Below are 115343 nucleotides of genomic sequence, written 5' to 3'. Positions count from 1 at the left end.
CCGGTGTTGAGGACATGCCGCGTCGCCCGGGCGACGCGCAGCGGCAACTGGAACAGCCGCAGCGAGATCAGCGCCGCGAACCGGTCGACGAAGGCCGACGGAGCCAGTTGGCCCCCATAGGCGACGAGGTAGTCCAGCAGGTCACTGGCCAGCCCACGGGTGGCTCCGGGCACGACGCTGCTGCGAAATCCATAGGTGGCCTCCCGCGCGCCGAGCGAGGTGAACTCCTCCAGGAAGTACAGCGACAGCAGGGCGTTGATGTCGATGTCGGTCTGGCCGTCGTACTCCGGTACCCACTGACCGTCGACGCCGATCTTTACTCCGGCTCCGACCGCCTTCTCAAGTGCGTATCGGAGGTTCTTCTCCGGAGCCTCGACGCCAAGCAGCTTCAGCCGCTCAATGAGCAAGTGGTAGATCAAAGTGTGCGCATGGCGATGGCGTCGGTTTTTGGGGAGGCCCGCACGGTAGCTGGCGATGGTCAGCGGCTGGATGTAGTCCATCTGCGTGCCCGACCGAGCCCGCCCCTTGGCACCGATCCGCACGATGGACGAGCGCAGCCATCCGTCGAGCACCTTCATGCCGTGCTCGTTGTCAAACCCCTCCAGGCGTTCGTTGCCCGCGAGCGCGGCGAGGTAGCGGCCGTAGTTGTCGGCGTCCTTCGGCGCCGACGACATCCGGCCCTGTTTGACCACCAGCTCCCACAGGTGTGGTAACAGGCGGTCCACGTCAATGTCATTGAGCTCCACCAGCGTCAGCTCGGTGAATTCAAGACTGCGCAGCTGCTTTGGGATGACGATGGTCATGCTTGCTCCAAGACGATGCGCCGGTCGACGGTCATCGCACGCCGTGCCGTCCCCGCGGGGTTGACGATGCTGACGGCATTGGCCGGGCTCCGCCGTAGCGCGGCGGCGAACGTCTCGACCTCCTGGCGGACGGAGTCGGCCGCGCTGTCCCCGATCAGCTCCCCGTCAGCGGCCCGTATCACCAGCTCGAAGGTGTCCAAGGTGAGGGTGAGGGAGTGCCTGCTGACGTGATCGAGCCGGAGTGCATCCGGACGCCATTCGACGTATTGAGAAGGGTGCTCCACCCGTTCGAGTGAGAACTCCGTGGCCGGAATCTCCTTGAGCACCGCCCACGTACCGCCAGCCCCCTGGTCGGCCACGGCCAGGTCACCGCCCCGGTAACCTGGCGCGCCCAGCAGTCTGCTTAGTCCTAGCAGGACCCGACCACGGATCTCCTCGGGCCGTTTACCGGAACCGAGCAAGGCCTCCTCGAACTCGCCGAGATGCCTATAGACGCGGACAGTATCGCGTCCCAACCCACCAGAGCTCCAAAGGCCGAAGAAGAGCCGCCGCTGGACTCGCTCACGGTCCCGGTCATCGAAGGCCGTCGGGGCGACCACCATGGACCGGTCGGCGCGGGCGGCCCGCTCGACATCCGGTGCCGCAGTGTTCGCTGGGTCGAGGTCGGCCCACTCCCGCACCAGGTAGTCAGCCGAGCGGGAGTCGAAGGCCAGGTCCTCGACAAGGGCGCCACCGGCCCGGCGCAGGTCCATCCCCCTTTCGCGGGCCTGGTGCACGTCGTCGCAGGACCGGTCGCCCGTGATCAGCCAGGCCAGGGCCGAGCGCACGTCCCGGAACGTGGCGCGGCGTTGGCGCCGCAAATGCGAAGTGGCGACGAGCTCCTCGACAGCCTCCCGCGCCGGGCCGCGCAGCTCGGTGGCGTTCCGCACCATGGGGCAGATGTCCCGGGACAGGCAAGTCTCACACCGCTTCCACTGCTCCGGCTGAGTGAAGCTGTCCAAGATGCGACCGGCAAGGCTGGGGGCGTCGCCGGGCCTGCGGGCCAGGGTGCGCCGCTTCAGGTCCACCAGCGCGATCGTCTCATCGCCGACCGGCTTCCCCGACATCTGGCCGAGAACCTCGCGAGCCTCGTCCTCGTACAGGTCCTCATAGTCGGTGAAGAACTGCAGCAGCCGCCCATCATTGATCGCGAGCAGGACGGTGCGCCGCTGCGGGTCCTCTTCCGGAGCCGGGTCCAGCGCCTCGCGCATCAGATCATCGGAGGATTTCCCATCGTGCGACTCGCTGGCGTCGTAGACGGCCACGAACGTGTGACCATTCAGGTTCATCCGCCATCCGGCAGTGTTCTCATTGATGATCTGTGCACCATCCTGGCGGAGTTTTTCGCTGGTCTTCACCAGGAACGACGTCTTGCCGTCACCGGGGTTACCGGTTAACAGCACCAGGCGCAGCTCACCCCGAGCGATCGCGGGCAGTAGCTCGGTATCCAACAGGGTCGGCACATAGGTCAGGTGCGCGAAATCGTCGTCCAGGCCGCGATTACCGCTGTTACCCACGCTACTGGCCCGGTAGAGACCACGCAGGTTGTCCACCACCGGGTTGACCAGACGTTCCCCCTTCGGCGCGACGATCTCGTCGAGCAGTCGCAGCTCGGCCGCCAGCTCTTCTGCAGACGCAGGACGCATGGCCGGGTCGGCGTGGGCAGCGGTGAAGAGTACGTTCAACATTGCCTCGCCGAGCGGTCCCCAAGCCTGGCGTTCATCGTCGGTAGGCGGGAGCAGCCGTTCCCGGTCGTCGTCGCCGCGAGCAGGGTCCCCGGCGTAGGGGAGGCGCCCCAGCATCGTGTAGATCATCGTGACCGCGAACCCGTAAATATCACTCTGTGCAGTGGCGCCTTGGGCAGCGCGCAGTTCCGGGGCCATGAACGGCGGTGTGCCAACCACGGTGGTCGCCTGAGGGCGGCCCGCGACTCCAAAGTCGATGAGCTTGGCGCGAGCCTCCGGAGTGATGATCACATTAGTGGGGGTGACATCACGATGAACGAGGTTGCGGGCGTGCAGGTGAGCGAGGGCGGACAGAACGTCCAAGGCGATCGTCCGATACCGCTCCGGGTTCGGCGAGCCAGCGGCGGCGAAGTTCCTCAGGTTGTCGCCAGGGATGTACTCCAGTACCAGGTAGTCCGGCTTCTCGCGGCTGATGTCGTATACCCGGGCACAGTGGTCATGCCGGATGCGATCCGCGGCCTTGTACTCCTGCTTAGCATGAGAGGCGGCGGCGTCGTCATGGAACTGCTTGATGACCCGGTCAGCCTCGGCGGAGGTGTCCCATGCCCGCCAAGTGTGCGCGAAGCCGCCCTGCCCCAGGCTCTCTTTGATCTGGTACCGGCCGGCGACGACGCCGCCGACCCGAAACTCTTCCGCGGCATCAGCTTTCCCCACCGTAACCCGCTCCTTGTTCATCGCCTCGACGATCTGCCCAATCCGTGTGACCGCCGTGGCGGCGTCTGGACGTTCGCGGGGATCGTCAGCAAGGCAGTCCGCTAGGACGGGACCGACGATGAGAGTTCGTGCAATGGCCCTGCGCACCGCCTCTACCTGGGGTTCGGCAGCCAGGTCACCGAGCACCCAGCCACTGAGCGCGAGCGCTAGGGAGTAGACGTCCGAGGCCGGTGTCGCGTTCGCGATGCTGGCGCGGCACTCCGGCGCGCGATACGGCACGCCGGGATCGGCGTCGGCACTCATCTGGGGAGCGATGGTACGTTCCCCCTCCACTCGGGCCAGGTAGAAGTCACTGAACTTCACTCGCAGACCGCGGCCGAGGAAGATGCGGCGGGGGTAGAGCCCGCGGTGCACCAGCCCCGCTTCGTGTACTTCGGACAGGCCTCGGAGGGCGTCGGTCACCACGTCGATCGCCACCTGCTGCGGCAGCCGACCGTCCTCCCTAACGGGGTCATCGATCCGCAGCGAGGTGGCCAGGCTCTTACCGCGCGCCGGGACGACAGGCACGACGATCCATTGCCGTGCCTCATACTCGAAGCTGGGGTGGATCTGCCAGGCGCGGTCGCGCTCCTCCAGCCGGTCGAGGGCCAGGCGCTCTCGCTCCATGATCCCCTGCGGTGATGCATCGGGCCCCCATCCGTGCATCGGGTAGCACCGGAGGATCACCGTTCGATCGCCGTCCTTGGCGTGGAAGCAGCGGGCCGTTTCAATGGGCTCGATCTCACCCATCACCTGGTACGGCCCGATGCGCTCAGGCTTCGGCTCACGTCCAGGCAGGCCGAGGAGGAAGGCGATTGTCTCGTCCCGCACTGCCTGCAGTCCAGTTCCGCATGCATCGTCCTGGTCCCGCAGCCACGACGCGGCGTCGGCGAGCCTAACGACCGCATCCCCGTCGGCGTAGGTCGGGCCGGCCACCAGCTCGACGGTGCCGTGCGACAGGACGATACCAGCGATGACAGGACGGCCGCGGACCTTCGATCCGTAGCCAGGCACCCGGGTGCGGAGCTGACCTGCGAGTACTCGTGCCAGATGGTTGGCACGGTCCAGCGGATTCCGACGTTCCTCCCCCTTGACCCGCCAAAACTGATCTCCGAGTTCGATGCGCGGCCCCCAGGCCTTCTCGTCCAGGACGAAGATTGCGTGGTCTCCGATCACCACGAGATCGAGGTCGTCGCGACGGGGACCGCTCAGCTTGCGACCGGCGATCACATGCCAGGAGCCGGGGAGGTCACGGGCAAGGCTTTCGGCGGTCTTGCGCTCGCCGGGGCCCTGGTACTCCCCCATCACTGTCAATTCAGCCACACTCACACCTCATGGTCATCGGGCCAAGTCGATGAATGGACTCCTGCGCAGCCATGGAGTCGGCCGAGATACGGGCTGTCCCGGGTGTAGGTCACGAGGAGCTGGTCACGGGCCCGGGTCATCCCGACGAAGCCGACCTTGCCGTGCTGAACCGCCTGCCGATCGCGTTCAGGGTCGTCGCCGGAAGGGCTGGGCAGGGTCTCCAGACCGAACAACACAACCACGTCGAACTCGTAGCCTTTGGCCGAGTGCACCGTCATGATCTTCACATCCGGAGTGCATGGATCAAAGGTCGCGGCATTGCTGCGGGTAACGACGAGGTAAGGAACCTCGGCCTCGTGAAGGGCTGCCCGCAGGCGTCCGAGCGATCCTCGCCACTGGGTGATGAGGACAGCGATGTCCTGCGGTTCCCGCTCGCCGTGGTCGAGCATGCGACGAATCTCCCACGCCACGGCGGTGGCCTGCTCGTTCCAGCTCTCCGCCCAGATCAGTTCGACCGGCTCACCGTCCAGAACCGCGTCGTCTGCCGCCGGCTCGGCATCCGGTTGCATGGTGGACGCCGCCTGGAGGATCTGCCGGGTGCTGCGATAGGGACGTCCAAGCCGTAGTTGCGTTACCCGCCGGCCGGTGAGCGCCGGAGGGCGGTCCGCGTCTCGGTAGAGGGCCTGTCTCTGGTCACCGGCGAGAACAGCACCGCCGCGGCCTGGTCTCACGGTCGCCAGCGCGAACCTGATCCAAGCTTCGTGGAAGTCCTGGGATTCGTCGATGAGCAGGGCGTCCACGGTGTGAGCGATGCCTTTCGCCAGTGCTGCGGCCACATCTTGATCAGCCTGATCCGGGTCGTTGAGGGCGATCCGATGCCTCATGGCATGGGAGAACTTCCCAAACGTCGTAACCTCGACATTCGGGTGGTCTTCGACGAGGCGGCGCAGGTACGGCACCAGCGCGTTGTTATAGCACAGGAGCACGATGCGCCAGCCAGGATGCTGGGTGGCCAGGTGCCGTGCTCGCCCGGCGAGCACTAGCGTCTTGCCGCTACCCGGTGGACCGGAGAGCAGAAGCACGTCGTCCACCGGGATCGTGGCGGCAGCGGCCTGCTGGGCGTCCAGCTCGATCCGCCGCCGATGCCGCTCCCCCCGTCCTGGATCGAATGCACCCCGGCGGGAGCGAACGTTAAAGGTCAGGGTGGGTGCCAGTGCGAAACGCAGCGACGTCAGATCGTCCAATTCGGGTGGACGCGGTTCCAGCCGGGCCAGCCATTCTCCATCTTCTACGTCCGCGAGACCGAGCGCACGTGGCGGCCCGCCCGGTGACGGCGCGGCGAGCGGTTCGGAACAGGCACCGAAGAGGACGAGGCGGTGTGGCCGGAACCGCTCCAGGATCGGCACTTCCAGTCGCAGATCCGAGATCTTTCGATTCAGCCGGGAGAACGGCTCACGCGCCGCCGGATCGTGCCCGGACAGGTCAATGTCGATGGTCACCAACCCATAGGTGCGATCGACGACGATGAGGTCGGGCCGGTCATCGCCTTCGGCGCACAGCACCAACGCGTCTGGGGCGAGATTCTGCGTCAACCGGCGCAGCATCGTCTCCCGCAGCGGCTCCGTCGCCGCTTTCATGCACAACCCCCCACACAGGACGGCCACACCCGCCTAGACCGCCGGGAAGATGCCGCGTATTCCATGGACGTACCAAGACATATACGATCAGTGAACGCCTTGTACAAGGATTCCAAATTCTCGGTGAGACAGGGCCCGTTCCCACCCAGGCCACCGACCCTCATCCGCAGGCATCCAAAGGCATGACGGTTCCGGTGGATTCATGCATGATTTGGCATCTATAGGTCGTATCACCCGCGTTTTTCTCACCAGATTCCATCAGCCCCGGCCGGCGTACTCCGCCAACACCGCCGCGCCACCCTCCATGTCGGCGACCGGGTGGCGCCGCTCGGCCGACTGCCAGGAAAAGTAGGCGCCGCCAAACCCGACGAACACCCACTGAACCGCACCGGGTGCTTGATGACAAGTCCACCGGCAAAGCAGCGACGACAGGACCCCTTAACGGTCCCCCAACAGTCCCCCTCTTGAGCCCCCAGCCGGGAGGAAGGCACCAGATGCCCGACAACATTCCAAACGTGCAGCTCAGAGCCTGGCGCAACCAGCACCACCTCACCCGCGCCGAAATGGCCGACAAGGTGAACAGGACACCCATCGGCATCACCGACCGCCTGACCTGCGACGAGGAACGCATCCGCCGCTGGGAAGCCGGCGAAGTCTCCTGGCCCCAATCCGCCTACCGGCTCGCCCTCACCCAACTCACCGGCCTGCAACCCCAAGACCTCGGTTTCCGTCAGAACCGCCGCGGCCAAGGACAACTCATCGAAGCGGCGACCATCGCACCGGTCGACGCCCTGCGGGCCGAAGCCGACCTGTACGGCACCATGGAACTCGCCCAGCAACTCCAGGCATCCGACGTCGGCAACGGCACCCTCGAAGCGCTGGCCGAGGCCGTCGACCTGCTCTGCCGCGCCTACCCCGTCGTCCCCGCCGCCACCCTGCGCGACCGCACCCAAAAACGCCTCGCCCAGATCACCCGACTACTCAGCGGCCGCATCACCCTCGACCAGCACCGCGAACTCCTGGTCATAACCGGCTGGCTCACCGCCCTGCTCGGCTGCATCCACTACGACCTCGGCGAACGCGAAGAAGCCGAAACCGCCCGCCGCGCCGCCTACGAGATGGGTCGCCAAGTCGGCCACGGCGAACTCATGGCGTGGGCCTACGAGATGTCAGCCTGGTTCGCCCTCGTCGAAGGCCGCTACGAAGACGTCGTCACCGCCGCTCGCATGGGCCAAGCCGTCGCCGGCCACACCAGCGCCATGGTCCAACTCACCCTGCAAGAAGCCCGTGGCCTGGCCCGCATCGGCGACCGCCGCGAAGCCGACAAAGCCCTAACCAGGGGAGCCGACACCCTCGCCAAACTCCCCATCCCCACCAACCCCGACCACCACTTCGTCTTCGACCACGCCAAATGGCTCTTCTACGCCGCCACCGCCTACACCTGGCTCGAAGACAACGACCGCGCCGAAGAACACGCCACCGAAACCATCCAGATCCACACACGCCCCGACGGCACCAGCAACGCCCCCATGCGCGTACCGATGCCCACATCGACCTCGCCATCATCCACGCCAGAAGAGGCAACCTCAACGCCGCCATCGAGCAGGGCCTTGCGGCGTTCGACATAGAACGTAAGTCCCTCACCGACCTGGTCAATCGGGCAGGAGACCTCGACCGCGTCCTTCGTCGCCGGTATCGGGGCGAGGAGTTGGCCAAGGAGTTCCGCGAGCGGTTCGTTACAGCTCGTAGTGCGCTCTCAAGCCGCCGACCGGAGCTTCTCCATTAAGACGCGACGATGGTTCATGCGTATCTCTGTACAACCCGGCGTCACTGGACAGGTGTACAACATCAGCGAAGTCGCTATGCCCAGCATCACCTGAGACGGACAGGCCCCAACCAAGATCGCAAGTAACTTATCCGTACACCTATCAAGGGCAGCCCGCCTGCGATGGCCTGCCGCGCGTTGGGCTGCTGGCCACGCTGCGGCTCTTCGGCCGGTCGCGGCCGGCGTCGCTCCACACGCATGAGGTCTGCCAAATCCCCATGACGCGCGACGAGGGAACTCCGACCAAGGGTGCTGAGGGCAAGACCTGACCGTAAATGCTCGCGGCCTCGGGTCAGCCTGCACTGAACGACAGGGGCTGTTCCTCCCGACGTCCACTTCGTAGGATCCAAGCCATGACCCCTAACGAGCTGATCGCGCAGAGCGAAGTAGACGAGTGGTACGAAGAGGAGGAATCGGCCGAACATGCTATAAATATCGGCGCTATGCTGGATCCTGCAGAAAAGTACGCACGCAGCCAGTTGCGCGTTGTCCGGGAGACAAAAGACTACCAACTCGACTATTTGAAGCACGCCCTCCGCCCAGGGCGTGAAATTATCGACATAGCACCAGGCTATCAGCGTCGGCTACGGTGGAACACAAAGAAAAAGTCGCTCCTTATAGAATCCTTTCTGCTAAACATCCCAGTGCCGCCAATCTTCCTCTTCGAGCGCGACTATAACGAATACGAAGTGATTGATGGGCGCCAGAGACTGGAGTCAATACACGGCTTCCTCGCAGATGAATTTGCGCTTAACGGGCTGGAGTATTGGCCCGAATTGAACAGGAAGAAGTTTTCTGCTCTGCCTAGCATCCTACAAAAAGGCCTTCTTCGCAGGAGTCTTTCTGCCGTCGTCTTGCTCGCGGAGACACAGAACAATTCCCAAGGCGACCTAGATGTACGACGGGTACTATTCGACCGTCTAAACACCGGTGGAATAAAGCTAAATCCACAAGAATTGCGGAACGCCCTCTATCCTGGTCCGCTCAATCAAACGCTTATAGAATTGGCCAGAATTGAGCCTTTTACACGAGCGTGGAGGCTCCCTCCATATACAGAAGGGGAGGAGTCTAATCCTCCGATTGCACTACTAAAGAACCCTCTCTTCTCATCCCTGGCAGATGCAGAACTGGTCCTAAGGTTCTTTGCTCTTCGGGACGCAGTACAGAAAGGGAAGCAAGGTTCCCTCCGCCGCATCCTCGACCGATTCATGGAAGAGAACGCGCTCATCTCCGACGCCGAAGTCGTGCAAATGAGGGAGGACTTTAGATCATCGCTGAAAAGGCTGCTGAACGTCTTTGATGGAGAGCCTTTTATTCTGCCGAAAATTAGGCGTCCCAGTAGGCCGTTGTACGACGCGCTAATGATCGCACTGAGCACTAATCCGACTCTTGACGTCGAGGCGCGTACATCAGAGATCAGAGAAGCACTTAATAGGGCGCTCAGCGATGAGAGCACTTACGACATACTCGTTGGACGAGGCAACACGATAGATGCCGTCCATGAACGAGTCAGTCTAGCCGGCAAAATATTGCGAGCGGGGATGCGATGAGCGGTCTTACCGCAATCCTTGATGACTTCAAGTCGGACCTGAATCGCGTTCGTGACCTTCTATCTCTCATCAAAAACTTTCGGACTTTCGGAGCAAGCACTCCGCCATTAGAGATAGTTACTGAGACCATAGCCTGGAAGGAGGCCATGGTTCTTAAAGAGTCTGCACCAAATTTGAGAACCGATCTGCCTATCATGTCTGGCTCGATGGTCTTGTATCTGTGCGGCAGATTGGAGTACTTCGTTCGACAAATCGTAGAGAATATTGGAGACGAGATTGCTGCGGCGGTGGCGAACTATGAGGCATTACCCAAGGGGATGCGCGATGAACTGCGACGACGCACTTTAGATATCGTTAAAACACCGACAAAATATGGGTTTCAAAGCACTGAAGCCGATCTTGCACTGATCGCACTTGCCAAAAATTTGGATAACTCAGTTGCGAGTGGTTCCGGTTCGATTTCAATCGCGTCCAAGATCCTAAGCGTAACAGAGTCGAATATGCGTCCCAGTGTGCTTCAAGACGTTATGAAGAGAGTCGACTTTTCAGACGTCTGGCGCGAACTTGGCAAGCAGGCAAAGCTGAAGGAGTTCTTGCAGGAGTCGGAAGACAAGGAGTGTTCTTCTGCTGCCGCCAAGAGACTGGATCGCCTAATGGACTTGCGTAATCAGATTGCACATCCGACTGCTGGGACAACCTTTCCTGACCCGGATCAGGTTATATGGATCACGGAGTACTTGGAAGTACTGTCCATTGTCTTGGTCGACCTGTGTAAGCTGCATCTAACTCGATTCACGACTGCAGTCCGGTCTACTGGGATTGACCCATTCGCTTGAATGCTGCCGCGCCGCTTCCGGTGCTCGGGGATGGCGGCCCTACGCTCCAGGTCAGATAATGGCCGTGTAGCGGGGATTGCCACCGGGATACACGGGTTGCTGTGGTCCGCTGTACAGCAACGCCGTCTCACGCAGCCTGATCGTCCTGTACGGCGTCGCACGACAGCGCAGCAGCATTGGCCCTCCTCGACCACGATCCTCCACACCCGTGTCCGTGGAGACAATCCAGCCGCAACGTGGATCTTGCTTCTGCCTATGTGGCATCAAGGATCGGCCCGGACAACGCCGGAGCCCCGTCTGTGTTCGGCAGCAGCGTCAGATCTAGGTGTCCTCACACGAAGCCTCAGAGAGGCCTTCCCTCCCAAGCAGGACAAGGAGCAGCTAGTAGTACTCCCGGATGTATCCCAGTGCCTTCCCGAAGACATCCTGGTCGCGGATCTTGAACTTGATGTAGAGCGCCTTGCGGAGCGCCTGTTGCACGAGGCGATCGCCTTCGTTGGTGCCCTGCCAGCCATCAAAACGGACGGTACGGACGACGGAGTCGACCTCGTCGACGACCTTCTCGACGATGATCGGAGTTTCCTCTCCCTTGACTGACTCGAAGAGGTCAGTCAAGGCGGCCTTGCCACGTTCCTCGCGGGGTACCTCAGCGGCGGCCTTCTCCGCTGCGACCGTGTCACGCGCTAGCGCGAAGAGCTCCTTGAGGAACTCCAGCGATGCCTGCTGAGAGCAGGCGTACTTCTCCCGCAGAGCGTTTAATCGCTGACCAAGCTCGATGAAAGCGGGGTTGCCGACGTGCTTGGAGATACGGGCGGTGATCCACTTCTCGACCTCGATGGGGTCGATGTCCTTGCGCTTGCCGGTCATCAGATCCTCGATGATCTGCGCATCGAGGATGATGGTTTCCAGGTCGGTGCGGGGTACTTCGACGGTGACGTGCTCGTTTATGAGCTCAAGGGTCTTAGCGCCTAGCGTGTGCCAGACCAGCCGGCCAGTGACGTCGGTGGGCTGAACAGACTGATAGACGTCGGTCAGCCAACGGTAATCCGACTCGTACTCGGACAGGATCGGGTCCGGAGAGAGGGTCTCCCACAGCTGGGCGACGATGCTGTACGCAGCTCCGAAGGCATCGCGAGACTCATCGGAGCCGATCGCGGTTTGTGCCTGAATCAGGCCCTCATAGCCACCGACCGTGCGGTCGACGCCCGGTAAGAACGCCAGAGCAGCCTCGATCGCTGGGCCGAGCTGCTCGCGGAGTACAGCGATGTTGGAGATGACCTGCTGGACGGACTTGTCGTCGAACTCGAAAGCTTTGGCGACGTCGTCGAAGATGCCGAGGTAGTCCACTATCAGGCCGTGGGTCTTCGCGGGCGGGTAGACCCGATTCGTGCGGCAAATCGCCTGGAGCAGGGTGTGCTCGCGCAGCGGCTTGTCGATGTACTGGGCGTACAGGATCGGAGCGTCGAAGCCGGTGAGGAGCTTCGCGGTCACGATGATGATCTTCAACGGGTCGGCCGGGTCGTTAAAACGGGCGGTGATCCGCTCCAGCTCATCCCGACCGGGCGTCCACTTCTTCCATGCTGGCTTGTCGCCGCGGCTGGTGGACATCACGATTGTGGACACGTCTGAGCCGAGGAGGCGGTCGAGTTCTTCCTTGTACGCCACGCAGGTGGCCTTGTCGTAGACCACGACCTGCGCCTTAAGGCCTTGTGGCTCGACCTTCGTTGTGAAGTGCTCGGTGATGTCGACGGCAATCTTGCGGACCCGGTGGGGGGCCTTGATCAGCGCCTCCAGGGACGCGGCCTTCTTCGACAGGGTGGTGCGGTCCTCCTCGGTTAGCCCGTGACGGGCGGCGAGCTCGTCGAAGGCCGCGTCGATCGACTCCTCGTCCAGGTGGATCTCCGACAGGCGCGGCTCGAAGTGCAGCGGCAGGGTGGCGCCGTCGCGGATGGAATCGGAGAAGGAGTAGCGCGAGAGATACCCCTGCTCGTCGGCCTCGGAGCCAAACCACATGAATGTGTTGCGGTCACGCTTGTTGATCGGCGTCCCAGTTAGCCCGAACAGGAACGCGTTAGGCAGCGCTTCTCGCATCTTGCGGCCGTAGTCCCCCTCCTGGGAGCGGTGAGCCTCGTCGACCAGCACGATGATGTTGTCGCGCGCGTCCAGCGCACCAGGTGCTTCGCCGAACTTGTGGATCGTGGTGATGATGATCTTTCGCGCCCCCGCAACTAGGAGCTGCTGTAACTCCCTGCGGGACTCGGTAGAGACCAGATTCGGTACGTCGGAGGCGTTGAACGTCGCGGTAATCTGGGTGTCCAGATCGATCCGGTCGACCACGATGATCACCGTGGGCGAGGTTAGCCCCGCCATCGCGCGCAGCTTCTGCGCCGTGAACACCATCAGCAGTGACTTCCCCGAGCCCTGAAAGTGCCAGATCAGGCCCTGCTTGATCCGCCCGTGCAGCACTCGCTCCACGATCAGATTGGTTGCCTGCACCTGCTGGAATCGCGCGATCACCTTGATCTTGCGGTGCTTCTTGTCGGTCGCAAACAGCGTGAAGAACCGCAGGAAGTCCAAGATCGTATCTGGATCCAGAGCGCACGCGACCGCCTCCTTGACCGCCGCGAGGCCTACCTTTACCGGCGTGTGGTCGTCACCGGACTCGTTCGCCCGCCACGGCCCCCACAGCTCCACCGGCATCCCGACCGACCCGTAGCGGAAGTCCTTGCCGTCGGTGGCAAAGTTGAGCACGTTCGGCACGAAGAACGCCGGCACGTTGACTTCATAGTCCTCCTTGACCTGCGCGGCCGCGTCGATCCAGGAGTACGCTGGCCGCACCGGCGACTTCGCCTCCCCTACGACCAACGGGAAGCCGTTGCACCAGATCACCAGGTCGAAGCGCCGCTCCAACCGTCCGAACCCGTAGGTCACCTCAGTGGAGACGATCCAGTGGTTCGCACTGTGCTCGCCGGGGTGATCGAAATCGATCAGTTTGACGGTCACATGCTCGCCGTCGGGCCCGAACGGCATCGATTTCTGCCCTGTGAGCCATGCCGCGAACTCCTCGTTCGCCACGACCGGATTCGGCGTGTTGCGCGCGGAAATCAGGATCGCGCGCAGCTGGTAGATCACCTCATCGGCCAGACGCGGGTCCGCATCGATGGTCGGGTTGAGGCGAATTAACGCCTCCCGCACCTGCTGCTCCAGCAGGATCTCATCTGTCCGCCGCGGCAGATGACTTCCTGGCACGAACCGCACGTCGTCGCTCTGCACCAGGTCCCGCACGTAGTCGCGTACCGTGTTCGCTTCATTAAAGGTCATTCGGTACCTCCCGACAGCTCAGCAAGCAAACTCGCCCGTAGACTGAGTAGCGTCTCGATCTCATTGCGAACGTGCTCGCGGGCTGCAGCGAAGGTCGCTCGATGCTCAAGCATCGACGCCTGAAGATCGACGGGTACTCTTGGTAGAGGGGTTTCAGCAAGCACCGAGAGATTGAGCGTCTTGCGGGCACTTTCGAAGGCTGCAGTCTCCAACGCTGCCGCTACTCGTTTGGAAGCAAGTACCCAAGAAAGGAACTCCGCGCTCATCAGTTCCGGGTCGGGACTGATGCGTGCAAGGGCGCGCGCGATGTTGCATCCCTCGAAGGCAGCGGTCACAAGCCACGTCCGTCCGATCGTCCCCACGATGGAAACCAGGACGTCACCAGCTGCGATCCTAGAACGCCGGTACTGCTGATCGATCTCACAAGTAATGCGCTTGAGTTGACTGAGCGTCGGTGATCCAGACTCTAAGTCCATGACACGTACCAGTCCAACGCCATCCTCGATGTTGACTCCTGGCTGGACGACGCCATAGCAGAGCGGCCTGTCGGCTCGTACCACATCCTGCAAGCGGAGGTCCCAGTCATACTTCGCAAGAACTTCATGCATCCAGATTGCTTCGGCCGCCGCTTCCGCGGAGGCCGACTTGACAGCCGCCAACCGGTGGCGCTCGATGGCCCAGAGAAGGTCGGCGAGGCGCTGCTGCTCGTCGAGGGGTGGGAGGTCGAACTCGTAGCGCTGCATCTGCCCCCAGAGCAGGCGAGGGTTCATCGAACCGGTGGCCTCGGCGGTCGCGTAGGCGATGAAGTGGTCGGAGGCGAGGACGAAGGGCAGGAACTCCTGCAGGAGCCCGTTCTCGGGAATGGCGTCGAGGACGTAGGTCTTGTCGGCGACGACGCCGGAGAAGTTCACGACGCCAGACTTGCGAAGATAGGGGCGTGCCGAGACGAAGAGGACCTGGCCGGGCTTGAAGAGGTAGGTGAAGGTCGAGCCCATCTGACCGTCGTCGACGGCGCCGAAGCGCTCGATGTTGAGACTGTCGCTATCGATGTGCCCACCACCGACGTAACGGTCGACATCGCCGTTCGCCGGGTCGGCCTGGGTACGGGAGCGGCGGATGACGTCGCCGAGTCGCACTCGCTTCCAGGTGGTCTTGTCTAGGTTGAGGCTCATCGGGCAACCTCCGCGCGCAGCAGACCTAGAACGTCCTCGATCGCGCCGTCCGCCCTTGCCGCAGCCTCGCGCCAACCTACGAGCGCCGCTGCGACCGAGTCAGTAGGTGTCGAGGCGCGACCTGCCGTGGCAGGTGTGACGTACTGCGGGATGGCCATGTTGCCATTGTTGGCGCGAATCTCGTCGAGGGTGGCGACTCGGGCGAAGCCCGGCACCTCGGCGAAGTTTTGGTACGCGTGCAGAATCCTCTGTTGATGCGTTTCGGAGAGGAAGGACTGGACGCCTGCTCGGTAGAACTCCTTCTTCGCGTCGATGAAGAGCACCTTGTGTTTGCGGTCAGCCAACTTTTGCTTCCGGAGCACCAAGACGATCGCTTCCATGCCCGAGTTGTAGAAGAGCCCGTGGGCCAAGCCGATCACCGCCTCGACGGCGTCGGAGTCGATCATGGCCTTGCGGACTGTCGCCTCTCCGATCCGGTTCAGGACCCCGTGAGGCAGCAGGATTGCGGCACGACCGGTCTTGGGATCCAGACTCGCCTCGATGTGCTGGATGAAGGCGTAGTCCGCAGCGTTTTGGGGCGGCACGCCCCACATGTTGCGGCCGTAGGGGTCCTTGGTGAAGGCGGTCCGGTTCCAGGTCTTGATGGAGTAGGGCGGGTTGGCCAGAACGACGTCGAAGGTCCGCAGCCGACCGTGGGCGTCGAGGAAAGCCGGCTTGGCGAGAGTGTCACCGTGAGTGATGTGGCCGTCGGCGATGCCGTGGAGGAAAAGGTTCATCTTCGCGATCGCCGAGGTGCCGTAGTTGAGCTCCTGACCGTACAGACGCAGGTTGCGCCACTCCTTAACCTGGCGCTTTAGCTCGGCGACGGTCGAGATGAGCATGCCGCCAGTGCCGCAGGTGGGATCGTAGACCGACTCCCCCGGCTCCGGCTGGAGCATCATCGTCATCAGGTGCACCAGAGTGCGGTTGGTATAAAACTCCTGGGCGGTGTGCCCGGAGTCGTCGGCGAACTTCTTAATCAGGTACTCATAGCCCTGCCCGAGTTCATCCTCGGGCAGGTTCGCCACCGACAGCGTCTTGGTCGAGAAGTGCTCGACCAAGTCCGAGAGGGTCGAGTCGGGGAGCAGGTCCTTGTTTGTCCACTCGCCGTCGCCGAAGACGCCGGTGAGGGTGTCGGGGTTAGCGGACTCGATGGCCCGCATCGCGGCCTTGAGTGCGGTGCCGACGTTGCTGGTGACCTTGCGCAGGTCGGCCCAGTGGGTGCCGTCCGGGATGGCGAAACGGTGGTTCTCCGGGAGGTCGGCCAACTCCTCGTCGCCGTACACCTCCAAGGCGGCGGCGTGTTCCTCGTCGTAGACATCGGAGAGGCGCTTGAGGAAGACCAGCGGGAATATGTACTGCTTGTAGTCGCCAGCGTCGATCAGCCCCCTCAGCAGCACTGCGGCACCCCACAGGTAGGACTCCAGTTCCCGCTGAGTGATCCGCTTCGGGCTCATCGTGCTCATACGCCCAGCCCCCACTTCGCCAGTTCGGCCTCCAGCGCTGCGCGAGTCTCGCGGGCCTTCGCGTGCGCGGTCTCCAGGTCGGCCAAGGCCTGCTCCAGGGGGATCTGCTCGCCAACCTCGGCCGGCTCGACGTACAGCGGGATGTTCAGGTTCCAGCCGTTGGCCTTGATGTCGTCCAGGGTCGCGACCGCGGCCAGGCCGGGCTGGTCGGCGTACTCCTGATACGCCTTCAGGAGGGTCTCGGCATGGTCCGGTTCGAGGGTGTTCTGGTTGCGGCCGCGCTTGAAGAGCAACTCTCCGTTGACGAAAAGCACCTTGTCCTGCTGCTCGGCAGGGCGCTGACGGCGCAGGATCAGCACGCAGGCGGCCAGGCCAGCGCCGTAGAACAGGTTGGGCGCCAGGCCGATGACGGCCTCCACGAAGCTGGCCTTGAGGACGTGCTCGCGGACGCGGCCCTCGGCGCCCTGACGGAACAGGGCGCCCTGAGGGAGGAGGACCGCGACCCTTCCTCCGGTGGGTGCAGCGGAGGTGAGCATGTGCTGGACCCAAGCCCAGTCGGCGTACCCCTTCGGCGGCACCGCGCCCAACTCATTGCGACCCCACGGATCGGACGCCCACTGCTCGTGGCCCCAGTTCTTCAACGAGAACGGGGGATTGGCGATCACGCAGTCGAACCTGGCCAGCCGACCGTGGTCAAAGTAGGCCGGATCGCGCAGCGTGTCACCGCGCTCGATGTGGAAGTCCTCCACGCCGTGCAGCAGCAGGTTCATGCGCGCGATCGCGGAAGTGGTCAGCACCTTCTCCTGGCCGTACAACTTCCCGAGCACGGTCTTCGGGTCACCGCCGCGGGCCTTGATGTGCTGGATGACTTCGATCAGCATTCCACCGGTGCCACAGGCCGGGTCGTACACCGTCTCGCCCTCCTGGGGGTCGAGGATGTTGACCAGCAGCGCGACCACCTCGCGCGGAGTGTAGTACTCGCCTGCCTTCTTGTTGGACTGGTCGGCGAACCGCTTGATCAGGTACTCGTATGCCTGCCCCAGCACATCGGGTGCGGCCTGGGAGATCGAAAGGGTCTTGGTCGAGAAGTGCTCGATCAGGTCAATCAGCTTGCTGTCCGGGAGCTTGTTCTTGTTGGTCCAGCTTGCGCCGCCAAAGATGCCGTACAGCGTGCCCTGGTTGGCCTGTTCGATTCCGCGGAACGCGGTCTTGAGCGCCGCACCGACGTTCTCGGTGCGCTCGCGCACGTCTTCCCAGTGGCATCCTTCAGGGATGATGAACCGGTGGTTCTCCTCGAACGCCGCAAACATGTGGTCTCCACCGGATTCGTCCAGCGCGCAGGCGTACTCCTCGTCGTACACATCGCTGATCCGCTTGAAGAACATCAACGGAAAGATATACGCCTTGAAGTCCGCTTGGTCGATGCTGCCCCGCAGCAGATCAGCCGCCCTCGCCAGATACGACTCCAACTCTCCTAGCGTCAGCGGCACCGGAAGCTCCTGTTCTCCAACACCGATCGCACTCGACCCCACTCGATCGCTGTCCGTTTCCATACTCGGCTTGTTCAGTATGCTCGGCTCGCCGTCCCGACGAGCACGTGTCGGAGCCTAGTGGGATCCGCCAAAGCTGTACCATACTTGTCAAACTTTCAACCTCACAGTCCAGTTCTCCGCAGTCCGCCAGCCTTGTGTACGTTGCTCCGCCCGGTTTGGTCCACCGCTGAGAATGAAGATCTGGCTGCCGCGGGGCTTCCGTTCCTCGGGCCTGGCGGCCCTGTGGTACGGGTCCGCTAATGGCCGCGTAGCGGGGATCGGTGGAGACCTTCGGATATGTCCGCGGGGCCATCGAGCCCTATGGCAAGAGCGGTGTTGCCGATCCTCGCTCGGACGGTGTTGGTCACGGCGAGGATGGTCGTGGTTCGAGCCGGCCGTCAGGACATCTCTGCAGGGTTGGAAGAACGCGCAGTTCTGTGGCAACCATCGACCGCCTGCGGTCCGCTGGGATCACGAACAGCTGCTGGGGTGTCGGACCGGTGAGTCCTTCCATTAGTGCGGCGCGTGCTCCCGTACGGCTGGGACCAGATCATCCAGGCAAAGGATGCGAGGTCGAAGGGGATGCAGGTCTTCTGCGGGATCGACTGGGCGGAGAACCACCATGACGTGGCACTGGTCGACGAGACCGGGGTACTGGTGGCCAAGCGGCGGATCAGCGACGATGCAGCCGGCTACCAGAGCCTGCTGGAGCTGCTGGCCGAGCACGAACGGGCCGCCGAGCAGCCGGCGCCGATCGCGATCGAGACCAGCCGAGGTCTGATCGTGGCCTGTCTGCGTGCCACCGGCAGGCAGGTGTACGCGATCAACCCGATGGCGGTCGCCCGCTACCGGGAACGGCACACCGTTACCCGGGCCAAGTCCGACCACGCCGACGCTCTGGTGCTGGCGAATATCCTACGCACCGACCGGCACGCCCACCGGGCCCTTCCGGCTGACTCCGAACTCGTCCAGGCCATCAGCGTCCTGGCCAGGGCTAGCCAGGACACCGTTTGGAACCGCCAGCAGGTGGCCAACCAGCTGCGGTCACTGCTGCGCGAGTACTTCCCCGGGGCGTCGACCGCCTTCCACGCCAAGCACATCGGGCTGAGCTGCATCGAAGCACGCACCATCCTGGCGGCGGCACCCACCCCCACCAAGGCCGCCGAACTCACCGTTCAGGAGCTGGAGCAGTTGCTGCGCAGGGCCGGGCGCCAGCGCAACATCACCCGCTGGGCACAGCGCCTCCACCAGATCTTCCAGGCCGAGCAGCTACACCACCCAGCCATCGTCGAAGCGGCCTTCGGGGACCAGGCCCGCGCCCTGCTGCTGCAGCTGGACGGGGTTTGCGCTGCCGCCGACCACCTCGCCCAGGCCACCGAGCAAGCCTTCCTGCAGCACCCCGACGCGCAGATCCTGACCAGCTTCCCCGGACTCGGCGTCACCACAGGCGCCCGTGTCCTGGCCGAGATCGGTGACGACCGCACCCGCTTCGCCGACGCCCGCGCCCTGCGCTCCTACGCAGGATCAGCCCCATTACCAGAGCCTCCGGCAAGAGCCTGCTGGTCATACACCGCAAGGTGAAGAACCAACGCCTTGCCGCGGCCGGATACGTCTGGAGATTCGCCGCCCTGACCAAGTCGCCGGCCGGCCGAGCCTCTACGACAAGCGGCGCGCCACCGGCGACCGCCACGCCTCCGCCCTGCGCAACCTCTTCAACCGCTACCTCAGTTGCCTGTTCCACTGCCTGACCACCCGCCAGCACTACGACGAGACCAAGGCCTTCCCCTCAACCCCCTTGCACGCCTAACCGGCTCGGGTGTCTTGCCACCGGATACCTGGTGTCCTCTCCCTCGGGCTGGGGATACACAAGGGATGATTCTCCTCGACACGGGCCGCCCGTAGGACGTTCGCCCAGCTCAGCCTGGTTTAGGAGCCACAGAAGCGCGCGCTCTCCTAATGCGGGTGTTACCGGTGTTGCGGGTGTACGTTGCCGAGTTGTGCTTGTGGGTTATCAAGGCGACGGCGCTTCGCGCCGCCGCACGGCCCGCCGCCCGCCCGCCGTCCGGGCATGCGGCGTGGGCGCCGGTCCCGAACGGCGGCGGGACTCAGGGCCGCCCGCCGTACGAAGCGCCCGCCGCACCATGCCTCGCCCGCCAGCCAGGAGCGCGCCGCCGCCGATTCGCACTAGCCCCTTCACGTCCAGACATGCAGTTCCACCGCGGGCTACGGATTCGAACCGTCATGGACATCGTCGCCGCGGGGGCATGGGGCGTTGGATGTGGTCGTGAGGGGCGGCTGCACGTTCCCTCATTGAACGGCTCTGATCCGCGTGTCTCTGCGACCCGTAACGACAGTGTGAGGTAAATCACATACTTCAGTTTCATGATCGAATATATGCTCACGCTGAGTATTCATGCAGGTCGCAGGATCGTGCTAGCTATCCAGATAGATAACTCACGCGGAATTCGCTGTTAGTGATCGTGCGTAACGCGGTGATAGCTCTACGTAGCGCCTCCTGCGTTATACCCATCGATCGGCATGGCAGGATGAGACTCGGACTTGAAGCGGCTTATTCGGGATCGCGTATGCGAACGGCCCCTCTGCGGGAACAGAGGAGCCGCTCTCATGTCCTCTGCACTACGCCTACGTAGATAGAGGTACCAGCATCATGTCATGCCATGGGTATGACCCCCAACCTCGAGGGGTCTACAACCTTCAGCCCCAGGGACTCTCCACACCTCAACCTCAAGGGTGCCCATACCCTCACCCCCAGGGACTCTCCACACCTCAACCTCAAGGGTGCCCATACCCTCACCCCCAGGCGGTTAGTACTGAGCCGCCGCAGCTGCAGCAACGATGGCTCCTCATCATTGCCGTCTCAATCGGGATCGGCATTGCCGCCGGCAATGTCGCTGCAGGGCTTGCTGCAGGAGCCGCAACGATGGCCGTAGTTCACGCAGTCGTGGACTAACCCTTTCCGGGGGCCGGGGGCGGTGTTCCTGACCTCGGCCCTCCTATAGGAAACTGTCCGACGACCAAGTTGCTGCTGACGGGTGGGTTGCGCGTCGCATTGCCGTAGCACAAGTCGAGCACACCAGGGCCACCGGTTGGTCGTACATCGGACGCGACGCTCCACTTGATCCGCGCCCCGGCCCCCTCCCCCCGAAAGGAGCGACGGCAACGGTCAGAAGGTAGGCGATGTCGGTGAGGTCGGGACTACTCTCGCATCATGACAGAGAGGGACATGACCGACTGCGCAAGGGCCACTGACAGCATTACCGTGCTCATGCGCAGCTACTTCTCCACCCACCACTTGTATGCTGCTCGCTACGCGGCGGAGAGCGCACAGTCGCTTGAGACTTCACTTGCAGGCCAATCGGTGTTCGACCTTCGTCACCGGACGCTCGTCATCAGCGCGATCTGCGAGTCCGCCTTCTTCCTCGAAGCGGCGATCAACGAGATCTTCCAAGACGCCAAGGATGAACATCATTCGTACATTGGCGGTCTTGATGGGTCCCTCCTATCGGCTATGGCCGCAGTGTGGGATGCGACGAACAACGGCTATCTTGAGGTCCTGAAGAAATACGATCTCGCGCTCCGCTTGGCCGGGCACGAGTCCTTCGACCCCGGCACGAAGATCCTTACAAATGCACGGCTTCTGGTACAGCTTCGGAATTACCTAGTCCATTACAGGCCAGAGTTCGTAGGCAATGACCTGACTCACCGGTTGGGGAAGTCGCTTGAGGCTAGCAACCGCTTCGCAGAGAATGAGCTGATGAAGGGAAGCGGCAACCCATGGTTCCCGGATCGCGCATTGGGCGCAGGTTGCGCAGATTGGGCTTGGCGTAGTGCACGAGCTCTGACGGACGAGTTTGCCCGCCGCATGCAACTCACCTTGAACTACCAGGCGGCAGATTACGGTGATCCACTGCCACAGTGATCAGTGGGTAAGTCACGTGCCTGGTGCGTGCCCGAAAACTTTGAACACGGAGCGCCTGCGACTTGCCGCAGGGCTATATCCCCATCGCACCTTCCAAGCTGGTGATCCCGACCAAGGCCAGTACCGCCCTGACGATCGCCTTGCGATGGTTGAGCACCACACGGGTTGGGGGCGATCGGAGGTCTGGGACTTCGTTCCTCAGCCCCAGCCCAACGAGTGACACGGCTCGGCATCATACGGGATATGCGTGGGATGACGGTGGTGACCGGCCGGCTGCCGGACGGTGTCGGCGCAGGTCGGAGGGGTGATGGGCCTCCTGGGTGGCGGTCGACTTCTAATCCGGTGGTCGGAGCCTCGTTGCCTGCTGGCAGGTGGGGGGCCGGGGCCGGGCTGCGACGGTGTGCTGGGCGATGATGTCGACGGCACCGTACCTGCGCCGCACCTGGGCACGGCGGTTGCGCGGTGAAGCTCTTCGACGTTTTGGTCCATCGCCTCACATGGGCTGCTGCCCTTCCCTCATCTTCAGCTCCTCTCGTAGCTGGGCCGCTTCGGGGAGCTCCATGTCGTCCATGAGCCGCAGAGCCTCTCCCCACTCCTTCGCCGGTAGGCCCTGGTCGGCTCGGAGGCGGGCCAGGCCGGCCAAGGCGCGGGCCTGTTGGAATCGGTCGCCCATGGCCTGCGTGAGCTCCAGGGCCTCCTGATGCCGGGCAGCCGCCTCCTTCGGATGTCCGAGGGCGCGCTGTACCTCGCCCAGACCGTTGAGTGCGCTGGCCTCGAATGTGTGGCTGCCGGACGCGCGGAACAGCTCCAGGGCGCGTCGATGGTGGTCGAGTGCGCGCTCGTGTTCTCCCCAGGCCAGGTGGATCTCGCCGAGACAGTCGAATGTCTCCGCCTCCATGTCACGGTCCTCGGCCTCGCGTAGCGCGGTGAGCACCTCCTGGTAGAGGTCGTAGGCCGCCTGGAGGTTGCCGGTCGCGGCATGCACCCGGCCGATGTTGACCATGGAGGTCAGCTCGGCGTAGACGTAGGAGATCGACCTGGCCAGCTCCCGGGAGGCTTCCAGGTGTTCCAGGGCTTCGCTGTACTCGCCGAGCCTGAACAGGGCGTTGCCGATGTCGCCGCGGGAGACCGCCACGCCCGCCCGGTCTCCGATCTCGGCGGTGATCTCCATCGCCCTCTCGTGCAGAGGGACGGCGAGCCGGTAGGCGCCGGTGCGCCAGTGGATCTCGCCGATGTGGTTGAGCACGTTGGCCTGGCCGGACAGGTGGCCGCTGCGCTCGAACAGGGCGGCCGCGCGCTCGAGATCCGTCAGCGCGGCTGCGTACTGCCCCCGGTGCACCTGGACCAACGCGATGTTGCCCAGCGCGCTCCCCTGGCTGCGTGGATCATCCAGGGTTTCCCAGAGCTCCACGGCACGGCGCAAGCCGTCGTGCGCCTCGTCCAGTTCTCCGTTGCGGATCAGCGCCACGCTGAGCGCGGTGAGCGCGGATGCTTCTCCCATCAGGTCCCCCGCGACGCGCGCGGCATCTGCCGCACTGCGGTAGAGACGCCGGGCCTCCTCCTGCTGCCCGGCCATGTCGAGGTGCCGCACCAGCATCCGGCCGAGGTCCCTGCCGAGCGCAGGTGAACGGGTGAGCGCCATGTCGGCGGCTGCCACCAGGTTGGAGCGCTCGGCCTCCATCCAAGCCTGCGCCTGCGCCTGGTCGGGGAACGGTTCGGCGTCGGGCCGGATGACGACCTCTCCCGGCAGGGCGAGACCGATGGCGGAGGACAGGCGGTCGAGGTAATGGTCGAGCAGCCGCGCCACGGCCTGGTCCTGTTCGCCGCCGCACTCGACGGAGTAGGCGCGCAGGAGATCGTGCATGCGCCAGCGGCCGGGCCGGTACGGCTCGATCAGCCGCGCCTCGGCGAGCGCTCCGAGCAGTTCGGCGGCCTCGCCGGTCGAGCAGCCTGTCAGTACCGCCGCGGCGCCGGGCTCGATGTCGGGACCCGGGTGCGCGCCCAGTCGCCGGAACATCGAGGCCACCGGCTCTGGCAGCGTGCGGTAGGACCAGGAGAACACGGCCCGCACGCTGCTGAGCGGATCGCCCGCCACCTCGAGCAGGTCCAGCCTGTTGCTCGCCGTTCGGAGCTCGGCCACCAGTTCGGGCAGGGGGCGGTCGCCACGCGCTGCCTTCTCGCCCGCGACGCACAGCGCCACCGGCAGGTGAGCGCACAGCCGCGCCAGCTCTCGTAACGACGCGGCGTCGCCGTACGGGACGAAGGTGCGCAGCAGTGACTCGGCCTCGGCCGGGGTGAGCGTACCGATGACGATGCGTTGTGCGCGCTCGCGGACGACCAGGCCATGGAGCGGCACGCGGCTGGTGATCACCGTGGCGCAGCCGTCCGCCGTCGGGAGCAGCGGCCTCACCTGCTGCTCGGAGCGGGCGTTGTCGAGGATGACGAGAATCCTGCGCTGGTCGAGCAGGGCGCGGAAGAGCGCCGAGCGGGCCTCGAGCCCGCCGGGGACGCGGGCCGGCGCGGTGCCGAGTGCGGCGAGGAAGTCGCCGAGCACGCGGGCCGGGTCAGCGGGGCCGGTCGGTGCGTGGCCGCCGAGATCGGCGTAGAGGCTGCCGTCGGGAAAACGCTCGCGCACTCGGTGCGCCCAGCGTACGGCGAGCGCCGACTTGCCGACGCCCGCCATGCCCTCGATCGCGGAGATCACCAGCGGCGTCCGGCTGCCCAGCACCCGGTTCATCGCCGCCAACTCCGTGGCGCGCCCGACGAATCCCGGCACGTCGTACGGCAGGCCGGCCGGAACGGGCGCGGCCTCCTGCCGGTCCAGGTCGCTGTCACCTTCGAGTATGCGCTGGTGGAGCAGGCGCAACCGCGGTCCTGGTTCGATACCGAGCTCGTCGGACAGACGCCGGCGGAAGGTCAGGTAGCAGTCCAGGGCCTGCGGTGTGTTCCCGGCGCGGAACAGCGCGGTCATCAGCACCGCCACGACGCGCTCCTCAAGCGGATGCTCGGCGAGCACGCCGTTCAGCCTGTCCACGGCGGCGGTGTGACGGCCACGGGCCGTCTCCTCCTCGGCGAGGCGGACCTGCGCCGACAGGTGGAGCGCGCTCAGATCGGCACGGACCTGATCCGCCCACTCGCTCTCGATGCCGGGTAGCGGCTTGCCCCGCCATGCCTCCAGCGCCGCGGCGGGGTCCGTGGCCTGTAAGCGCTTGAAGCGCAGCGCGTCGACGAGGGCGGGGTCGACGTCGATGAGGTAGCCGCCGCCGCGGCGCAGGAGGCGGACCCCGGAGGGTGCGAGGACCTTGCGCAACCGGGTGACGTAGCCGTAGAGCACGTTGAGCGCCGAGTCGGGCGGGTCGCCGCCCCACACGCGGGACACCAGTTCGGCGGTCATCACCGGCTCACGAGCGTCGATCAGCAGCGCGGCGAGAACACAGCGCTGCCGGCTGTGCCCGGTGTCGATCTCGCGGCCACCGTCCTCCAGTCCGACCCAGCCGAGCAGCCTGAACTCCACGCGTTCTCCCATTCAAGGATTGCTCAAGGTTTTTCGCCCGCCTCTCACTCATCGTCGTATCACCTCGCTCCGTAAGGGGGACCATGAAAACGACGAAGGACGAAGATGGTGGCGGCCGTCGTAGCGAGCGTGCTCCTGCCTGCCGTACCGGCGCCGACGACGGCGCAGGCGACGGCGACGGCGACGGCGGACTCGAGTTCGATCAGCCGGCTGTGGCTCGGCGTCGACCGCAGCTCTTTCGCCGGCCGCTGCGTCAATGGCCACGCGATGGACAGGACCGGACGGGGCGTGCCGTTCCGGTTCACGCTCTCGGTGGACGTGGGGCGGGCGCCGGTCTCACTACGCCGGCGGCTCTGCGCGGCCAGCCGCGCCCACCGGTGGCACCGGGTCGACTTCACGCTGGAAGGCGGCAGCCAGCGCTCGACGCCGCAGAGCGACCGGATCGTCTACCGGAGCCTCCGACTGATCAGCGCGGCCGTCCACTACGACGACGGCGTCCACTCCTCCGACCCGGTCGACGTCTCGGTTCGCTGCGCGTCCCGGCGCGACGATGCCGTCCTCAGCCCTGTCGGCGATTGGGGCCTGATGCGCCGATCGACTCGCTTGGACCTGTTTCGGCATGCGGTCGTACCGGAGTCCCGGTCGTACCACTTATCCACTTCTCTCTGGCAGACAAGGAGATCACCATGAAAGCACTCCGACTTCTCGCCGCCACAGCAGCCCTCGCGCTGCCCTTGGCGGCCGGGTTCGCCACGGTGCCGGCGAGCGCGACCGTCCGCACCCCGTTCGACCACTGCGACGGCGGGGACGCCCCCGACCGCGTTCTGCACGCCACTCTCGACGGGGAGGACGCGCGGGGGGTGAGCGTCGGCACGCTCGTCCCGGGCGACGTCTTCTCCGCGCGCACCGACGACTTCTCCATCCTGCGCATCAACTGGTGGGGCACCACGAAGGAGCCGGACGGCGACGAGGGCCATATCGCCGGTCCCGGCTGGCCGGCGCCGACGCTCGCACCGTACATGCTGATGGTGAAGGCGTTCTCGCAGGTCACGAAGCGGCCGATCCGGCTCGACGACGGGGAGCTCAGCACGACCGCGTGGCGGCCTGTCGGATCCAACAGCCCTTGCTACACCTACCGGGGCTCGTCGAGTGGTCGCCTCCGATTCCAGGTCAACGACCCCAAGCGGGACGACAACGGCGGCCAGGAGAACATCACCGTCCTCGTCTTCCGCCGCCCCTGACCCATGCCGGCTCGGCATTCCAGGACCTTCAACGGCGTAGCGTCAGAGGTTTTCGGGATGCCCATTCCTATGCCCGCTTCCCGCCATACCGAATTCCCTTACGTTCGGGTGCCACTCGGAAGGCCGCGGGGCACCCGATGCGTCTACCACCTACATTCCGACAACACTTGCGTCTACCACGAAAGGGGAAGGGATGATGTGGAAAAGGCGTCTTCTGCGAGTTGTAGTGGCTGTTGCCGCTCTTCTCACGGTGACCGGGCCCATCTCTCCTGCTCATGCGGCGACGATCTCGCCCAAAGCGATCTACAGCGTGAGCGGCGGCCGATGCCTGGATGTGAGCTCCTACGCCAACGGGACGCCCGTTATCCTGTGGGACTGTCACGGCCGGGAGAGCCAGCAATTCCGTCGCGCGACCGATGGCACGATCAGGTCCATCGCCGGCAACCGGTGCCTCGACGTCAGCAGCTACGCCGCAGGCACGCCGGCCGTCCTGTGGGATTGCCACGGCCGGGCCAGCCAACGCTGGGAGTGGTGGGATGGCGTGCTCCGCAGCACCGCCGGTGCCCGCTGTCTCGATGTGCGTAGCTACGCCGCGGGAACTCAATTGATTCTCGTGGACTGCCTGGGGCAGCCCAGCCAGCAGTTCAGTTGGAACTTCCGTCATGTCGCCGGAGACAAGTGCTGGGACGTGTCCTCCTATGCGGACTACACGCCGGTCATCCTGTGGGATTGCGCCGGCCAGCCGAGCCAGCGGTTCCGGTGGGACCTTGGCGGCGCCATCCGCAATGTCGCCAGTGGAAAGTGTCTCGGAGACGACGGTCACCTTTTCCTCATCTCATGCAACTTCGCGTCCGCATTTCGCTATTTCAGCAGCGAAACCGTCAGCTCGAGCGGAGCGTGTGTGGACGTGAGCAGCTACGCCAACGGAACACCCGTCATATCGGCCCCCTGCACCGGAGGGCCGAGCCAGCGCATCAACTGGTAGCCGGCCGACCTCCTCTTCCGCGATATCAGAAGCACCCGACCGCAGCGCGCCCTCACCGACGAAGCCACTCACGCGGCTCGCATCGTCCCGGCGAGGGCGCGCTCCGTCGTGCGAACACGGCAGGCATGTACACGCGATCTTCTATCCCGTACATACGAATACTCGAGTGGCTGGGCGGGAACCGCTGGGTCCTCTACGCCTGACACCGGCGAAGAGTGGGTGGTCACTGAACGATGTGGGTCCGGTCGCCTGATCGTGCGTGCCAGGTGAAGCCGTCGGGGTCGGTGAAGGGGCCGGCGGCGCCGGCGAGCACGATGCCGTGGGATCCCGTGCCCTCCTGGGGGACGCCGGTGTCCTTGGCGAGGGCGCGGCGCGGGTAGAGCGCCAGCGTGACGGCCGACGTCGGGGTGTCGAACTCCACATACTTGCCGCCGAAGCTCCTGGCCACGGCCAGGCCGCGCTCGACGTAGAACCGCTTGCTCGCCTTGACGTCCGCCACGCCGAGCAGGAGCGCGACCTGGTCGATGTGCCGGGTCGCGGGGCCGGTGTCCTTCTTCGCCGAGGACGCGATCTTGCAGATCGTCCCGTCCGGCGCGCGCACGACGCCACCGTAGCCCCAGAAGCTCTTCGTGGCCGGCTTCAGCGTCGTGGCGCCGGCGTCGAGGGCGGCGGCGATGAGGGCGTCGACGTTACCCGGCTGGGAGGTCACGAGGGACAGCGCGAACCCGCGGAACCCCGTCGTCGTCACGTCGGAGGCAGCGCGTACGTCCACGTAGGGGCCCAGGCCAACGGCCTGGTAGAAGGCGTCCGCGGTCGTGGGGTCGGAGACTTCCAGGGTGACGGATTCGAAGGAGGTCATGGCAGGTCCTTTGCTCGAGATGGATCGATCGTGCGGCCGGCGGCCACAGAAAGCGCGGCGGTCGGTCCCGCGGCCAGCGGCCACAGGAAGGCGGGAAAGTTGGTCCTGCAGCCGTCGGCCACAGGAAGCGACACTGTCGCTCGTGCGGCCGGCAGCCACGGAAAGGCGGCAGGCCGTGCTTACTGGTCCTGCAGCAGGCCGAGGACGTTGCCGTCCAGGTCGGTGACGGTGGCCACCAGGCGGCCGCCGCCGACGTCGTGCGCGGCCTCCTTCACGGTGGCCCCGGCGGCGGTCAGCTCGGCCAGCTTCGCTTCGATGTCCGGTACGTGCCAGTAGGCCACCGGCGAGGTCATGCCCTGAGGGCCGCCGCCCGGCACCAGTCCGATGTGCTGGCCCCCGGCCTCGAAGCCGACGTAGTAGGGCGAGTCGGCCTGCGGCGGGATGCCGAGCAGCGCGGCATACACCGCCTTGGCCCTGGCCAGGTCGGACACGGGGTGCAGCACGGTCTTGATCGCCGGGGTGGAAGATCCGGTCATGGTCGACTCCTGAGGTCGTCGTAGATCACGCTGTTCGCGTGGGTTCGCGTTGTTCGCGTGGTCACAGCCTCTCTCGCGGCCCCGCCGGCTCACATCCGTGGTGGCCACGGAATCGCACCACGGATCGACGCCACGGATATGACACGGAGGGAATGCGGCAGACTGGGACAGTGGTGGCGGAAGTGGAGATCTCGCCTCGGGAGTCCGAGGTGCTGGAGCTCGTCGGGGCCCATCTGACCAACGCCGAGATCGCGGCCCGGCTCTGCATCTCGGTGCGTACCGTGGAGAGCCACGTCTCCTCGCTGCTGCGCAAGCTGGAGGCGCCGGATCGGCGGGCGCTCGCCCGGCGCGCACCCGGGCCGGTGGGCGTCGAGCCGTTAGGCGGCGGACCGATGGGCGCCGGACCGATGAGCGGCCGGCCGGTAGGCGCCGGACCGTCGCGGCCGGCGCCGGTGCTGCCCGCCCCGCTGACCTCGTTCATCGGACGCGTGCGCGAGCGCGCCGAGCTCATCGAGCTGGTCACGGCGTGCCGCCAGGTGACCGCCGTCGGTCCCGGCGGAGTGGGCAAGACAAGGCTCGCGTCGGCGGTGGCCGCCGAGGCGGCCGGCGCGTACTCCGACGGGGTGTGGTTCGTCGACCTGGTCCCGGTCACCGACGCGGGCATGATCGCGACCGCGGTCGCCGGAGCGCTCGGCCTCGGCGAGCAGCCCGGCCGCGACATGACCGCGTCCGTGGTCGCCGCGCTGGCCGACCGGCACGCGCTGCTGGTCCTGGACAACTGCGAGCAGGTCGTGGACGGCGTCGCGCTGTTCCTCGAGGGGCTGCTGGCGGCGTGCCCCCGGGTGACGGTGCTGGCGACCAGCCGGACCCGGCTGATGGTCCCGTTCGAACGGGTGTATCCCGTCCCGCCGCTGTCGCTGCCCGCTGACGGCGAGTCGGACGCGGTCGCGTTGTTCCTGGAGCGGGCGGCGGCGGCCGGCCGCCCGCTGGGTCCCTCCCTGCGCGGCCAGATCGCCGCGATCTGCGAGCGGCTGGACGGGATGGCGCTGGCGATCGAGCTGGCCGCCGCCCGCTGTCCCACCCTCGGACTGGACGGCATCACCGCCGCCCTGTCCCACCCGCTGCGGATGCTCACCGGGGGCTCCCGCGCCGATGAACGGCACCGATCGGTACGAGCGGCGCTGGACTGGAGCCATGCCCTGCTGGAGCCGGCCGACCGGGCGCTGCTGCGCCGGGTATCGGTGTTCGTGGCGCCGTTCACCGCCGCCGCGGCCGCGGAGGTGGCGGACGGGCAGGAAGGCATCGTCGCCGACGGACTGGCCCGGCTCGCCGAGCAGAGCCTGCTGGCGGTGACCGCGTCTCCGGGCGGGACGGAGTACCGCGCGCTGGAGACCATCCGCCAGTACGGCACCGAGCGGCTCGACGAGGCCGGCGAACTGGCCGACGCCCGGTCCCGGCACCTTCGCTGGTGCCTGGCCAGGGCCGCCGCCCTGGCGGTGACCGGGCAGGACTGGCGGGCCCGGTTCGACCTGGTCGCCGACGACCTCCGCGCGGCCCTGGCATGGGCGGCCGACCGGACGGAGCAGCGCGCGGACGCCTATGAGCTCGCCCGGTACCTGGCGGAGCTGACCTTCACCCGTAACCTGACCGGTGAGTCCCAGCGGCGCTACGAGCAGGCGGCCGCGCTCGCGACCGACCCCGCCGCCGGCGCTTCGATGCTCCGGCAGGCTGCGGCGGTGGCCGGCTGCCGGACGATCGGCGATGACATGTACCGCCTGCGCCGCGCAGCCGCCGACGCCGCCCGCGCGGCAGGCGACACCGCCGGCGCCGCCGCCGACCTGGCGAGCGCCGCCACCATCGCGTTCCGGTTCTCGACCATGTTCGTCCGGCTTCCGTCGCACGCGGAGGCGCTCGCGCTGCTCACCGAGGCGCGGGAGTCGGCCGGCGACGATCCGGCCGCGCGGGCCGCGGTGGCGCTGGCCGAGGCCGCGGTGCTCACCGACGCGTTCGGCGCCGCTCAAGGCCCGCCCGGCAACGCCGTACCGGAGACGATCGCGCGTGCCGAGCACGCGGTCGAGCTCGCCCGCCGGACCGGCGACCCGCTCGCCGAGTCGGCCGCACTCGACGCGCTCACCGGCGCGCAGAGCTGGGCCGGCGACACCTTCGCCACCGCGGCCACGGCCCGGCGCCGCATCACGCTCCTGTCATCCCTGCCGATCTCTCCAGCCGGCACCCACGAGCTGATCGACGCGCTTGCGATCGCCACCGAGGCCGCCCTCGGCGCGGGCAACGTGCCGCCCGCCCGCCGCTGGGCACGCCAACTCGCCGACCATCCGTCGCTGGCGGAGGTCGGTCACCGCGCCACGTGCCGGCTGCTGATGGTGGACGCGCTCGCGGGCGACGTCGAGGAGGTGCTCACCGGGAGCGTCCGGTTCCTCGACGCGTGGCGGCGGGCCGGCAGCCCCTCGCGGACGCTCCTCCGTCCGGCGGTGGCCGCTGTCGCGATGATCCACGGCCTGCGCGACGACGGGGACGCGCGGCGCGAATGGCTGGACGTCCTGGACGCACTCGACACCCCGCCCGAGCACACCTACGGATACGGGGCGGTCTTCGACGCGATACTCCTGCTGCACCGCGGGCAGGCGGCGGAGGCGCTGGAACGGACGGCCCCCGAGCCCAGGCAGGTGTGGAAGTGGGTCACCTGGATCTGGCACCACTGGTACGTCGCCCTGCGCACCGAGGCCGCCGTACTCGCCGGCAGCCCCGACGCCCGCGACCGCGTAGCCGAGGCCCGGACCGTCGTGGCCGGCAACCTGGTCGCCGAAGCCCTGGTGGAACGGGCCCAGGCGCTGCTCGACCATGACCAGGGACGGTTGCTCGCCACCGTGGACGCCTTCGACACCGCCGGCTGCCGCTACCAGTCCGCCCGAACCCTCCTCCTCGCCGGCGCCCCCCGCGGCGCCACCGCCCTGTCCGCCCTCGGCCTCTCCCCCTGGTCCTGTGACGCCTCGGCCGCTACCTGACCTCAGGTCCCCGACCAGGCGGCCGCATGGGGCCGGGCGCCAAGCCGGCTGAGAGGGAGGCGGTGGCGAAGACCTTCTGTGCGGGGGCGATGGCCGGCGGTCTCCGGACGCGCGATCACGGCGGCCATCTCGGTCAAGACCTATATCCGAGTCAAGACCTTCAGGGACGACCGCGTCCCTGTCGTGGTGTGACCGAGCGGAACACGGCACAGCCCCGCGGAACCGATGGAAGGGTTCAGAGCTTGACGAGCTTGGCGTAGGGAGCGTTGATGCGATACGTCTTCGCCCCGAAGTTGACGATAACGGCGACATCGTCATCGACGCCGACGACCCGGCCGAGGCCGTGTCTGTCGTGGCTCACGAGGTCCTGCACGACGAAACACTCAAGAGGAGGCGTAGGGGGCACAGGAACGTTGAAGGGACTTCCAGGCAGGACTCGCCGGACCGCGGCTAGGTTGCGTCTCATTTGTGCCAGTATGCGGCCTGCGGTGGCATGAATCGAGCTCAGCGCTCCACCCGAGACCGTACTGCAGCACCGCCACGTGAACCACGGCCTCTTCGGCCGGCGCCCTGCGAACGTGCGTCCCTAAGCGACCTCGCAGTCCCAGCGAGATCCGCCCTGTCACTTACGTGAGGCGCGGATGGTCAGGCGGCCATAGGGGAGATCGCCGGTGACGTGGACGTCGAGGCCGCCCAGGCGTGGGCGGGCCGGGGTCTTGCAGGTCACGCGGGCCCAGGCGGCGTGGACTCCGTTGGTGTCCGCGCCGGCGCCCGGGGGCAGGATGATCGTGGCGTGGCCGTAGGTCAGCCGCAGTTCGATGTCGACACGCCGGTGCGGGATGTGGGCGCGGGACAGGTCGAGGCGCACCCTGCCGTACTGGGAGTCGACCCGTAGCCGGCGCGGGACCGGCCAGTCACCCGTCCGGGTGAGGTGCCCGCCGACGGACCACAGCCGGACCGTCTCGTCCGGCAGGTCGGCGACGACCGGCCGCAGTTCGTCCGCACAGGTGGCGGTGAGCGCCCGTTCGAGCCGCGACTCCAGCTCGGTCGAGCCGAGCCGGCCCTCCGCGTACGCCTGCTGGACCAGCTCCACCGCCCTGTCCCGATCGGCCTCGTTCACCGGCTCACGGCCTTCTTGTACAGCCGGGTGGCCAGCGGCACGAACACCACCAGGAGCACGACCGACCACAGCAGCGACACCGGTACCGCGTGCCGCAGCGGCCAGGCGCTCGGCGCGGGCATGGCCGGGCTGGTGTTGCCGAACAGCTCGCGCGCGGCCTGGACCAGCGTGGACACCGGATTCCATTCGGCGATCGCCCCGAGCGGGCCGGGCAGGCGGCTGCTGTCGGCGAACGCGTTGGACAGGAAGGTCAGTGGGAACGACACGATGGTCACGATGTTGTTGAACACCTCGGGCGTGCGCAGCGCCAGCGCCACGGTCGCCGTCACCCAGGAGAACGCGTAGGCGAACAGCAGCAGCATCGCGAACCCGAGCAGCGCCTCCAGCGGCGAGGTGCGGATGCGCCAGCCGACGAGCAGGCCGACGAGCGACATGGTGACGATGCTGGTCAGGTTCATGATGATGTCACTGATGGTCTGACCGGTCAGCACCGCCGCGGGCGACATCGGCAGCGTGCGGAACCGGTCGAAGATGCCCTTCCGCAGGTCCTGGGTGAGCGTGTAGCCGGTGATCTGCGCGCTGCTGACGATGGTGAGCACGAAGATGCCCGGCAGCATGTACTCGCCGTACGACATGCCAGGCAAGCTGATCATGCTGCCGAAGACATAGTGAACAGCAGCACGAACACGATCGGGAGCATGACCACGCCGCCCAGCAGGTCGGGCGCCCTGCGGATCTTCAGGGCATTGCGCTTGGCGATCGTCAGGCCGTCGGCGACGGCCAGCTGCATGGCGTTCAACGGCTGGTCTCCTTGGTCTTGTGGCCGGCCTGGTGTCCGGTGAGGGTGAGGAACACGTCGTCCAGGGTCGGCCGGCGCAGGCCGACGTCACGCACGGTGATCCGCTCGGCGGCCAGCCGGCCGAGGGCGCTGGTCAGCGTGGCGGGGCCGTCGGACACCGGGATGGTCACCCGCAGCGCGGCGTCGTCGACCCGCAGGTCACCGGCGGCCAGCGGCGCCAGCGTCCGCGCGGCGGTCGCAAGGCCCGCCGCCGTGGCGACCGACAGCTCGATGCGGTCGCCGCCGACCTGGCCCTTCAGCTCGTCGGCGGTGCCGAGCGCGATCACCCGCCCGCCGTCGACCACGGCGATGCGGTCGGCGAGCCGGTCGGCCTCCTCCAGGTACTGGGTGGTCAGTAGCACGGTCGTACCCGCCGCGACGAGCTCGCCGATGACCTCCCACAGGCCGATGCGGGCCCGCGGGTCCAGGCCGGTGGTGGGCTCGTCCAGGAACAGTACGGGCGGGTCGGCGACCAGCGCACCGGCCAGGTCGAGCCGGCGCCGCATGCCGCCCGAGTAGCCCTGCACGGGACGGTCGGCCGCGTCGGTGAGGTCGAAGCGCTCCAGCAGCTCGCGGGCGCGCTCCCGGCTGCGCTTTGCGCCGAGGTGGTAGAGGCGGCCGACCATCTCCAGGTTCTCGGCACCGGTGAGGTGGTCGTCCACGGCGGCGTACTGGCCGGAGGCGCCGATGCGGGCGCGCAGCCGGCCGGCGTCGCGGACGACGTCGAACCCGGCGACGCTGGCGTGTCCGGCGTCCGGGACGAGCAGCGTGGTGAGGATGCGCACGGTGGTGGTCTTGCCGGCGCCGTTCGGGCCGAGCAGCCCCAGCACCGTCCCCTCGGGGACGCGCAGCTCCATGCCGTCGAGGGCGGTGACGGCGCCGTACTTCTTGACCAGGCCCTCGGCCACGATCGCGTCTGTCATCGGAGATCTCCTCAGGAACGGTGGACGAGAATGTCGCCGTAGGTGGTGTGGGCCCGCACCTCGACGGTCCGGTCTGTTCCACTGGGGGCATCGCTGGGGTCGAGGGAGACGTCCACGGTGCCGTACTTGGAGCTCACGTCCAGCCAGGCGGCGGTGCCTTCGGCGACGCCGAGGTCCAGCCCGCCGCCGTTGGTCTCCAGGACGACCGAACCGCGGGTCACCTCGCCGATCTGCAGGCCGGCGTACGCGGTCTTGGCGGTGACGCCGGCCAGGGCGCGGTCCACGGCGAGGTCGCCGTGCCCGCTGTTCAGCCGCAGCTCGCCGGTCACCTCGCGGATGCGGACGCTGCCGTGGGCGGTCCTGACGGCGGCGGTGCCGTCGATGCGGCCGATGATGATGTCGCCATGCGTCGTGATCACCTCGGCGTGGCCGGACGCGGCGGTGACCGAGATGTCGCCGTAGGTGCTCTTCACCCGCAGCGCGCGAGCCTGCTCGACCCGGATGGCGCCGTAGGAGGTGGTGCACGCCACCTCGCCGAGCGGACCCCGGCAGCGCAGGCTCCCCACCGCGGTGGCGTCGACGCTGGAACCCGCCGGCAGGCTGACCGTCACGTCCACCGAGCCAGGGCCCACCAGCAGCGAACGCGCCCAGGACGCGAGCCCCGAGCCGGGGCGCTGCTCGCTCTCGCCGCGCACCACGAGCCTGCCGTCGGCGAACTCGACCTCGGTGCGCTCGGCGGTCCTCACGTCGGCGTCATTGTGCTCGTCGGTCGGGCGGATCTCGACGACGGTGTCGGCTCGGGCGCCCGCCTCGACCCGGATGGTGGCGTGCGGCATCTCGAAGATGGCGGAGATCGGTTCGGGGGTGTCGAAGGTCGGCATTCCGCTTCCCTGGTCGTGGGTCGGCGTGGACATCAGCGCACCCATCCGCTGTAACGGTTGCCGGACTGCTGAGGCGGACGCCGGGCTCCGCTCCGGCGGGCGTCGCCGGGGTCGAGCGCGGTGGAGATGGCCCGCACCAGCCAGGCGTTGACCGACAGCCCGTCGCGGGCAGCGGCCTCGTCGATGCGCGGCTTGAGATGCTCGGGGACGCGCAGGGAGATGCGGGACGTGCCGCCGTCGTCGACGTCAGGGGGCGGCGGCGCGGACGGCCGTTCGTCCTCGTACGCGGGGGCGGTGGGCGGTGACGTCACGACGAACGCGGGGTCGCGGCCACGCAGGCGCACCTCGACCGAGCCCGGCGCGAGGTCCTGGGTGATCTCGTCGGCGGCGGCCGACAGGGCTTCGAGCAGCGCGAGCCGGGCGGCCGACTCCAGCGCCGCGGCGAGCCGCTCCGCCAGCGCGCGCGCTTCCTCCCCGCCCGCACCCGCGGCGACCGCGAGCTCCCGGCGAAGGTGATCGACATACGGCGCAAGGTCCATGACGTCACTATGACACCATGATGGCGTCATCACAAGCGAGTGAAGGTCATCCTGATGACGCCACCTAGGCGTCAGACTGTGTTTGCCTGGTGGCGACGCACGGCAACTGGCGAAAGTCACCCGCACGTCCTGCCCCGTTCGCGGACGCTTCGGAGGCGGAACCCTGCCCGGGGTCATCTCGCCGCGCTCAGCCGACCCGAAGAACCGGCCGGCGCCCTGGACCGGTGATGTCCATCTCGCTATCGCCGTCCCTTGAAAAGAGGGCTCCCCCTCGCCCGCCGGTCGTCTGCGGGTTAAGCTCGGGATGATTATTTCACCATCTGATGAGTTATCTGCGAAGGAGCGTGGTGAGACATGCGCAGGACGCCTGCGGCCGTCGGGAGTGCGGTGTTCTTTGCCGTGGCGCCCGGCGGTGTGGCTGGGTTCGGGCCATGGTGGGTCACTCGCTGGCGGATGGCGGATCTGCCCGACGGACTCTCGTGGGCCGCCGTCCCGTTCCGGGTGGTCGGGGTGGTGCTCGTCCTGGCGGGGGGCGCCGTGCTGGTCGACGCCTTCGTCCGCTTCGTGACCGAGGGGTTCGGGACGCCCGCGCCCGTCGCGCCTCCCGAGCACCTGGTGGTCGGCGGGCTATACCGGTATGTCCGCAACCCGATGTACGTGGGAGTGCTCGCGGCCATCGTCGGCCAGGGGCTCCTGCTCGCCCGGTCCGAGCTGCTCTGGTACGCCGCCATCGCGTTCGTCGCGGTCTTCTGCTTCGTGCGGGTGTACGAGGAGCCGACCCTGCGCAGGAGCTTCGGCACCGAGTACGAGGAGTACCGCGCGGCCGTACCCGGATGGTGGCCCCGGCTGCGCCCATGGGCCAGGACGTCCAGCGGGTGACCGGCCCTCACGACCCGGGGTCCTTCGGCGATTCGGTGTCGTGGGCGAGTATGAGCGTCCTGGTCCCGGCGGGGGTCATGGGGTGGAGCGGGTGAGGTGGGTGTGGAGGCGTTTGCATTCGTGGATGAAGCGGATTGTTCGGCGGCTCTTCGCGAAGTCGGCGATTATCGGGATTTCGCCGTGGGCGTTGGTCCAGTGGGCCACGTCGGTGGCGAAGGCGACGAGGTCGGTGTGGGTGACGGTGATGCGCTGCCCCTTGCCCGGTAGCATCTCGGGCAGCATGGCGCGCAGGATGCGCCAGACCTCGTGGTGGCCGCCGGCGTCGGCCAGTTCGGTCAGGGCCGTGATGGCGGGGCGGGTCTCGCGCCAGGTGCGGCGTAGCACCAGGGCGAGCTGGCGGCCGATCGCTTCGGCGGGGAGGTCGCCTCTTGCGGCCATGTTGAGGATGAGCGGGATCATTCCGGGGACGCCGCCGGCCAGGAGGAAGGCGAGGATCACCGCCGTGGACTCGCCCAGCGGGCCCTGGGCGATCTCCAGGCCGCTGAGCTCCGCCGGCGTCGTCCACATGCCCCAGTGGTCGCGCAGCAGGAAGGGCAGGAAGTTGACGGCCACGACTTCCCGATGCGAGGGCAGCATGGCGGGCCATGCTGCGAGCGTGCCGCTGGACTCGTCGACCCTCCAGTCGAACGGCTGGCGCAGCAGCACCTCGTCGATCAACCGGTGCCCGGTCGGGGCCGTCCCGCGCAGCACGGGCTGCAGTCTCACCTCGGTGAAGTGGTCCGGTTCGCCGTCGCCGAAGTCGACCATGGACGCGCCGACCATGTGGCGCCACACGTGGCCGCACTCGGGATCGGCCATGCCGTCGCCGGCGAGCCAGCGGGCGGCCGAGCGCGCCGCGTCCGAGTCGACCTTGGCGGCCCGGTCGGCCGCGGCCGGGTGGGAGCCTCGGGGCAACCGCAGCAGTGCCTGCGCCAGGTCGGCCGGGAGTGGCTCCACGCCGGCGGCGGCGCAGGTCTCCAGCCGGTCGACCAGCACGTCGGGGTCGAGGTGGCCGCTCATCCAGGTCGGGGTGGCCAGCAGCACCGGCGGGAGGGCGGCGTCGCGGAGGGCCTCGGCGAGTTCGGCGTAGCGGTGCAGCAGGAACTCGTGCGGGGGAGAGACGCGATTGGGATGGGGCAGGTGGTTGCGCCGCCCCCACTCGTCGTGCTCGGGCAGTTCCCTGGGCATGTAGGAACGCAGCCGGGGCGGGACGAAGACGACGGTCACCTGCACGAGCGGCTCGTCCGGCTTCGGCGGAGGCACCTGCTCCCCCGCCCGCATCGCCGCGATCCGCGCGGAGTCCACGCCGAGCTCGGCCATGCGCTCGTAGGCGCCGTCGAGGACGAACGACGGCATGGCCTCGACGGAGTCGTCGTACAGGACGCCGGGCCTCGTCCGCACCGGATGGGGGCCATCCGGCAGTCCGCGCATCCGATCCTCGGCGCCGTGATGCCCCGGTCGCTCGGCGTCGGTGAGGGAGCCGTTCAGGTGAATGCGGCCCCCGGTGAACGGGATCTGCCGGTCACCCTCGTGGGCCACCGCCGCGCCGGGGCCGTCGTCGCTCGTCCAGGTGATGAAGAAGGCGCGGAGCGGGGCGTCGTCGTCGAGATAGCGGCCCTGCCGGTAGGCGCCGATCATCGTGATCCGCTGGGGCGACGGCTCGGGGCCGGGCTCCTCGCCACGGGTGAGGGCGCGCACGCGCACCGAGTGGTTGGCGTCGTCCCAGAACTTCTCCGGCGCGATCGGCGGTCGCTCCGGCACGCTGCCGGGGGTGACGAGCTCGGCGGACAGCGCCGACTGCCAGTCGGCGGGGTTGACGCGCACCTGCCTGGACCGCCAGCGGCCGTGGTCGTGATCGACGCTGGGCCTGAGCCTGCGCCGCAGCTCCGCCCGGTCGTCGGCGATGCCGGCGACGAAGGCCGCCAGCCAGCGTTCCTGGCCGACCCAGCGCTCGTGGTAGTTGGGGTTGATCGATGGCTCGGGGAACCGCCGCATCTCCGGAAGCTCGGGCAGCGGCGGGAACTCCTTCCGTGCCGGCGCTTCCTCGACCGGGGTCTGTCCGCCGAACCGCTCGGCCAGCTTCGCGCCCAGGTGGGCGGGCAAGTGGCGGGCGCCGTCGAGGATGGTCTCGGCGTGGCCGGTGAGCAGGCCGGCGTATTTCAGGGTCAGCTCGGCCGCGCGGTTGCGCACGTCGAAGGACTTGTGCGCGTACGCGGTGGTCAGCGCGGTCACGAAGTCGCCGGCCGTCTCGGGCGTGGCCTTGATCGCCTGGTCGAGCCAGCGCAGGCCCGTGGCGGCGAGCTTGGCCTCCTCCCGGAAGGTGAGCGCGTCGACCGCCTCGACCAGGTCGGCATGGTCGAGCGGCATCGCCCCGCGCACCTGCCCGGCGGCCAGCTCGGCCACCGTGCCCGGAGCCGACGGCAACAGCCGCAGGTAGTCGCGCAGGCGGGCAGCGGACTCCGCCGGCGTGGGGTCGAGGAGCGTGTGCAGCCGGACGAAGAACCGCAGGTCCTGCGCCTCGCCGCCGCGCAGGAAACGGCTCACGCAGCCGTCGAGCGCCTGATCTCTGGGCAGCTCGCGGACGGCGGCGGCCAGCCAGCGGGTCGGCCGGGGCTCCAGCCGCTCGTCACGAAGGGCCCGGCCCGCGCCGTCGGCGGCGAAGACGCGAGGCAGCAGCGCGGGGGTCAGCGGGTCGCCGGCCACGCTCGGCGCGGCCAGCCAGGCGGCCACCAGCGGGTCGTGGTCGGGCGGCACCGCGCCGGAGGCACGCAGCAGCGCCACGGCCGGCGGCGCGATGCGGTCGGCGGGACGACGCACCCGCTGGGCCAGCCGCACTGCGACGTCACGGCGCCACTCCAGGGGACGGCTCGCCGCCACCCTGCACACCTGGGCCACGTCGATCTCCTCGGCCCAGCGGCGGTTGACGTCGCGGCTGGTCATCCACGTCACCGCGGCCGCCGGGCCGGCGATGACGCCGATCCCGGTCAGCAGCAGCGCGCCGGCCAGTTCGTCGAGCAGGTCGCCGACCTCCCAGGAGGCCATCTCCTCGAAGTCGTCGGGATGCTCGGCGCGCACCTGCTCGGTGCGGGCGCGGCGCAGCTCCTTGACCAGGCCGGGCAACCGCCCGCCCAGCTCCGCGCGTTCCTCCTCGCTGAGCGTGACCAGACGGTCGGCCAGGCGGGTGACCTGGTTGCGCGTGACAAGCTCGCGGATCTCCGTCCAGAGGGTCATCGGGAGACCTCCACGGCGGCGCGGGCGACGATGCGGGCGGCCAGCACGTGTTTGCACGGCCCGCGGGAGCCGCGATGGTCCCACCACCACTCGCAGGTGCAGGAGCCGTCGGCCAGCGAGACCCGCCGCGCGCCGCCCGAGGTGTGGACGGTGGCCGACTCGCCTTCGAGGCGAACGGCGCCCGCGTCGACGAGCTTGCGCGCCTTGGCCAGCCGCGGGTTGAGCAGGATCACGTTGTCCTTGTCGTAGGGCAGCTCACGGTGGAAGTGGGCGGCCTCGGCCAAGTCGTAGCCGACCCGGCCTGCGGCGCCGAGCCGCGTCAGCGCGGCCCGCACCCGGTCGGCGGGGATGCCCGCCCGGGCGGCCAGCAGGCCGATCTCGACTTCGGGCTCGAAGTTCAGCAGCATGCCGACCACGTCGGCGTCGTTCTCGGCCTCGCCGGTGGCGAGGTCGTCGAGCACCGCGCCCTCGCCGGAGAAGCCGCGCCAGCGCTCGGGCGAGAGGGTGAGGGTGTAGCGCATGCCGGGAAGCTCCAGCTCCCAGGCGCTGGAGGCGGCGTCGGCCGGGCCGTACACCCGCAGGGACTTCGCGAAGCGGAGCAACGGCAGGAGGGTGCCGAGCCGGTTGGGGCCGGCGAGCTGGACCGAGCCCGGCACCTGACGGTCGGACACCTTCAGCTCACGCCCCGCCTGCGCCACCCACACCGTGCCCTTCTTGGGCAGCCCACGCAGGAACCGCACCGCCGCCATGCCGGTCAGCTCACCGCGCTGGTCCATGCCCGAGGCGATGACCTGCACCTCGGCGAACCCGCGTAGCCAGCGCTCAGGCAGCGGGACCTTCTTCTCCACCACCGCGCCGTCCATCGTGGTCACGACCAGCTCGTCGAGGCCCACCCCCAGGTGCAACGGGTCGCGCGCGCCGATGCGCGCCAGCGCCTCGCGGAGCGGCGCGTTCACGTCGACGTTGGTGGTGCCACGGTCGAACACCTCGCCGTCGAGCGCGCCGTTCAGCAGATCGAGCCGGGCGTACACCCCGCCGCAGGCCGAGAAGGACTCCAACCGCAACCGGTCTCCATCGCACGTCACCACCGGGTCCCGCACCCAGCCGGGCCGCGCCTGGGGCTGGTGGTAGCGGGCCAGCGCCACATCGGCGACGCCGAGCAGACCCGCCGCGGCGGGCGCCGCCTGGGTCACCACGCCACTGAAGAACCGAGGCGCCACGGCCGGGCCGGACAGGGCGCGCCCACCGGAGGTCGCCAACCCGAGACGACCGTCGACAAGGGAGGAAGGCGCAGCGTAGGTGTACGCCTGCGTCGCTGAGGTCATGGCCGGGACAGTAGATCCCCCCACCGACAAACCGCCGCAGCGGATTTCGTATCCCCCTTGCCCGTAAGCTGCCAAACTGGCAAACTTTGCAACTGGCAGCCAAAGTTGGATAGGAGATGTCATGCCGAAGATTGAGGTTGACGACGAGGTCTACAAGGCGCTTCAGGACGAAGCGGAACCCTTCGTGGAGACCACTCCCAACGAGGTTCTCCGGCGCATCCTGCTGGGCACACCCGGCAAGGAGTCCGAGGTAGCCAGTGCGGATCTTGGCGAGAATCGTCCCGGAGTACTTCGCCGCTTGATCGACCAGGGTCTTCTCACAGCCGGCGACAAGCTCGTATGGAACCGTCCCCGAATCGGCGAGACTCACTACGCGACCGTGCTTGCGGGCGGTTCCATCCAGATCAGCACGGGTGAGATCTTCACGAAGCCCTCCCCGGCCTGCAAGAAGCTCATCGGTCAGGAGACTGACGGCTGGTCAGCGTGGCACCGGGAAAGCAACAATCGGTCTCTTAAGGATCTTAGAAGCGAGCTCACTTAGTCAAGAAGCGATATTGAGCGGGACACGGACATTGCCGAATGAGGCTTGATGGATCAAGCGAGGCGGAGCGGCCGTCGCGCGGCCGACACCACCAGTTGATAGGAGTGACGTTGCCCGCTTCGTAACCCGTAATTCAGGTCCATGAGGAGATGAAGATCGCCCGGCTGAAACGTACCGCCGGGCATGCAAGTAGCTCCACAGCGGCGAAGACGCCAGCGAGCAGGTAGGCACAGGAGTCAAAGATGTTCATGGTGAGGCTGGCATCTGACCCCTAAAAGCGATCGGCCTCTGCGCCAGCAGGAAGCCGCTCTCACATCCCCGTCCACAGCCACCATATAAAGGCGTGCTCATTATGAAATCATCCCACCGACGTAGTAACCAACCTCCTAGCGATCCCCCACGTCTACCGCACCGTTGGGCCACCATCCTTGGGCTGTCCAGCATTGTCGGCTTTGCCGTTGGTAGCCTCACGGCCTACTCCATAGGTGGGGCCCGGGGGGTGAGCGCTGGCCTAGCCGCGGGCATCGGGATCGCCCTTGCCGTGGCGACCTGGCTCCACAAGGCCATGGAGTAAGAGACGGGATAATCAGGCGGGGAGACGTCCGCGTCCGCGCTGGCGGAAACTCCGACTCGCGTTTCCTCGAAGCGGTCGGCGAGCGAGGCGCCCTGCGTGGTTTTTCCGTGCCGATGCGCAGATAGACCAGGTCGAGATGGTCCACGCCCAGGCTTTCCAGGTTGGCCTTGACCTTGAGCCGGATGTCGGCGGCCGTGCCATGGCGGGGACCGGCAGGACCGAAGGCGGGACCTGGTGGCGATGACAAGGTCGTCGGAGTACGGGGACAGGGGCCTCGCGGATTAGGGTGTTGACGTGCACCTACCTGTCTTCGCTGCGGTGCAAGTCGACGGTGTCGATGTGGTTGACGCCAAGATCGACGGCGCAGCACGGCGCGGCCGGCTTCGGAGTTCCGGGCGAGGCGCATGACGCCGAAGCCGAGGCGGTCGATCGTGAGGTCTCCGCCGAGGCCAAACTGGTCGGTCATCTCTCCTGTCGGTCATCTCTGCGCTGCCGGCCGTCTCTCGCTTGTCGGTCGCCACCGCCGCCTCCCATGCTCAACGGTGCCCGGACCTCGTCACTACCGTGTTGTTCGATACGAGTTGGGGACTTTGCGCCGCCCCTCGTAAGGACCAAGGCCGGAGGCCGCTCGCCAAGCGTCCGGGAGAGTGGATCTGTGGCAGGCGCGTCCCCAGAACAGCGCGCGGCCACCACCGAGTATCTCCCTCGCCATGAGAGCCGAGGATCGTCGGCGGGATGGGTGGTTCCGTCCGGAGTAAGGTTCGCGGCGGCAAATCCCGACGCAGGAGGGCGCGCGGAGTGGAGGAGTGCGCCTGTCGAGGTGGTTCGCAGGTAGGTCCGACGCGACGGGGTTGCGGGCGCCGTGGAGCATGTGCGCGCTTACGTCTGGTCGTCGGTGGGGTAGGCGATGCGGGTGAGCAGGTGCTTGAGTTGGTCGGCCTCTTCGGGGGTCAGTTCGGCGACCAGGCGTTCGGTCAGGGACTGCGCCGCCACGTGGGCTGCGTCGAAGAGTTCGAGGCCCTGGGGGGTGATCTCGACGGCTCGTACCCGCCGGTCGCCCGGGACGGTCTTGCGTACGGCCAGCCCCCTTTGCTCAAGGTCGTCCACCACGCGCATGATGCCCGCCTTGTCCGAGCCGGTCGCCGTCACCAGGTCCTTCTGCAGGGTGGGCCCGTGGTCGACCAGCACCAGCAGGACGGCGAAATGCCGCAGCTCGATGCCGAGCGGCCGGAGCGCCTCCGTGGCCGCCGCGGCGGCGCGCCAGTGCGCACGGCGCAGTAGCAGGCCGAGGGCGAAAGGCGAGGCGTCCCCAGGACGGCCGGTGGCACGCGGGGCGGTGGGACCGTGGGGCTTGTCGGCGGCCATGGGAGAACACTACCTGGTATCTGTTCGTTCGATACGGTATCGATTGATACTAGCTCGAAACCGTTACCGACCGCGTGATCGTCCGGTTGAGGGGACGAGACGGCCCTGCACGTCCGGTTCCGCGGGCGAGACGGCACTGCACGTCCGGTTCTGCGGACGGGACGACCCTGCACGTCCGAGCGCGTACGCGGGTCGGACGTGGGGTCGTCGGCTACCAGGAGCACTTCGCGGACGATCGCGACGCGGATCCGACGGCGGTCATCGGGTAACAGGAGCACTCCGGGTTCGAGCGCGTACGCGGGCCGGCGTGGGCAGTTGGGTACGAGAAGTTCGAGAGCCAGAGGAAGGCCGGGGGAAATGAAGATCGCTGTCATCGGGGGGACCGGCCTCATCGGGGCCCGGGTGGTCAAGATGCTGAACGCGGACGGGCACGAGGCGGTGTCGCACGCGAGGTCCAGCGGGGTGGACCTGCTCAGCGGGCAGGGCCTGCCGGAGGCGTTGAGCGGCGTTGACGTCGTGGTCAACCTGACCAAGCCGCAGACCTTCGGCGACGCCTCCCCCGCCTTCTTCGAGACGACCATGGGCAACCTGCTGAAGGCCGCCGAGGCGGCCGGTGTCGGGCACGCGGTCATCCTGTCGATCGTGGGCGTCGACCTGGTGCCCGAGTTGGTCTACTACCGGGCGAAGGTGCTGGAGGAGGACATGGTCAAGGCCGGCCCCGTGCCGTACTCGATCGTGCGTGCCACGCAGTTCTTCGAGTTCATCGACACGGTGATGTCCTGGACCTCCGACGAGCACACCGTCCACCTGCCCGCCACGCTCATGCAGCCCATCGCCGCGGACGACGTCGCCCGGGTCGTGGCCAACGTCAGCGTGAACGCACCGTTGCGCGGCACCCGGGACATCGCCGGTCCGGAGGTCTTCCCGCTCGACGAGCTGGGCAGGATCGCCCTCGCCGCCCGCGGCGACCGCCGCGCCGTCGTCATCGATGACAGCGCCGGCATGTACGCCGCCGCGCGTGGCGACGCCCTCCTCGCCAAGGACGGCGCCGTGATCACCACGACCACCTACCGGGAGTGGCTCGCGCGCTGACCATCCTCTGCCTCACGCCGCCGCCGAGGGCCTGACCGCTCGAGAACACCGAGGCGGGAACCGAGACCGGTTCCCGCCTTTGACGCCGGGTTCAGCGTGCGGTGGTGAACAGGAGCGCGCAGTCCTGTACGGCCTCCACGCGGTGGCGGCGTTGGGGCATGACCAGCAGGTCGCCCGGCTGCCCGTCCCACGAGTCGGGCCCGGCGACGAGCCGCGCCCATCCGTACAGCACGTGCACGGTGACCTCGCCGGGATGCTCGTGCTCGTGGATGTGTTCGCCCTGCCGCAGTGCGATGACGGTCTGCCGCAGCGAACGGTCGCGCCCGCCGTGGACGGTGGTGGCGTCGCGACCGCTGCCGGCCGCACGGGCGTGGGTGAGCAGGTCGCGGACGACCGCGTTGAGCGAGATCTTCGTCATGACCGCGGCGCGCGGCGGTCGCGCCGGGCTTCCAGTTCCTCCGGCTCGACCACGGTCAGCATCGGCTGCCCAGGCGCGCAGAACATCGTCACCACGAACGCCGACTCCTCTTCGGCCAGGTGGTTGCCGTCCTGGTAGTGGATCACGTCCCCGCCGGGCTCCCAGAACGCCTCGCCGGCCGGTACGACCCGCACGGGCTCGCCTTCGAGCTCGAAATTGATGGCTCCCTTGACCACGTATCCGAAGGCGGGCCCGGAGTGCCGGTGCGGCGGCGCGCCGGGGCTGTTCGGCGGCAACGTGACCAGGATCGTCATCGCCTCGGCCCCCTCCGGCGCGGGGGGCGCCCCCGGCACGGTGGCGACCACGTCGATCTTCGGCGGCGGCCCGCTCTTGTCGGGGTTCTCGAGGTGGTGGGCGTGGGCGTGATCGGTGCTCATCAGGCTTCCTTCGCGTGACGGTGGCCGGCTCCTTCCGGCCGTGCACCAGCTCAGACCGGACAGCCCTGCGATATGTGACAAAACCCCTGGTCAGCGTGCCTTCTCCCTTCAACGGGTCCACGAGATTCGACGCTGACGACCTGGCGCCGACGATCAGACGACCGATCGGGGGCGTGTCAGGCGAAGCCGGCCAGTTTGTACAGGACGAGGGAGGCGGCGACCGCGACGTTGAGGCTGGCTCCGGTGCCGATCATCGGGATCTCGACCACCTGGTCGAGGAGGTCGAGGGCCTCGGGCGGGATGCCGTCGCTCTCGTGGCCGAGGAGCGCGATGGTCGGCTGACGTGACATGGGCAGGTCCGCCAGCCGTATCGCGTCTTCGGCCAGTTCGACACCGAGCACTCGGGTTCCGGCCGACCGCTGCCGGACGAGCCAGTCCAGCGGGTCGCCCACCCAGTGCACGCAGGCCGGGTGGCGCAGCGTGTTCCCGCGGCGGAGCGCCTCCGGCACCCATGGCAGACGCGGTACGGCCAGGCAGGCGCCGACGGCGTCACACGTGCGGAGCAGGGTCCCGAGATTGACCCCGTGCAGCGGCCAGAGGGGCGCGGCGGTCAGATGTCCCAGGCAGCGCGGCGGGCGTCGCCGCCGCTCGGTTCGCAGGTCTTCACGGGTGCGGACCCGTACGGCGCGCCCGCTCACCGCAGGGTGCGGGGCGCTCCGGCGCGGAGGAGATGAAGGCACATGACGATGGGCGCTTTCAGCGGCACGCCCGGGCCATCGACGAATCGGTCCGCCTCCCAAAGTAGCGGATGGCCCCGGGCGACGGCAGGTGCGTACGTCCCGGGGATGAGGATCGGCGGATGCGCCCGGTGACGGCGGGCCAGGCTCGGCGGGTGCGTACGTCGCGGGGATGAGGATCGGCGGATCTACGACGCCGGGAGTAGCTCCGAAGGGGACGCAGGGGCGACGAAGCACATCACCGGCCGACCGTAGGTTCCTGGGCAGCCCCGAACACAGCAGCCTCGAACACAGAGGAGGAAATCATGCTCATCAGGCGTTTCACCGCCCTGGCACCGCTGATGGCCCTGGGCTTGGCGACATGGACCGCGATCGGCGTGGCGGCACCCGGGCCGGCACAGGCACAGGCGCGGAGCGGGCGCGAGTACCTGGGAACGTGGAACTACGACCAGCCCGTACGCGAGAGCATGCGGAACATCGCGGTCATCAGCTGCCCGGACACGAGCACGACCTGCCGTCCGGGCCCGCCGATCCACATCCCGCAGATCGGGACCATCGTGTTCTCCAAGGCGGCCGACGGCAGGATCACGGGCCACACCGACCAGGGGTGCACGTGGACGTTCGCGGTGCTCCCCACCTCGCTGGAGCTCGACTCCCCGTCCCAGTACTGCTTCAACCATGTCATCGGCTCGGCGTACACCATCACCAAGTGGTCGGTCTCCCTCTCCGGGGACCGTGAGCGGGAGAGCATCGTGGCCGTCAGCCACCAGCCGACCGGCGACTACGAGTTCCGCCTCGATCAGGGCAGCCGCACCAAGGTCGCAGGCCACGCGTGGGCGCAGGCGCGGAAGGTCTTCCCGGGATCCTGGCAGTACGACGCGTCCGACCCGCGGTCGCGCGTGAACGTGCTCACCACGCGCTACACCGACCCCGACGGCCAGGTGCGATCCGTGCAGACACCGCAGCAGGGGCTCGTCACGTTCACAAGCGGCCGAAGGAACACCGTGACGGCCCGCACCGCCGACGGGTGCGACTGGACGCTGACCGCACGCGGCAACACCGCCGAGCTCGACCCGGCCGTCCAGACCTGCCGGACCGCGCGGGGAACCGTCCAACTGACCTTCTGGGCGATCGCGAGCGACGGCCGGCGCCAGGCGTCGGTCATGGCCGGAGCCGACGGGAACGGCGGAGACTTCCTGCTCAGCGTCGGCGCTCTGACGAAGCGATGACGCACGGCCGCACCGGGCGGCTACTCGTCCGGTTCCCGGCCCCGGTCGGCGCGACAGGACCCGCTTCGGGCAAGGCGCCGGGCAGGCCGAACGTCGCGAACAGGGTCAGGTCATGAAAAGAGGTCACTCGGGCGATGTGTTCCGCGGCGAGGGTGAAGACCTGGATCGAGTGCGCGTGGTGCAGGCCGTCATCGTGGCGCCGGTAGGTGGCCAGCGCCGGCTGCCCGTTGGCGGCGGCCGGGACCATGCGGAGGTCCGCGGGCGTCGCGGGTACGCGGGTGGCGAGGAAGCGCCCGATCGTCCGGCGGCCGGCGAACCAGGTGGGGATCGGGGGCATCTCGAACACCGCGTCGGCCGTGAGGAGGCGCATGAGCTCGGCGATGTCGGCGTTCTGGAACGCGGTGGCGTACCGGTCGAGCAGCGCGCGCCGGCCCGGATCGGTCGGCTCGAAGAGCTCGTCCTCGCCCGGCGTGTCCTGTTCGAGGCGTACCCGGGCGCGTTGCAGCAGGCTGTTGACCGCCGCGATCGAGACCTCGAACAGCTCGGCGACCTCGGACGCCCGCCACCCCAGCACGTCGCGCAGGATCAGCACGGCGCGTTGCCTGGCGGGGAGGTACTGCAGGGCGGCGATCAGGGCCAGTCGCATCCCCGCGCGGGAGGCGACGACCGAGGCGGGGTCGGGTGCCGCGCTGACGAACAGCACCTCGGGCATCGGCTGCAACCACGCCACTTCGGGCGACGCGACGGCCACAGGCGTGTCCGGATCTTCGGCCGGGCCGTTCAGTCCGGACGGGAGTGGACGCCGGCCGCGGTTCTCGAGCGCTCTCAGGCACACGTTGGTCGCGATCCGGTACAGCCAGGTACGCAGCGACGCCCGGCCCTGGAAGCCGGAGTACGAGCGCCATGCACGGAGCAGGGTCTCCTGCACGAGGTCCTCGGCATCGTGCACCGAACCGAGCATGCGATAGCAGTAGGCCAGCAGTTCGTGACGGAACGGGTCGGTGAGACGGGCGAAGTCCTCGCCGCCCGAGGTCATCGGCTCCTCGCGGTCCATCGCCTTCTCCCAACCGTCGTCGGACAAGTGTGTCGCACCCGCGTCACCCTTCACCTGTACAGATCCCGGCAGGGGCCGGAAATCATCGGTCGCCGGCGTGGCGCGTCCAGGCGGGACCGGCCCGCGGCGCCACCGCGTACCTGAGGATCCGGATGACCGGCCGATGAGTTCCGGTGGCCGGCCGGATCTGTACCGGTGACCGCGCACGATCGTCCCAGGTCGCGCGGGCGGGATGTCGCCGTGGTCCGGAGAGGCGTCGTGATGGACGGCCTCGGCTCGGCACGGCTCAGCGCTATCGCATCGACGCTCCCCTTCCCGGGCGGCGAAGGTACCGAAAGGAACCGACATGATCAGTCCGGACGTCAGGACCAGGCCGGCAGGCTCGGCGGACCGGCGGGGAGGGCGGCTCTGGCTGATGCTGGCCGTGCTGTTGCTCGGTCAGTTCATGGGCCTGCTCGACGTCACCATCGTCAACGTGGCCCTGCCGTCGATCGGGGCGGACCTGCACGCCTCCGGAGCGTCCCTGCAACTGGTGGCCGGCGGGTACACGGTCGCGTACGCGATGCTGCTGATCACCGGAGCCCGGCTCGGTGATCTCCATGGCCGGCGGCGCATGTATCTGCTCGGCGCCGTCGTCTTCACCCTGGCCTCGCTGGTCTGCGGTATCGCGCCGGACGGCGCGACGCTGGTCATCGCCCGTTCCGTACAGGGGGCCGGAGCGGCGGTGATGGTGCCGCAGATCATGAGCGTCATCCAGATGCGGTTCCAGGGCGCGGCGCGGGCCAAGGCGCTGTCGGCCTACGGGGTCGTCCTGTCGGTGGGGGCGCTGGCGGGGCTGGTCCTGGGCGGCGTGCTGGTCGAGGCGAACCTGGCGGGCGCCTCGTGGCGGCCGGTCTTCCTGGTCAACGTGCCCCTGGGGATCTTGCTGGTGGCGCTGGTCCCCCGGCTGGTGCCGGCGGACGAGCCGCGCGGTACCCGGCGGCTCGACTTCGCCGGCCTGGTCGTCGCGGTGCCGGCGGTGGTCCTGGTCGTGCTGCCGCTGGTGCTCGGACACGAAACCGGCCGGCCGGCCTGGACGTTCGGGTGCGTCGCCGCCGGGATCGTGCTGGCCGGGGTCTTCGTCCTGGTCGAACGGGGTGTCGCGGCCCGCGGGGGCGACCCGTTGCTCGACCTGGCGGTGCTGCGGGCCCCGGGGACGGCGTCGGGGATCGGCACTCTGATCTGCATGCAGGTCGCCTACGGCGGCCTGATGTTCACCCTCGCGCTGCACCTGCAGCAGGGGCTGGGCGACGGCGCGCTGCGTGCCGGGCTGACCTTCGCCCCGCTCGCGGGGGTTTTCGGGGTGGCCGGCTTCTTCTGGCGGAGGCTGCCCGCACGCGTCCACCACCTACTGCCGCCGGCCGGCATGGTGATCTCCGCTCTCGCCTACCTGGGTATCGCCGCCGGATTCCAGGACGGTACTCAGGGCGGCCCGCTGATGTGGACGGCTCTGGTCGTCTGCGGGGCCGGGATGGGCCTGACCCTCAGCCCGCTGCTCTCCCAGGCACTGGTCCACGTGCCGCCCGCCAGGGCGGCGGACGCGAGCGGCCTGCTCACCACCACGATGCAACTCGGGCAGGTCGTCGGGGTCGCCGTGTTCGGCGCCGTCTACCTTTCCCAGGCCACGCCGTTACCGTCGCTTCCGCCGTTGCGGGAGCACGTGTCGGCGCACGCGATGTCCACGGCGGCGGAGTGGATGGCGGCGCTGAGCCTCGCCGGCGTCATCGGCGGGATCGCCCTCGCCCGCACCGTGCGCCGCGCGACGCGGCTCGACACCGCCGGATAGGCGGCGCGGACGCCGTCATGGCGCCGACAGGTCCAAGCGAAGCGAAAATCCATCTCCGGCAAATAGGAGGCACGATGAGCAAGGTAGTGATCGTACGGTACGAGACCCGTCCCGAATCCGCTGACGAGAACCAGCGGCTGGTCGAGGACGTCATGTCCGAGCTCGCGCACGACGGTCCGGGCGGGCTGCGCTACGCCGCGTTCCGGCTCGGCGACGGGGTGAGCTTCGTCCACATCGTGGTCAGTGAGGACGACCGCGAGCCGCTGGCGGACTCCGCCGCGTTCAAGGCATTCCAGCGAGGCATCGGCGAGCGCGTGGTTCCCGGCACCCTCGCACGGACCGAGGCGGCCATCGTGGGGTCGTACCGCTTCTGAGCGCGCCGCCGCGATCAGGTTGACACGGCTGGAACAAGCAGTTCATCTCCGCGAAACCCGCAGGTGGGGGCTGGCCGGATAGAGTCCGGCCATCCTCGACGACATCGACCCCTTCATCGGCACCGCGGCGACCGACCTGCCTCGAGGGCACGGTCTGGCCGCTACTTGGTGGTGGCCGAAACCGCAGGTGGGCAACACCCACCCGGGGGCCACCTCGCCGCTCGGCATGGTGTCGGCCTGCGCCTACTCCGGCGCGTATCCGACCGGGTACGGGCGATACGCGAAGAACACCGAGGGCGTGCCCGAGGAGATGTTCGAACGGCTGGAGGCGTCCGGGTTCACCCACTTCCAGCAGTCGGGCACCGGGGCGATCCGCAAGTACTACAACTACGTCCGGGTCACGCCGATGGTGCAGCCGCTGGACGCGCTCGGCGAGGCCTGGGGGCTGCACGAGGAGGTGGCGGAGGCCGGGTACTACGCGGCCACCCTGGACACCGGGGTCCGCTGCGAGCTCACCGTGGGGGCCAAAGTGGCCGTGCACCGGTACACCTTCCCCGAGCACCGCAGCGCCCGCGTCGTGGTCGACCTGTCCTGCGGCGGCCTGGCCATCGAGCTGGGCCGCACCGTGCCCTTGCGGGCGCAGGTCGAGAGCATCGGCCACGGCCGGGCGCAGGGCACGGTCGTGATGGAGGGCGTCCCGCTGTCGGTGCACCTGGAGGTGGACAGTCCGGGCTGGCGGCAGATGCTGTGGTACGACCGGCGGCTCATCGACGGCGGCACCCGCCTGGACTTCGACAGCATCCGGCACACCACGCTGCGGCCCTTCGGCATGCTCTTCATGGGCCCGGCCGCCGCGGGGCAGACCATCGAGGTGCGGCTGGGGTTCTCGCTGCGCGGATGCGACCAGGCGCGGGAGAACCTGGAGCGCGAGTGCGGGCACGGGCGGCCGGCGTTCGACGAGGTGCGTTCGCGCACTCGGGCCCGCTGGGGCGAGCACCTCGACCGGGTCCAGGTCGAGGGGGGCACGCCGGCGCGCCGCACCGTGTTCGCGACGGCGCTCTACCATTCGCTGATCAAGCCGTGCTTCGCCGACGACGAGAGCCCGTTCTGGCCGACTCCTGGGCCGTACGCGTTCGACGTGTGCACCATGTGGGACATCTACAAGACGCAGCTGCCGCTGCTCGCGGTCATCGCGCCGGACCGGGCCATGGACCTGCTGGAGTCGCTGATCCGGGTGTGCGAGGAGGAGGGCAACTTCCCGATCGGGTACCGGATGGCCCGCGGCGCCGACCGGTTCTTCCGCCAGGCCAGCGCGCTCGCGCACACCGCGCTGGCGGACGCCCACGCTCTGGGCCGCACGGGCCTGGACTGGAACTGGGCGCTGGTGCACATGGTCGACGACCTGCGCCGCCTGTACGGCGAGGACTTCTTCGAGCACGGGGTGGTGCACCCGATCACCCACACCCTGGACCTGGCCTACGCCCACCACTGCACGGCGCAGGTCGCCCGGGCGCTGAACGACCGGCATCTGGCCGAGGACCTGGAGGACCGCGGCCGCCAGTGGTCCAACGCCTTCGACTCCAGCACCGGACTGCTGCGCGACTCGGAGTTCTACGAGGGCGGCAAGTGGAACTACTCCTTCCGGCTGCTGCACGATATGGCCGCGCGCATCGCCCTGGCCGGCGGTGACGCGGCCTTCGCCGGCAAGCTGGACAGGTTCTTCGGCTTCGACGCCGCCCCGGTGACGCAGCCCGGCCGCCGCCCTCGGGCGGCCGAGATGGCGGCCGGATACGCCCTGAACCGGTTCGAGGGGTTGAACAACGAGCCCGACATGGAGGCCCCGTGGGCCTACCACTACGCGGGCCGGCCCGACCGCACCTCCGAGGTGGTGCACGCGGCGCTGACCTGGCAGTTCGGCACCGGCCCCGGCGGGCTGCCGGGCAACGACGACTCCGGCGGCCTCAGCTCGTGGTACGTGTGGGCGTCGCTCGGGCTGTTCCCGATCGCCGGGCAGAACCTGTTCCTGGTCAACGCGCCCGCGTTCCCCCGGGCCGTTCTCCGCGCCGGCGGCGGGGAGTTCGTCATCGAGACCAGTGGGCACCGCGAGACGCCGATCGGCGTCGACGGCGTCGATCGTGAGCCGCCGGCGCAGTACGTCCAGTCGGCCACCCTCAACGGCGAACCGCTGCACGCGACGCACCTGAGCGCCGCCACCGTGCACCGCGGCGGCCGGTTGCACCTGCGGCTGGGCCCGGAGCCGTCGGCGTGGGGGCGCAGGATCCGCCCGCCGTCGCTGTCCGATCCGCCCGGAGTCCCGCTCTGATCGGCCGCCCTCGCCCGGCTGATCCCCCGCCGTCACCCGCCGATACGCCCGCCGTCCCCAGCTGCACCGCCCGTTCGTTCCCAGCCGATCCGCCCGATTGCCCGTAGTTGATCCGTCGTTCCATCCCATCCCGATCCGCGGTCCCGCCCCCCTGACGATCCGCCGGCCCGTCCCGTCCCGATCTGCCAGCCGTTCTGTTCCGATCTGCAGGCCGTTCTGTTCCGATCGTCCCGAGACACCAGAGGAAGCATGATGACCCATCCCCGTCGCCGTCTCGTCATCGTGGTCAGGGCCGACCCGGTCATCTGCGGGCACTCCGGCGAGGCCCGCAATCTCGCCGAGGTGGCGCTGACCCGCGGCTTCGACGACGTACGGCTGCTGACCTGGCCGATTCCGGCGCTGCAGGCGGCCGGGCTGCCGCTGAAGCCGCTGGACCGGCTGCTGCCCTACAGCCCCGGCATCACCGTGGAACGGCCGGAGCCGGTCGGGGACTACCGGGTGCCGGACGGCCGCCACCAGGCCGGCCTCACCGGCCGCCTGGTCGAATTGCTCGCCGAACCGGTCTCCACGACCTGCCTGTCGATGTACCTCGTCCCGCACACCACGGTGGTGATGGACGCGGTCGCCGCCGCGCGGGCGGCCGGGTTCGCGCCGGACGTGCACACCATCGCCAAGGCGGTCGGGTCGGACGTGACCAACGTGATCCGGTCGTGTCTGCGCGAAGGGCGGTTCGGCGCGGCGACCGTGCTGTTCACCACGTTCCTGTCGGGCGATGAGGTCGTCGCGGTCTCCGAGTACACCCGCGAGGAGATCATCGCCTCGGCCGAGCAGGTGGACGCCCACTGCGGCACCACGTTCGCCGAACAGTGCCGGCGCCGCGTGACGGTCAGCTACCCGCCGATCGACTCCGCCGCCTTCCTCGACCTGGATCCGGCGCAGGTGGACGCCGCGCTCGCGCGCCGCGGCCTGGAGCGCGACGGGTACATCCTGTTCCTGTCCCGGGTGACCGCGGCCAAGGGGATCCACGATCTGCTGGACGCCTTCGGGAAGATGCGCTGCCGGTCGCGGGTGAAACTGGTGGTCGCCGGGACGGGACCGGCGCTGGAGCAGGTGCGGGAGATGGCCCGGCAGGACGAGCGGGTGGTCTTCCTCACGGATGTCGACGACAACGAGAAGCCGCTGCTCATGCGCGGCTGCGCCGCCTACGTCCTGCCCACCAAGCCCGAGCCCGACTTCGTCGAGACGTTCGGCATCGCGCTGGCCGAGAAGATGCTGGCCGGTGGCGGGCCGATCGTCACCACCCTGACGGGCGGGACGTCGGAGGCGGTGGGCGACACCGCCGTCATCGTCGAGGCCGGGGACGTCGCCGGCCTGGCCGCGACGGTGGACCGGGTGGTTCTGGACATGTCCGCCGCCGAGCGGCAGGACCTGGAGCATCGCGCCCGCGCCCGGGCGATGCGCTTCGACCGCGCCGCGGTGTTCGACGCCCTGCTCCCCCAGCACGCGAACACCCCGGCCGGCCAGAGCGTCGTGCCCGGCCAGGAGGGCCTGCCCGGCCGACAGGCCCTTCCGCCGCGGGAGGCGCCCGTCGTCGGCGTTTCCTGACCGGCCCACCGAAGGGCCTCCGGCGTGGCGAGGCCGAAGGCCACCTCCCGTGATGGGGGGCGGCCTTCGACGTCGTGCCGTGCCGGGAGGACCGGTCGGTGAAGTGGCGCCGTCCAGGCTTCTCACCGGCCGGGCCGCGGATGCGATCGCGGCCGGGTCAGCCGCAGTGTTCGAAGGGGCTGGTGTAGGAGCTGCTGCCGACCGAGCCGCCCCACCTGACGCACTGTGCCGCCGCGTCGCGTTTGACGGGGCCCGCGTAGTAGCCGTAGCTGCCCGAGTCGGTGGTCCGGCTCTCGCCCTGCGGCTCCAGGAAGGCCGACACCGCCGACGCCGAGCCGAGGTTCGTGGTCTTCAGCGTGGTGACGCAGTTGTAGCCGTTGCCGGAGTTGTAGAGCAGGTAGGTGCGGCCACCGGTGAGGGCCGCCGAGTCGATGACCGCGTAGCCGCTGCCGCAGACCTCCTCGGGGGTGTAGGGGTTGCTGCTTCCGCCGCAGGTGTTGGTGCTGGTGATGGCCTTCTTCTGGCCCAGGGACACGGTCACGCCCTCCACGGTGGGGCTGGTGTCCACCGCGCCGCCGGAGGTCCGCTGTTCGTAGTGCAGGTGCGGGGCCGTGGAGCCGCCCGTCGAGCCGACGGTGCCGATCGTGGTGCCCTGGCTGACGCTCAGGGAGCCGCCGGCCGCCTTCACCATGCTCGACAGGTGGGCGTAGCGGGTGCTGGTGCCGTCGCTGTGCCGGACCTCCACCCACTTGCCGTAGCTCGTGCTCCCCGCGTCGTTGAAGTACGCGGTGCCCGCGGCGGTGGCGCGCACGGTCTCACCGTTGATGTCGTCGCCCCCGTAGTCCTGCCAGTCGATGGCGCCCGACGGGCTGTGGCCGGGGGACCAGTTGTTGGCGTAGAAGGTCTTGCCGCAGTTGAACGGGCTCTTGTGGGACAGGGCCAGGACGCTTGAGCCCTGCGCCGAGGCCGCCTGCGGAAGCGACGCCGCCGCGAGGGTGACCAGGAGGGCAGTGAGCGCGGATCTGAGGGTCTTAGGCCAGGTCGGCCTGCCGGGAACGGGCATGCTCACCTCTCTGAACAGGTGCGTACGGGGGGTTACGGCGAAACGCCCGGTTCCCTGATGTCGATGAGCGTGCGGCAGGACTACGCCGGCGACACCGAACTCAACCTCGGCACACGAAGAAGGCCGCCGTCAGAGAACGTTCCGGCATCTCACCGCCTGTAGAGAAGGACGGGACGATCATGAACATAACCCTGAAAGTTCCCTTCATCAAGACCCACTTTTCTGAAAATTTTTCTAACACCCCCCACCGCCACGAGGTCACCCCGGCGACCGGACGGTGAACCTCACCACGAACGCTGCGCCTACGCGCGACGAAAGCATTGGGAGAGCGCAGAACGCCAGAGAGGTCGCCGCCCGGTCCAGCCCCGAGCTCCAACCGGATGCGACGGGTCGGAGATGACGGTCGGCCGTCAGTGGCAGCGGCGGATCCATCGTTTGTGCATGTAGGTCTGATGGCAGGTCTCGGAGTTGGATGATCCCCAGGAATCGTCGTCGTCATCGGTGCAGACGCCGTTCACCGTCTCCGTGCAATCGCTGGCGGCCACGCACTCCCCGGTGATCGTCATAGTGCAGTTCTCCTCCTCTTCTTCGCCGTCGTCGGTCTCGATCGCGTCCGGGTCTTCGTAGTCGATCGCCGCCTCGGCCGCGTCCCCGCCTTTTCTGCGGGCGCGGTAGGTGTCGCCGTACGGCTTGCGGAAGGAACCGTCCTCGGCCTTCTTCCCCACCGGCGGCACCCGGCCGTCGATCCGGATGTAGTACCAGCCGTAGCCCTTCTCGCCGTCGTCGCACCTGATCTCGGAGAACCGGATCCGGGTGCTCCTCAGTACGCATATCTCGACACGATCCTCGACGTCGGCGATCATCACCTTCGTACCGACGCCGCCTTTCGCGGGCGCCCGGTAGAGGTCGCCCTTGGGCCGCTTGGACGAGCCGCGCTTGGCCGTCGAGCCGACGGCCGGCACCCGGGCGCTCAGCGGGAGGTAGTACCAGGTGACCGTGGGCTGCGCGTCGTCACACCCCCGGTAATTGACCCGCGTCCGCGTCCTCGTGGTGACGCAGATCTCTATGTGGCCCTCGGCCGCCTCGCCGGTGTCATCGGGTTCGTCATATTGCCTTCCCGGAACCGGCTGCGAGTCGAACGGAAACGGGGACGCACTACGGGCCGGACTGCATGCCGACGCGGCGCATGCGGCGACCGCCAATATCGAGGTCGCCGTGCGGGCTAATCGTGACCTGGTCAAGTCGTCCTCGCCGTGTCGGAACGAAATGGTCGGTCGATCAACGACGAGGACGCGAGCCGAGTTCCGAGCACGCTTCCACTAGTCCGGAACCGCTGTTCCAGGGGTCAGAAGGCGGCGGTGGCGGGTTCGGCGAGGGTGCGGAGTTTGGCCGCTGTGGGGGAGCCTTTGGGGGCCGTGTAGGTGCATAGGCGCTGGCCGGGGTCGGTCGGCAGGGAGAACGCCTCGTAGGTCAGCACCAGTTCGCCCACTTGCGGGTGGAGGATGCGCTTGATGCCCTGGGTTCGTTCTCTGACCGCCTGGACGTCCCAGTAGTGCCGGAACTCCTCGCTCTGTTCCCGCAGCTCGCAGACGACCCGCTGCACCCGGGCCTCGGCCTCGCGGCGGCCGATCTGCGCCCGCAGGCTCGCGACGGTCTCCTCCGCCTCCGCCTCCCAGTCCGGATGCAGCGCCTTGGCGTCGGGGTGCAGGAACATCAGCCGGGCGCCGTTGAGCTCCGCCTCCGGGAGCGCGTCGAGGTCGAACCAGATGCGGCCGATGATCGTGTTCCAGGCCAGCAGGTCGGTGCCGGGGCCGTAAACGACGGCGGGGACGGTGTCCCCCATGGCCTCCAGCAGTTCCAGGAGCTGCGGCCGTACGCGCGGGCGCGGGCCGGCGCCGGCGTCGCAGACCTCGGTGTGGGCGCCCCGTCGGCCGTGGGAGATGTTGCGCAGGAAGGCGTGCTCGTCCGGGGTCAGCCGCAGCGCCCGCGCGATCGCGTCGATCACCGCGTCGGAGACGGCGTGCGCCCGCCCCTGTTCGATGCGCGTGTAGTAGTCGACGCTCACCCCGGCGAGCCGTGCGACCTCCTCGCGGCGCAGTCCGCGCACCCGCCGCCGTGCGAGGCCGTCCGGCAGCCCCAGGGAGGCGGCGTCCAGCGCCGCCCGTCGCGCCTTCAGAAATGGAGTGATCTCGTCCTCGGCATGCCCCATGCCAGTCATTATGCGGCGGCCGGGTCGCTGGGGGGTTCTGCCGGACCCAGGTTGCGCCTGACCTGGCGCCGTCCCGGCGCGAAACGGAGACTGGACTCCGTATCCGCGGAACGACGTGTCCGCGAAGGATGTGGGCACGAGACGACGTGTCAACAGCAACGATCCGCAGGAGGCGGTACCTCGTGAAGCGCAGCACCCTCGGTGGGACCGGCATCTCGGTCAGCCGGTACGCACTCGGCGCGATGATGTTCGGCGCCCTCGCCAACAAGGACGTCGACGACTGCGTGCGCATCATCCACCGCGCCCTCGACGCCGGCGTCAACTTCGTCGACACCGCCGACATCTACTCGCAGGGAGAGTCGGAGGAGATCGTCGGCAAGGCGCTCAAGGGACGCCGCGACGACGTCGTCCTGGCGACCAAGGCCCACGGCTCGATGGGCCCGGACGCCAACCACGGCGGGAACTCCAGGCGCTGGCTCGTCCGTGAGGTCGAGAACAGCCTGCGCCGGCTGGGCACCGACCACATCGACCTCTACCAGATCCACCGGCCCGACCCGGCCACCGACATCGACGAGACCCTCTCCGCGCTCACCGACCTGGTGCGGGCGGGCAAGGTGCTGGCCGTGGGCAGCTCCACCTTCCCGGCGGAGCAGATCGTGGAGGCGCAGTGGGTCTCCGAGCGGCGCGGCCACGTCCGCTTCCGCACCGAGCAGCCGCCGTACTCGATCCTGGCGCGCGGCGTGGAGGCGGCGGTGCTGCCGACGGCGCAGAAGTACGGGATGGGCGTGCTGAGCTGGGGTCCGCTGTCGGCGGGCTGGCTGTCCGGCCGCTACACCCAGGCCGCGGACATCGACCTGGCGAGCACCGGCCGCGCGGCCGTCGAACGGCACAAGTTCGACCCCTCGCTGCCCGGGAACGCGGCCAAGCTCCAGGCCGTCGGCGAGCTGTCGAAGCTCGCGGCGGGGGCCGGCCTGTCGCTGGCGCACATGGCGGTCGGGTTCGTCCTGGCCCACCCGGCGATCACCTCGGTGATCATCGGCCCGCGCACCATGGAGCAGCTCGACGACCTGCTGGCCGGCGCGGACACGGTGCTGACCGAGGACGTGCTGGACCGGATCGACGAGATCGTGCCGCCGGGCACCGACCTCAACCGGGCGGACAGCTACTACGTGCCGCCGGCCCTGGCGGACAAGGCGCTGCGCCGGCGGCCGTGAACCGCTCGGTTCTGGCGCGGGTGGCCACCCCCGTCGCGGCCGACCCCGCGGTCCGCGGCGGCGCGGACCGCCGAGGGCGCACCGGAGGGCCGGCGGTCCGCCCGGCCGGTCAGCGCTCCGCCTCGGCGAGGACGCGTGAGCGGGCCGCGGCCAGGGAGGCGGCCTGCCGCTCGCGCAGGTGCGCCAGGCCCGGGTCGACCCGCGCGTTGGTCAGCTCGGCGTGGACGAAGGTGACGTCTCGACTCCGAAGTGGCCCTTGAAGAAGTCGCGCAGGTAGCGCTCCTGGTGGTCGAACGGCTCGCGCGGAGTGCCCGGCCCGTACGCGCCGCCACGGGCGCCGGTGACCACGAACCGGCGGCCGGCCAGCGACATCTTGGGGAAGGTCACCTGGTCGAGCCAGGCTTTGAGCGCCGAGGGGATGGAGAAGTTGTACATCGGCGTCCCGATCAGCACCACGTCGGCGGCGGTCAGCTCTCCCAGCAGCGGGGCGAGGGTCGCCCACGCCTCCTGCTGTGCGGGGGTGCGCACGGCCTCCCGGTAGCGAGCGATGTCGGTGATCCCGTGTGCCAGCACGTAGTCGCACAGCTCGGTCCACGGCTGCCCGATGTGCGGGACGGGGTCGGCCGCCAGGTCGCGGTAGGTGTAGTGGCCCTCCGGGTGGGCCGCGCGCCAGACCTCGGCGAACGCCTGGGAGAGGTCTCGGGAGACCGAGGTGTTCCGGGCACTGGCGTCCAGGTGCAGCAGATGGCTCATGACGATCCGTCCCCTTCAACCGGACACCATGTCCAGTTAGTGGGCCCAGCCTATCCACATGTGGACACCTCGTCCACATGCGTCGGACGCATCCGCGGAGGGGAGCGCTGCCGAAGGGACAGTAAGGGACACGGCACTCGCCAAAGGATCGATCGGACCAATGCCAACAGACAACGCAAATCCTCCGGTGAACGCCGAGCGGCGGCCACGGCCGCGGATCGCGGTGTCGAGCTGCCTGCTCGGGGAGCCCGTGCGGTTCAACGGCGGCCACAGCCGCGACCGCTTCGTGTCCGGCGCCCTGGCCCCCTGGGTCGACTGGATACCGATCTGCCCGGAGATCGAGATCGGCCTGGGCGCCCCCCGCGAGACGCTTCGCCTGGAGGCGGCGCCCGGCGGGACGCGCCTGATGACCCGCGCCTCGCGCAGGGACCTCACCGAGCCGATGACCGCGCTGGCCAAGGCGCGCGCGGCGGCGCTGCGGGTGGACGGCTACGTCTTCAAGGCCAAGAGCCCGACCTGCGGCCTGCACGGCGTTCCCGTGCACGGCTCGGGACGGCGTGGGCGGGGGCTGTACGCGGAGGCGATGATCGCGGCGCATCCGCTGCTGCCGGTGGAGGACGAGGGCCGGCTGCACGACGACGTGCTGCGCGAGGCGTTCGTGGAACGGATCTTCGCCCACGCCCGCCTGCGGGCGCTGCTGGAGGGCCAGTGGCGGGCGGGTGACCTGGTGGCGTTCCACTCCCGGCACAAGATGCAGATCCTCGCGCACGACCCGGCGGAGTACCGCCGGATGGGCCGGCTGGTCGCCGAGGCGGGCACCAACGCGCCGGAACGGCTCGCCGCCGCCTACGGCCGGGCCTTCCGCGTGGCCCTGGCCACCCGGGCGAGCGTCGGCCGCAACGTCAACGTGCTGCAGCACTGCCTCGGCATGGTGAGCGACGACCTGGACGGGGCGCGGCGCGCCGACCTGGTGGAGGTGATCGACGCCTACCGGGCGCACCAGGTCGCCCTCAGCGTGCCGCTCGCCTTGCTGCGCCACCACGTCAAGGGCACGGGCATGGCGTACCTGGCCGAGCAGACCTACTTCTCGCTCTACCCGGACGAACTGGGGCTGCGCAACCACGTCCCCCGCTGACCGGCCCCCACGCGTCCCCCTCAGGAAGCGGGCGGCCGGTCACCGTCAGGAATGCGGCCGGTCGCCGCTACGAGCCGCCGAGCGTGCCGTCGGCGAAGGCGGAGCCCCGCCGGACGGCGTCAGGGACGCCGGCCGACGCCGGTCGCGAGTTCGCCGACCCGGGCGGGGCCGCCGGCGTGGGCGTCCAGCACGGGGGTCGGCATGCCCGCCCCGGTGCGCAGGCCCTCCAGCAGCTCGCCGACCGCCTCGATCGCGGTGTGTTCCGGCCGCCAGCCGAGGACGGTGCGCGCCCGCGTGGTGTCCATGACCGGGATGCGCAGCGCCATCTCCATCAGCCCGGGAGAGGCGGGGATCAGTCGCAGATGCCAGGCCGCCGCGACCGCGGTCCGCGCCATCATCGGCGAGATCGGCACCAGGCGCGCGCCGAGCAGCCCGGCGAGGGCGGCGGCGTCCAGCACCGGCTCGGCGGCGAGGTTGAACGCGCCGACGACCGAGCGGGTCACGGCCAGCCGGTAGGCCCGCCCCACATCCAGGGAGTGCAGCGCCTGCACGCGCAGGCCCGGGATGTCCGGCACGAACGGGATCCGGCCCGCGCGCAGCAGCCGGCCGGGCAGGAAGGGGCCGGCGAACAGACGGCGCTGCTCGGCGGCCGCTCCCCGCTTGAAGATGAATCCCGGGCGCATCCGCACGACGCGGATGCTCGGATGGTCGTTCTCGAACACGTCGAGGACCCGCTCCAGGTAGGCCTTCTCCCGCGAGTAGGCGGCGCCCGGCCATCCGTGGGTCGGCCAGCTCTCGTCCACCGCGCCGTCCTTGGGCCCCGGCGAGTACGCGCCGACCGAGGAGGCGTGCACCAGGATCTGCACCCCCGCCTCCGCCACGGCGCGGAAGAGTCGCATGCCTCCCAGGACGTTCGCCCGCCACGTCGTGACCGGGTCGCGGGTCGGCTGGAACAGCCAGGCGAGGTTGACCACGGCGTCGGCGCGGGCGAACAGGCCGGTGAGGTCGCTCGTGGTGATGTCGGCCGAGCGCCACTGGGTCCTGCCCGGCACGCCCGCGCCGGGGCGGCGGGCGGGCAGCCGCCGGGCGACCCCGACGATCGAGGTGACGTCGGGATCGGACTCGAGCGCGGAGATCACGCTCGTTCCGACATTGCCGGTCGCGCCCACCACGATGACTCTCATAGAACGCTGCTGCCCCCGCCGTGCCGGCCGAAACGCGGGCAGACGCGATCATTTGACCCGGTTGGAACAGGCATTTGACCCGGTTGGGTCAGGTCTTGCCCCGACCGGTGAACAGATCGTGGATGCGGTCCACCAGGCCGGCGCCGGGAGCCAGCAGCTTGTTGGCCGGCGGCCGGTCCGGCGCGGCGGGATGCGGCCGGGTAGGGCCGAGCTTCTTCATCATCGTGATCTTCTTGCCCAGGGCGGCCAGTTCCTCCGCGTCGGCGTACCGCACCAGCTCGGGGAACAGGTGCGCCTCCTCGTCCTTGATGTGCTCCCTGATGGTGGCCATCAGGTCGTCGAGCAGCCCCTCGAAGGCCGGGGCGGTGACCCCGTCGTCAAGGGCCTTCTCCAGCTGCTTCATCAGGCGCTCGGCCTGGGCGTGCTCGGCGATCTCGCGGTCGGCCAGCCGGTCGCCGTCCGGGATGAACGCGCGGGCGGCCGGGTACAGGTACGCCTCCTCGGCAACCGAGTGCCCGACCAGCTCGATGATCACCTTCTCGGTCAGCTCCCTGCGGCGGTCGTCCTGCCCCGTGCCGCGCAGGCGCTCCAGCTCCGCGAAGGTCTCCTCCACCTCCCGATGGTCCATGGTGAGGACGGTGATCGCGTCACCGCCGTGCTTCATCATGCTTCCTCCTCGCACTGCGCCGAACTCTGCCGATGTCGTCGGCGGTTACCCGGTGCGGGCGACGGGAAACCGCCGTGGCCATGGAGAACGCGAGTTGAAGGGCGCCCCCCTAGTCGCCGGAGCGGCGCTCCCGTCCCAGCCCCAGCGCCTCGGCCATGTCCGCGATGTTGCGGAAGGAGCCGTCGGGCAGGTCGCGCAGCGCCCGCACCACCGCGTCCGGCACCGCCGGGTTCCCCTCCGCGTGGGCGAGGATCTCGTCGCGGTCGGCCGGGTAGTGGACCTCGACGAGCCATCGGGCAAGGTTGCTGCGCTGGTCGACGTCGTTCTGCGTCATCCCGGGCGCCACCCCGGGCTCGTGGCCGGGCGCGTACCCCTGCGGGCGCAGGTCGTCTTCGGCGTCGCTCACGGGCTCGGGCTCCCGCCATTCCTCGGCGTGCCCGGTGACGCCCCCTCGCGTGAGGCCGGCGGTCTCGTGCTTGATCTCCTCATCGAGGCGCGGACCGTGCTTGTCACTGCCGCGTTCCAGGTTCATTGACGTGTCCTTTCGATGTGGACCGCGGCATGTACCCCGTCGCGCGCGCGCGAACCACCCTTTCCCGGCCCGGCGCCCGCCGCATGCGCCCTGACCTCGACGGAAGAGGCGGGGCGGCCGGGCGACCCGGTGCCGGGAAAAGAATTCGCAAAAAAATAAAAGGCCCTTTTGCAGGATATTCGCGGGCTCCGCGACCGCCGAAGTCAGCGTCAGGTGAACGACCTTGTATAGGCACGGCGGACAGGGGTAGCGGGGGTCTGGGCGACCACGCCCGTGTATTGCAAACTGGAGGGCCCATGAACGCGATCCACACGCGAACCGCGCGCACGCCGCTGCAGACGGCCTCGCTCGTGGTGGGAGTGGTGTTCCTCGTCGTCGGCGTGCTGGGCTTCATCCCCGGTGTCACCACGAACCTGGACGACCTGCAGTTCGCCGGCCATCACTCGGACGCGATGCTCCTCGGCGTCTTCGAGGTGTCGATCCTGCACAACATAGTGCACCTGCTGTTCGGCGTCGCCGGCATCGTCCTGGCCCGCACGTGGCAGGGCGCGCGCGCCTTCCTCATCGGCGGCGGCGCGATCTACCTGCTGCTGTGGGTGTACGGCATGCTCGTCGGCCACGACACCGCGGCCAACTTCGTCCCGGTCAACGGCGCCGACAACTGGCTGCACCTGCTCCTCGGCCTCGGCATGATCGCGCTGGGCTTCGCGCTCGGCCGCCGGTCGGTCACCGCCGGCCGGTTGTGACGGCCCCGACGGGCATCGCGGACGGCTTTCGCGGAACGGCCGCCGGCGGAACGGCCGCCACGGGCGGCCATGACGGAACCGACAGCAACTGGGACCATCGGGGTGGAGGAAGCAGACCATGAAAGCCGTCACCTGGCACGGCAAGCGCGACGTACGGGTCGAGGAGGTCCCCGACCCGGCGATCAAGGAACCGACCGACGCGGTCATCAAGGTGACCTCCACCGGCATCTGCGGCTCCGACCTGCACCTGTACGAGATCATGGGCCCGTTCATGACCGAGGGCGACATCCTCGGCCATGAGCCCATGGGCATCGTCCAGGAGGTCGGCGCCGAGGTGACCCACATCGCCCCCGGCGACCGGGTGGTCATCCCCTTCAACATCTCCTGCGGCCACTGCCACATGTGCGGCATGAAGCTGTACGCGCAGTGCGAGACGACGCAGGTGCGCGAGCACGGCACCGGCGCCGCGCTGTTCGGCTACACCAAGCTGTACGGCCAGGTGCCCGGCGGGCAGGCCGAGTACCTCCGGGTGCCGCAGGCGCAGTTCGGCCCGATCAAGGTGCCGCAGGGCCCGCCCGACGAGCGGTTCGTCTATCTGTCGGACGTGCTGCCCACGGCCTGGCAGGCCGTGGCCTGGGCGGACATCCCTGAAGGGGGCAGCGTCACGGTGTTCGGCCTCGGGCCGATCGGGCAGATGTCCGCGCGCGTGGCTCGGCACCTCGGGCACCGGGTGATCGCGGTGGACGGCGTGCCCGAGCGCCTGGCGATGGCCCGCCGCCACGGCGTCGAGGTCATCGACGCGCGCGAGTGCGACGACGTCCCTGAGGCGGTCCGCGAGCTGACCGGCGGGCGGGGCACCGACTCGGTGATCGACGCGGTCGGCATGGAGGCGCACGGCTCGCCACTGGCCAAGCTGGCCCAGAGCGCCACCGGGCTGCTGCCCGACGCGGTGGCCGCCCCGTTCATGCGCAACGCGGGCGTCGACCGGCTGGCCGCGCTGAACCAGGCCATCGAGACCGTGCGGCGCGCCGGGACCATCTCGATCTCCGGCGTCTACGGAGGCATGGCCGACCCGATGCCGATGCTGCGCCTGTTCGACAAGGGCGTGACCCTGCGCATGGGACAGGCCCACGTCAGGCGCTGGATCGACGACGTGCTGCCGCTGGTGAGCGACGACACCGACCCGCTGGGCGTCATGGACCTGGCCACCCACCGCCTGCCGCTGGACCAGGCCCCGCACGGGTACGAGATCTTCCAGAAGAAGCGGGACGGCGCCGTGAAGGTCCTGCTCACCCCCTGACGGTCCCCGAGGCCGTCAGGTGCCCAGCACACCTGACGGCCTGTGGCCGCCCGACGTGAGGGACGGGGTGTACCCATTGAGCCGGCCCGTCCCTCACCTGGGCGCCTTCGCGCCGCTCCTGGCCTCGCCGAGCAGGCCGGCCAGGACGGCGGCGTGGCTGCGCCCGGCGTCCCGGGTGGCGGTCAGCAGCGTCACCGGGCCTTCCCGCGCCAGCTCCGCGATGCGGTCCAGGGCGCGGCGGCGGGCCGGGTCGTCCAGCTCGGTGAGGTAGCGGTCGCGGAAGGCATCGAACTTCGCGGGATCGTGGCCGTACCACGTGCGCAGCTCGCCGGACGGCGCCACGTCCTTGAGCCACTCGTCCACGTGGGCCGCCTCCTTGGCCACGCCGCGCGGCCACAGGCGGTCCACCAGCAGGCGGGCGCCGTCCCCGGGGTCCGGGGCGTCGTAGACGCGGCGCACCTGTACCGGCATCCGCGCCCTCCCATCGCCGGAGCTCGGCCGGATGCCCGGAGGACGTCCGGGCCGGCCGCGGGTCACTGGGAGATATGCCCGTTTCTGTGGCCCTCACCCCGTCCGCCGGCGCGCAGCCGCCGCCGCGGTGAGGAGCCCGCGCCGCCGGGAGGCGAGCCGCGCAGCACGACCCGGGGATCGCGGGTGCCCAGGTCGAGGTACATCCGGACCTCGTCGAAGCGCTCCATGCCGACCTCGATGACGTTCGGCAGCCGTCCCCACTCGCGAAAGCCCATCTCCTCGTACAGTTCGATGGCCCCGTGGTTGTTGCCGCGCGCCCCGAGGGTCAGGGTCTCCAGCCCGGCGGCACGCGCGCTGTCGACCAGGCCGGCGAGGACCAGGCGGCCGAGGCCGAGGCCGCGCGCCGCCGGGTGCGCCATGACCTTGCCGATCTCGCCGGAGTGCGCGAACACCTGGGCGGAGGCGCGCTTCCACAGGCCCATCGCCTGGACCACGCCGTCCACCCGGGCCAGGGCCAGGGCCGCCCGGCCGTGCCGGGCGTCGGCGAGGATCTCCTCCACCAGCAGGTCGGTCTCCCGCCTGCCGGGCGGGGTGAGGTAGCCGACCGCGCCGCCGGCCGCCACGACCGCGTGGATCACGCGGTGCACCTGTTCGAGGAGCGCGTCGTCGGGCACAGACGGCCAGGTCAGGTCGATGCGGGGAGACATGTCTGTGAATTATGCCCATCCACCCCGGACAGCCCCGCGGCAGCCCGGCGAGACCGGCCGGACCGGGGCTTCGCGGGCCTTGCCCGGGTGGCCGCCGCGCCCCGTCGCGCCCGGCCTCCGCGGGCTGCCCGCGTGCGGAGAGGTCACGCCGGGCGGGCGTCCAGGACGAGGTCGAGGCGGTCGTCGTAGGCGGCCAGCAGCAGGCGGGCCTCGTCGGCGGCCAGGCCGCGGCGCACCATGACGACGGCGGTCTTGACCTGGTGCCCGGCCTCCTCCAGAGCCCGGCGGGCCACGGCGATGTCGGCGCCGGTGATCTCGGCGACGATGCGCGCCGCCCGCGCGACGAGCTTGGTGTTGCTCGCCGACACCTCGACCATGTAGTTCCCGAAGGTCCGGCCGCACTTGATCATGGAGATGGTCGAGATCATGTTGAGCACGAGCTTCTGCGCCGTGCCGGCCTTCAGGCGCGTCGAGCCGGCCACCACCTCGGGGCCGACGATGACCTCGATCGCGTGGTCGGCCGCCTCCGACAGCGGCGTGCCGACGTTGCACGACAGCCCCGCCGTCAGAGCGCCCAGCCGGCGGGCCTGCGCGACGGCGGCGACGACGAACGGCGCGCGCCCGCTGGCGGACAGGCCCACCACCGCGTCCGCCGGACCGACGCCGTGCTCGCGCATGGCGGCGGCGCCCGCCTCCGCGTCGTCCTCGGCCCCCTCGACCGACCGGGTCAGCGCGGGCGTCCCGCCGGCGATGATCCCGCGCACCGTCCCGGGATCGGTGCCGAACGTCGGCGGGCACTCCGAGGCGTCCAGCACCGCGAGCCGCCCGGAGGTCCCCGCGCCCACGTACAGCAGCCGCCCGCCGCCGCGCATGCGGGCGACGATGCCGTCGATCGCGGCGGAGATCTCCGGCACCGCCCTGGCCACCGCCGCCGGCACCGTGGAGTCGGCCGCGTTCATCAGCCGCGCGATCTCGTCGGTCGGCAGGCGGTCGATCTGGCGGTAGCGCGGATCTATCTGCTCCGTCGTGGCCGGCGGGGCGAATGGTCGCATCGTGGCTCTCCTCATCTTCCGGGGGTCGTGCTGATGCTCGCCGGGGCCGCGGCCCGGGCGCGGCGGGTTCAGTCGAGGTGGCGGCGGTAGAGCCAGAACACCCGCTCCACGCGCGCGCCGACGGCCCTGGCGTAGAAGCGGACCGGGCCCACCCAGCCGATCTGGGTGGTGCGCAGGCCGGCGGCGGCCTGTTCTGCCAGGCAGCGCCGCAGCAGGACGCGGCCGACGCCGAGCCCGCGGGCCGCTTCGTCGGTGCCCATCGGGCCGAACCACCCGGGCCGGGCGCCCCAGGCGGCGAAGCCGAGGATCTCGCCGTCGCGGACGGCGTAGTGGCAGCCGGTCGCCTGCTCGACCTCCCAGGCCCAGGCGTCGTTCCAGTGCCGCCGGACGAACGCGGCCACCTCGCCCCGCTCCCCCGGAGCGGCCGTGCGCACCGCGACCCCGGCCGCCGCGAGCCGCCCGGCCTCCTGGTCCTGTGTGGCGCCGGGCGCGAACGGCGCCAGGTCGGCGGTCATGTTCCAGGCGGTGCGGTGACGCTCGTAACCCAGGCTCTCGGCCAGGCAGACCGCCGGGGTGTAACGCACGTCGATGCCCGGCCAGGCGTAGCAGGGCGGGTTGCCGGCCAGCCGGACCTCCCGCACGCCGCGCTCGCGCAGCCACTCCTCGGCGGCGCGCAGCAGAGTCCTGCCGAGCCCGCGTCCCCGCGCCGCGGGCCGCACGGCCAGCAGGTCCACGTGCCCGACCCCCTCGGTGGCCGACAACGAGACGAACACGACCCCGTCCAGGCACGGCAGGGTGAGCGCCGTCCACTCGCGGCCCTCGGGCGGCGCGGCCAGCCGGGACACGATCAGCGACGCGTCCTCGGCGTCGAAGACGAGCGCCTCGCGGGCCACCTCCCCGACGATCGCCAGCTCGGAAGGCAGCACGGGACGGACGCCCGCGGGCCCGTGCGCGGGCCCGGCCCCGTGCAGGCCGTTCGCGAGCTCGGCGCCCTCGAAGCCGCCCGCCAGACCCGCGACCTGGGAGCCGGGCACGGACGCGGAGCCGTTCTCGGAGCCGTTCTGGGGGCCGTTCTGGGGGCCGTTCTGGGGGCCGGGGCTCTCGGGGACGCCGCTCACGCCACGGCCTCCACGGGGATGACCTCGCGGCGCTGCGGGTGGAAGCAGGCGTGCTCGTGCGTGCTCTCCACGCAGCCGGCCAGTATCGGCCGTTCCTTCTCGCACCGCTCGGTGCGGAACGGGCATCGGGGAGCGAACAGGCACCCCTCGTCGGCGTGGCGCTCGTTCAGCGCCTCGGTCGGCACGACGCGCTCGCGCCCGGGCCGCTCCAGCCCGTGCAGCACGGGGATCGCCGACAGCAGCGCCTGGGTGTAGGGGTGGACGGGCCCGGTGATGACGGTCTCGGTGAGCCCGCGCTCCACCACCTGCCCCCGGTAGAGCACGTACAGCTCCCCCTGGCCGCCGATGTACCGGGCGGTGGCGATGTCGTGGGTGATGAACAGCAGGCTCACCCCGAGCCGCTCGCGCAGGTCCTTGAGCAGGGCGAGGATGCTCAGCCGCATCGACACGTCGATCATGGAGACCGACTCGTCGGCGACCAGCATCTCGGGGTCCACGGTGAGCGCGCGGGCGATGACGACGCGCTGGCGCATGCCGCCCGAGAGCTGGTGGGGGTAGCGGCCGAGCACGTAGCCCGGGTCGATGCCCACCAGCGCGAGCAGTTCCTCCGCGCGGGCGTCGATCCAGGACGAGGGGCGGCCGGTCTGCGAGGCGCGCAGCGCGAGCGGCGCCCGCAGGGTCTGGTGGATCGTGCGGGTCGGGTTGAGCGCGGAGTAGGGGTCCTGGTGGATGAGCTGGATGCGCCGGAAGTACGGCCGGCGGCGGCGCGGGCTGAGCGGCGTCATCGGCGTGCCGTCGATGACGATCTCGCCGGAGTCGTAGGTCTCCAGCCCGGCGACGATGCGGCCGAGAGTGGTCTTGCCGCATCCGGACTCGCCGATGAACGACACCGCGCCGCCCTTGGGGACGGTGAAGTCGATGCCGCGCAGCGCCTTGACCTCGCGAGCGCCGAGGACGTCGCCGCGCTGCTTGTAGGTCCTGGTGATGCCGGTCCCGGTGATCACGCGTGCTCCTTGCGGCGTTCGGCGGGCCTGGCCGCCTCGGCGGCGTGACAGGCGACGGTTCTGCCGTTCTCGATGACGGACGGCGGTTCCACGGTCTCGCAGACCTCCATGCGGAGCGGGCAGCGCTCCTGGAAGACGCATCCCCGCTTGGGCACGGTGCCGAGCGTGGGCGGGCGTCCGGGCAGCGCGCGCGACTGGGTGATGTCGCCCGACAGACGGGGGATCGCCTGGATCAGCCCGCGGGTGTAGGGGTGGCGGGGCGAGCCGAGCACCTCCATGGTCGGGCCGTGCTCGACCACCCGCCCGCCGTACATGACGGCGAGCCGGTCGGTGACCTCGGCGGCCACGCCCATGTCGTGGGTGACCATCAGCGTGGTCAGCCCGCGCTCCTGGTGGATCTCGCGGACGATGCGCAGGATGGTCGCCTGGGTGATCATGTCGAGCGCGGTGGTGGGCTCGTCGAGGATGACCAGCCGGGCGTTGAGCACCAGCGCGAGCATGATGCCCACCCGCTGGCGCATGCCGCCGGACAGCTCGTGCTGGTGGGAGTCCAGCACGCGGGCGCCGTCCAGGCCCATCCGCTCCAGCAGGCTCTTGGCGTCCCGCACGAGGGCGGGAAGGTCGTCCACGTCGTGCGAACGGCCGAGGTCCAGCAGCTGCTTGCCGATCGTCTTGAGCGGGTTCAGGGAGTTCTGGGCGGCCTGGAACACGTACCCGAGGTGCCGGCCGCGCGCCCGGCGCAGCCGGTCGCCCGCCAGGTCCACGACGTCGCCGAGCCCGTCGATCTCCACGCTGCCGCCGGCGATGCGGCCGGGCGGCTGGACGGCGTTGAGCAGCGAGAGCGCCAGCGTGGACTTGCCGGAGCCGGACTCCCCCACGATGCCGGTGATGGTGCCCGGCTCGACCGTGAGGCTGACGCCGCCGAGGGCGGGCAGCTCCCCGAGCGGCGTCCGGTAGACCACGGTGAGGTCGCGGACCCGCACCCCGGGCGCCGTCGCCGCGGCGGTGCCCACGACCAGGCCGGGGACGGCGGAGGACTCGGGGCGGGGAGACTCCCCGACCCCGTGGGAGATGGTGGTCACCGGTTACTCCTCACGCAGGCGCGGGTTGAAGATCTCGTCCATCGCGTCGACGATGAGCACGATGCCGAGCGTGAGCAGCAGGATCGCCAGCAGCGGCGCCAGCAGGTACGGCAGCGCGGCGGTGCTGGTCAGCGCCCCGCCGCCGAAGACGGCCAGGTTGAGCATCACACCCCAGTTGTTGGAGTCGAAGGGCAGCACACCGAGGAAGAACAGGCCGACCTGGGCGTAGATGGCGCCGGTGACGGCGATGAGCATGTTCATCGCGATGTAGGGCGCCATGCTGGGCAGCAGCTCGCGCCCGACGATGTGGGCGGTGGACAGCCCGAGCCCCCGGGCCGCCTCGATGAACCCCCGTTCGCGCAGGGACAGCGTCTGCGAGCGCACGGCGCGGGCGATGCCGCCCCAGCCCAGCAGGCCGAGCACCAGGCCCATCTCCAGCGGCCCCTGGAACTTCCAGACCGTCGACAGCACCAGCAGCAGCGGCAGGCCGGGGATGGTGAGCTGCAGGTCGGTGATCCGCATGAGCACGGTGTCCCACCGTCCCCGGTGGAACCCGGCGAGCAGGCCGAGCACCGTGCCCGCCGCGACGGTGATGACCGCCGTGGCCAGGCCGGTGAGGATGACGTACCGGGCGCCGGTGACCACCAGCGCGAGCACGTCGGTGCCCTCGAAGTCGGTGCCGAACGGGTGGGCGAAGCTCGGCGGGGCGTAGAGGGCGTTGTCGTCGCGCGGCAGGTGCGCCGGGTACAGCATCGGCCCGAACGCCGCCATGAGCAGGAACATGGCGACGATCACCACGCCGGCCAGGCGGCTCGGCTTGCGGCGCAGCACGCGCGCGACGCCCCGCCAGAAGTTGCGCCGCAGGGCCGCCCGGGTGTCGCCGAGCGCCGTCTGGGGAACCGTCACGCTCATGCCGCGCCTCCCGTCCGCACCCGCGGGTCGATCACGGTGTACAGCAGGTCGGCCGCGATGTTGGCGACGATGATGGCCACCGTGGTCACCAGGAACGTTCCTCCCATGAGCGCGTAGTCGCGGGCGCCGATGCTGTTGACCAGCAGCAGCCCGAGCCCCGGATAGTTGAAGATCCGCTCGATGAAGATGGCGCCGCCGAACAGCATGCCGAGCGACAGCGCGAGGATCGTGAACAACGGCAGAATCGCGTTGCGGGCGATGTAGCGGAACAGCACGCCCCGGGTGAGGCCGCGCAGTTCGGCGGCGAGGATGAAGTCGTCACCGAGCACGGTCGCCACGCTGGACTTCATCGCCAGCACCCAGCCGCCGTAGCTGGCCAGGGCGTAGGTCAGCACCGGCAGCGTGGCGTGCTGGACCAGCGAGGCCAGGTAGCCGGCGTTGAGTCCGGGGACGAACTCGACGTCGACCGGGCCGCCCGCGGGCAGGATCGGCCACAGCGTCGTGAAGATGGCCAGCATGAGCAGGCCGATGACGTACTGCGGCACGCCGTGCAGCAGCGAGCCCGAGATCGACAGCAGGTCGCCGAGCTTGCCCGACCGCTTGATGCCCGCGTACACCCCGAGCGTGACGCCGAGCAGGAAGCTCAGCAGCGTGCCGCCGAGCACCGGCAGGATGGTCCACTTGGCGGCCGAGGTGAGCAGGGTCGTCACCTCGGTGCCGGGCGTGCTGATCGACTGGCCGAGGTCCAGGTGCAGCAGCGCCTTCATGTATCCGGTGTACTGCTCCCAGAGACTGCCCGTGGGCAGGAACCCGTACAGGGCGGCGGTGGCCCGCTCGGCCTGGTCGGGCGACATGCCCTTCTCGATCAGCGTCTCGTACTGGCCGAGCACCGGGTTACCGGGGATGTTGCGGATGATCACGAAGCTGATGGTGGTGACCACCCAGATCATGACGAGGCCGCGGACGACGTGCCCGGAAAGCCGTCGTGTCACTGCGTTCACCCGGGGAGTCCGCCGGGTCGTGAGAGTCGTCATAGGCTACTTCTTCTTGATCATCCCGAGTTGCATCCACACTCCCGCGGGCAGGCGCAGCGCCTCGCTCCCGGCCGGCGGCCAGCCGGTGTAGCGGTCGGTGTTGATGAACTGGGTGTTGACGTAGTCGTAGATCTGGATCACCGGCAGCTGCTGGTTGGTCAGCGTGGCCAGCGTGGCGACGATGCGCTTCTGTTCGTCCGGGGCGGCCAGGTTGAGCCGGTTGGTGAGCTCGCCGGGGTTCACCCCGCCGATCGTCTCGGGGCCCCCCATCCAGTTTCCGTCCTTGCCCGGCGGAGAGTGCGTCAGCCGCCCGGCGAGCAGCGACCAGCCGTTGGCCGAGCCGTACAGGCGCTGGTAGATGTTGTACGGCGAGGGCCCGAGCGCCATCAGCCAGAAGCCGATGTCGAACTTGCCCGAGGCCAGCTCGTCGAGGTAGAGGATGTAGTCCGCCGAAGTGGTGACGCTCGCCTCGATGCCGTGGTCGTTGAGCTGACTGGTGATCGACTTCGCGGCGGCGACCCAGTCGGAGAACGACGCGGGCACGTGGACCTCCACCTTCCACGGGCTGCCGTCCGGCATCGCCCACACGCCACCCTTCTTGACCATGCCGGCGGCCTTGAGCTCGGCGTCGGCCTTGGCCGGGTCAACCTTGTAGGGGTCCAGCGCGGCGAGCCGGTCGCCGAGCCACGCCTTGGCCGAGTCGCCGTGGATGCCGGTGGTGGTGAGCGACGGCGTCCCCGCCTCCGGCGAGGCGATCTTGGTGACCTGGGCGCGGTCGACGAGGTAGGCGAGCGCGCGGCGCACGTGCACGTTGTCGTAGGGCTTGCGCGCCTGGTTGAACGCCATCGACGCCGCCACCGGAGAGTAACCCTTGCGGATCGCGTTGCCCGGGGTCTGCTTGATCTTGCGCATGACCGCGGCGGGCACGGCGGTGAACGGCGCGCTGTCCAGCGTGCCGGTGACCAGGTAGTTCCAGATCTGCTCGTTGCCGGTGTAGTTGAGCACCTTGACCTTGTCGGGCGCGATGCGGGCCGCGTCGTAGAAGTACGGGTTCTTCTTCAGCAGCGCCGCGCCGGGGTTGACCCTTTCCAGGACGAACGGCCCGGCGGAGACGTCCTCGGGCGGGGCGAAGGTGATGACCTTCTGCGACAGCCCGGTGATCGCGGCCTTGGCCTTGTCGGCGGCCGGTCCGGTTCCCCTGGCGGCCTGGAGGGTCGTCCAGAAGCCGGCGGGGAGCAGCTTGCCGTAGACGTGCGCGGGGACGACCACCGTGGAAAGGACGTTGCGCAGGAACACGTTGCTGCGGTTGGCCCCCTGGGTGACCTTGACGGTCTTGGCGTCCACGATCGTGATGTCGGCCGCCGCGCCCGCCGCGCCGGCGTTGACGGTGTAGGCGCTGCCGCCCTGGGTGTAGGCCAGGCCGATCGAGGTGCGGATGTCCTCGCTGGTGACGGGCTTGCCGTCCGACCAGCGGGCCTGCGGCTGCAGGTGAACCACGACCTCGCCCTGGTCGGGCGTGGCGGTCCAGCTGCGGGCGATGCCCGGATAGAACTGGTTGGGATCGGTCAGGCTGTTCTTCGGCCAGGCCAGCGACATGGCGTCGTACCCGACGAACGTGCTCCCCTGCGGGTTGAAGGGATTGATCGGCGCGGTGGCGTCGATCTGCTTGGCACCGTCGATCGTGGTGTAGACACCGCCCGCCCCGGCCGTGCCGGCCGTCTCCGTAGTGCCGCAGGCGGTGACGGCGGCGAGGGCCGCGACGGCGGCGATCGCTGCGAGTCGCTTCATGTAGTGGTCTCCAGGGGCCCGATTGCCGGGAACATACGGGCTCGAGGGCAGGGTGGTCGATTTTTTTCCTCCATGCAGGTTAGCATGAAGTTTCTTTTTAACCGCCCTTCTACCTGCGGATACTTCCGCAAGGGCACCCCATGGCATGCGAGAGGGCCCCGGCGTCACGCCGGGGCCCTCCCTATGTCCCTGTGTCCCTCTGTACGTCCCTGTGCCACCCTCTACGTCGCCGCGCGCTCCATGGCGTCCCTGTGCCTGCGCCGCTTCCCGCCCGTGCCGCTTCCCGCCTGTGCCGCCTGTGCCTGTGCCGCTTCCCGCCGGGGTCGCTTCCTGCAGGGATCGCTTCCTGCCGGGGTCAGCGCACGCGGCCCACGCCGCCGACCGCCCCTGCCTCCCCCGGAAGCGCGAGCACCGGCTCCTGCTCCGGCCGCCACTCGCGCAGCGGCACCACTCCGGGCTCGGCCAGCTCCAGGCCGTCGAAGAAGGCCCGCACCTGCTCGGGCGACCTGGAGGTGACGCCGGGCGCGGCGGTGCGGCTGAACACCCGCTGCCCCTCGCGGGCCTTGTCCTCGTCGACCTCGCCCACCGAGCCGTGCGAGATGACCAGATGACCGCCCGGCACGAGCGCCGACCGCAGCACCGTGACGATCTTCATGGCCTCGTCGTCGTCCGGGATGAAGTGCAGGACGCCGAGCATCAGGATCGCCACCGGCCGGGAGAAGTCGAGATGCTCGACGATCTCCAGGCGGTCGAGGAGCGCCTTGGTGTCGCGCATGTCGGCGCCGACGGCGATCACGCGGTCGTTCTCGGCGAGCAGCGCCCGGGCGTGGGCCATCACGATGGGGTCGTTGTCGACGTACACCACCCGCGACTCGGGCGCGAGCTCCTGCGCGACCTGGTGCACGTTGCGCTGCGTCGGCAGGCCCGCGCCGATGTCGAGGAACTGGCGCACGCCCTGGCGGGTGAGATGCGTCACCGTGCGGACCAGGAACTCGCGGTTCTCCCTGGCCACGTCGCGCACGTTGGGCAGAAGCTCGATGATCTTCTCGGCGGCCGCGCGGTCGGAGGCGAAGTTGTCCTTGCCGCCCAGGTAGTAGTCGTAGATCCGCGCGACGCTGGGGATCGACGGATCGACCCCCGTTGGCGCCTTGATATCGCTCACACCGCTCCTTGCCGCTCACTCGTCCTGATCAGGATGGTAGGCGATCTCAGGCCCGCCGTCCCAGGCGGAACGGCGGCCGCCGACGACCAGAACAGGCGCCCCTCAGCGATCAGGACACCGACCGGCGGTGACGAGGTCAGACGCCCGGGACGCCGACTGCCGGCGACCAGGACCGGCAACCGGGACGCCGACCGGTGACCACCGGGGGTGACAAGGTCAGGCGACCGGGACGCCGACTGCCGGCGACCAGGACGGCCGAGCGGGACGCCGATCGGCGGCGACCGGTGGTGACGAAGTCAGGCGGCCGGACGCCGATCGTGGCGGCGGGGGCGGGGCAGGTGGGCCGGCGGTCAGCCTCCCAGCAGCTTGCGGACGCGGTCGGCGCCTACGGCGAGCAGTAGCGTCGGCAGGCGCGGACCGGTGTCCCGGCCGACCAGCAGGGTGTAGAGCAGGGCGAAGAACTCGCGCTGGGCGACCTTCAACTCGGGGGTCGGCTTGGCGTCCGGCGCCAGCCCTGCCTGAACCTTCGGCACGCCGTACACCAGCGTGGTGAGCCCGTCGAGCGACCACTGCTCGGCAAGGCCGTCGAGCATCAGCCGCAGCGACTCGCGGTCGCGCTCGCTCAGCGAGGCCAGCAGTGCGGTGTCCGGCTCGTCGCGGACGCGGGTGCGCTGCTCGGCCGGGACCTGCGTGGCGACCCACCGCGCCGCGCGGTCGAGCCGCGGCCGGGCCTCCTCCAGCGAGGTGATCGGGTGGCCGGGGTCGAGATCGCGCAGGATGCGCAGCGTCTGCTCGTCGTGCCCGGTGGTGATGTCGACGATCGAGGCCAGCGTGCGGTAGGGCAGCGGGCGCGGGGTCTCGGGCAGCGCGCCGGAGGCGGTGCCGACCGCCCGGGTGTAGGCGGCGACGTCGGCGGGCAGCGCCGTGCCGTCGTCGATCTTGCGCTCGAGGGCGTCCCACTCGTCGTAGAGCCGCTGGATCTCCTGGTCGAAGGCGACCTTGAACGACTGGTTCGGCTTGCGCCGCGCGTACAGCCAGCGCAGCAGCGGCGCCTCCATGATCTCCAGGGCGTCCGACGGGGTGGGCACGGCGCCCTTGGAGCTGCTCATCTTGGCCATGCCGCTGATGCCGACGAAGGCGTACATCGGCCCGATCGGGCGCTCGGCGCCGAAGACCTCCTTGACGATGGGGGCGCCCACCGTCCAGGACGAGCCGGGCGACTGGTGGTCGACGCCCGACGGCTCGAAGATCACCCCTTCGAAGGCCCAGCGCATCGGCCAGTCGACCTTCCAGACCAGCTTGCCCTGGTTGTGCTCCGACAGCAGCACCGTCTCGGTGTGGCCGCACGCGCAGGTGTAGGTCAGCTCGGTGGTGGCGTCGTCGTAGGCGGTGACCGTGGTGGTGTCGCGTTCGCAGACCGAGCAGTAGGGCTTGTAGGGGAAGTAGCCGCCCGCGGCCGAGCCGTCGTCCTCGGAGGCGGCGCCCGAGCCCTCGGCCGCGGCCTCCGCCGCCGCGGCGTCGGCCTCGTCCAGGGAGCCCTGCTGCTTGGGGGCCTTGGCGGTCTTGCCCTTGGTGCGGTGGCGGTCGAGGATCGCGTCGATGCGGGCGCGCTCGCGCATCGCCAGCAGGATCTGGTCGCGGTAGACGCCCGAGGTGTACTGCGCGGTCTGGCTGATGCCGCGGTACTCCACGCCGAGCTCGGCCAGCGCGGCGATCATCTGCGCCTTGAAGTGCTCGGCCCAGTTGGGGTGCTCGCTGCCGGGCGGCGCGGGCACCGAGGTCAGCGGCTTGCCGATGTGCTCCGACCAGGAGGAGTCGATGCCCGCGGGCACCTTGCGGAAGCGGTCGTAGTCGTCCCAGGAGATGATGTGGACGGCCTCGTGGCCGCGGCGGCGGATCTCGTCGGCGACCAGGTGGGGCGTCATGACCTCGCGCAGGTTGCCCAGGTGGATGGGGCCCGAAGGGCTGAGGCCCGACGCGCAGACGATCGCTTTGCCGGGCGCGCGACGCTCAGCCTCGGCGATGACCTCGTCCGCGAACCGTGAGACCCAGTCGGCCTCAGCGCTCATAGCCACGATCGGTACTTCCTTCCGTGAAAGCCTGACGCCTCCATTGTCCCGGACGCACGCGGCACCCCGTGCCAGTCACTCCGGGTCTGTGGAAAACCCGGGCCCAGTCCGTCCAAGTCTGTGGAGAACCCCGATTCTGTCGGTGCCCGCTGGCAAGATCATGTTCCTGGAACGGCACTGGAGAGGACCCCCCCGATGAGCGGTGCGACGGCGGCCGACTATGCCTGGTTCGACGAGGAGTACGAGGGGTGGGCCTTCTGCCTGACCCTGGTGAAGGACGTCGACCCCGAGGAGGCGTTACGCCGCATCGGCGTCACCCCTCTCCCGGGGAGTGCTTTTGAGGAGGTGTTCGACTTCCCGATCGCCGCCTGTCCTGCCATCGGCGGCACCGCCCTGCTGGAGAATAACGGCTTCGCCGGGACGCTGGCCGGGGTGGTCCGCCGCCTCTCCCCCGGCACGGTCATGGCCGCGGTGTTCCTCAACGTCAACGCCGACCAGCAGTTCGTCTTCGCCGCCGACGGCCGTCTGGTCACCGGCTTCGAGCCCGACGGCTCGGACGCGCGCTGGGGCGACGACCCCGACCGCCTGCTCCCCCAGATGCTCGACCTGGGCATGCCCACCAAGGATGAGGAGGCCGACGCCGCGCTCGACGATGACGACTACGACCCCACCCTCACCGTGATGGCCCTGGCCGAACGCGCCACCGGGGTGCGGGTCACCCGCGAGCACCTGCGCCACCCCGCGTTCGCCGGCTCGGCCGCGCACCTCTACTGAGCCCGCCCGAACCTCGGCCGCCCCTACCGAGCCCTGCCGTACGGCAGGCCGACCGGGTCGGCGCGGTCCAGGACGTAGAGGCCGGACTGCCTGCCGTACAAAACCGCCCGTACTGAGCCATACCGTATGGAGCCCATCCGTACAGCCTGCCGTACGGAACCGCCCGTATTGGGCCCTGCCGTACTGAGCCCCCCGCCTATGGCGTGTCCGCGATCTGGACCAGGGCGATGTCTGCGAACGCGGCCTCCAGGCACGCGCCGAGCGGATGGCCGGACACCGCGAGCAGATCGGTGACCAGCAGCGTGGCGTGCCGCGCGACGACCTCCCCGTCCAGCGGGAACGCCTCCGCCTGCGGCTGGTGGACGCCCAGGGCGCCGGCCACCAGCATCACCAGGACATCGGCGTCCACGGCGGGGAACCACCCCGCCGCCTCCCGCGCGCAGCGCCCGACCAGCGCCCGCACGTCGTCGGCGGTGAGCCCGCCCGGGTGCAGGTCTTCCAGCAACGTCCGCGTCACGGTGCCGAGCACCAGGGCGACGTGCTCGGAGTCCAGCGCGGCCAGCGCCGCGGCGGCGCGCTCGAAGGCCGGCAGGTCGCGGGCGCGGGCGGCCTCCACCGCCCCCTCGGCCGCCTCGGCGACGGCACGCGCGGGCTTGGGCAGGTGACGCCAGGACACGCTCGTCGGCTCCTTCGTCGGGGCCCGGCGTCCGGCCACGGCCCCCTGTGTCGGGGCCTGCCGGCCGCACGGGCGGGCAATCAGCGGGCCAGGCAATTATGCGCGCCCAACGCGGGCGCCGCGCATGAGGCGGGGCGGCGGACGCGAGTGGCGCACCAGCCGTGCACCGCATGGGCGGGCGGCGGACGCGGGTGGCGCATGAGGCGGGCGGCGGGCGTGCCGGTTGCTAGTCTTCGTGGTGACGGGAAGGCGGCCGTGCGCGGGGGACGCCGAGACGGGGAGGGTCCAGCATGACGTCGCGATCGGCCGAGCCGTCCTCGCATCTCGACCGGCCCCCGTCCCGGGGCACGCGCGTCCGGGGCACCCGGCAGGCCGAGGCGCTGATGGCCGTGCTCGGCACGCTGTCGGGCTTCCACAGCGCCCAGGAGATCCACGCCGAGCTGCGCCGCCGCGGGGAACGCGTCGGCCTGACCACGGTCTACCGCCACCTGCAGGTGCTCAGCCAGGACGAGGCGGTCGACGCCATCCGCGACGAGAGCGGCGAGACGCTGTACCGCCGCTGCGCCACCGGCGGGCACCACCACCACGTCACCTGCCGTGCGTGCGGGCGCAGCGTCGAGGTGGAGGGCAGGGACGTCGAGCGGTGGGCCGAGCGCGTCGCGGCCGAGGCCGGGTTCGTCGACGTCGACCACACCGTCGAGATCTTCGGCGTGTGCCCGCCCTGCGCCTCCGCGAAGAGCTGACGGCCTACAGGACGACCCGCACCCGGTAGCGGTCCAGCCAGGCGTTGAACTGGAGCAGGCCCTCCAGCGCGGCGCGCACGTCGTGACGGCTGACCGCCTCCTGCGGCTGGTCGATCATCTCCCGCACCTTGGGGACGTCGATCATGGACGCGGCCGGGAACTCGGCGCTGTCGAGCAGCCGGGCGGTCTCGTCCCTGAGCGCCTTCTCGTAGGCGGGGTCCTGCGTGGAGGGGTAGGGGCTCTTCCTGCGGGCCAGCACCGACTCGGGGAGCACGTCGGCGGCGGCGGCGCGCAGCAGGCTCTTCTCCCGCCCGTCGAAGGTCTTCATCGACCAGGGCGCGTTGAACACGTACTCCACCAGGCGGTGGTCGCAGAACGGCACCCGCACCTCCAGTCCCACGGCCATGCTCATGCGGTCCTTGCGGTCGAGGAGCATCTGCACGAACCGGGTGAGGTGCAGATAGCTCACCTCGCGCATGCGGGCCTCCATGCCGGTCTCGCCCGGCAGGCGCGGCACCTCGTCCAGGGCCTGCCGGTAGCGCTCGTCGCGGTAGCCGGGGACGTCCAGCAGGCGCAGCAGATCGGGGGCCAGCACCTGGTCCAGGGCGACCAGGCGGGTGCCGGCGGCCAGCCAGGGGAAGGTGCCGGCGTTGACGGCGGCGGGGTCGTGGAACCACCGGTACCCGCCGAAGACCTCGTCGGCCGACTCCCCCGACAGCGCGACCGTCGAGTGCGCCCGCACGGCACGGAACAGCAGGTACAGCGAGGTGTCCATGTCGCCGACCCCGGTCGGCAGGTCGCGCGCCCGCAGCACCGAGGCGCGGACCGCGGGGTCCATCAGGTCGGCCGAGTCCAGCACGATGTCGTTGTGCTCGACGCCCAGGTGCTCCAGGTGCCGGACGAGGTCATGGACGAAGGGGGCGTCGGGGGTGTCGCGCATCGCGTCGGGACTGAAGTGCTCGGTGTAGCCGGTGAAGTCGACGGCGAACGACCGCAGCTTGCCCTCACCGTGCCGTCGCAGGGCCTCCCCGGCCAGGGCGGTGACCGCGCTGGAGTCCAGGCCGCCGGACAGCAGGGTGCACAGCGGCACGTCCGAGATCAGCTGGCGCTGGATGATGTCGTCCAGCAGGTCGCGGACGGTGCGGATGGTGGTGGGCAGGTCGTCGGGGTGCTCGTGGGACGAAAGCCCCCAGTACCGCCGCTTGGTGATCCCCTCCCTGCCGACCTTGACGATGCCGCCGGGGCGCACCTCGTGCATGCCCCGGAAGATGCCGCACTCGGGGGTCTTGACGAACACCAGCAGCTCACGAAGGCCGTCGGCGTCCACCGCGCGGTCCGACAGCACGGGGTTGGCGAGGATCGCCTTGGGTTCGGAGCCGAACAGCACGCCCGTCGGCGTCGGGTAGTAGTAGAGCGGCTTGATGCCGAGGCGGTCGCGCACGAGGACGAGCTCTTCGCGGCGGGCGTCCCAGATGCCGAAGGCGTACATGCCGTTCAGGCGTTCGGCGAGGTCCTCGCCCCATTCGAGGTAGGCGCGCAGCACCACCTCGGTGTCGCTGCGCGTGCGGAACCGGTGGCCGCGGGCGGCGAGCTCGGCGCGCAGCTCCTGGAAGTTGTAGACCTCCCCGCTGTAGGTGAGGACGGCGAGCACCTCGCCATCCTCGTCCGCGACCATGGGCTGGCGGCCTCCCACGAGGTCGATGATCGCCAGCCGCCGATGCCCCAGGGCCCCGTGCTCGGAGATCCACATCCCCTCGTCGTCGGGCCCGCGGCAGGCCATCGTCTCGGTCATGTCCCTGAGCGTGTCGCGTGACTCCCGCAGGTCACCCTCGAAGTCCACCCATCCGCAGATTCCACACATCTCGACGCCCCCACGTCTCACCGGAAGCAGAATCGGGTAACACCGCCCGCCTGCCCCTAACAGAGAACGGCATTTCTCCCAGGTCAACGGCCGCTGGCCGGCACATATGCCCTCGTAAGGTGGGTGTGCCCCGCCCCCCTACCGCTGACGCGCTCCGTGGCGCGCGGACACGCTCCTCCGACGCACACCCCATGGCGTCCGCGGCCACAGGAGCGATGTCGCCTCTCGCGCGGTCCCGCCGACCCGATGGCCGGTGATCAGGCGCCGAGGGCGGCGATGATCGCCGGATGGCGGGGGTCGTCCACGCGGACCACGACATCGGCGGTCTCGCGCGGCGCGACCTCCTCCGCGTACCGGGCGTAGGCGGGCAGGGTCCACCGCCATTCCTCGGCGGTGCGGCGGGCGAGCGCGCCGGGCGACAGCCACAGGTGCACGGTGAACTCGAACGGCAGCCAGCGGCCGAGCAGCAGGGCGCCGTCCATGAGCACCACCGCGCCCGGCGGCAGGGTCATGTACGGGGCGCGCGTGGCGCGGTCGGTGGCGGCGTCCCACAGGCTGGGCAACACCTTCCCCGGCCCGCCCGGGTCCAGGGGGGCGAGCACCTCGCGCGACAGCGCCCCGTAGTCCAGCCAGCCGTCGTAGTAGGCATCGGGGTCGGTGCGGCCGTACTCGTAGCGGAGTGAGGCCGGACGCAGGAAGCCGCCGGCCGGGACCCGCAGGACCTCGCGTCCGCGCAGGCGCAGCGGGCCGGCCAGCGCGTCGGCCAGCTCACCCGGCCGCGCCGCCGGGGCGCCGTCCAGGGCCACGCGCACCCAGGAGGACCTGGGGGCGCCGGCGATGCGGTCGGCGAGCTCCTCCACCAGAGCCGAGGGTGAGATGGGGCGTACGTCCATCCCCTCATCCTCGCCGACGCCGGGCCGCGACCTGACCCCGCGACGGCCGGGCCGGTCCGCGGCCGGCGCGCGGAAGTAGGCGAAAGTTTCATCGTGTTTCATCGGGCCGCCCGCCGCCCGCCCACGCGGTCATGGCCGCCACCTGCGACAGGACAGGTGATCACCAGGTAGGGGTCCGGCCGATACTTTCGGGCGTTTCCCAGCGCGGCGCCCGCGACCTACAGTTCTTGACGCGTAAGCGCTTTCGCATGCTGGTCGGCAGTCGACGGCTGTTCGCCCCACGGCGACGACCGGTTACTTCACCAGGTCCTTGGTGACTCCTTGACGTGCATAGCGTCCGTGCCTGCTCGAGCGTGCCGGACGCGCTGCCGCGATGGACGTCCCGGCTGCGCCGAGGACCTACGTCGTAACCCCTCGAAAGGTGTTTCATGAGAAAGCGACGTAAGATCTCGATCGCCGGCGCCGCCGCCGCGATCGCGACCCTCATGTTGGTCGCATTGCTGCCCGGGTCGGCATCGGCCCACGGCGCGATGATGATCCCCGGCAGCCGCACCTACCTCTGCTGGAAGGACAGCGTCGGCACCACCGGCGCCGTCACCCCGCACAACCCCGCCTGCGCCGCCGCGATAGCCCAGAGCGGCACCAACTCGATCTACAACTGGTTCGCCGTGCTGCGCTCGGACGGCGGCGGCCGCACCTCCGGCTTCATCCCGGACGGCAAGCTGTGCAGCGGCGGCGCCGTCGTGTACAACTTCAGCGGCTTCGACCTGGCCCGCAACGACTGGCCGGTGACCCACCTGACCTCCGGGGCGAACATCCAGTTCCGGTACAACAAGTGGGCCGCGCACCCCGGGTCGTTCCGCACCTACATCACCAAGGACAGCTGGAGCCCCACCCGCGCGCTTGCCTGGAGCGACCTGGAGAGCACCCCGTTCTACACCGCCCAGGACCCGCCGAGCGTCGGCAGCCCGGGTAACGCCGACTCCTACTACTACTGGAACGCGACGCTCCCGTCCGGCAAGAGCGGCCGGCACATCATCTACTCGGTGTGGCAGCGGTCCGACAGCCAGGAGACCTTCTACAACTGCTCCGACGTCGTCTTCGACGGCGGCAACGGCCAGGTGACCGGCGTCGGCGAGGGTGGCGGCGGCGACCCGACCCCGACCCCGACTCCCACCCCGACCGGCAACCAGACGCCGACGCCGACCCCCACGCCGAAGCCCACCCCGACCCCGACCCCGACGCCGACGCCGAGCAGCGGCCCCGGCGGCTGCGCCGCGAGCTTCCACACCACCAGCACCTGGAACGGCGGCTACCAGGCCGAGGTGACCGTGCGCAACTCCGGCTCCAGCGCGATCAACAGCTGGACGGTCAACTGGGCGCTGCAGAGCGGCACGACCATCAACAGCCTGTGGAGCGGCACCTACACCGTGAGCGGGTCGAACATCACGGTGAAGAACGCCAACTACAACGGCAGCCTCGGAGCCAACGCCTCCACGACCTTCGGATACGTGGCGCAAGGCTCGCCGGGCAGCCCGACGCTGACCTGCACCAGCACCTGACCGGACACCTCGGCGGCGATCGAGGGTAACGGCGACTGCCCTGGGCGGCGGCGCGCACCGGCCGGAGGCCGGCGGCGCGGCGCCGCCCATTCGCCGTACAGGCTCCCCTGTCCGGGCGGCGAGGCGTACGCGGGTCACCGGGCGCCGGGCCGCCGCGGCGCCCGGGATGAACACCGGGTGAAGGGACGGAGGATCGGCTGCGCGCGCGGGCCCCGCTCGTGTTCGCTTCGACCATGAGCCCCACCCCGGACCGCGTCCGCACCTGGCCGCAGGCCGACGTCGTCGGAGCCGCCGTCGGCACCCCCGTGACCGTCTACCGCACGGTCGAGCTGGACGCGCGGGGAGAGCTGGCGCACGAGGGCAACCGCGTGCCGGACATCGCCGCGCTCGACGCGCGCCGGCTGGTGGTGGGCTGGCGTGCCGGGGCGCGCGACGACCGCGACCCCGCGCCGACCGACCAGGGGTCGATCATGTGCGCCACCTCCGCCGACGCAGGCGCCACCTGGACGACCCGCACGCTGGCCGCGGCGACCGCGACGCACCGCTACCACTACGTGATCTTCCTGAACGACGGCGGCACGCTTTACGCCTTGCTCGGCCGGATCACCGTCTCCGCCGACCGCGACGGCGCGGGCGAGGTGGACGGCTTCCCGGTGGCGATGGCGGCCAGGCGCAGCACCGACGCCGGGCGCACCTGGACCGACTTCCCGGTCACCGTGAACGTCCCGGCCAACAGCAGGGGCGTGGTCGTCGCGGGCAAGCCGCTGAAGCACGAAGGGGTCTGGCTGCTCCCCTACTGGCAGGCCTCCGGCGGCACCACCAAGGCGGGGGTGCTCCGCTCGTCCGACCTGTCCACCTGGACGCCCGGAGCCCTGGCCGCCAACCCGCCCGGCGTGTCGATCGAGGAACCGCAGCTCGCCGTCTCGCAGGACAACCCCGGCACGCTGGTGCTGGTGGCCCGCACCCTCGACCTCACCGGGGGCGCCTCCGCCGCCGCCCGCGACGCCTACTACCGCACCCACGCCGCCCACGCCGCGACGGCGGCCAGCACCGACGGCGGCCTGACCTGGTCGGCCATGCGACTGGACCCGGCGCTGCCGAACTACTACGTCAAGGGTCTGTTCACCAAGGACTCCGGCGGGCGGTATCTGACGATCTACAACACCCTCGCCGGGCCGTTCACCGGCTCGGGCGCGAGCAAGCCCGACCAGTACCGCGAGGTCCTGTGCTACAAGGTCAAGCGGCCGGGCGCCCCGTGGGGTCCGGGCCGGCTGTTCGCCGACGGCGCGCGGCTGACCGAGGGCGCGGCCCGCGGCTGGGACGTGTACGCGAGCGCCGACGAGTACGCCCCCGGCCGGTTCTTCGTGGTCTGGGAGCACAACCAGATCGCCATCAAGGTCGCCGAACTGGACCTCTCCCGGTCGTTCACCGGGGTCGGCGGCGGATGGGGCGATCTGTCGGCGTGGACGGTGACGGCCGGCGACGGCACGGTGGAGGTCGACGCCTCGGGCCGGCTGCGCCTCACCGACGCCACCCCGGGGAGCCCGCCCGGCTTCTCCGGGGTCACCCAGCGCAACGGCCCGTCCGGCGGGTTCGTCGTCACCCTCGGGGCCAGGGTGGCCGCCCACTCCCGGCTGGATCCGGGCACCGGGGCGGGCGCCGGCCTGGCGCTGAAGGTCGCCACCGGCACCATGCGGCTCATGCTGGCGCTCCAGCCGGACGGCGTGTACTCCTTCGTCCAGGGCAGAGGCGGGTGGACCCGGGTGCACCCCGCGCCCGGCGACACGGCGACCGCCCATGTGTGGCGGGTGGCCGTCGGTGCGCACGGCGCCGCGACGCTCATGCTCGACGGCGCCGAGACCGGGGCCTCGTGGGTCGTCGCCGCCTCCGGCGAGGCGCCGCAGGTGGCGCTGTGGTGTTCGGGAACGGTCGCCGCCCCCGCCGAGGCCGTGGTGGACCTGCTGGAGGTGGTCGACGACGTCGCCGGCAGCACCTGGGACGCCTTCGGCGACTGGACGCTCGACGGGGCGGGCGGCACGGCCCTGCTGTCCGGAGGGGACCTGCTGCTCCGCAGCGCCTCCCGCCGGGCCTCCAGCGCCTCGCTCGGCCTGGAGGTGACGCGCGGCTGCGACTTCACCCTGGAGTTCCGCGGGCGGGTGGAGGACGACAGCGCCCTGAACCCGGCCACCGGCGACGGCGTCAGCCTGGGCGCCAAGGTCGCCAACGGGCAGCGCCGGCTGATGCTGGCCGTCCAGAAGAGCGGGGTGTGGACGATGCGCAAGGGGTCGGCGGTGTGGGAGAAGGTCTACTCCTCGGCCACCGCGGCGGCCCCCTCCACGTGGCGGGTGACGGTGGACAGCGCGGGGGTGGCGCGGCTGTGGCGCGACGGCGCCGACACCGGGGCGACCTGGGTCGTGCAGGACAGCCGGGATAGCCCGCAGGTGGCGCACTGGGTGACCGGCACGGCGGGCGGCAACGCCGCGGCGGCCCGCGTCGAGTGGACCCGCGTCACCGCCACTCCGCCCGCCTGAGCGCCTCGGCCGCGTCGTACGGGGAACACCGCTCCGGCCTGAGCGTCCCGGCCGCGCCGTTCGGGGAAGACCGCTCCGGCATGAGCGTCCCGGCCGCGCCGTTCGGGGTACACCGCGGTCAGCGACCGGCGGTCTCGGCGGTGGCCGGGACGCGGGTGCTCTTCGCGGTGCGCCGCAGACGCAGGGCGGAGATGAGGAAGAAGACGCCGCCGACGGTCGCGTACCCGGCGAGGTTGGTCAGCGATGCGGCCGGCGTGCCGGCCTGGAGGACGAACGCCGTCCCGGCGACCGCGGAGAGCCCCCCGCTGAAGATCATCGCCCATTGGCCGCCGAGCCGGCGGCGGCTGACGGCCACGATGAGCTGCACGATTCCGGCGGTGATCGCCCAGGCGCCCCAGACGCGCAGTGCCGCGGGCACGCCCGAGGCGGCCGTGGCGGCCAGGCCGACGGCGGCGAGCAGGCTGAGGGCCAGGTTGACGTACAGGGCCGCGGCGGGGCGCGCGGTCCGCGAGGAGCGCAGGTCGACGACGGCCGCGGCGACGTCGAACAGCGGGTAGATCACGAGCAGTGCCACGCGCACCGGGCCGGGAGTGGCCCCGGTCAGGAACAGCAGGACCGCCCAGATGACGGCGAACGCGAAGCGCACCAGGTACAGGTTCCGCAACGCCACGGCGGTGCGACCGGCGTTCAGATCAGCGACGGTGGTCATTGTCTGCCTCTTCTCGGCGGGGATGTAGGTAGAATGACTAGTAACTCTACCGAGGCTGACAGTAGCCCCGCGAGGAAGTCGGGCGCAAGGGGTGAACAGGAGGGACGCGTATGATCTCGAGCATGAGCAGCCCCATGCGTGAGCGCGTCCTTGAGGCGGCGACCGAGCTGTTCTACGCGCAGGGGCTGCGTGCGGTGAGCGTCGACAAGGTCATCGACCTCGCCGGCACGACGAAGGTGACGTTCTACCGCCACTTCAAGAGCAAGGACGACCTCGTCCTCGCCTACCTCGAACGCCGCGCCGCACTCGAGCGGGACGGCATCGGCGCGGCGATCAAACAGGGCGACGGCGATGTCGACGCCACCCTGCGGGTGATCTCCGAGGCGGTCGGGGTCATCGCCTGCGCACCCGGCTTCCGCGGCTGCCCTTTCATCAACGCCGCGGCCGAGTACCCCGATCCCGACAGCCGGGTCCGCAAGGCCGTCGACGCGCATCGCCAGTGGAACAAGACGACCTTCGAGCAGCTCATCGCCCCGCTCGGCATCGGCAATTCCGGCGAGGTCGCCGACGACCTGATGCTGATCCGCGACGGCGCCATGGTCGCCGGATACCTCGACCGGCCGGCGACCGTCGCCGCCTCGTTCCTGCGCGGCAGCCGGGCCGTCATCGGCGCCGGCCACCTGACCCCGAGATGAGGCCGCCGCCTTCGACCGTGCCGGTGGCCTGACGAAGCCGCCGCGCCCCGGCGACCGTCCGGTCGCCGGGGCACGGCGTGCCACGTGCCCGTGTCGGCGCGCGACGGGGTGGCGGAGTCCGGCGATGCCGGCCGGGTGGTACCGGCCGGCGCCGGATCAGTAGCGGCGGTAGGCGCGCGGGTCGGCGTCCAGAGGACGCGACAACCGCACGGTGATGAACTCGTCGTTGTCCGGCTTGCCCGGGGTGCGGCCCGCGGAGAAGGGGAAGTTGTTGTCGTTCAGCAGGGCGATCGTCGAGTCGTCAAGGATCACGACGTCCTCGATCGTCTGGAACGGGAACCTGAACGTCGGGCCGAAACCGCCCAGGCCCTTGGGGTTGGCCAGGTCGAGCAGGTCGGCCACCTGCGTCTTGTCCACGGCGCCGTCCTTGTCGCGGTCGCGCGTGTCGGCCAGGTAGACGCGCTTGAGCTTGGCCGCGTCGCCCTGCTCGTTGTCGCGCTCGATGATCAGGAACCGGTCGCGGTCCACCGAGACCATGTCACCGATGGAGTTGCCCGGCGCCTCGAGCTTGTAGGTCCAGCGGCGGCCGGTGTAGGCGCGGTCGCGCAGGTCGAACTCGTTGATGCGCAGGGTGCCCGCGGGGTCGCCGGCGACGGTGCCCTCCAGCATCGGGTACAGATGGCGGCCGTCGAGCCCGCTCGCCATGCCCTCGAAGCCCTTGCTGCTGCCCAGGTTCGGCGTGCCGCCGTTGAGGTAGGGGTTCTCGGGCGCCTGGACGCCGGGCAGCGCGACCGGCTTGTCCAGCAGCGCGCCGGTGGCCGAGAAGTGCAGCAGCCACGGGCCGAACTCGTCGCCGATCCAGTAGGTGCCGTCGGGCCGGCGGACGATCGACTCGACGTCGAAGTCGGCGCCGGTGAGCCTGCGGTCGGCGCGGGTCAGCGGGAAGGGCACGCGCTTGAACGGGTCGCTCAGGTCCACCCCGCCCACGGCCGTGACCACGCCGGAGCGCAGGTCGGGCTTGACGCGCTGGATGCGCAGCAGGAAGTCGCCGCTGTTGGCCTTGTTGCCGTAGCCGTTGTCGGACAGCACGTCATAGCTGCCGTCGCGGCGGCGGACGACGCCGCTGAAGCCCTGCACGGGCTGGCCCGGGAACGGCGGGGTGACGCCGTTGATCGGATCCGTGCCGAGCTGGGCGCCCGACGGCTCGCTGCCCGGCACGTAGGTCTGCGCGGGAAGGGAGGCCCATCCGGTGAGCGTCGCCCGGCCGTACCCGCCGTCGTAGGACTGGTGGCCGCCGTGGCCGTCATGCCCGTCGGCGAGGGCGGGGGCGGAAAGGCTCAGCGCCACCGCGACGGCGCCCAACCCGATCATGGTTTTTCTCATGGCCGTCACGTTAGGGATGCCCGATTAATCGGGGCACAACACCGGATGACCCGCGGGTGCCCAGGCCGTGAGCGGGGCGGCGCCGGGGCGCGAACCCCGGCGGTGGAGGCGCCGCGCGTCATAGATCTCCCATCTCCATGGCGTGACCAGCACCTTTGCCAAACTCCCCATGTACTGGACAGCACACCTCGACTACTATCGGTAATCGACTGCATGCTACAGGTAGTGGGGCGATGCGTTGACGGAGCGACGATCGGCGGTGCGGGCGGCCGTTCACCTCTTCCTTGCCACGGCCGCCGTCATCCTGCTCGTCACCGGCGTGGGCTCCCACGAGAGCCCGCCCGCCCTGCCCGCGATCACCGGGACCCCGATCGTGGCCCCGGCCGCGGAGACGCGGGCCGAGGCCGCTCCCATGCCGGGCCCCGAGGACGCCGACCACGACGGGTGTCCCAGACCGTGGGAGAACCCCTGCGCCGCCGGCTGGGTCAAGCCTCCCCTCCCGCCGTCCCGTCACGGCGGGCATCCCTCGCAGCGGCCGAAGGCCGTCACCGAGACGGCGTTTCGGGCGGGCGCTCCCGCAGCGGGAGCCTCCGCCCTGCGATGGACGCGGCCCTCGGGGCCGCGGCTGCCCGTCTTCCGTTGCTGATCGCCGGTCGCCGGTACCGGGCCGCGCACCGCGCGCCCGGCCGACGCTCCATGCCCTCATCAGCACGAAGGAGTCACACCCATGCAATCGTTGATCGACCATGCCCGCACGTTCCACCAGAAGGTCAGCGGCGGCCGAGAACAGGCGGCCGGCCCAGGCGACGGGGTCTCGCCGCAGGCCATGTTCGTCACCTGCTCCGACGCGCAGGTCATCCCGTCCCTGATCACCGGCGCCCGCCCGGGCGAGCTGTTCGAGCTGCGCACGGCGGGCAACGTCATCCCGCCCTACCGTCTGGGCCGGCTCACGGCCGAGGCCGCCACCATCGAGTACGCCGTGAACATCCTCGGCGTCCAGGACGTCATCGTGTGCGGGCACACCCGCTGCGGCGCCGTCCAGGGCCGGGTGCGTTCCTGGACGCTGCGGTCGGCGCCGACCACGCGGTGGTGGCTGCTGCAGACCCACCGCTGGCGGGACGCCCCCGTGCTCGCCGACGAGGACGCCGCGCGGGCCCACCTGATCGCCCAGCTCGACAAGCTGCGCCGCTACCCCCGGGTGGCCCGGCGGGTGGCCGCCGGGCGTCTGCGCCTGCACGGCTGGTTCTACGAGGTCCAGACCGGCGTGGTGTCGAACTACCGGCCCGACACCGGCGCCTTCACCCCCCTTTGAGCCCCCGCGCCACCAGGCGCCCCGTGACCGGTTCCGGCCGGGCACGTCCATGACGGGCCGGTGGGCGGGAGTCCGTCCGATCGCGGCCTCCGCCGCCCACCGGCCAGGTCCCGGGTGTCGACAGCGACCGGTCCAGCCTCCTACACTTCAATATATGAAGGATCGTTCAAGTGTCGCCGTGATCGACCCCCACGGCTGCTCGGTGCCGATGGTCGACGCCGAACGGGTCTCCGCGGTGCGCCGATCCCTGCCCTCCGAGGAGACCGTCGAAGACCTGGCCCAGGTGTTCGGCCTGCTCGCCGACCCGGGGCGGCTTCGCATGGTGGCGGCGCTGCTGGAGGGGGGCGAGATGTGCGTGTGCGACCTGGCCGCCGCCACCGGCCAGAGCATGTCCGGGGCCTCGCACGCCCTGCGGTTGCTGCGGATGCGGCGGGTGGTCAAGGTGCGCAGGTCGGGGCGCATGGCCTACTACCAGCTCGCCGACTCCCACGTGCGCATGCTGTTCGACCTGGCGATCGCCCACGCCGGGCACACCGAAGGAGGGCTGGGCGATGGGTGAGCGCGCCGGGCACGGCCATGGTCACGGTCACGGCCACGGCGCGGTCGCCGCCGAGGCCGACCGCCGCTACCTCACCGGGGCGCTCGCGCTGATCGTCGGGTTCATGGCCGTCGAGGTGGTCATCGGCTTCCTCGCCCGCTCGCTGGCCCTGGTGTCGGACGCCGGGCACATGCTGACCGACGCCATCGCCATCGTGTTCGCCCTGGTGGCCATGCGCATCGCCCAGCGTCCCCCGCAGGGCGGGTTCACCTACGGGCTCAAGCGCGCCGAGATCATCTCAGCCCAGATCAACGGCATCACGCTGCTGCTGCTGAGCGCCTACTTCATCTACGAGGGCGTCGGCCGGCTCATCGCGCCGCCGGTCGTGCAGGGGGCTTTCGTCGTCGCCACCGGCGTGGCCGGCATCGCCGTCAACCTCGCCGCGACGTGGCTGCTCAGCAAGGCGAACCGGACGAGCCTGAACGTCGAGGGCGCCTTCCAGCACATCCTCAGCGACCTCTACGCGTTCGTCGCCACCACGATCGCCGGACTGGTGATCTGGCTGACCGGCTGGAACCGCGCCGACGCGCTCGCCGCGCTCGTGGTGGCCGGCCTGATGCTCAAGGCCGGCTGGGGGCTGGTCCGCGACTCCGGCAGGGTCTTCATGGAGGCGGCCCCCGCCGGGATGAACCCGGCGGAGATCGGCAGGAAGACCGCCGCGCTGGAGCACGTCGTGGAGGTGCACGACCTGCACATCTGGGAGGTCACCTCCGGGTACGCGGCGCTGTCGGCGCACATCCTGGTGGCCCCGGGCGCCGACTGTCACGCCGTGCGGGTGGCCGCCGAGCGCCTGGTCCGCGACGAGTACGACATCGGCCACACCACCCTTCAGGTCGACCACGCGACGCCCGAGCTGCTGACCATCGGCCAAGCCGAGGCGCACTGCGCCGACCCGCACGGCCCCGCCCACCGCAACGACCCCTCCGGCTCCTGACCTGGACGCCCTCGACCGGCCGGTCGGCCGCCCGCCCTCCGCCGGTCAGCCGCCCTGCCCTCCGTCCGCTCGGCCGCCCGGTCCGCCCTCCGCTCGGCCGCCCCGCCGTCCCGCGGTCAGCCGCCGTTCCGGGGCTCTCCGTCGAGCAGGCGGTCAGGCCACGGGTGGTCGCCGTACACCAGGCCGATGGTGCGGGCCAGCCAGCGCCGCTCGTCGCCGCCCAGCTTCGGCAGGACCTCCTCGAAGTCCTGCTCGTCCTTGGCGCGGGGGCGTTTGGCCTTGTAGAACAGCTGGATCTCCGGGCGCAGGTAGGGGACGCCCCGCGGCGACACCAGCCCCAGCCGCTCCACGGGGCGGCGCACCCGGGAGTCGCGCCGCGACACCCACTCGGGGCCGTCGGACTCGTCCAGCATGACCTGGATGCGCCACGGCGCGTCGGCCCCGGGACGGCACCAGATGTCGTGCACCGTCGAGGGAAGGATCTCCTCCCGCTTCCAGGGGCGCAGCACTCCCGGAGGGTCGGCGCACCACCACTCCCAGGTGGGCAGGATCCGCTGGGCGGCGAGCTGGTCGTCGCGGAGCAGCAGGACGTCGATGTCCCCGTGCTCGCGGAAGCCGTATCCCACGGCGAGTTCTATGGCGTAGCCTCCGGCGATCCACCAGCGGCCGTCCGCGGCGGAGAAGAGGTTCACGACTTCAGACAACGGCGCGGGGTCCCATGTGCCCCACGGCGTCTCCCGGCGCATCATGCCCGTCATCTTCGCGTGCGCGGAGCGTCACCGTGGGAGTCTTCGCGAACTCAGGGGCCCCTATCGGCAGGCAGGCTCGAAGCGGCCGCCGTGCTCGGTCTGGGACAGCGCCCAAGCGGCGTTGATCAGTCCGATGTGACTGAAGGCCTGAGGAAAGTTGCCGAGGAACTCCCCGGTGCGCGGGCAGACCTCTTCGGCCATCAGCCCGACATCGTTGATGTAGGTCCCCGCCCGCTCGAAGACGGCCCGCGCCTCCTCGTGCCGTCCGGCCAGCGCCTGGGCCTGCGCCAGCCAGAACGTGCACAGCAGGAACGCCCCCTCGTCCCCCGGCAGCCCGTCGTCCATCAGATAGCGGTAGACCAGCCCGTGCTCGTCGACCAGCCGCTCGGCGACGGCGTCGATGGTGGCGAGCATCCGCGGATGGTCCGCCGGCACCAGCCCGATGATCGGCAGCATCAGCACCGAGGCGTCCAGGTCGGCGGAGCCGAACGCCTGGGTGTAGGCGCCGGCCTTCCGGCTCCACCCCTCGCGCAGGATGGTGTCCCTGATCTCCTCGGCCGCCGCCCGCCACTCGCCGACGCGGTGCCGGGCCCCGAGGCGCCCGGCCAGCCTGATGGCGCGGTCGACCGCGACCCAGCACATCGCCTTGGAATGCAGGTAGTGCCGGCGCTCGCCCCGGATCTCCCAGATGCCGTGGTCGGGCTCGCGCCACTGCGCGATCGCCGCGTCGGCGAGCGCGGTCAGGAACGCGCGCACCGGCTGGTCGAAGTCCCCGAGCTGACTGGAAACGCAATGGACGGCGTCCAGCAGTTCCCCGTAGACGTCGACCTGCTGCTGCCGCCACGCGTCGTTGCCCACCCGGACCGGCCGGCTGCCGCGCCATCCGCTCAGATGCGGGAGCTCCCGCTCGGACAGGTCGTGCTCGCAGCCGACGCCGAAGACGATCTGCAACGCCCGCGCCGGCTCGTAGGTCGCGGCGGCGGTCGTCATGCAGGCGAGGAACTGGTCGGCCTCGTCCGGGCAGGCCGCGACCCACAGCGCGTTCATCGTGAAGCTCGCGTCCCGCACCCACGAGTAGCGGTAGTCCCAGTTGCGCTCCCCGCCGGGCGCCTCCGGCAGCGAGGTGGTCGGCGCCGCCACCACCGCGCCGGTGGGCTGGTAGGACAGCGCGTACAGCACCCTGCCGGAGTGCGCGACCAGCTCACGGTACGGCCCCTCGTAGGCCTGGTGGGCCCGCGACCACTCCCGCCAGCGGGCAACGGTGGTCTCCATGCCCGCGGCGATGCGCTGGTCGTCCCACAGGTCGGGCGGCGGCTCCGACGCCATGCTCCAGTGCAGGGCGAAGCGCAGCGTCGTGCCCTCCTCCAGCGTCGCCGCGCCGGCGGCCTCCTCGGCCATGACCGAGTACGGGATCGGCGTGGACAGCGCGACCTGGTCGGGCCCGCCCCGGGCGCGCACACCGCCGGGCACGGCCGTCAGCAGCGGCATGACCAGCCCGTACTCCGGCCTCGGCACGCAGCGGGCCTCCAGCTCGACCGACCCCCGCGTGCACGTGGCGCACCGGGCCAGCACGTGCGGGGCGTCGGCGCCGAGCCGGTGGACGTCGGGGTCCTCGCCGACCAGGAGCGCGTCGGTGAGCACCAGGACGCCGGTGGCGGTCTCGAACGTCGTCTCCAGCACCATGGTCTGCGGCAGGTAACGGCGCGTCACCGCGTACGGGCCGGCCGGGCGGATCGACCACGACCCCGCCCGTTCGTCGAGCATCGCCGCGAACAGCGACGGGCTGTCGAACCGGGGCAGGCACAGCCAGTCCACCGATCCGCCCGTGCCGACCAGCGCGGCCGAGTGCCGGTCCGACAGCAGCGCGTATCCGGCGATGGGTGTCCTCGTCATGGTCGCCTCACACCGCCCCTCCCCGGTGGCCTCGCTTCTGGCCCTCCCCGGTGGCCTCGCTCCTAGGCCCATACCCGCATCGGGGCGAGGCGAGCGATCAGCCGTCCTCCGCGCCGGCCTCGATGTCGCCTTCCACCTTCAGGTAGATCTCCTGCAGGGCGTTCAGCACCGCGGGGTCGGGGCGGGCCCACATGCCGCGGCTCGCGGCCTCCAGCAGGCGTTCGGCCATGCCGTGCAGCGCCCACGGGTTGGACTCGGCGAGGAAACGCCGGTTCTCCGGGTCCAGCACGTACGTCGCGGCCAGCGTGTCGTACATCCAGTCGGCCACCACGCCGGTCGTCGCGTCGTAGCCGAACAGGTAGTCCACGGTCGCGGCCAGCTCGAACGCGCCCTTGTAGCCGTGGCGCCGCATGGCCTCCACCCAGCGCGGATTCACCACCCGGGCGCGGAAGACGCGCGCCGTCTCCTCCGCCAGGCTGCGGGTGCGCACCGCGTCAGGCCGCGTGCTGTCGCCGATGTAGGCCGCGGGGGCGCGGCCGGTCAGGGCCCGCACGGTGGCGACCATGCCGCCGTGGTACTGGAAGTAGTCGTCGGAGTCGGCGATGTCGTGCTCGCGGGTGTCGACGTTCTTGGCCGCCACGGCGATGCGCCGGTAGGCGGCCTCCATGTCGGCCCGGGCGGGCGTGCCGTCCAGGTCCCTGCCGTAGGCGAAGCCGCCCCACACCGCGTACACCTCCGCGAGGTCGGCGTCGTCGCGCCAGTCGCGGCTGTCGATCAGCGGCAGCAGCCCCGCCCCGTAGGCGCCCGGCCGCGAGCCGAACACGCGCATGGTGGCCCGCCGCTCGTCCCCGTGCGCGGCGAGGTCGGCCTGGGCGTGCGCCCGGACGTAGTTCACCTCCTCGGGCTCCTCCAGCGCGGCGACCAGTCGCACCGCGTCGTCCAGCATGACCACGACGTGCGGGAAGGCGTCGCGGAAGAAGCCGCTGATGCGGACGGTGACGTCCACGCGGGGCCGTCCCAGCTCGTCGGGCGCGATCGGCGCGAGGCCGGTGACCCTGCGGGACGCCTCGTCCCACACCGGGCGGACGCCCAGCAGGGCGAGCACCTCGGCCACGTCGTCCCCGGCCGTCCGCATGGCGCTGGTGCCCCAGATCGACAGGCCCACCGAGCGCGGCCAGTCGCCGGTGTCGGCCCGGTAGCGGGCGAGCAGCGAGGCGGCCATCGCCTGGCCGGTCTCCCAGGCCAGGCGGCTCGGCACCGCCTTGGGGTCCACCGAGTAGAAGTTCCGGCCGGTCGGCAGCACGTTGACCAGCCCGCGCAGCGGCGAGCCGCTCGGCCCGGCCGGGACGTACCCGCCGTCCAAGGCGTGCAGGACGGCGCCGATCTCGTCCCCCGTCCTGTCCAGCCGCGGCACGATCTCCGTGGCCGCGAACCCCAGGATCGACGCCACCATCGGCGGCACCGCCACCTGCCTGGCCTCCGCTCCTCCAGCCTCCGGTCGTCCGGCCTCCGGCCCTCTGACCGCGTCCTTCCCGGTCTCCGCCCCCTCGGCCTCCGGCTTCCCGGTCTCCGCCCCCTCGGCCATCGCCGCCTCGGCCTCCGGCTTCCCCGCCTCCGGTCGTCCGGCGTCCTCCGGCAGCGCCGGCGGTTCGGCGCGGGAGTCCTGCGGGACGTCGGCCGCCCCGTCCGCCGTGCCGGCGGTCGTCGCGGGCGCCGGGCGGGCGGCGAAGACGGCGGCGCAGACCTCCGGGACGGCGGCCGGGTCCCAGTCGCGGGCCTCCATGCCCTCGACGAGCGCGGCGGCGATCTCCTCGGCCTCGTCGGTGTCCGTGCGCCCGGCGGTGCCGTCCTCGGCCAGGCCAAGCGCCTCGCGCAGGCCCGGCAGCGCCTGGTCGCCCGCCCACATCTGCCGGGCGCGCAGCATCGCCAGCACCAGGTCCACCCGGGCCCGTCCCCTGGGTGCCTGGCCCAGCACGTGCAGGCCGTCGCGGATCTGCACGTCCTTGACCTCGCACAGCCAGCCGTCCACGTGCAGCAGGAAGTCGTCGAACTCGGCGTCGTGCGGCCGGTCGGCGACGCCGAGGTCGTGGTCCAGCCGGGCGGCCTGGATGAGCGTCCAGATCTGCGCGCGGATCGCGGGCAGCTTGGCCGGGTCCATGGCCGCGATCGACGCGTGCTCGTCCAGCAACTGCTCCAGCCGGGCCATGTCGCCGTAGGTGTCGGCCCGCGCCATCGGCGGCACCAGGTGGTCCACCAGGGTGGCGTGGGCGCGGCGCTTGGCCTGGGTGCCCTCCCCGGGGTCGTTCACCAGGAACGGGTAGATCAGCGGCAGGTCGCCGAGCGCGGCGTCCGGGCCGCAGGAGGCCGATATCCCGGCCGACTTGCCGGGCAGCCACTCCAGATTGCCGTGCTTGCCGACGTGCACGACGGCGTGCGCGCCGAAGCCCTCCTCGTCCCGCAGCCAGCGGTAGGCGGCCAGGTAGTGGTGGCTCGGCGGCAGGTCCGGGTCGTGGTAGATCGCGATCGGGTTCTCGCCGAACCCGCGCGGCGGCTGGACCATCACCACGACGTTGCCCGCGCGCAGCGCCGCCAGCACGATCTCCCCGCCTGGGTCGCGGGAGCGGTCGACGAACAGCTCGCCGGGCGGCGGGCCCCAGTGCCGCTCGACGCGGGCGCGCAGGTCCCCGGGGAGCGTCGCGTACCAGGCGCGGTAGCGGGCGGCGGAGATCCGCACCGGGTTGCCGGCGAGCTGCTCCTCGGTGAGCCAGTCCTGGTCCTGGCCGCCGGCGGCGATCAGCGCGTGGATCAGCGCGTCGCCGTCCAGGTCGGCCACGCCGGGAAGCCCGTCCTCGCCGTCGGGGCCGATGTCGTACCCGTCCGCGCGCAGAGCGGCCAGGAGGCGGACGACGCTGGCCGGGGTGTCCAGGCCGACCGCGTTGCCGACCCGGGCGTGCTTGGTCGGGTAGGCCGACAGCATCACGACGATCCGCCGCTCCTCGCGGGGCACGTGCCGCAGGACGGCGTGCCGCACGGCGATCCCGGCGACGCGGGCGGCGCGCTCGGGGTCGGCCACGTAGACCGTCAGCCCGTCCTGGTCGACCTCCTTGAAGGAGAACGGGACGGTGATGATCCGGCCGTCGAACTCGGGGATGGCCACCTGGGAGGCCGCGTCCATCGGGGAGAGGCCCTCGTCGCTCTCCTCCCACGCCCGCCGGCCGCTCGTCAGGCACAGGCCCTGCAGGATCGGCACGTCGAGCCCGGCCAGCGCGCCCACGTCCCACGCCTCGTCGTCCCCGCCGGCCGAGGCGGTCGCCGGGCGCGTCCCTCCGGCGGCGAGCACGGTGACGACCAGCGCGTCCACCTCGCCGAGCACCTGGAGCAGCTCCGGCTCCGCCGTGCGCAGCGAGGCGCAGTAGACGGGCAGCGGGCGGCCTCCGGCGTCCTCGATGGCGTCGCACAGCGCGTGCACGAACCCGGTGTTCCCCGCGACGTGGTGGGCGCGGTAGTACAACACCCCCACCACCGGCCGCGCGCCGGTCCGTCCGTCCACGATCGTGACCGGGGCGCTCTGGTCTCCGTTCGCGGCCGGGATACCGGCCGCCTCCCGCCTCCCCTCGACGGGAGGATCGGCGGTCACCTCCCCGCCCGTGCCTGCGTCCTGCCCCACCGGAGGTTCGGGCTCCGGGCGTTCCAGGACGCCCCAGGCGGGGGTGGCCTCGGGCGGGGCGAAGCCGTGGCCGGTGAGCAGCACGGTGTCGGACAGGAAGCGGTGCAGCTCGGCCAGGTTCGCCGGGCCGCCGTGCGCGAGGTAGGCGTGCGCCTCGGCGCACACTCCTCCGGGGACGGTGGACAGCTCCATCAGCTCGGCGTCGGGGGCCTGCTCGCCGCCGAGCACCACCACCGGGCGGGGGCCGGCGAGCAGGGCGTCCAGGCCCTCCTGCCAGACCCGCCGCCCGCCGAGCAGGCGGACGACGACCAGTTCCACGCCGTCCAGCAGCTCGGGGAGGCCGGCGGCGGTGAGCCGGGCGGGGTTGCCGAGCCGGTACGGCAGGCCGCACGCGCGGGCGCTGAGCAGGTCGGTGTCGGAGGTCGACAGCAGGAGCAGGGGGAGATGGCGCACGGCACATCCTCACTCGGGGTCCGCGCCCCGGGTCGTGGGTCCACACGGCGGCCTGGAGTCTCCTGGCTTCCGGATCGACGCATCACCCCGGCCTTCCCGCCCGTTGCCGGGCCGTGGCCTTGGTGGGGTTGACTCCCCGGTGACAGTGGCGGGACCGCGCCGGACTCACACCGGCTTCCTCCAGTACCGTCGCCCTCCATCAGATCATGTCGTCCGACTTATTGCGAGATGTCGTTATTGCGATCAGCCGGGGTTACCATCCTCACCGTGGCCGCCGCCGACTTCTCCACCCCCGCGAGCGCGAACGAAACCATCCGCCCGCCCGGCCAAGTCCCTCCCGACGGCGCCGGTTCCCCGGCCCGCCCAGCCGACAGCGCCGGTTCCCCGGCCCGCCCGGACGGCGGCGCCGCTTCCCCGTCCCGGTCGATCGGCGGCGCCGGCTCCCCGGCCCGGTCGCGGCCGGACGCCTGCCCCGGGGCCCTGCAGACCCATACGGCGGCGGACGGCGCGGTCGCCCGCCTCCGGACGCCGGGCGGCCTGCTCACCCCCGACCGGCTGCGCGTCATCGCGGACGCCGCCACCACGTGGGGATCGGGCGTGATCGAACTGACCTCGCGCGCGAACGTGCAGGTGCGCGGGCTCGGCGAGGCGGACGGCCAGGCGTTCGCGGACCGGATGGCCGCCGCCGGGCTGCTGCCCTCGGCCACCCACGAGCGGGTGCGCAACATCCTCGTCGGCCCACTGTCCGGCCTCGACGGGCGCGGCCTCGCCGACGTCATCCCCCTCGTCCGCGCGCTGGACGACGCCGTGCTCGCCCGGCCCGCCCTCGCGGAGCTGCCGGGCCGTTTCCTGTTCGCCCTCGACGACGGCCGCCGCGACCTGCTCCCCCTCCACGCCGACCTCACCCTCCTCCCCACCCGGCCCTCCCCCGTCGCCGGCTACACAGGGGCCGGGAACGAACCCGGTCCGGGCGGGTCCATAGAAGCCCGGGACCCGGGGCACGGGGCGGGCATCGCCGGATGCGTGCTGCTGCTCGCCGGGCAGGACACCGGGCTGCGGTTCCCCCTTGCCGACGCGGTGCCCGTGATGGTGGCCGCCGCCGAGGCGTTCCTGGCCGAGCGGACCGCCCAGGGCACCGGCGCATGGCGCGTCGCCGAACTCATCGACGGCCCCGCCGCGATCACCGCCCGCCTCACCACCGGCACTCCCCAGGTCTTCCCCGCCATCCGCACCGGCCCGGACGCCGCGACGACGGATACGGCCGGGCGTACGGACACCGGGAAATCTCCCGGGATCGTCGTCATGGCGGACGGGCGGGTGGTGCTGGTCGTCCTGGCCGCGCTGGGCCGACTCACCGCCGCCCAGGCGCACGCGGTGGCCGAGGCGGCCGACGCGGGAAGCGCGGAGGTCCGGCTGACCCCGTGGCGCACCCTCGTGATTCCCGGCATCGCGCCTGCCGAGGCCGCGGCGTGGACATCCCGCCTGGCCGCCGCCGGGCTGGTGACCGACGCGGCATCCTCATGGGCCGGAGTCACGGCCTGCACGGGCCTGCCGGGCTGCGCCAAATCGCTCGCCGACGTCCGGTCCGACGCGACCCGGGCCACCTCGCACCCGCCCCCCGCCACCGGACCGGCCCTGACCGGACACCGGCCGCTCCCCGTGCACTGGGCGGGATGCGAGCGTCGCTGCGGACGCCCCGCCGGCCCGGCCGTACTGGTGACCGCCACCCCCGACGGCTACCACGTCGAGTCCCCAGGCACCTCCGAACACCACACCACCCTCCCGGCCACGGCCACCGCGGTCGCCAGAGCACGCACCGGCGACCATCGATAGCACGTGACAGAGGGACGCCTAGTGCGCTGTCCACGAACGTTCACCGGCTCGGGCGCCGTAACAGGCGCCGGCATCGCCGTACCACGACCCGCCGACCCGGCGCCGATCACCTCCAGCACGTGGCCGGAGGTGGAGAGCCGCGCCCAGTGAACGCACGTGGACACCGCACCAGATCCGGCCGGGGGTAGAGAACCGTGCCCGGGGAACGTATGTGGTCACCGCACTAGGTGCGGCCGACGATGGTGCCGGCTCTGTCGATGACGATGACGTCGACCTCCACCGGGGCGCCGCGCAGGACGTCCAGGGCGGTGGCGCGGGCGCGGGCGGCGATCAGGTCGCCGAGGGGCACCCCCGCCTCCCGGCAGAGGGTGAGGGCCTGGAGGGCGGTGTTGGCGTCCCGCACCCGGGCCGCCAGCGCCTCGTCGCCGCCCGCGCCGAGCACCATCGCCGCCAGCGCCTCGGTGCTGACCTGCGAGCGGCCCGAGTGCAGGTCGAGATGCCCGTCGGCGAGCTTGGACAGTTTGCCGACGCCCCCGGCCACGGTGAGCCGGGGGACGGGGTGGCGGCGCAGGTACTTCAGGACGGCGCCCGCGAAGTCGCCCATGTCGAGCAGCGCGTCCTCCGGCAGCCCGTACAGCTCGGCGGCGACCCGCTCGGAGGTGCTGCCGGTGCACGCCGCCACGTGGCGGTGCCCTGCGGCGCGGGCGACGTCCACGCCGCGCCGGATGGTGTCGATCCACGCCGAGCACGAGTAGGGCACCACGACGCCCGTGGTGCCGAGGATGGACAGGCCGCCGAGGATGCCGAGCCGGGGGTTCCAGGTGCGGCGCGCAAGCTCCTCGCCGCCGTCCACGGAGATCTCGACGACCACGTCGCCGGCGGCTCCGTGCGCGGCGGCGACGCGCGCCACGTGGGCGCGCATCATCTCGCGGGGCACCGGGTTGATGGCGGGCTCGCCCACCTCCAGCGGAAGGCCCGGCTTGGTCACGGTGCCGACTCCCGGCCCCGCGCGGAAGGTGACCCCGGTTCCGGGGCCGCCTCGCCGCACGGCGGCGCGGATCAGCGCGCCGTGCGTGACGTCCGGGTCGTCCCCCGCGTCCTTGACCACTCCGGCCCTGGCCTCCCGATACGGCCGGGCATCCTGACCCTCCGCGGTCCGTCGAGGCTCCGCCGTCCCCTGTCGCCCCGCCGTCTCTCCAAGGCCGGCGGTCCCACGTCGCCCCGTCGCCTCCCCAGGGGCGGCGGTCCCGTCCCGTCTGGCCGCCTCGCCGTGCTGCGGGGGATGTCCGTCCTGCGGGGGTGTCACGTGAGCGGGGATGAGTTCCTCGGTGGCCAGCGCGAACGACGGGCGCTGCCCTCGGGGCAGGACGATCTCCACCGGGTCGGGGAACGTCCCGGTGAGCAGTGCGGTGTAGGCGGCGGTGACCGCCGCCGTCGCGCACGCGCCGGTCGTCCACCCATACCGCAGCCCAGTGCTCATGGGTCAAGAATGCACATCCCACGAACGGGCCCGCCGCGCAGGGCCACCCGGGCCGGCTTCTCCCCGTTCGCCAGGGCACATGGCCGGATCCCGCCCGGTGAGCGGACCGGGCGGGATCGGCACAGGGTCGGGTCAGATGCAGAAGCCCCAGGTCGGCTTGCAGCAGCCCCAGGTGAACGCGCCCTCGGTGGCGGGTTCCCGGCCGCCGACGATCCGCTCGTCCAGCGTGATCTCGCCGGCCGGGTGGTCGAGACCGGCGACGCGGGCCTGCGGGTTCTTCCACTGACGGATCAGCTCGTTGTCGGACATTTCATGACTCCTTCGATGACGAGGCCGAGATGCGGTGACGCCTACACGGGGCAGGAGAGAGTGCGGGTGGCGCAGCAGCCGATGCTGATGAAGAACTCGGTCTGCGGAGGCATCCCGCCGACCACCTCCTCCTGCAGGGCGATCTCCCCGGCCGGGTGGTCGAGGCCGGCGACGCGGGCCTGCGGGTTCTTCCACTGACGGATCAGCTCGTTGTCGGACATGAGGGAACTCCTTGTCGATGAATCGGTGGGGATGAACGGGGTGTGGGCCTGCTAGCAGAGGTCCACGGTGCAGCATTTGTGGGAGATCACCGGCGGCCAGGTCTCCTGCGGCATGCCGCCGACGACGTGCGCGAGGCCCTCGTCGACGTCGATCTCACCGGCCGGGTGCGCGACCCCCCTGGGGCGGACCCGGGGGTCCTTCCACTGACGGATCAGTTCGTCGTCGGACGACATCGCGCGGCTCCTTCGGTACTCGGGTCAGCCGCAGTAGACGCCGGTGGGGCAGCAGCCCCAGGAGGCGATCGCCTCCGTCGCGGGCGGCATGCCGCCGACCAGCTCGTCCAGGCTGATCTCACCCGCGGGGTGGACCAGGTCACCGGTACGGGCCTGCGGGTTCTTCCACTGACGGATCAGCTCGTTGTCGGACATCTCATGACTCCTTCGGCTACGTCGTGGCGATCAGAAGCCGCCGGCGCAGAACGCGTCGGTGGGGCAGCAGCCGAGGGAGAAGGCGTACTCGGTCCTGGGCGGCCGGCCGCCGACCACGCGGGTGTCGTCCAGGGCGATCTCCCCGGCCGGGTGGTCGAGGCCGGCGGTGCGGGCCTGCGGGTTCTTCCACTGACGGATCAGCTCGTTGTCGGACATGGTGTGACTCCTTCGTTCAGATTTCGGTGGAGGGGGACCGCGCCGGACGGTGCCGGCCGGACGGGCCCGCGGTGCCGCGGGCCCGGGGGCGGCTCAGATTCCGCCGCACCACAGACCGGTGGGGCAGCAGCCCAGGGAGGCGATCCACTCGGTCACCGGCGGCCGGCCGCCGACCACCTGCTCCTCGGTGAGGGCGATCTCCCCCGCCGGGTGGTCGAGGCCGGCGGTGCGGGCCTGCGGGTTCTTCCACTGACGGATCAGCTCGTTGTCGGACATGACGTACTCTCCAGTTCGTTGGTGTGTGTACGGGCGCGCCGGGGCCATCCGGCGCGCTTCACGCGTTCAGGGCCTCGACCCGCGGACGGGGCTCGGCGTCCAGTGCGAACAGCTCCCGGTAGGTCCCCTCTCGTGCGATGAGCTCCTCGTGCCTGCCGCGCTCGACGACGCGGCCGCGGTCGAGCACGAGGATCTGGTGGGCGTCGCGGATCGCGCTCAGGCGGTGCGAGATGACGATCCGCGTGACCTCGAGCCCGGACAGCGCCGCGTCGACGCGGCGTTCGGTCTCGGGGTCGAGGTGGCTGGTGGCCTCGTCGAGGATGAGCAGACGGGGCTTGTGGACCAGGGCGCGGGCCAGGGCGACCCGCTGCCGCTGCCCGGCCGACAGCGCGGCTCCGGCCTCGCCGACGAGCGTGCCGTATCCCATGGGCATGGCGACCACGTCGTCGTGCAGTCCGGCGATGCGGGCGGCGCGCACCACCTCCGCCTCGGTGGCGTCCTCCCGGCCCAGGGTGAGGTTCTCCCTGATGGAGCCGTTGAAGAGGTTGAGGTCCTGCAGGACGGCGCCGCAGCGTGACCGCAGGTCGTGGACGTCCAGGTCGGAAAGGTCGTGCCCGCCGTGGCGCACCGTGCCCGCGGTGGGGCGCAGCAGGCCGAGGACCAGCAAAGCGATGGTGCTCTTGCCCGACCCCGTGCGGCCGACGATGCCGAGCTTGTCGCCGGGCTGGACGGCGAAGGCGAGGCCGGACAGGACCGGCGGGCCGTCGGACTGGTAGTGGAAGACCAGCCCCTCGACCTCGACGCCGCTCGGGGCGTCCGGTGCCAGGCGCACCTGACCGCTGGGCTCCTCGTCGGCGTCGACGATGTCGTACACCCGCTCGATCTGGCTGCGCAGCATCGGATAGCTCTGGCCGGCGCCGGCCAGTCCCTGGATCGGGGCCAGCACCGCGAGCGCCACCGTACTGGCGGCGAGCGCCGTGCCGATGGTCATGGACCCGTTCAGGACCAGCGCCAGCCCGGTGAGCAGCAGGAGCAGGGGGGCCGCGGTGGTGAGGGCCTGGTGCAGGGCCTCCAGGCCGGCGGTGATCCGGCCGCGGACGGCCAGGGCCGCGCGGTACCGGTCGAACAGGCCGGCCCAGTGCTGCTCGGCACGCTCCTCCACCCCGTTGGCCTTGACCGGGATCACGGCCTCCAGCGTCTCGGTGAGATAGCTCTGCTCCTCGGCCTTGGCCGACAGCTCGCGCTGGTAGACCGCCGCCGTCCGCGGGGAGAGCCGCACCACCAGCAGCACGTGGACGCCGCCCAGCACCACGACGACCGGCACGTACCCGGGGGCGAGCACGGCCAGGCCGATCAGGTAGCCGGTGAGCAGCGCGGCGTCCAGCACCATCGTCAGCAGCCGCTGGGTGACGGTCTCGCGCGTGGTGGAGACGCTGCCGAGCCGGGCGAGCAGGTCGCCCCTGCGGCGCTGGATGAAGAACGACAGCGGCAGCCGCAGCATGTGGCGGATCAGCCGCCGCCCGAGCGTCGCCTCGGCCCGGACGCGCAGGCCGAGCACCACCAGCTCGCGCAGCAGGGTCATGGCGCCGGCCAGGACCGTGGTGCCGGCCACCACGATGGCGAACACGGGCAGGATGTCGGCCCGCCGGGCGGGGACGAAGGTGTCGACGACCTGCTGGGTGGCGATCGGCAGCACCAGCGCGAGCGTCTTCAGCACGACCGCGCAGGCCAGCACGACGCCGAGCAGGCCGCGGCTGCCGGGCAGCGCCACGAAGTCGCGCAGGTAGCGCAGCATGAGCCACTCGCGCATGGGCGTGCGCCGCCGCGTGAAGTCCGGTCCCGGCGTCACGCGGACCAGCACGCCGCCGTAGCGCCGGTCGAAGTCCTCCCTGCTCTGCCAGAGGCGGCCGGCTCCGGGGTCGGCGATGCGGACGCGCCGCGCGGTGACCCGTTCGACGACGACGAAGTGGTGGTCGGCGAGGTAGGCGATGACCGGCTCGTCGGTGCCGTCCAGGTGCGCCACCCGCTCGGTCCGCGCGTGCAGGCCCATGCGGGGGGCGGCGGCGATCAGGTGGGCGGCCGACACCCCGTCGCGGCCGATGCCGAGCAGTTCCCGGCATTCGGCGACCCTCGTGTCGCGGCCGTGGAAGCTGGCGATCATGGCGAGGCAGGCCGCGGCGCATTCGGTCGAGGTGAGCTGGTGCCGCAGCGGAACCCTGGCCATCAGCGATCCCTCCCGACCGGCGATCCGCACGGCGCCCCGGCCATCGGCGCCCGCTCCCGGCGGGGCGCCTCGTACGGCGACCTGGTCATCGCTGGTCCTTTCCGGCGGGGGCCTCGAACAGGAGCACTGAGGGGATCTGGTCGGGCAGGGCGAGCCGGAGCAGCCCGTGCCCGATGCCGGCCAGCCCGTTCATCAGGCCGGGCGTGTGCGGGCCGGGCGCGCCGCAGCGCGGGCCGTGGCGCTCCAGGTCGTCGAGCACGCGAGCCGTGCGGGCCGTCAGCAGGCCGGCCACCTCCGGCCGGTCGCGGGTCCGGATCAGCAGTTCGAGGTTGCCCAGCTCGCCGTGGCAGAGGCTGTGGTTGGCCATGGGCCCGTGCGCCGCCTCGGCGGCCAGCGCGAGGCCGAGGTCGGCCCGCACCTGATCGACGTGCGTCGGATCGGCGGACACCCGGCCGGCGGTCGTCAGGCCGGTGGACGTCAGGTCGGTGGACGTCAGGTCGGTGGACGTCAGGTCGGAGAACGCCCGGGCGGCGGGGGCCAGAGCGGACGTCCGGGACAGGCCGATGCCGGGGGCGCCGTGACACCAGGCGTGGAGGGTGTCGCCGGGGCCCTGCCCCGTGCGGAAGTCGGGCCAGCCCCGCAGGTCCGGCCGGTAGTGCTCGCTCTCGTAGGCGAAGGCGGCCAGGGCCATCTCGCGGGCGCGCGGGTCGCCGCCCGCCTCGGCGTAGCGGCACAGCGCCCACCCGATGCCGGCCGCGCCGTGCGAGAAGCCGGTCAGCGGCAGGTCGCCGCACATGGGCGTCCGCCAGGCCATGCCCGCTCCGATGGGGATCGCGGTGGTGAGCAGGCGCTCGGCGCACGCCTCCGCCGTCCGCCAGGCCGCGTCCGATCCGGTGGCCCGGTGGATCGCGAGCATCGTCGCCAGGGTGCCGGCGGCGCCGCCGATGACGTCCAGGACCTCGTCGTGGCCGGCCGCCTTGGCGCACGCCTCCACCAGGTCCTCCACCGGCCCCGCCAGGCCGGGCTCGCCGAGCAGGCCGGCCAGGTGCAGCAACGCGTACGCCACGCCGCCCAGCCCGGTGAACGCCCCCATGACGCCCTGTTCCGGCGGGTCCTGCGCGAGCCGGGCGAGGGGGACGACCGCGCGGCGGGCCAGACCGGCGTACCGCTCCCGGCCGGTGACGGCGGCGCACTGCGCCAGGAACAGCGCCACCCCCGTGTAGCCGCCGTACAGCTCGAAGGACAGCGGCCGGGGCATCCAGTACTTGTCCTCCACCAGGTCCAGCCCGAGCCAGTTGACCCGGCCGTCGTCGGCGCAGGCGTGCCGGTCGATCAGGTCGGCGATGTCCTGGGCGGCGGCGACCAGCCGGTCCCGGTCCGCCGGACCACCGCCGGCGGGCGCCGCGGACGCGGCGCCGGTGACGACGCCGGTGACGACGCCGGCCAGGCCGGTGCGGTCGCGGGAGGCCATCGACGCGCGGATCACCCATTCCTGACGGCGCCGGTCGGCCTCGCCCATGCCCTGGATCTTGCGGACGGCGCGGCTCAGGCCGGACTCGGGCAGCACGCCGCGGAGCCGGACGCCGCCGGAGGTCCACAGGTCGCGGCCGCCGGGACGGGTCGTGAAGATCGGGATGTCGCCGGCCCAGAGGTCCGCGGTCTCGTACTCGGTCATCCGCTCGCGGAGCGGGTCGCCGCCGGACAGCGCCCAGAGGTGGTCCAGGACGCGGTCGCGGTCGAGGCCGTGACGCAGCACGTCCGGGTGGGTGGACTCCATCATCAGCTTGCCGTAGGTCCGGGTGGCGCGCGGGACGACCCGCACCTCGTCGTCGGCGAAGACGGCCAGCAGTCCGGTCAGGCCGGCGGCGTCCGCGACGATGGCCTCGTAGGCCCGCCCGAACCCGGCCAGGATGTCCTCGACGTGGTCGGCGGGGTCGGCCTCGTCGTCGCCGACGCGCGGGCGGTTGCTCACTCCCGGGAAGGTCGCGTGGTCGCGGACCAGCCGCATCTCGTCGGTGCCCTGGCCTGCCCACGCGGGGCTCTTGACGGGCATGGTGGCGTCCTTGTCGCCGCCCATCCCGGACAGGTCGATCACGCCGTTCTCGCCGAGCATCAGGTCCGGGAGCAGGCCGCTGCGGCTCACCGAGGCCTCCAGTGCCCGCGCCGCCGGGTCCGCCATCAGGCCGTCGAATCCCGCGCCCGGCACCACGGGGTGCAGCAGCGCCTCCAGGTCGACCAGCACGGGCTGGTCCCCGCAGGCGATCAGGTTCTCGCAGTGGAAGTCGGCGCCGTCCAGCGCGTGCAGCAGCGCGAGCAGCGCGCCGAGCCGGTGGTAGTAGCGGCCGACCTCCTCCTGGTCGCGGCACGGCAGGTGCGGTGCGAACTCCACCCAGCCGTACGCGCCGCGGTCCAGCACCGCCAGGCGAGTGAGGCCGAGGCCGGCGACGCGTTCGTTGAGCCGGCCCAGCGCGTCGTTGAAGTGGCGGTGGACGGCCTGCGGGCGCGGCTTGTACACCACCCGCGCGCCGCCGTCGAAGCCCAGGACGCTCACCGACCGGCCGCCCTGGTGGGTGTCACCGCCGGCGGCGGCCGTGGTCAGCGGGCCGGGGTCGGCCCCGCCCAGCAGCGTGCGGACGATCTCGTCGCGGTCGGCCGCGAAGCGTGCGAGCATCTCGCCGCGGGTGGCGGCGAACCGGTCGGCGGTCTCGGCCAGCAGCCTGGCCAGCACCGGGTACTCCTCGCACAGCGCCGCCAGCGCCTCGGGCCGCCGGAAGTGCCGGACGAACCCGGCGAACCGCTCCTCGGGCGTCTCACCCGACAGCCGCCGGGCGACGCGCATGACGTTGAGCTCCAGGACCAGCGTCCGCGCCGCCAGCGCGGCCAGCCGCTGCCGCAGCTCCCCGCCCCAGCCCGCCAGCAGCGCCTCGGCTTCGACGGCCGGTCCGCATTCGGCCAGTGCGGCGGCCAAGTGCCGCAGCGCGCCCTCGGCGAACGGCGCCACGACCGCCGTGAACCCCTCCCCGGCCGGCGCCGTGTCCGCGGCGGCGACCGCCTCGGCGGCCTGCCCGGCCCAGGCGGGACGGCCGGCGCGGCCCGCCAGCGCGGCGGGCTCCTCGTCGAGCAGCGCGGCCAGTTCCTCGACGCTCAGCCCGGCCGCGGCCAGCCGCCGCTCGAACCGTCCGTCGTCCAGCGGCCCGTGGGCGTCGCGCCACTCCCGCAGCCGCCAGCGCGCGGTCTCCCCCGTCGTCTCCGGCGGCCGGCCGGCGGGAGGGTGCCCGCCGGCCTGGTCCAGCCGCTCCGCCAGCGTCAGGCCGTCCGCCCACCACGCCGGGCCGAGCCCGGCGGGCGCCGCCCGCGACGTCTTTCCGTGTCCGCTCATGACAAGCACTGTGCCGATCCGCGGCGCGCGTCACATGCGGGCGGCGCCCCCAAATTCCCGGGGTCTCGTGGGGGCGCGGTGGGGGCTCACGGGAGTGTCATGGAGGCGTCGGCCGCGTCAGCTCGGCGCATCAGCTCGGCGCATCAGCTCGGCGCATCAGCTCGGCGGCGTGCTCGTACAGGGCGGCGCGGTCGGGCAGGCCCGTCTTGTGCAGCAGGCTCGCGACGTGCTTCTCCACCGTCCGGGGTGAGATGAACAGCCGCTTGCCGATGTCGACGTTGCCGCGCCGTTCGGCGAGCAGGGTCAGCACCTGGTACTCCCGAACGCTGACGCCCTGGCCGCGCAGCCGGCTCGGCACCTGCTCGCGTCCGGTGCGACGCTGCGACACCGCGGCCCCCGCCTGGCGCAACATGGCCCGGCAGGCCCCGGTGACGGCGGGGATGCCGGCCTGGTGGAAGTACTCCTCGGCGGTGCGCAGCCAGACCAGCGGCTCTCCCCAGCCGTCGGCCAGGGCGGCCTCGGCGACCAGCCGCAGCCCGAGGTGCCGGGCGAGCGGGAACGGCCGGCCGTTCTCCGCGGCCGCCGCGAACGCGGCGAGCGCGCCGTCCGCGTCGCCGTCGCGGCCCAGCAGCACCGCGTCCGCCAGGTGGAGGAAGTGCCGGTTCCAGGCCAGCTCGGCGGCCGAGGTGGCGTCCGCGGCCCGCCATTCGGCGCGGCCCGCCCGCCCGGCCAGCACCTCCATGAGCACCCCGATGCCGTACCTGCCGGTCAGGTAGTAGACGGTGGGGTTGCGCTCCTCCCAGTCCCGCGCCTTGGCCAGCATCTCGGCGCACAGGTCGCGGTCCTCCTCCAGCAGGGCGCACGTGGCCTGGCACAGGCCGTGGACGACCGGCATGTGCAGGCTGTTCTCCCCTCCCCACCGGCGGAACCGCTCCAGCGCCAGCTCCATGTCCGCGCGCTTGGCCTGATGGGCGGCGAGCGTGGCCTGGGCGAGCAGAAGGTACTGGGTGTAGGCGGTGTGGCCGAGGCGGATGGTCGTCTCGACGCACGGCACGGCCAGCTCGTGGGCCTCGCCGTACTCGCCGCGCAGGACCGCCATCATCACCAGGGAGGCCTGGGCGGTGTGGACCAGGCTGATCGCGCCGGCCCGCTCCGCCGCCCTGCCGACCTCCTCCAGCCGGTCCCGTTCGCCGGTGCGCAGGGCGTGGTTGGCGGCCAGGCGCACCATCGCCCGCAGCTTCCACAGCCTCAGCCCGTGGGCGTCGGCGATGGTCAGCACCCGGGTCAGGCACCGGTCGGGCTCGTCGAACCCGCGGACCCGGGAGAACAGCGCCATCCGCTCCCACGCCTGGCAGGCCACCTCGGGGAGCGGGACGCGCTCGGCGACCTCGGCCGCCCGCCGCACGAGGGTCTCCGCGGCGGCCATCCGCTGGGGGCTCTGCTGCAGCACGCCGTGGTCGGGGACGATGAGCTGGGCCTCGATCACGTCGATGGCGGCGGCCCTGGCCTCGTCGGGGCCGATGTCGAGCAGCCTGCGGACCGCGGCGACGTGCGCGAGGCCGTCGGCGGTCTGGCCGATCTCGGCGGCCACCCACGCCAGCTTGGTGCGCAGGTCGATCTCGTGCGGGATGGTCATCGCCAGGTCGCCGGTGATCGGCAGGTCCTTGGCGAGCGCGTAGGCGCGGTCGGCCTCCCCGCTCTCGGTCAGCGCGTGCAGCAACCCCTGGATGGCGCTCGCCCGCAGGTCGGCGGGGGCGGAGCCGAGCATGCCGTAGGCGCGGTCCAGCAGCGTGACGGCGAGGTCGGCGGCGCCGTCGCCCAGCAGGCGGCGACCGGCGTCGGCCAGCAGGCCGGCCGCGCCGAGCGCGTCCCCCGCGCTCAGGCGCAGGGTGGCCGCCATCTGGCACCACTCCCCGGGCAGCCCGGGGTGCAGGCGCTCCAGCGCGTCGGCCGCGCCGCGCGCGATCAGCTTGCGCTCGGCCGGGATCAGCGCGGACAGCAGGGCCTCGGCCATCAGCGCGTGGCGGAAGGCGTACCAGTCGCTGGCGGAGTCGTCCGGTGTGATGAGCCGCGCATCGGTCGCCGACCGCAGGAAGGCCATGACCTCGCGGTCGTCCAGGCCGGCGGCCTCCTGGATCACCGGGACCGGGAAGCGGGAGCCGAAGATCGCCGCCGTGTGCAGCAGATCCCGGGCCGAGGGGCCCAGGTGCGCGGCGCGCAGGGTGATGCTGCGGACGAGCGTGGTCGGCACGTCGATCGCGGGGTCGCCGTTCAGCCGCCAGCGCCGGCCGTCGCGCTCCAGGGCGCCGACGCCGGCCATGGCGGCGAGCAGTTCCTCGACGATGAACGGGACGCCCGCGGTGTCACGTTCCAAACGGCCGACCAACTGGCGGGGCAGGTCCTCCCGCGAGACGTCCAGGCAGGCGGCCGTCAGGCGTGCGAGCTGGTCGGGCGGCAGCGGCGCCAGGTCGATGAGGCCCGCGGTGCGCCGCAGGTGGCACGACTCCGCGACGGCGCGGGCGGGTCCCGCGTGGCTGCGCAGGTTGGCCAGCAGGAGGGCGGGCGTCTCGGCGAGGTTGTCGGCCAGGTACTCCACGACGGCGAGCGTGTCGGCGTCCGCCTCGTGCAGGTCCTCCAGGATGAGCAGGCAGCCGCCGTCCCGCCCGATCACCGCCAGCAGGCGCAGGATGGCCTCGGCCAGGACCACCACCGACTCCAGGTGGCCGGCGATCCCCGCCCGCCGCCACTCCGGGACCAGCCTGGTCAGCGCCGGCAGGTAGGGCGCCAGCGCGGGGTCGTCGGGCGGGGGGTTGGTCCTGCTGTAGGAGAGCAGCGCCTCGCATAACGGTTTGAAGGGGATGTCCGCGCTGACGTTCCCGCCGCGTCCCCGTAACACTGTCATTCCGGTGTCGAATGCGCGATACGCGCATTCGACGGATAGGCGGGATTTGCCTATCCCGGGGTCACCGAGCAGAAAGACCGCGCCGCCCCGGCCCTGACGGGCGGCGGACAGGCACCGGTCGAGTTGTTCGGTTTCGCGCTCACGCCCGACCAGAATGGGGGAGGTGAATGACATGACGACAGGTTATCTGCCGCCATGTCACGAAATATGGGCTTTTAGCAGGTGCTGACGGTGACCGGGAGGACGGTGTCGTCCCCGCCGGCGGCCAGCACGACGCCCGCCGCGGTGTCGGGCGAGCCCAGCACGAGCGTCGTCCCGGCCGTCAGCCCGGCCAGCACCAGAGCGCGGGTCACCGGGGAGACCCCCGCCAGCCTGATCATGATCGAGCCGGCCGGACGGCCCACCCGCTCCTGCCAGGACGCGGCCGGCCCCCCGGCGGTCTCACGGTTGTCACATTCCACGGATCTCTCCTTCATCAGCGGGCCGCAGCAGCAGCACCGACGTCGTTGTTTCCGGAAGGGCCAGCCTGAGCAGTCCATGGCCGATGCCGGCCAGGCCGTCGAGCAGGCCCGGGGTCGGAGCGTGGCGGGGAGTGCCGCACCGCGCTCCATGAGTGTCCAGCGAGGCCAGCAACCTGCCGGCGTCCCGGCGCAGCTCACGCCGCGCCGAAGCGTCTCCCCGCCGCGCCGGCGCACTCAACGCCTCCAATCGCCCCGTCTCGCCATGGCACAGACCATGACCGCCCAGCGTCCTCCCGGCCGACCTTGAGGGGCCGCCCGCCGGGACGCCGGCGCCTGTGTGCCCGCCCGGCGAACCCGCGGGGCCCATGGGCGCGCCCGTCCAAACGCCGGCGCCCATGGACCCGCCGGACGAGACGCCGGTGCCTACCGGCCGGCCTGACGGGACATCCGCACCCTTGGACGCGGAGCCGAAGCCACCGGGGAGGGACGCGTCGCCTCCATCGGCTGTGCGCCCCACGCCGGCCGTGTCGGCCATGTCGGCTCTGTCGGCCGTGTCCGCCAGGGCGAGGCGCACACCCGCCGCGCCGTGGCACCAGGTGTTCTCTTCGGGCGCCCGTGCCCGGGCGTCCGCGAGCAGGCGAGCCCCCACCTTGCCCCCCGCATCGCCGCGCCCGTACCTGGCCAGCGCCCATCCGACGCCGGCGGCGCCGAAGGCGAACCCGGGCGGCAGGTCCGCCGAGGGCGCCGCCGAGGTCAGGCGCTCGGCGCACGCCGCCGCCACGCGGCCGGCCGGCGCCGAACCCGTGGTCTGCCGGACGGCGAGCATCGCGGCCAGGCATCCCGCCAGGCCGTCGTGGACGTCCAGCGGCGCCTCGTCGGTGACCGCCGCACCAGCGGCCTCCACCGCGGGCGCGACCCAGCTCGTCACCTCGGAGTCGCCGAGCAGGAGGCCGAGCTGTGACAGGCCGAACGCGATGCCGCCGAGCCCGCCGAAACCGCCGCACCCCACCGCCCGGAGCAGCTCCGGGTTCGCGCCGATCTGCTCCAGCAGCCGCGGGATGGGACGCACCGCCATCCGGGCGACGTCCATGTAGCGGGAGATCCCGGTCGCGCGGCTCGCCTGGGCCAGGAACAGCGCGACGCCGAGGTAACCGCCGGCCAGCCCGCCGCCCAGCGGCATGACCATCCAGTGGCCGTCTTCGACGGGCTCCAGGCCGAGCCAGTTCACCGTGCCGCCGTCGCGGTGGGCGGTCGCGCACAGGCGGTCCGCGATGCCGCGCGCCGCGGCGACGAGCGCCTCAGGATGGGGCACCATCGCCTGGGACGGCGCCCCTGGCGACTCCCCCGGCACGTGCCGCCCACCGGCCCCCCGGCTCCCCGGCCCCGGCCGCCCGTGAGCCATGCCGTCCTCGGACGCTCGACGCCCGTGAGCCATGCCCTCCTCGGACGCTCGACGCCCGTGAGCCATGCCGCCCTCGGACGCTCGACGCCCGTGAGCCATGCCCTCCTCGGACGCTCGACGCCCGTGAGCCATGCCGCCCTCGGACGCTCGTCGCCCGTGAGCCATG

At 70.6% G+C, this 115343-nt stretch carries 92 protein-coding genes, 1 pseudogene and 1 riboswitch (1 of these 94 only partly in view); of the genes and pseudogenes, 31 read left to right on the top strand and 62 right to left on the bottom strand.

Going from position 1 to position 115343, the window contains the following annotated elements; genetic code table 11:
- The 3 genes in view from ABZU32_RS10960 to ABZU32_RS10950 are tightly spaced (at most 2 nt apart) and all read right to left on the bottom strand, a layout consistent with a single transcriptional unit that may run on beyond the window.
- Positions 1–803, bottom strand: partial view of a hypothetical protein gene (locus tag ABZU32_RS10960; RefSeq protein ID WP_354920161.1) — the beginning only. Its footprint begins 838 nt before the window's first position; only the first 803 of its 1641 coding nucleotides appear in the window; it begins with the start codon at positions 801–803; the stop codon falls past the left edge of the window.
- Entirely contained in the window at positions 800–4603 is a 3804-nt protein-coding gene (locus ABZU32_RS10955; protein ID WP_354920158.1) for a protein kinase, read from the bottom strand. The genes ABZU32_RS10960 and ABZU32_RS10955 overlap by 4 nt, the downstream gene beginning before the upstream one ends.
- A gap of 2 nt (positions 4604–4605) precedes the next feature.
- On the bottom strand, positions 4606–6222 hold the full coding sequence (locus ABZU32_RS10950) for a 3'-5' exonuclease (RefSeq protein ID WP_354920155.1): 1617 nt from the start codon (positions 6220–6222) through the stop codon (positions 4606–4608).
- A 494-nt stretch (positions 6223–6716) separates the two neighbouring features.
- Here ABZU32_RS10950 and ABZU32_RS10945 point away from each other — a divergent pair, with 494 nt between their 5' ends.
- From ABZU32_RS10945 to ABZU32_RS10935, 3 genes are all read left to right on the top strand, one after another.
- A complete protein-coding gene (locus ABZU32_RS10945) occupies positions 6717–7850 on the top strand; it encodes a hypothetical protein (protein ID WP_354920152.1) in 1134 nt (377 codons plus the stop codon).
- Between the two features lie 550 nt (positions 7851–8400).
- Complete coding sequence (locus tag ABZU32_RS10940; protein WP_354920149.1) at positions 8401–9597, top strand: DUF262 domain-containing protein; 1197 nt, start codon at positions 8401–8403, stop codon at positions 9595–9597.
- Entirely contained in the window at positions 9594–10433 is an 840-nt protein-coding gene (locus ABZU32_RS10935; RefSeq protein WP_354920146.1) for a HEPN domain-containing protein, read from the top strand. The genes ABZU32_RS10940 and ABZU32_RS10935 overlap by 4 nt, the downstream gene beginning before the upstream one ends.
- 381 nt (positions 10434–10814) lie before the next feature.
- On the opposite strand, the gene ABZU32_RS10930 is transcribed toward ABZU32_RS10935, so the two are convergent.
- From ABZU32_RS10930 to ABZU32_RS10915, 4 genes are read right to left on the bottom strand one after another with little or no spacing between them, the layout of a single operon-like run.
- Entirely contained in the window at positions 10815–13754 is a 2940-nt protein-coding gene (locus ABZU32_RS10930) for a type I restriction endonuclease subunit R (RefSeq protein WP_354920143.1), read from the bottom strand.
- On the bottom strand, positions 13751–14926 hold the full coding sequence (locus tag ABZU32_RS10925) for a restriction endonuclease subunit S (protein WP_354920140.1): 1176 nt from the start codon (positions 14924–14926) through the stop codon (positions 13751–13753). The genes ABZU32_RS10930 and ABZU32_RS10925 overlap by 4 nt, the downstream gene beginning before the upstream one ends.
- Positions 14923–16431 carry a class I SAM-dependent DNA methyltransferase gene (locus tag ABZU32_RS10920; protein WP_354920137.1) on the bottom strand — a complete coding sequence of 503 codons (1509 nt, stop codon included), beginning with the start codon at positions 16429–16431 and terminating at the stop codon, positions 14923–14925. The genes ABZU32_RS10925 and ABZU32_RS10920 overlap by 4 nt, the downstream gene beginning before the upstream one ends.
- Positions 16428–17921 carry a class I SAM-dependent DNA methyltransferase gene (locus tag ABZU32_RS10915; RefSeq protein WP_354920134.1) on the bottom strand — a complete coding sequence of 498 codons (1494 nt, stop codon included), beginning with the start codon at positions 17919–17921 and terminating at the stop codon, positions 16428–16430. Before ABZU32_RS10915 ends, ABZU32_RS10920 begins: the two co-directional genes overlap by 4 nt.
- Positions 17922–18545: 624 nt before the next feature.
- On the opposite strand from ABZU32_RS10915, the pseudogene ABZU32_RS10910 reads away from it, so the two are divergent.
- Both ABZU32_RS10910 and ABZU32_RS10905 read left to right on the top strand, forming a co-directional pair.
- A pseudogene (locus ABZU32_RS10910) lies at positions 18546–19770 on the top strand (IS110 family transposase).
- Positions 19771–21192: 1422 nt separating this feature from the next.
- On the top strand, positions 21193–21903 hold the full coding sequence (locus ABZU32_RS10905) for a hypothetical protein (protein WP_354920131.1): 711 nt from the start codon (positions 21193–21195) through the stop codon (positions 21901–21903).
- A gap of 493 nt (positions 21904–22396) precedes the next feature.
- Here ABZU32_RS10905 and ABZU32_RS10900 read toward each other — a convergent pair whose 3' ends face one another.
- A complete protein-coding gene (locus tag ABZU32_RS10900) occupies positions 22397–25417 on the bottom strand; it encodes a tetratricopeptide repeat protein (RefSeq protein ID WP_354920128.1) in 3021 nt (1006 codons plus the stop codon).
- Positions 25418–25522: 105 nt separating this feature from the next.
- Between ABZU32_RS10900 and ABZU32_RS10895 the strand changes: the two genes are divergently transcribed.
- The 3 genes from ABZU32_RS10895 (at position 25523) to ABZU32_RS10885 (ending at position 27643) form a co-directional block, all read left to right on the top strand.
- Complete coding sequence (locus ABZU32_RS10895) at positions 25523–26107, top strand: hypothetical protein (RefSeq protein WP_354920125.1); 585 nt, start codon at positions 25523–25525, stop codon at positions 26105–26107.
- Complete coding sequence (locus ABZU32_RS10890; protein WP_354920122.1) at positions 26104–26658, top strand: hypothetical protein; 555 nt, start codon at positions 26104–26106, stop codon at positions 26656–26658. Before ABZU32_RS10895 ends, ABZU32_RS10890 begins: the two co-directional genes overlap by 4 nt.
- A gap of 250 nt (positions 26659–26908) precedes the next feature.
- On the top strand, positions 26909–27643 hold the full coding sequence (locus ABZU32_RS10885; RefSeq protein ID WP_354920119.1) for a ricin-type beta-trefoil lectin domain protein: 735 nt from the start codon (positions 26909–26911) through the stop codon (positions 27641–27643).
- Between the two features lie 223 nt (positions 27644–27866).
- Here the strand turns inward: ABZU32_RS10885 and ABZU32_RS10880 are convergent, their stop codons facing one another.
- Together ABZU32_RS10880 and ABZU32_RS10875 are read right to left on the bottom strand one after the other, a co-directional pair.
- Positions 27867–28502: a glyoxalase gene (locus ABZU32_RS10880; RefSeq protein WP_354920117.1), complete on the bottom strand. Its 636-nt coding sequence runs from the start codon at positions 28500–28502 to the stop codon at positions 27867–27869.
- Between the two features lie 179 nt (positions 28503–28681).
- Positions 28682–29038 carry a VOC family protein gene (locus ABZU32_RS10875; protein ID WP_354920114.1) on the bottom strand — a complete coding sequence of 119 codons (357 nt, stop codon included), beginning with the start codon at positions 29036–29038 and terminating at the stop codon, positions 28682–28684.
- A gap of 170 nt (positions 29039–29208) precedes the next feature.
- Between ABZU32_RS10875 and ABZU32_RS10870 the strand changes: the two genes are divergently transcribed.
- Positions 29209–32061, top strand: a complete 2853-nt coding sequence (locus ABZU32_RS10870) for a LuxR C-terminal-related transcriptional regulator (RefSeq protein ID WP_354920111.1) — start codon at positions 29209–29211, stop codon at positions 32059–32061.
- 235 nt (positions 32062–32296) lie between these two features.
- Here the strand turns inward: ABZU32_RS10870 and ABZU32_RS10865 are convergent, their stop codons facing one another.
- From ABZU32_RS10865 to ABZU32_RS10835, 7 genes are all read right to left on the bottom strand, one after another.
- Positions 32297–32434, bottom strand: coding sequence for a hypothetical protein (locus tag ABZU32_RS10865; protein ID WP_354841364.1), 138 nt, complete (start codon positions 32432–32434; stop codon positions 32297–32299).
- Positions 32435–32683: 249 nt separating this feature from the next.
- Entirely contained in the window at positions 32684–33181 is a 498-nt protein-coding gene (locus tag ABZU32_RS10860; protein WP_354920108.1) for a DUF1707 domain-containing protein, read from the bottom strand.
- A complete protein-coding gene (locus ABZU32_RS10855) occupies positions 33178–33834 on the bottom strand; it encodes an ABC transporter permease (RefSeq protein WP_354920105.1) in 657 nt (218 codons plus the stop codon). The genes ABZU32_RS10860 and ABZU32_RS10855 overlap by 4 nt, the downstream gene beginning before the upstream one ends.
- On the bottom strand, positions 33831–33980 hold the full coding sequence (locus ABZU32_RS10850) for a hypothetical protein (protein WP_354920102.1): 150 nt from the start codon (positions 33978–33980) through the stop codon (positions 33831–33833). Before ABZU32_RS10850 ends, ABZU32_RS10855 begins: the two co-directional genes overlap by 4 nt.
- Positions 33977–34942, bottom strand: a complete 966-nt coding sequence (locus ABZU32_RS10845) for an ATP-binding cassette domain-containing protein (protein WP_354920100.1) — start codon at positions 34940–34942, stop codon at positions 33977–33979. Before ABZU32_RS10845 ends, ABZU32_RS10850 begins: the two co-directional genes overlap by 4 nt.
- A gap of 11 nt (positions 34943–34953) precedes the next feature.
- Entirely contained in the window at positions 34954–35856 is a 903-nt protein-coding gene (locus ABZU32_RS10840; protein ID WP_354920097.1) for a DUF4097 family beta strand repeat-containing protein, read from the bottom strand.
- Positions 35856–36362 (bottom strand): hypothetical protein, encoded by a 507-nt coding sequence (locus tag ABZU32_RS10835; RefSeq protein ID WP_354920095.1) that lies wholly within the window; start codon positions 36360–36362, stop codon positions 35856–35858. The genes ABZU32_RS10840 and ABZU32_RS10835 overlap by 1 nt, the downstream gene beginning before the upstream one ends.
- 453 nt (positions 36363–36815) lie before the next feature.
- Here ABZU32_RS10835 and ABZU32_RS10830 point away from each other — a divergent pair, with 453 nt between their 5' ends.
- Positions 36816–37241: an isoprenylcysteine carboxylmethyltransferase family protein gene (locus ABZU32_RS10830; RefSeq protein WP_354920092.1), complete on the top strand. Its 426-nt coding sequence runs from the start codon at positions 36816–36818 to the stop codon at positions 37239–37241.
- 75 nt (positions 37242–37316) lie between these two features.
- Here ABZU32_RS10830 and ABZU32_RS10825 read toward each other — a convergent pair whose 3' ends face one another.
- The gene (locus ABZU32_RS10825) at positions 37317–40511 is read right to left on the bottom strand and encodes a hypothetical protein (RefSeq protein ID WP_354920089.1); all 3195 of its coding nucleotides are present in this window, start codon (positions 40509–40511) and stop codon (positions 37317–37319) included.
- A complete protein-coding gene (locus ABZU32_RS10820; protein WP_354920086.1) occupies positions 40508–41836 on the bottom strand; it encodes an SWIM zinc finger family protein in 1329 nt (442 codons plus the stop codon). Before ABZU32_RS10820 ends, ABZU32_RS10825 begins: the two co-directional genes overlap by 4 nt.
- Before the next feature lie 121 nt (positions 41837–41957).
- Here ABZU32_RS10820 and ABZU32_RS10815 point away from each other — a divergent pair, with 121 nt between their 5' ends.
- Positions 41958–42377, top strand: coding sequence for a hypothetical protein (locus ABZU32_RS10815; RefSeq protein WP_354920083.1), 420 nt, complete (start codon positions 41958–41960; stop codon positions 42375–42377).
- Between the two features lie 1453 nt (positions 42378–43830).
- Here ABZU32_RS10815 and ABZU32_RS10810 read toward each other — a convergent pair.
- A complete protein-coding gene (locus tag ABZU32_RS10810; protein ID WP_354920080.1) occupies positions 43831–44316 on the bottom strand; it encodes a MarR family transcriptional regulator in 486 nt (161 codons plus the stop codon).
- Positions 44317–44673: 357 nt separating this feature from the next.
- Here ABZU32_RS10810 and ABZU32_RS10805 point away from each other — a divergent pair, with 357 nt between their 5' ends.
- Positions 44674–45408, top strand: a complete 735-nt coding sequence (locus tag ABZU32_RS10805) for an NAD(P)H-binding protein (protein ID WP_354920077.1) — start codon at positions 44674–44676, stop codon at positions 45406–45408.
- A 91-nt stretch (positions 45409–45499) separates the two neighbouring features.
- Here ABZU32_RS10805 and ABZU32_RS10800 read toward each other — a convergent pair whose 3' ends face one another.
- The 3 genes from ABZU32_RS10800 to ABZU32_RS10790 all read right to left on the bottom strand — a co-directional run bounded on the left by ABZU32_RS10800 (position 45500) and on the right by ABZU32_RS10790 (position 46961).
- Positions 45500–45826, bottom strand: a complete 327-nt coding sequence (locus tag ABZU32_RS10800) for a LuxR family transcriptional regulator (RefSeq protein WP_354920074.1) — start codon at positions 45824–45826, stop codon at positions 45500–45502.
- Entirely contained in the window at positions 45823–46263 is a 441-nt protein-coding gene (locus tag ABZU32_RS10795) for a cupin domain-containing protein (RefSeq protein WP_354920071.1), read from the bottom strand. Before ABZU32_RS10795 ends, ABZU32_RS10800 begins: the two co-directional genes overlap by 4 nt.
- Positions 46264–46439: 176 nt before the next feature.
- A complete protein-coding gene (locus ABZU32_RS10790; protein WP_354920069.1) occupies positions 46440–46961 on the bottom strand; it encodes a TrmH family RNA methyltransferase in 522 nt (173 codons plus the stop codon).
- Positions 46962–47305: 344 nt separating this feature from the next.
- Here ABZU32_RS10790 and ABZU32_RS10785 point away from each other — a divergent pair, with 344 nt between their 5' ends.
- Positions 47306–48229 carry a hypothetical protein gene (locus ABZU32_RS10785; RefSeq protein WP_354920066.1) on the top strand — a complete coding sequence of 308 codons (924 nt, stop codon included), beginning with the start codon at positions 47306–47308 and terminating at the stop codon, positions 48227–48229.
- Here ABZU32_RS10785 and ABZU32_RS10780 read toward each other — a convergent pair.
- Positions 48201–49310 carry a sigma-70 family RNA polymerase sigma factor gene (locus ABZU32_RS10780; protein ID WP_354920063.1) on the bottom strand — a complete coding sequence of 370 codons (1110 nt, stop codon included), beginning with the start codon at positions 49308–49310 and terminating at the stop codon, positions 48201–48203. The genes ABZU32_RS10785 and ABZU32_RS10780 overlap by 29 nt on opposite strands.
- A 319-nt stretch (positions 49311–49629) precedes the next feature.
- Here ABZU32_RS10780 and ABZU32_RS10775 point away from each other — a divergent pair, with 319 nt between their 5' ends.
- The 4 genes from ABZU32_RS10775 (at position 49630) to ABZU32_RS10760 (ending at position 55410) form a co-directional block, all read left to right on the top strand.
- On the top strand, positions 49630–51108 hold the full coding sequence (locus ABZU32_RS10775; RefSeq protein WP_354920060.1) for an MFS transporter: 1479 nt from the start codon (positions 49630–49632) through the stop codon (positions 51106–51108).
- Between the two features lie 74 nt (positions 51109–51182).
- Positions 51183–51482: a hypothetical protein gene (locus ABZU32_RS10770; protein ID WP_354920057.1), complete on the top strand. Its 300-nt coding sequence runs from the start codon at positions 51183–51185 to the stop codon at positions 51480–51482.
- A gap of 91 nt (positions 51483–51573) precedes the next feature.
- On the top strand, positions 51574–53805 hold the full coding sequence (locus tag ABZU32_RS10765) for a glycoside hydrolase domain-containing protein (RefSeq protein WP_354920228.1): 2232 nt from the start codon (positions 51574–51576) through the stop codon (positions 53803–53805).
- 252 nt (positions 53806–54057) lie between these two features.
- Positions 54058–55410 (top strand): glycosyltransferase, encoded by a 1353-nt coding sequence (locus tag ABZU32_RS10760; protein WP_354920054.1) that lies wholly within the window; start codon positions 54058–54060, stop codon positions 55408–55410.
- 157 nt (positions 55411–55567) lie between these two features.
- On the opposite strand, the gene ABZU32_RS10755 is transcribed toward ABZU32_RS10760, so the two are convergent.
- The 3 genes from ABZU32_RS10755 to ABZU32_RS10745 form a co-directional block, all read right to left on the bottom strand.
- Positions 55568–56473 carry a M23 family metallopeptidase gene (locus tag ABZU32_RS10755; RefSeq protein ID WP_354920225.1) on the bottom strand — a complete coding sequence of 302 codons (906 nt, stop codon included), beginning with the start codon at positions 56471–56473 and terminating at the stop codon, positions 55568–55570.
- Positions 56474–56883: 410 nt separating this feature from the next.
- Positions 56884–57336: a hypothetical protein gene (locus ABZU32_RS10750; RefSeq protein WP_354920051.1), complete on the bottom strand. Its 453-nt coding sequence runs from the start codon at positions 57334–57336 to the stop codon at positions 56884–56886.
- Positions 57337–57818: 482 nt separating this feature from the next.
- Entirely contained in the window at positions 57819–58682 is an 864-nt protein-coding gene (locus tag ABZU32_RS10745; protein ID WP_354920049.1) for a helix-turn-helix transcriptional regulator, read from the bottom strand.
- A gap of 182 nt (positions 58683–58864) precedes the next feature.
- Here ABZU32_RS10745 and ABZU32_RS10740 point away from each other — a divergent pair, with 182 nt between their 5' ends.
- Positions 58865–59896, top strand: a complete 1032-nt coding sequence (locus ABZU32_RS10740; RefSeq protein WP_354920046.1) for an aldo/keto reductase — start codon at positions 58865–58867, stop codon at positions 59894–59896.
- A gap of 210 nt (positions 59897–60106) precedes the next feature.
- Here ABZU32_RS10740 and ABZU32_RS10735 read toward each other — a convergent pair whose 3' ends face one another.
- The gene (locus ABZU32_RS10735) at positions 60107–60649 is read right to left on the bottom strand and encodes an NAD(P)H-dependent oxidoreductase (RefSeq protein WP_354920042.1); all 543 of its coding nucleotides are present in this window, start codon (positions 60647–60649) and stop codon (positions 60107–60109) included.
- A 160-nt stretch (positions 60650–60809) separates the two neighbouring features.
- Between ABZU32_RS10735 and ABZU32_RS10730 the strand changes: the two genes are divergently transcribed.
- On the top strand, positions 60810–61784 hold the full coding sequence (locus ABZU32_RS10730; protein WP_354920039.1) for a DUF523 and DUF1722 domain-containing protein: 975 nt from the start codon (positions 60810–60812) through the stop codon (positions 61782–61784).
- A gap of 119 nt (positions 61785–61903) precedes the next feature.
- Here the strand turns inward: ABZU32_RS10730 and ABZU32_RS10725 are convergent, their stop codons facing one another.
- The 3 genes from ABZU32_RS10725 to ABZU32_RS10715 form a co-directional block, all read right to left on the bottom strand.
- Entirely contained in the window at positions 61904–62968 is a 1065-nt protein-coding gene (locus ABZU32_RS10725) for an NAD-dependent epimerase/dehydratase family protein (protein WP_354920036.1), read from the bottom strand.
- Between the two features lie 88 nt (positions 62969–63056).
- On the bottom strand, positions 63057–63635 hold the full coding sequence (locus ABZU32_RS10720; protein ID WP_354920033.1) for a hemerythrin domain-containing protein: 579 nt from the start codon (positions 63633–63635) through the stop codon (positions 63057–63059).
- A gap of 109 nt (positions 63636–63744) precedes the next feature.
- Positions 63745–64167 carry a DUF2795 domain-containing protein gene (locus ABZU32_RS10715; protein WP_354920030.1) on the bottom strand — a complete coding sequence of 141 codons (423 nt, stop codon included), beginning with the start codon at positions 64165–64167 and terminating at the stop codon, positions 63745–63747.
- Between the two features lie 296 nt (positions 64168–64463).
- Between ABZU32_RS10715 and ABZU32_RS10710 the strand changes: the two genes are divergently transcribed.
- Positions 64464–64913, top strand: coding sequence for a DUF4383 domain-containing protein (locus ABZU32_RS10710; protein WP_354841228.1), 450 nt, complete (start codon positions 64464–64466; stop codon positions 64911–64913).
- Positions 64914–65031: 118 nt separating this feature from the next.
- Positions 65032–66213 carry a zinc-dependent alcohol dehydrogenase gene (locus tag ABZU32_RS10705; RefSeq protein ID WP_354841226.1) on the top strand — a complete coding sequence of 394 codons (1182 nt, stop codon included), beginning with the start codon at positions 65032–65034 and terminating at the stop codon, positions 66211–66213.
- A gap of 93 nt (positions 66214–66306) precedes the next feature.
- On the opposite strand, the gene ABZU32_RS10700 is transcribed toward ABZU32_RS10705, so the two are convergent.
- From ABZU32_RS10700 to lysS, 11 genes are all read right to left on the bottom strand, one after another.
- Complete coding sequence (locus tag ABZU32_RS10700) at positions 66307–66684, bottom strand: DUF488 family protein (RefSeq protein ID WP_354920027.1); 378 nt, start codon at positions 66682–66684, stop codon at positions 66307–66309.
- Between the two features lie 62 nt (positions 66685–66746).
- Entirely contained in the window at positions 66747–67391 is a 645-nt protein-coding gene (locus ABZU32_RS10695) for a GNAT family N-acetyltransferase (RefSeq protein ID WP_354920024.1), read from the bottom strand.
- Positions 67392–67534: 143 nt separating this feature from the next.
- Positions 67535–68443: an N-acetylmuramic acid 6-phosphate etherase gene (gene murQ / locus ABZU32_RS10690; protein WP_354841219.1), complete on the bottom strand. Its 909-nt coding sequence runs from the start codon at positions 68441–68443 to the stop codon at positions 67535–67537.
- Positions 68444–68511: 68 nt separating this feature from the next.
- Entirely contained in the window at positions 68512–69561 is a 1050-nt protein-coding gene (locus ABZU32_RS10685; protein WP_354920021.1) for a GNAT family N-acetyltransferase, read from the bottom strand.
- Positions 69558–70565 (bottom strand): ABC transporter ATP-binding protein, encoded by a 1008-nt coding sequence (locus ABZU32_RS10680; protein ID WP_354920018.1) that lies wholly within the window; start codon positions 70563–70565, stop codon positions 69558–69560. The genes ABZU32_RS10685 and ABZU32_RS10680 overlap by 4 nt, the downstream gene beginning before the upstream one ends.
- Positions 70562–71647: an ABC transporter ATP-binding protein gene (locus ABZU32_RS10675; RefSeq protein WP_354920015.1), complete on the bottom strand. Its 1086-nt coding sequence runs from the start codon at positions 71645–71647 to the stop codon at positions 70562–70564. Before ABZU32_RS10675 ends, ABZU32_RS10680 begins: the two co-directional genes overlap by 4 nt.
- A 3-nt stretch (positions 71648–71650) precedes the next feature.
- Positions 71651–72559, bottom strand: a complete 909-nt coding sequence (locus tag ABZU32_RS10670; protein ID WP_354841207.1) for an ABC transporter permease — start codon at positions 72557–72559, stop codon at positions 71651–71653.
- A complete protein-coding gene (locus tag ABZU32_RS10665) occupies positions 72556–73551 on the bottom strand; it encodes an ABC transporter permease (RefSeq protein ID WP_354920012.1) in 996 nt (331 codons plus the stop codon). Before ABZU32_RS10665 ends, ABZU32_RS10670 begins: the two co-directional genes overlap by 4 nt.
- 45 nt (positions 73552–73596) lie before the next feature.
- Positions 73597–75381 carry an ABC transporter substrate-binding protein gene (locus ABZU32_RS10660; protein WP_354920009.1) on the bottom strand — a complete coding sequence of 595 codons (1785 nt, stop codon included), beginning with the start codon at positions 75379–75381 and terminating at the stop codon, positions 73597–73599.
- 355 nt (positions 75382–75736) lie between these two features.
- Positions 75737–76543, bottom strand: coding sequence for an SAM-dependent methyltransferase (locus tag ABZU32_RS10655; RefSeq protein WP_354841199.1), 807 nt, complete (start codon positions 76541–76543; stop codon positions 75737–75739).
- A gap of 350 nt (positions 76544–76893) precedes the next feature.
- The gene (lysS, locus tag ABZU32_RS10650; RefSeq protein ID WP_354920222.1) at positions 76894–78612 is read right to left on the bottom strand and encodes a lysine--tRNA ligase; all 1719 of its coding nucleotides are present in this window, start codon (positions 78610–78612) and stop codon (positions 76894–76896) included.
- A 195-nt stretch (positions 78613–78807) separates the two neighbouring features.
- On the opposite strand from lysS, the gene ABZU32_RS10645 reads away from it, so the two are divergent.
- Complete coding sequence (locus tag ABZU32_RS10645; protein WP_354920006.1) at positions 78808–79386, top strand: DUF6461 domain-containing protein; 579 nt, start codon at positions 78808–78810, stop codon at positions 79384–79386.
- A 196-nt stretch (positions 79387–79582) separates the two neighbouring features.
- Here ABZU32_RS10645 and ABZU32_RS10640 read toward each other — a convergent pair whose 3' ends face one another.
- A complete protein-coding gene (locus ABZU32_RS10640) occupies positions 79583–80062 on the bottom strand; it encodes a hypothetical protein (protein WP_354920003.1) in 480 nt (159 codons plus the stop codon).
- Between the two features lie 290 nt (positions 80063–80352).
- Here ABZU32_RS10640 and ABZU32_RS10635 point away from each other — a divergent pair, with 290 nt between their 5' ends.
- The gene (locus tag ABZU32_RS10635) at positions 80353–80805 is read left to right on the top strand and encodes a Fur family transcriptional regulator (protein WP_354920000.1); all 453 of its coding nucleotides are present in this window, start codon (positions 80353–80355) and stop codon (positions 80803–80805) included.
- A 4-nt stretch (positions 80806–80809) separates the two neighbouring features.
- Here ABZU32_RS10635 and asnB read toward each other — a convergent pair whose 3' ends face one another.
- Entirely contained in the window at positions 80810–82666 is a 1857-nt protein-coding gene (gene asnB, locus ABZU32_RS10630) for an asparagine synthase (glutamine-hydrolyzing) (protein ID WP_354920219.1), read from the bottom strand.
- A 257-nt stretch (positions 82667–82923) separates the two neighbouring features.
- Positions 82924–83559 carry a uridine kinase gene (locus tag ABZU32_RS10625; protein WP_354919998.1) on the bottom strand — a complete coding sequence of 212 codons (636 nt, stop codon included), beginning with the start codon at positions 83557–83559 and terminating at the stop codon, positions 82924–82926.
- Positions 83560–83987: 428 nt separating this feature from the next.
- Here ABZU32_RS10625 and ABZU32_RS10620 point away from each other — a divergent pair, with 428 nt between their 5' ends.
- Both ABZU32_RS10620 and ABZU32_RS10615 read left to right on the top strand, forming a co-directional pair.
- Positions 83988–85121 carry a lytic polysaccharide monooxygenase gene (locus ABZU32_RS10620; RefSeq protein WP_354919995.1) on the top strand — a complete coding sequence of 378 codons (1134 nt, stop codon included), beginning with the start codon at positions 83988–83990 and terminating at the stop codon, positions 85119–85121.
- A gap of 233 nt (positions 85122–85354) precedes the next feature.
- Positions 85355–87652 carry a sialidase family protein gene (locus ABZU32_RS10615; protein WP_354919992.1) on the top strand — a complete coding sequence of 766 codons (2298 nt, stop codon included), beginning with the start codon at positions 85355–85357 and terminating at the stop codon, positions 87650–87652.
- 118 nt (positions 87653–87770) lie between these two features.
- On the opposite strand, the gene ABZU32_RS10610 is transcribed toward ABZU32_RS10615, so the two are convergent.
- Positions 87771–88361 (bottom strand): hypothetical protein, encoded by a 591-nt coding sequence (locus ABZU32_RS10610; protein ID WP_354919989.1) that lies wholly within the window; start codon positions 88359–88361, stop codon positions 87771–87773.
- 122 nt (positions 88362–88483) lie between these two features.
- Here ABZU32_RS10610 and ABZU32_RS10605 point away from each other — a divergent pair, with 122 nt between their 5' ends.
- On the top strand, positions 88484–89056 hold the full coding sequence (locus tag ABZU32_RS10605) for a TetR/AcrR family transcriptional regulator (protein ID WP_354919986.1): 573 nt from the start codon (positions 88484–88486) through the stop codon (positions 89054–89056).
- Positions 89057–89212: 156 nt separating this feature from the next.
- Here ABZU32_RS10605 and ABZU32_RS10600 read toward each other — a convergent pair whose 3' ends face one another.
- Complete coding sequence (locus ABZU32_RS10600) at positions 89213–90439, bottom strand: esterase-like activity of phytase family protein (RefSeq protein WP_354919983.1); 1227 nt, start codon at positions 90437–90439, stop codon at positions 89213–89215.
- A gap of 238 nt (positions 90440–90677) precedes the next feature.
- Between ABZU32_RS10600 and ABZU32_RS10595 the strand changes: the two genes are divergently transcribed.
- From ABZU32_RS10595 to ABZU32_RS10580, 4 genes are all read left to right on the top strand, one after another.
- Positions 90678–91085: a hypothetical protein gene (locus ABZU32_RS10595; protein WP_354919981.1), complete on the top strand. Its 408-nt coding sequence runs from the start codon at positions 90678–90680 to the stop codon at positions 91083–91085.
- An 81-nt stretch (positions 91086–91166) separates the two neighbouring features.
- Positions 91167–91751: a carbonic anhydrase gene (locus ABZU32_RS10590; RefSeq protein WP_354841168.1), complete on the top strand. Its 585-nt coding sequence runs from the start codon at positions 91167–91169 to the stop codon at positions 91749–91751.
- A gap of 154 nt (positions 91752–91905) precedes the next feature.
- Entirely contained in the window at positions 91906–92310 is a 405-nt protein-coding gene (locus ABZU32_RS10585) for a metalloregulator ArsR/SmtB family transcription factor (protein ID WP_354919978.1), read from the top strand.
- Positions 92303–93283: a cation diffusion facilitator family transporter gene (locus tag ABZU32_RS10580; protein WP_354919975.1), complete on the top strand. Its 981-nt coding sequence runs from the start codon at positions 92303–92305 to the stop codon at positions 93281–93283. Before ABZU32_RS10585 ends, ABZU32_RS10580 begins: the two co-directional genes overlap by 8 nt.
- 116 nt (positions 93284–93399) lie before the next feature.
- On the opposite strand, the gene ABZU32_RS10575 is transcribed toward ABZU32_RS10580, so the two are convergent.
- The 3 genes from ABZU32_RS10575 to ABZU32_RS10565 all read right to left on the bottom strand — a co-directional run bounded on the left by ABZU32_RS10575 (position 93400) and on the right by ABZU32_RS10565 (position 100045).
- Complete coding sequence (locus tag ABZU32_RS10575; RefSeq protein ID WP_354841159.1) at positions 93400–93975, bottom strand: amino acid transporter; 576 nt, start codon at positions 93973–93975, stop codon at positions 93400–93402.
- Between the two features lie 117 nt (positions 93976–94092).
- On the bottom strand, positions 94093–95925 hold the full coding sequence (locus tag ABZU32_RS10570) for a glycoside hydrolase family 15 protein (RefSeq protein ID WP_354919972.1): 1833 nt from the start codon (positions 95923–95925) through the stop codon (positions 94093–94095).
- 97 nt (positions 95926–96022) lie between these two features.
- Positions 96023–100045 (bottom strand): cobaltochelatase subunit CobN, encoded by a 4023-nt coding sequence (locus ABZU32_RS10565; RefSeq protein WP_354919969.1) that lies wholly within the window; start codon positions 100043–100045, stop codon positions 96023–96025.
- A gap of 55 nt (positions 100046–100100) precedes the next feature.
- A riboswitch (cobalamin riboswitch) is annotated at positions 100101–100226 on the bottom strand.
- An 86-nt stretch (positions 100227–100312) separates the two neighbouring features.
- Between ABZU32_RS10565 and cobG the strand changes: the two genes are divergently transcribed.
- Positions 100313–101878: a precorrin-3B synthase gene (gene cobG / locus ABZU32_RS10560; protein ID WP_354919966.1), complete on the top strand. Its 1566-nt coding sequence runs from the start codon at positions 100313–100315 to the stop codon at positions 101876–101878.
- A 223-nt stretch (positions 101879–102101) separates the two neighbouring features.
- Here cobG and ABZU32_RS10555 read toward each other — a convergent pair whose 3' ends face one another.
- From ABZU32_RS10555 to ABZU32_RS10500, 12 genes are all read right to left on the bottom strand, one after another.
- Positions 102102–103358, bottom strand: a complete 1257-nt coding sequence (locus tag ABZU32_RS10555; RefSeq protein WP_354919963.1) for a cobalt-precorrin-5B (C(1))-methyltransferase — start codon at positions 103356–103358, stop codon at positions 102102–102104.
- A gap of 132 nt (positions 103359–103490) precedes the next feature.
- Entirely contained in the window at positions 103491–103667 is a 177-nt protein-coding gene (locus ABZU32_RS10550) for a hypothetical protein (RefSeq protein WP_354841143.1), read from the bottom strand.
- Between the two features lie 41 nt (positions 103668–103708).
- Positions 103709–103888 (bottom strand): hypothetical protein, encoded by a 180-nt coding sequence (locus ABZU32_RS10545; protein WP_354919960.1) that lies wholly within the window; start codon positions 103886–103888, stop codon positions 103709–103711.
- Between the two features lie 51 nt (positions 103889–103939).
- Complete coding sequence (locus ABZU32_RS10540) at positions 103940–104122, bottom strand: hypothetical protein (RefSeq protein WP_354919957.1); 183 nt, start codon at positions 104120–104122, stop codon at positions 103940–103942.
- A 24-nt stretch (positions 104123–104146) separates the two neighbouring features.
- Complete coding sequence (locus ABZU32_RS10535; protein WP_354919954.1) at positions 104147–104317, bottom strand: hypothetical protein; 171 nt, start codon at positions 104315–104317, stop codon at positions 104147–104149.
- 30 nt (positions 104318–104347) lie between these two features.
- A complete protein-coding gene (locus tag ABZU32_RS10530; RefSeq protein ID WP_354919952.1) occupies positions 104348–104533 on the bottom strand; it encodes a hypothetical protein in 186 nt (61 codons plus the stop codon).
- Between the two features lie 93 nt (positions 104534–104626).
- On the bottom strand, positions 104627–104809 hold the full coding sequence (locus ABZU32_RS10525; RefSeq protein WP_354841130.1) for a hypothetical protein: 183 nt from the start codon (positions 104807–104809) through the stop codon (positions 104627–104629).
- Between the two features lie 58 nt (positions 104810–104867).
- Positions 104868–107033 carry a peptidase domain-containing ABC transporter gene (locus ABZU32_RS10520; protein ID WP_354919949.1) on the bottom strand — a complete coding sequence of 722 codons (2166 nt, stop codon included), beginning with the start codon at positions 107031–107033 and terminating at the stop codon, positions 104868–104870.
- A gap of 85 nt (positions 107034–107118) precedes the next feature.
- On the bottom strand, positions 107119–110412 hold the full coding sequence (locus ABZU32_RS10515) for a type 2 lanthipeptide synthetase LanM family protein (protein WP_354919946.1): 3294 nt from the start codon (positions 110410–110412) through the stop codon (positions 107119–107121).
- Between the two features lie 130 nt (positions 110413–110542).
- Entirely contained in the window at positions 110543–113488 is a 2946-nt protein-coding gene (locus tag ABZU32_RS10510; protein ID WP_354919943.1) for an AAA family ATPase, read from the bottom strand.
- Between the two features lie 41 nt (positions 113489–113529).
- Positions 113530–113775 (bottom strand): hypothetical protein, encoded by a 246-nt coding sequence (locus ABZU32_RS10505; RefSeq protein WP_354919940.1) that lies wholly within the window; start codon positions 113773–113775, stop codon positions 113530–113532.
- Positions 113765–115090 carry a lanthionine synthetase LanC family protein gene (locus tag ABZU32_RS10500; RefSeq protein WP_354919937.1) on the bottom strand — a complete coding sequence of 442 codons (1326 nt, stop codon included), beginning with the start codon at positions 115088–115090 and terminating at the stop codon, positions 113765–113767. The genes ABZU32_RS10505 and ABZU32_RS10500 overlap by 11 nt, the downstream gene beginning before the upstream one ends.
- Positions 115091–115343 lie beyond the last annotated feature (253 nt).

The organism is Sphaerisporangium sp. NPDC005288 (genome assembly GCF_040607475.1).
In the GTDB taxonomy this organism is placed as follows: domain Bacteria; phylum Actinomycetota; class Actinomycetes; order Streptosporangiales; family Streptosporangiaceae; genus Sphaerisporangium; species Sphaerisporangium rhizosphaerae.
This window is presented reverse-complemented; position numbering and strand designations above follow the sequence as displayed.

Coding starts and splice junctions, on each gene's coding strand:
- ABZU32_RS10950 (WP_354920155.1), bottom strand. CDS start 6,222: ATGAAAGCGGCGACGGAGCCGCTGCGGGAGACGATGCTGCGCCGGTTG.
- ABZU32_RS10945 (WP_354920152.1), top strand. CDS start 6,717: ATGCCCGACAACATTCCAAACGTGCAGCTCAGAGCCTGGCGCAACCAG.
- ABZU32_RS10940 (WP_354920149.1), top strand. CDS start 8,401: ATGACCCCTAACGAGCTGATCGCGCAGAGCGAAGTAGACGAGTGGTAC.
- ABZU32_RS10935 (WP_354920146.1), top strand. CDS start 9,594: ATGAGCGGTCTTACCGCAATCCTTGATGACTTCAAGTCGGACCTGAAT.
- ABZU32_RS10930 (WP_354920143.1), bottom strand. CDS start 13,754: ATGACCTTTAATGAAGCGAACACGGTACGCGACTACGTGCGGGACCTG.
- ABZU32_RS10925 (WP_354920140.1), bottom strand. CDS start 14,926: ATGAGCCTCAACCTAGACAAGACCACCTGGAAGCGAGTGCGACTCGGC.
- ABZU32_RS10920 (WP_354920137.1), bottom strand. CDS start 16,431: ATGAGCACGATGAGCCCGAAGCGGATCACTCAGCGGGAACTGGAGTCC.
- ABZU32_RS10905 (WP_354920131.1), top strand. CDS start 21,193: ATGACAGAGAGGGACATGACCGACTGCGCAAGGGCCACTGACAGCATT.
- ABZU32_RS10895 (WP_354920125.1), top strand. CDS start 25,523: ATGGTGGCGGCCGTCGTAGCGAGCGTGCTCCTGCCTGCCGTACCGGCG.
- ABZU32_RS10890 (WP_354920122.1), top strand. CDS start 26,104: ATGAAAGCACTCCGACTTCTCGCCGCCACAGCAGCCCTCGCGCTGCCC.
- ABZU32_RS10880 (WP_354920117.1), bottom strand. CDS start 28,502: ATGACCTCCTTCGAATCCGTCACCCTGGAAGTCTCCGACCCCACGACC.
- ABZU32_RS10875 (WP_354920114.1), bottom strand. CDS start 29,038: ATGACCGGATCTTCCACCCCGGCGATCAAGACCGTGCTGCACCCCGTG.
- ABZU32_RS10855 (WP_354920105.1), bottom strand. CDS start 33,834: ATGATCAGCTTGCCTGGCATGTCGTACGGCGAGTACATGCTGCCGGGC.
- ABZU32_RS10845 (WP_354920100.1), bottom strand. CDS start 34,942: ATGACAGACGCGATCGTGGCCGAGGGCCTGGTCAAGAAGTACGGCGCC.
- ABZU32_RS10840 (WP_354920097.1), bottom strand. CDS start 35,856: ATGTCCACGCCGACCCACGACCAGGGAAGCGGAATGCCGACCTTCGAC.
- ABZU32_RS10835 (WP_354920095.1), bottom strand. CDS start 36,362: ATGGACCTTGCGCCGTATGTCGATCACCTTCGCCGGGAGCTCGCGGTC.
- ABZU32_RS10830 (WP_354920092.1), top strand. CDS start 36,816: ATGGCGGATCTGCCCGACGGACTCTCGTGGGCCGCCGTCCCGTTCCGG.
- ABZU32_RS10825 (WP_354920089.1), bottom strand. CDS start 40,511: ATGACCCTCTGGACGGAGATCCGCGAGCTTGTCACGCGCAACCAGGTC.
- ABZU32_RS10820 (WP_354920086.1), bottom strand. CDS start 41,836: ATGACCTCAGCGACGCAGGCGTACACCTACGCTGCGCCTTCCTCCCTT.
- ABZU32_RS10815 (WP_354920083.1), top strand. CDS start 41,958: ATGCCGAAGATTGAGGTTGACGACGAGGTCTACAAGGCGCTTCAGGAC.
- ABZU32_RS10810 (WP_354920080.1), bottom strand. CDS start 44,316: ATGGCCGCCGACAAGCCCCACGGTCCCACCGCCCCGCGTGCCACCGGC.
- ABZU32_RS10805 (WP_354920077.1), top strand. CDS start 44,674: ATGAAGATCGCTGTCATCGGGGGGACCGGCCTCATCGGGGCCCGGGTG.
- ABZU32_RS10800 (WP_354920074.1), bottom strand. CDS start 45,826: ATGACGAAGATCTCGCTCAACGCGGTCGTCCGCGACCTGCTCACCCAC.
- ABZU32_RS10795 (WP_354920071.1), bottom strand. CDS start 46,263: ATGAGCACCGATCACGCCCACGCCCACCACCTCGAGAACCCCGACAAG.
- ABZU32_RS10785 (WP_354920066.1), top strand. CDS start 47,306: ATGCTCATCAGGCGTTTCACCGCCCTGGCACCGCTGATGGCCCTGGGC.
- ABZU32_RS10775 (WP_354920060.1), top strand. CDS start 49,630: ATGATCAGTCCGGACGTCAGGACCAGGCCGGCAGGCTCGGCGGACCGG.
- ABZU32_RS10770 (WP_354920057.1), top strand. CDS start 51,183: ATGAGCAAGGTAGTGATCGTACGGTACGAGACCCGTCCCGAATCCGCT.
- ABZU32_RS10760 (WP_354920054.1), top strand. CDS start 54,058: ATGACCCATCCCCGTCGCCGTCTCGTCATCGTGGTCAGGGCCGACCCG.
- ABZU32_RS10755 (WP_354920225.1), bottom strand. CDS start 56,473: ATGCCCGTTCCCGGCAGGCCGACCTGGCCTAAGACCCTCAGATCCGCG.
- ABZU32_RS10750 (WP_354920051.1), bottom strand. CDS start 57,336: ATGATCGCCGACGTCGAGGATCGTGTCGAGATATGCGTACTGAGGAGC.
- ABZU32_RS10745 (WP_354920049.1), bottom strand. CDS start 58,682: ATGGGGCATGCCGAGGACGAGATCACTCCATTTCTGAAGGCGCGACGG.
- ABZU32_RS10735 (WP_354920042.1), bottom strand. CDS start 60,649: ATGAGCCATCTGCTGCACCTGGACGCCAGTGCCCGGAACACCTCGGTC.
- ABZU32_RS10730 (WP_354920039.1), top strand. CDS start 60,810: ATGCCAACAGACAACGCAAATCCTCCGGTGAACGCCGAGCGGCGGCCA.
- ABZU32_RS10725 (WP_354920036.1), bottom strand. CDS start 62,968: ATGAGAGTCATCGTGGTGGGCGCGACCGGCAATGTCGGAACGAGCGTG.
- ABZU32_RS10720 (WP_354920033.1), bottom strand. CDS start 63,635: ATGATGAAGCACGGCGGTGACGCGATCACCGTCCTCACCATGGACCAT.
- ABZU32_RS10715 (WP_354920030.1), bottom strand. CDS start 64,167: ATGAACCTGGAACGCGGCAGTGACAAGCACGGTCCGCGCCTCGATGAG.
- ABZU32_RS10710 (WP_354841228.1), top strand. CDS start 64,464: ATGAACGCGATCCACACGCGAACCGCGCGCACGCCGCTGCAGACGGCC.
- ABZU32_RS10705 (WP_354841226.1), top strand. CDS start 65,032: ATGAAAGCCGTCACCTGGCACGGCAAGCGCGACGTACGGGTCGAGGAG.
- ABZU32_RS10700 (WP_354920027.1), bottom strand. CDS start 66,684: ATGCCGGTACAGGTGCGCCGCGTCTACGACGCCCCGGACCCCGGGGAC.
- ABZU32_RS10695 (WP_354920024.1), bottom strand. CDS start 67,391: ATGTCTCCCCGCATCGACCTGACCTGGCCGTCTGTGCCCGACGACGCG.
- murQ (WP_354841219.1), bottom strand. CDS start 68,443: ATGCGACCATTCGCCCCGCCGGCCACGACGGAGCAGATAGATCCGCGC.
- ABZU32_RS10670 (WP_354841207.1), bottom strand. CDS start 72,559: ATGAGCGTGACGGTTCCCCAGACGGCGCTCGGCGACACCCGGGCGGCC.
- ABZU32_RS10660 (WP_354920009.1), bottom strand. CDS start 75,381: ATGAAGCGACTCGCAGCGATCGCCGCCGTCGCGGCCCTCGCCGCCGTC.
- lysS (WP_354920222.1), bottom strand. CDS start 78,612: ATGAGCGCTGAGGCCGACTGGGTCTCACGGTTCGCGGACGAGGTCATC.
- ABZU32_RS10645 (WP_354920006.1), top strand. CDS start 78,808: ATGAGCGGTGCGACGGCGGCCGACTATGCCTGGTTCGACGAGGAGTAC.
- ABZU32_RS10635 (WP_354920000.1), top strand. CDS start 80,353: ATGACGTCGCGATCGGCCGAGCCGTCCTCGCATCTCGACCGGCCCCCG.
- asnB (WP_354920219.1), bottom strand. CDS start 82,666: ATGTGTGGAATCTGCGGATGGGTGGACTTCGAGGGTGACCTGCGGGAG.
- ABZU32_RS10625 (WP_354919998.1), bottom strand. CDS start 83,559: ATGGACGTACGCCCCATCTCACCCTCGGCTCTGGTGGAGGAGCTCGCC.
- ABZU32_RS10620 (WP_354919995.1), top strand. CDS start 83,988: ATGAGAAAGCGACGTAAGATCTCGATCGCCGGCGCCGCCGCCGCGATC.
- ABZU32_RS10615 (WP_354919992.1), top strand. CDS start 85,355: ATGAGCCCCACCCCGGACCGCGTCCGCACCTGGCCGCAGGCCGACGTC.
- ABZU32_RS10610 (WP_354919989.1), bottom strand. CDS start 88,361: ATGACCACCGTCGCTGATCTGAACGCCGGTCGCACCGCCGTGGCGTTG.
- ABZU32_RS10605 (WP_354919986.1), top strand. CDS start 88,484: ATGAGCAGCCCCATGCGTGAGCGCGTCCTTGAGGCGGCGACCGAGCTG.
- ABZU32_RS10600 (WP_354919983.1), bottom strand. CDS start 90,439: ATGAGAAAAACCATGATCGGGTTGGGCGCCGTCGCGGTGGCGCTGAGC.
- ABZU32_RS10590 (WP_354841168.1), top strand. CDS start 91,167: ATGCAATCGTTGATCGACCATGCCCGCACGTTCCACCAGAAGGTCAGC.
- ABZU32_RS10585 (WP_354919978.1), top strand. CDS start 91,906: ATGAAGGATCGTTCAAGTGTCGCCGTGATCGACCCCCACGGCTGCTCG.
- ABZU32_RS10580 (WP_354919975.1), top strand. CDS start 92,303: ATGGGTGAGCGCGCCGGGCACGGCCATGGTCACGGTCACGGCCACGGC.
- ABZU32_RS10570 (WP_354919972.1), bottom strand. CDS start 95,925: ATGACGAGGACACCCATCGCCGGATACGCGCTGCTGTCGGACCGGCAC.
- ABZU32_RS10555 (WP_354919963.1), bottom strand. CDS start 103,358: ATGAGCACTGGGCTGCGGTATGGGTGGACGACCGGCGCGTGCGCGACG.
- ABZU32_RS10550 (WP_354841143.1), bottom strand. CDS start 103,667: ATGTCCGACAACGAGCTGATCCGTCAGTGGAAGAACCCGCAGGCCCGC.
- ABZU32_RS10545 (WP_354919960.1), bottom strand. CDS start 103,888: ATGTCCGACAACGAGCTGATCCGTCAGTGGAAGAACCCGCAGGCCCGC.
- ABZU32_RS10540 (WP_354919957.1), bottom strand. CDS start 104,122: ATGTCGTCCGACGACGAACTGATCCGTCAGTGGAAGGACCCCCGGGTC.
- ABZU32_RS10535 (WP_354919954.1), bottom strand. CDS start 104,317: ATGTCCGACAACGAGCTGATCCGTCAGTGGAAGAACCCGCAGGCCCGT.
- ABZU32_RS10530 (WP_354919952.1), bottom strand. CDS start 104,533: ATGTCCGACAACGAGCTGATCCGTCAGTGGAAGAACCCGCAGGCCCGC.
- ABZU32_RS10525 (WP_354841130.1), bottom strand. CDS start 104,809: ATGTCCGACAACGAGCTGATCCGTCAGTGGAAGAACCCGCAGGCCCGC.
- ABZU32_RS10520 (WP_354919949.1), bottom strand. CDS start 107,033: ATGGCCAGGGTTCCGCTGCGGCACCAGCTCACCTCGACCGAATGCGCC.
- ABZU32_RS10515 (WP_354919946.1), bottom strand. CDS start 110,412: ATGAGCGGACACGGAAAGACGTCGCGGGCGGCGCCCGCCGGGCTCGGC.
- ABZU32_RS10510 (WP_354919943.1), bottom strand. CDS start 113,488: ATGTCATTCACCTCCCCCATTCTGGTCGGGCGTGAGCGCGAAACCGAA.
- ABZU32_RS10500 (WP_354919937.1), bottom strand. CDS start 115,090: ATGGTGCCCCATCCTGAGGCGCTCGTCGCCGCGGCGCGCGGCATCGCG.